This is a genomic window from Microbacterium gawkjiense (assembly GCF_031932225.1).
Lineage (GTDB): Bacteria > Actinomycetota > Actinomycetes > Actinomycetales > Microbacteriaceae > Microbacterium > Microbacterium gawkjiense.
Window position 1 is genome coordinate 1 of the sequence record NZ_JAUZVV010000002.1, and the last position, 114,549, is coordinate 114,549.

General features: G+C 70.2%; 110 protein-coding genes, 1 tRNA gene, 1 rRNA gene and 1 pseudogene (1 of these 113 only partly in view). 87 read left to right on the forward strand and 26 right to left on the reverse strand.

Features of this window, described 5'->3' with window-relative positions:
* Positions 1–115 (forward strand): 5S ribosomal RNA (rrf, locus tag Q9S71_RS08055); the annotation flags it as partial.
* Positions 116–313: 198 nt separating this feature from the next.
* On the opposite strand, the gene Q9S71_RS08060 is transcribed toward rrf, so the two are convergent.
* Positions 314–1,321: a hypothetical protein gene (locus Q9S71_RS08060; protein WP_311861730.1), complete on the reverse strand. Its 1,008-nt coding sequence runs from the start codon at positions 1,319–1,321 to the stop codon at positions 314–316.
* Here Q9S71_RS08060 and Q9S71_RS08065 point away from each other — a divergent pair.
* The 18 genes from Q9S71_RS08065 (at position 1,280) to Q9S71_RS08150 (ending at position 17,917) form a co-directional block, all read left to right on the forward strand.
* Positions 1,280–1,930, forward strand: a complete 651-nt coding sequence (locus Q9S71_RS08065; protein ID WP_311861731.1) for a hypothetical protein — start codon at positions 1,280–1,282, stop codon at positions 1,928–1,930. The two genes, Q9S71_RS08060 and Q9S71_RS08065, sit on opposite strands and share 42 nt — an antisense overlap.
* Positions 1,930–2,961 (forward strand): HAD-IIA family hydrolase, encoded by a 1,032-nt coding sequence (locus tag Q9S71_RS08070; protein WP_311861733.1) that lies wholly within the window; start codon positions 1,930–1,932, stop codon positions 2,959–2,961. Before Q9S71_RS08065 ends, Q9S71_RS08070 begins: the two co-directional genes overlap by 1 nt.
* 45 nt (positions 2,962–3,006) lie before the next feature.
* Complete coding sequence (locus Q9S71_RS08075) at positions 3,007–3,171, forward strand: hypothetical protein (protein ID WP_157532573.1); 165 nt, start codon at positions 3,007–3,009, stop codon at positions 3,169–3,171.
* Positions 3,168–3,974, forward strand: a complete 807-nt coding sequence (locus Q9S71_RS08080) for a TlyA family RNA methyltransferase (protein WP_311861734.1) — start codon at positions 3,168–3,170, stop codon at positions 3,972–3,974. Before Q9S71_RS08075 ends, Q9S71_RS08080 begins: the two co-directional genes overlap by 4 nt.
* Entirely contained in the window at positions 3,971–4,891 is a 921-nt protein-coding gene (locus tag Q9S71_RS08085; RefSeq protein WP_311861735.1) for an NAD kinase, read from the forward strand. The genes Q9S71_RS08080 and Q9S71_RS08085 overlap by 4 nt, the downstream gene beginning before the upstream one ends.
* Entirely contained in the window at positions 4,888–6,582 is a 1,695-nt protein-coding gene (recN, locus tag Q9S71_RS08090) for a DNA repair protein RecN (protein ID WP_311861736.1), read from the forward strand. The genes Q9S71_RS08085 and recN overlap by 4 nt, the downstream gene beginning before the upstream one ends.
* Before the next feature lie 58 nt (positions 6,583–6,640).
* Positions 6,641–8,341, forward strand: coding sequence for a CTP synthase (locus Q9S71_RS08095; RefSeq protein WP_311861737.1), 1,701 nt, complete (start codon positions 6,641–6,643; stop codon positions 8,339–8,341).
* A gap of 3 nt (positions 8,342–8,344) precedes the next feature.
* Positions 8,345–8,995 carry an NUDIX domain-containing protein gene (locus Q9S71_RS08100; protein WP_311861738.1) on the forward strand — a complete coding sequence of 217 codons (651 nt, stop codon included), beginning with the start codon at positions 8,345–8,347 and terminating at the stop codon, positions 8,993–8,995.
* Between the two features lie 6 nt (positions 8,996–9,001).
* Positions 9,002–9,925, forward strand: a complete 924-nt coding sequence (gene xerD / locus Q9S71_RS08105) for a site-specific tyrosine recombinase XerD (RefSeq protein ID WP_311861739.1) — start codon at positions 9,002–9,004, stop codon at positions 9,923–9,925.
* Positions 9,926–10,087: 162 nt separating this feature from the next.
* Complete coding sequence (locus tag Q9S71_RS08110; protein WP_217529136.1) at positions 10,088–10,921, forward strand: ParA family protein; 834 nt, start codon at positions 10,088–10,090, stop codon at positions 10,919–10,921.
* The gene (locus Q9S71_RS08115) at positions 10,905–11,759 is read left to right on the forward strand and encodes a segregation and condensation protein A (RefSeq protein ID WP_311861741.1); all 855 of its coding nucleotides are present in this window, start codon (positions 10,905–10,907) and stop codon (positions 11,757–11,759) included. The genes Q9S71_RS08110 and Q9S71_RS08115 overlap by 17 nt, the downstream gene beginning before the upstream one ends.
* Positions 11,749–12,369, forward strand: coding sequence for an SMC-Scp complex subunit ScpB (gene scpB / locus Q9S71_RS08120; protein WP_217528249.1), 621 nt, complete (start codon positions 11,749–11,751; stop codon positions 12,367–12,369). The genes Q9S71_RS08115 and scpB overlap by 11 nt, the downstream gene beginning before the upstream one ends.
* Positions 12,366–13,148, forward strand: a complete 783-nt coding sequence (locus tag Q9S71_RS08125; protein WP_217528247.1) for a pseudouridine synthase — start codon at positions 12,366–12,368, stop codon at positions 13,146–13,148. Before scpB ends, Q9S71_RS08125 begins: the two co-directional genes overlap by 4 nt.
* Positions 13,145–14,260, forward strand: coding sequence for a prephenate dehydrogenase (locus tag Q9S71_RS08130; RefSeq protein ID WP_064002381.1), 1,116 nt, complete (start codon positions 13,145–13,147; stop codon positions 14,258–14,260). Before Q9S71_RS08125 ends, Q9S71_RS08130 begins: the two co-directional genes overlap by 4 nt.
* The gene (gene cmk / locus Q9S71_RS08135; RefSeq protein ID WP_311861742.1) at positions 14,253–14,930 is read left to right on the forward strand and encodes a (d)CMP kinase; all 678 of its coding nucleotides are present in this window, start codon (positions 14,253–14,255) and stop codon (positions 14,928–14,930) included. The genes Q9S71_RS08130 and cmk overlap by 8 nt, the downstream gene beginning before the upstream one ends.
* Complete coding sequence (der, locus tag Q9S71_RS08140; protein WP_064002379.1) at positions 14,927–16,450, forward strand: ribosome biogenesis GTPase Der; 1,524 nt, start codon at positions 14,927–14,929, stop codon at positions 16,448–16,450. Before cmk ends, der begins: the two co-directional genes overlap by 4 nt.
* Positions 16,451–16,616: 166 nt before the next feature.
* Positions 16,617–17,522, forward strand: coding sequence for an NUDIX domain-containing protein (locus Q9S71_RS08145; RefSeq protein ID WP_311861743.1), 906 nt, complete (start codon positions 16,617–16,619; stop codon positions 17,520–17,522).
* Positions 17,519–17,917, forward strand: a complete 399-nt coding sequence (locus tag Q9S71_RS08150; RefSeq protein ID WP_311861744.1) for a ribosomal maturation YjgA family protein — start codon at positions 17,519–17,521, stop codon at positions 17,915–17,917. The genes Q9S71_RS08145 and Q9S71_RS08150 overlap by 4 nt, the downstream gene beginning before the upstream one ends.
* Here Q9S71_RS08150 and Q9S71_RS08155 read toward each other — a convergent pair.
* The 3 genes from Q9S71_RS08155 to Q9S71_RS08165 are packed head-to-tail and all read right to left on the reverse strand — an operon-like array spanning position 17,903 to position 19,377.
* Positions 17,903–18,259: an RNA-binding S4 domain-containing protein gene (locus Q9S71_RS08155; protein ID WP_064002377.1), complete on the reverse strand. Its 357-nt coding sequence runs from the start codon at positions 18,257–18,259 to the stop codon at positions 17,903–17,905. The genes Q9S71_RS08150 and Q9S71_RS08155 overlap by 15 nt on opposite strands.
* A gap of 39 nt (positions 18,260–18,298) precedes the next feature.
* A complete protein-coding gene (locus Q9S71_RS08160) occupies positions 18,299–18,802 on the reverse strand; it encodes an O-acetyl-ADP-ribose deacetylase (RefSeq protein WP_311861746.1) in 504 nt (167 codons plus the stop codon).
* Complete coding sequence (locus Q9S71_RS08165; RefSeq protein ID WP_311861749.1) at positions 18,799–19,377, reverse strand: GNAT family N-acetyltransferase; 579 nt, start codon at positions 19,375–19,377, stop codon at positions 18,799–18,801. The genes Q9S71_RS08160 and Q9S71_RS08165 overlap by 4 nt, the downstream gene beginning before the upstream one ends.
* A 104-nt stretch (positions 19,378–19,481) precedes the next feature.
* On the opposite strand from Q9S71_RS08165, the gene Q9S71_RS08170 reads away from it, so the two are divergent.
* A tRNA-Pro gene (locus Q9S71_RS08170) sits at positions 19,482–19,555 on the forward strand.
* 69 nt (positions 19,556–19,624) lie between these two features.
* Here Q9S71_RS08170 and Q9S71_RS08175 read toward each other — a convergent pair.
* Together Q9S71_RS08175 and Q9S71_RS08180 are read right to left on the reverse strand one after the other, a co-directional pair.
* Entirely contained in the window at positions 19,625–20,929 is a 1,305-nt protein-coding gene (locus Q9S71_RS08175) for an ABC transporter permease (protein WP_311861750.1), read from the reverse strand.
* Positions 20,926–21,627, reverse strand: coding sequence for an ABC transporter ATP-binding protein (locus Q9S71_RS08180; protein ID WP_311861752.1), 702 nt, complete (start codon positions 21,625–21,627; stop codon positions 20,926–20,928). The genes Q9S71_RS08175 and Q9S71_RS08180 overlap by 4 nt, the downstream gene beginning before the upstream one ends.
* Positions 21,628–21,781: 154 nt before the next feature.
* Between Q9S71_RS08180 and Q9S71_RS08185 the strand changes: the two genes are divergently transcribed.
* The 4 genes and pseudogenes from Q9S71_RS08185 (at position 21,782) to Q9S71_RS08200 (ending at position 26,558) form a co-directional block, all read left to right on the forward strand.
* Positions 21,782–22,966, forward strand: a complete 1,185-nt coding sequence (locus Q9S71_RS08185; RefSeq protein WP_311861754.1) for a sensor histidine kinase — start codon at positions 21,782–21,784, stop codon at positions 22,964–22,966.
* Positions 22,963–23,625: a response regulator gene (locus Q9S71_RS08190; protein WP_311861756.1), complete on the forward strand. Its 663-nt coding sequence runs from the start codon at positions 22,963–22,965 to the stop codon at positions 23,623–23,625. The genes Q9S71_RS08185 and Q9S71_RS08190 overlap by 4 nt, the downstream gene beginning before the upstream one ends.
* A 169-nt stretch (positions 23,626–23,794) precedes the next feature.
* Positions 23,795–25,243, forward strand: a pseudogene (locus tag Q9S71_RS08195) (MDR family MFS transporter).
* Positions 25,244–25,304: 61 nt separating this feature from the next.
* Complete coding sequence (locus Q9S71_RS08200; protein WP_311861758.1) at positions 25,305–26,558, forward strand: MFS transporter; 1,254 nt, start codon at positions 25,305–25,307, stop codon at positions 26,556–26,558.
* A gap of 30 nt (positions 26,559–26,588) precedes the next feature.
* Here Q9S71_RS08200 and Q9S71_RS08205 read toward each other — a convergent pair whose 3' ends face one another.
* Positions 26,589–27,611 carry an NADPH:quinone reductase gene (locus tag Q9S71_RS08205; protein WP_311861759.1) on the reverse strand — a complete coding sequence of 341 codons (1,023 nt, stop codon included), beginning with the start codon at positions 27,609–27,611 and terminating at the stop codon, positions 26,589–26,591.
* A 194-nt stretch (positions 27,612–27,805) separates the two neighbouring features.
* Between Q9S71_RS08205 and Q9S71_RS08210 the strand changes: the two genes are divergently transcribed.
* Both Q9S71_RS08210 and Q9S71_RS08215 read left to right on the forward strand, forming a co-directional pair.
* Positions 27,806–28,138, forward strand: coding sequence for a hypothetical protein (locus Q9S71_RS08210; protein WP_311861760.1), 333 nt, complete (start codon positions 27,806–27,808; stop codon positions 28,136–28,138).
* Positions 28,139–28,174: 36 nt separating this feature from the next.
* On the forward strand, positions 28,175–29,842 hold the full coding sequence (locus Q9S71_RS08215) for a cation:proton antiporter (RefSeq protein WP_311861761.1): 1,668 nt from the start codon (positions 28,175–28,177) through the stop codon (positions 29,840–29,842).
* A 6-nt stretch (positions 29,843–29,848) separates the two neighbouring features.
* On the opposite strand, the gene Q9S71_RS08220 is transcribed toward Q9S71_RS08215, so the two are convergent.
* Entirely contained in the window at positions 29,849–30,889 is a 1,041-nt protein-coding gene (locus Q9S71_RS08220; RefSeq protein WP_311283505.1) for an aminotransferase class V-fold PLP-dependent enzyme, read from the reverse strand.
* A gap of 80 nt (positions 30,890–30,969) precedes the next feature.
* Between Q9S71_RS08220 and Q9S71_RS08225 the strand changes: the two genes are divergently transcribed.
* From Q9S71_RS08225 to Q9S71_RS08260, 8 genes are all read left to right on the forward strand, one after another.
* Entirely contained in the window at positions 30,970–31,932 is a 963-nt protein-coding gene (locus Q9S71_RS08225; protein WP_422880359.1) for a LysR family transcriptional regulator, read from the forward strand.
* A 10-nt stretch (positions 31,933–31,942) separates the two neighbouring features.
* Positions 31,943–32,929: an aldo/keto reductase gene (locus Q9S71_RS08230; protein WP_311861766.1), complete on the forward strand. Its 987-nt coding sequence runs from the start codon at positions 31,943–31,945 to the stop codon at positions 32,927–32,929.
* Between the two features lie 54 nt (positions 32,930–32,983).
* Positions 32,984–33,280 (forward strand): DUF1905 domain-containing protein, encoded by a 297-nt coding sequence (locus Q9S71_RS08235; RefSeq protein ID WP_064002369.1) that lies wholly within the window; start codon positions 32,984–32,986, stop codon positions 33,278–33,280.
* A 3-nt stretch (positions 33,281–33,283) separates the two neighbouring features.
* Complete coding sequence (locus Q9S71_RS08240) at positions 33,284–33,805, forward strand: A24 family peptidase (protein WP_311861768.1); 522 nt, start codon at positions 33,284–33,286, stop codon at positions 33,803–33,805.
* A gap of 82 nt (positions 33,806–33,887) precedes the next feature.
* Positions 33,888–34,904, forward strand: a complete 1,017-nt coding sequence (locus Q9S71_RS08245; RefSeq protein ID WP_311861770.1) for a YihY/virulence factor BrkB family protein — start codon at positions 33,888–33,890, stop codon at positions 34,902–34,904.
* Positions 34,905–34,992: 88 nt separating this feature from the next.
* Positions 34,993–37,476 carry a glycogen/starch/alpha-glucan phosphorylase gene (locus Q9S71_RS08250; RefSeq protein WP_311861772.1) on the forward strand — a complete coding sequence of 828 codons (2,484 nt, stop codon included), beginning with the start codon at positions 34,993–34,995 and terminating at the stop codon, positions 37,474–37,476.
* A gap of 88 nt (positions 37,477–37,564) precedes the next feature.
* Positions 37,565–37,807 carry a hypothetical protein gene (locus Q9S71_RS08255; RefSeq protein WP_064002366.1) on the forward strand — a complete coding sequence of 81 codons (243 nt, stop codon included), beginning with the start codon at positions 37,565–37,567 and terminating at the stop codon, positions 37,805–37,807.
* Entirely contained in the window at positions 37,797–38,426 is a 630-nt protein-coding gene (locus tag Q9S71_RS08260; RefSeq protein ID WP_311861774.1) for a CYTH domain-containing protein, read from the forward strand. The genes Q9S71_RS08255 and Q9S71_RS08260 overlap by 11 nt, the downstream gene beginning before the upstream one ends.
* A gap of 113 nt (positions 38,427–38,539) precedes the next feature.
* Here Q9S71_RS08260 and lpdA read toward each other — a convergent pair whose 3' ends face one another.
* Positions 38,540–39,940 carry a dihydrolipoyl dehydrogenase gene (gene lpdA / locus Q9S71_RS08265; RefSeq protein WP_253034337.1) on the reverse strand — a complete coding sequence of 467 codons (1,401 nt, stop codon included), beginning with the start codon at positions 39,938–39,940 and terminating at the stop codon, positions 38,540–38,542.
* A 29-nt stretch (positions 39,941–39,969) separates the two neighbouring features.
* Positions 39,970–40,545 (reverse strand): copper resistance CopC family protein, encoded by a 576-nt coding sequence (locus Q9S71_RS08270; protein WP_311861777.1) that lies wholly within the window; start codon positions 40,543–40,545, stop codon positions 39,970–39,972.
* A gap of 139 nt (positions 40,546–40,684) precedes the next feature.
* Here Q9S71_RS08270 and Q9S71_RS08275 point away from each other — a divergent pair, with 139 nt between their 5' ends.
* From Q9S71_RS08275 to Q9S71_RS08285, 3 genes are all read left to right on the forward strand, one after another.
* Positions 40,685–41,173: an FHA domain-containing protein gene (locus Q9S71_RS08275; protein ID WP_064002362.1), complete on the forward strand. Its 489-nt coding sequence runs from the start codon at positions 40,685–40,687 to the stop codon at positions 41,171–41,173.
* A gap of 44 nt (positions 41,174–41,217) precedes the next feature.
* Complete coding sequence (gene ftsR / locus Q9S71_RS08280) at positions 41,218–41,850, forward strand: transcriptional regulator FtsR (RefSeq protein WP_311861781.1); 633 nt, start codon at positions 41,218–41,220, stop codon at positions 41,848–41,850.
* A gap of 97 nt (positions 41,851–41,947) precedes the next feature.
* On the forward strand, positions 41,948–42,493 hold the full coding sequence (locus tag Q9S71_RS08285; RefSeq protein WP_311861782.1) for a MerR family transcriptional regulator: 546 nt from the start codon (positions 41,948–41,950) through the stop codon (positions 42,491–42,493).
* 58 nt (positions 42,494–42,551) lie between these two features.
* On the opposite strand, the gene Q9S71_RS08290 is transcribed toward Q9S71_RS08285, so the two are convergent.
* Complete coding sequence (locus tag Q9S71_RS08290; RefSeq protein ID WP_064002359.1) at positions 42,552–43,364, reverse strand: ParA family protein; 813 nt, start codon at positions 43,362–43,364, stop codon at positions 42,552–42,554.
* Between the two features lie 96 nt (positions 43,365–43,460).
* Here Q9S71_RS08290 and Q9S71_RS08295 point away from each other — a divergent pair, with 96 nt between their 5' ends.
* From Q9S71_RS08295 to Q9S71_RS08305, 3 genes are read left to right on the forward strand one after another with little or no spacing between them, the layout of a single operon-like run.
* Positions 43,461–46,868 carry a pyruvate carboxylase gene (locus tag Q9S71_RS08295; RefSeq protein ID WP_311861784.1) on the forward strand — a complete coding sequence of 1,136 codons (3,408 nt, stop codon included), beginning with the start codon at positions 43,461–43,463 and terminating at the stop codon, positions 46,866–46,868.
* A gap of 53 nt (positions 46,869–46,921) precedes the next feature.
* The gene (locus tag Q9S71_RS08300; protein ID WP_311861786.1) at positions 46,922–48,337 is read left to right on the forward strand and encodes a MinD/ParA family ATP-binding protein; all 1,416 of its coding nucleotides are present in this window, start codon (positions 46,922–46,924) and stop codon (positions 48,335–48,337) included.
* Complete coding sequence (locus tag Q9S71_RS08305) at positions 48,337–48,825, forward strand: peptide deformylase (protein ID WP_311861788.1); 489 nt, start codon at positions 48,337–48,339, stop codon at positions 48,823–48,825. The genes Q9S71_RS08300 and Q9S71_RS08305 overlap by 1 nt, the downstream gene beginning before the upstream one ends.
* Positions 48,826–48,885: 60 nt before the next feature.
* Here Q9S71_RS08305 and Q9S71_RS08310 read toward each other — a convergent pair whose 3' ends face one another.
* Complete coding sequence (locus Q9S71_RS08310) at positions 48,886–50,721, reverse strand: AMP-dependent synthetase/ligase (protein WP_311861790.1); 1,836 nt, start codon at positions 50,719–50,721, stop codon at positions 48,886–48,888.
* Between the two features lie 144 nt (positions 50,722–50,865).
* Between Q9S71_RS08310 and Q9S71_RS08315 the strand changes: the two genes are divergently transcribed.
* The 3 genes from Q9S71_RS08315 (at position 50,866) to Q9S71_RS08325 (ending at position 53,892) form a co-directional block, all read left to right on the forward strand.
* Positions 50,866–51,801 carry an ROK family glucokinase gene (locus Q9S71_RS08315; protein WP_311861791.1) on the forward strand — a complete coding sequence of 312 codons (936 nt, stop codon included), beginning with the start codon at positions 50,866–50,868 and terminating at the stop codon, positions 51,799–51,801.
* A 1-nt stretch (position 51,802) separates the two neighbouring features.
* Positions 51,803–52,492 carry a lysophospholipid acyltransferase family protein gene (locus Q9S71_RS08320; protein ID WP_064002354.1) on the forward strand — a complete coding sequence of 230 codons (690 nt, stop codon included), beginning with the start codon at positions 51,803–51,805 and terminating at the stop codon, positions 52,490–52,492.
* Positions 52,493–52,563: 71 nt separating this feature from the next.
* Complete coding sequence (locus Q9S71_RS08325) at positions 52,564–53,892, forward strand: class II 3-deoxy-7-phosphoheptulonate synthase (RefSeq protein WP_064002353.1); 1,329 nt, start codon at positions 52,564–52,566, stop codon at positions 53,890–53,892.
* Between the two features lie 72 nt (positions 53,893–53,964).
* On the opposite strand, the gene pknB is transcribed toward Q9S71_RS08325, so the two are convergent.
* Entirely contained in the window at positions 53,965–55,923 is a 1,959-nt protein-coding gene (pknB, locus tag Q9S71_RS08330) for a Stk1 family PASTA domain-containing Ser/Thr kinase (RefSeq protein WP_311861793.1), read from the reverse strand.
* A 72-nt stretch (positions 55,924–55,995) separates the two neighbouring features.
* A complete protein-coding gene (locus Q9S71_RS08335; protein ID WP_311861795.1) occupies positions 55,996–57,195 on the reverse strand; it encodes a LysM peptidoglycan-binding domain-containing protein in 1,200 nt (399 codons plus the stop codon).
* A 155-nt stretch (positions 57,196–57,350) separates the two neighbouring features.
* Here Q9S71_RS08335 and Q9S71_RS08340 point away from each other — a divergent pair, with 155 nt between their 5' ends.
* Positions 57,351–57,677, forward strand: a complete 327-nt coding sequence (locus tag Q9S71_RS08340; protein ID WP_217531338.1) for an Rv2175c family DNA-binding protein — start codon at positions 57,351–57,353, stop codon at positions 57,675–57,677.
* A 35-nt stretch (positions 57,678–57,712) separates the two neighbouring features.
* Here the strand turns inward: Q9S71_RS08340 and Q9S71_RS08345 are convergent, their stop codons facing one another.
* Entirely contained in the window at positions 57,713–58,810 is a 1,098-nt protein-coding gene (locus tag Q9S71_RS08345; protein ID WP_311861796.1) for a polyprenyl synthetase family protein, read from the reverse strand.
* Between the two features lie 60 nt (positions 58,811–58,870).
* On the opposite strand from Q9S71_RS08345, the gene Q9S71_RS08350 reads away from it, so the two are divergent.
* The 22 genes from Q9S71_RS08350 (at position 58,871) to Q9S71_RS08455 (ending at position 80,047) form a co-directional block, all read left to right on the forward strand.
* On the forward strand, positions 58,871–59,248 hold the full coding sequence (locus tag Q9S71_RS08350; protein ID WP_311861798.1) for a DUF3040 domain-containing protein: 378 nt from the start codon (positions 58,871–58,873) through the stop codon (positions 59,246–59,248).
* Positions 59,249–59,466: 218 nt separating this feature from the next.
* On the forward strand, positions 59,467–59,898 hold the full coding sequence (mraZ, locus tag Q9S71_RS08355; protein WP_064002348.1) for a division/cell wall cluster transcriptional repressor MraZ: 432 nt from the start codon (positions 59,467–59,469) through the stop codon (positions 59,896–59,898).
* Between the two features lie 62 nt (positions 59,899–59,960).
* Positions 59,961–60,962: a 16S rRNA (cytosine(1402)-N(4))-methyltransferase RsmH gene (gene rsmH, locus Q9S71_RS08360; protein WP_422880350.1), complete on the forward strand. Its 1,002-nt coding sequence runs from the start codon at positions 59,961–59,963 to the stop codon at positions 60,960–60,962.
* Positions 60,959–61,567, forward strand: coding sequence for a cell division protein FtsL (gene ftsL / locus Q9S71_RS08365; protein ID WP_311861801.1), 609 nt, complete (start codon positions 60,959–60,961; stop codon positions 61,565–61,567). The genes rsmH and ftsL overlap by 4 nt, the downstream gene beginning before the upstream one ends.
* Before the next feature lie 4 nt (positions 61,568–61,571).
* Complete coding sequence (locus tag Q9S71_RS08370) at positions 61,572–63,383, forward strand: peptidoglycan D,D-transpeptidase FtsI family protein (RefSeq protein ID WP_311861803.1); 1,812 nt, start codon at positions 61,572–61,574, stop codon at positions 63,381–63,383.
* 28 nt (positions 63,384–63,411) lie between these two features.
* Entirely contained in the window at positions 63,412–64,824 is a 1,413-nt protein-coding gene (locus Q9S71_RS08375; protein ID WP_311861805.1) for a UDP-N-acetylmuramoyl-tripeptide--D-alanyl-D-alanine ligase, read from the forward strand.
* A complete protein-coding gene (gene mraY / locus Q9S71_RS08380; RefSeq protein ID WP_311861806.1) occupies positions 64,821–65,930 on the forward strand; it encodes a phospho-N-acetylmuramoyl-pentapeptide-transferase in 1,110 nt (369 codons plus the stop codon). Before Q9S71_RS08375 ends, mraY begins: the two co-directional genes overlap by 4 nt.
* Positions 65,927–67,468 carry a UDP-N-acetylmuramoyl-L-alanine--D-glutamate ligase gene (gene murD, locus Q9S71_RS08385; protein WP_311861807.1) on the forward strand — a complete coding sequence of 514 codons (1,542 nt, stop codon included), beginning with the start codon at positions 65,927–65,929 and terminating at the stop codon, positions 67,466–67,468. Before mraY ends, murD begins: the two co-directional genes overlap by 4 nt.
* On the forward strand, positions 67,425–68,639 hold the full coding sequence (ftsW, locus tag Q9S71_RS08390; protein ID WP_311861809.1) for a putative lipid II flippase FtsW: 1,215 nt from the start codon (positions 67,425–67,427) through the stop codon (positions 68,637–68,639). Before murD ends, ftsW begins: the two co-directional genes overlap by 44 nt.
* 10 nt (positions 68,640–68,649) lie before the next feature.
* Entirely contained in the window at positions 68,650–69,723 is a 1,074-nt protein-coding gene (locus Q9S71_RS08395) for a UDP-N-acetylglucosamine--N-acetylmuramyl-(pentapeptide) pyrophosphoryl-undecaprenol N-acetylglucosamine transferase (RefSeq protein WP_311861810.1), read from the forward strand.
* Positions 69,724–69,785: 62 nt separating this feature from the next.
* Positions 69,786–71,180, forward strand: coding sequence for a UDP-N-acetylmuramate--L-alanine ligase (murC, locus tag Q9S71_RS08400; protein WP_311861811.1), 1,395 nt, complete (start codon positions 69,786–69,788; stop codon positions 71,178–71,180).
* Between the two features lie 107 nt (positions 71,181–71,287).
* Positions 71,288–72,193 carry a cell division protein FtsQ/DivIB gene (locus tag Q9S71_RS08405; protein WP_311861812.1) on the forward strand — a complete coding sequence of 302 codons (906 nt, stop codon included), beginning with the start codon at positions 71,288–71,290 and terminating at the stop codon, positions 72,191–72,193.
* A gap of 157 nt (positions 72,194–72,350) precedes the next feature.
* A complete protein-coding gene (ftsZ, locus tag Q9S71_RS08410) occupies positions 72,351–73,508 on the forward strand; it encodes a cell division protein FtsZ (RefSeq protein ID WP_311861813.1) in 1,158 nt (385 codons plus the stop codon).
* A 7-nt stretch (positions 73,509–73,515) separates the two neighbouring features.
* Positions 73,516–74,202, forward strand: coding sequence for a YggS family pyridoxal phosphate-dependent enzyme (locus tag Q9S71_RS08415; RefSeq protein WP_311861814.1), 687 nt, complete (start codon positions 73,516–73,518; stop codon positions 74,200–74,202).
* A 32-nt stretch (positions 74,203–74,234) separates the two neighbouring features.
* A complete protein-coding gene (locus tag Q9S71_RS08420; protein WP_064002335.1) occupies positions 74,235–74,690 on the forward strand; it encodes a cell division protein SepF in 456 nt (151 codons plus the stop codon).
* Between the two features lie 4 nt (positions 74,691–74,694).
* Positions 74,695–74,997, forward strand: a complete 303-nt coding sequence (locus Q9S71_RS08425; protein ID WP_064002334.1) for a YggT family protein — start codon at positions 74,695–74,697, stop codon at positions 74,995–74,997.
* Between the two features lie 114 nt (positions 74,998–75,111).
* Positions 75,112–75,720: a DivIVA domain-containing protein gene (locus Q9S71_RS08430; protein ID WP_311861816.1), complete on the forward strand. Its 609-nt coding sequence runs from the start codon at positions 75,112–75,114 to the stop codon at positions 75,718–75,720.
* Between the two features lie 11 nt (positions 75,721–75,731).
* A complete protein-coding gene (locus Q9S71_RS08435) occupies positions 75,732–76,337 on the forward strand; it encodes a signal peptidase II (protein WP_311861818.1) in 606 nt (201 codons plus the stop codon).
* Positions 76,324–77,247, forward strand: a complete 924-nt coding sequence (locus Q9S71_RS08440; RefSeq protein WP_311861819.1) for an RluA family pseudouridine synthase — start codon at positions 76,324–76,326, stop codon at positions 77,245–77,247. The genes Q9S71_RS08435 and Q9S71_RS08440 overlap by 14 nt, the downstream gene beginning before the upstream one ends.
* A 31-nt stretch (positions 77,248–77,278) precedes the next feature.
* Positions 77,279–77,872, forward strand: coding sequence for an RNA polymerase sigma factor (locus Q9S71_RS08445; RefSeq protein WP_311861820.1), 594 nt, complete (start codon positions 77,279–77,281; stop codon positions 77,870–77,872).
* Entirely contained in the window at positions 77,844–79,439 is a 1,596-nt protein-coding gene (locus Q9S71_RS08450; RefSeq protein WP_311861822.1) for a hypothetical protein, read from the forward strand. The genes Q9S71_RS08445 and Q9S71_RS08450 overlap by 29 nt, the downstream gene beginning before the upstream one ends.
* Before the next feature lie 38 nt (positions 79,440–79,477).
* A complete protein-coding gene (locus tag Q9S71_RS08455; RefSeq protein WP_311861823.1) occupies positions 79,478–80,047 on the forward strand; it encodes a GNAT family N-acetyltransferase in 570 nt (189 codons plus the stop codon).
* Here the strand turns inward: Q9S71_RS08455 and Q9S71_RS08460 are convergent.
* Complete coding sequence (locus Q9S71_RS08460) at positions 79,975–80,448, reverse strand: NUDIX hydrolase (RefSeq protein WP_217531290.1); 474 nt, start codon at positions 80,446–80,448, stop codon at positions 79,975–79,977. The genes Q9S71_RS08455 and Q9S71_RS08460 overlap by 73 nt on opposite strands.
* 48 nt (positions 80,449–80,496) lie before the next feature.
* Here Q9S71_RS08460 and dnaE point away from each other — a divergent pair, with 48 nt between their 5' ends.
* The 5 genes from dnaE (at position 80,497) to Q9S71_RS08485 (ending at position 88,062) form a co-directional block, all read left to right on the forward strand.
* A complete protein-coding gene (dnaE, locus tag Q9S71_RS08465) occupies positions 80,497–84,015 on the forward strand; it encodes a DNA polymerase III subunit alpha (protein WP_311861824.1) in 3,519 nt (1,172 codons plus the stop codon).
* Positions 84,016–84,080: 65 nt separating this feature from the next.
* The gene (locus tag Q9S71_RS08470; RefSeq protein ID WP_311861826.1) at positions 84,081–85,196 is read left to right on the forward strand and encodes a hypothetical protein; all 1,116 of its coding nucleotides are present in this window, start codon (positions 84,081–84,083) and stop codon (positions 85,194–85,196) included.
* Between the two features lie 20 nt (positions 85,197–85,216).
* Entirely contained in the window at positions 85,217–86,518 is a 1,302-nt protein-coding gene (hisD, locus tag Q9S71_RS08475) for a histidinol dehydrogenase (protein ID WP_311861827.1), read from the forward strand.
* A 13-nt stretch (positions 86,519–86,531) separates the two neighbouring features.
* Positions 86,532–87,005, forward strand: a complete 474-nt coding sequence (nrdR, locus tag Q9S71_RS08480) for a transcriptional regulator NrdR (RefSeq protein ID WP_064002325.1) — start codon at positions 86,532–86,534, stop codon at positions 87,003–87,005.
* Between the two features lie 37 nt (positions 87,006–87,042).
* The gene (locus Q9S71_RS08485) at positions 87,043–88,062 is read left to right on the forward strand and encodes a quinone-dependent dihydroorotate dehydrogenase (RefSeq protein WP_311861828.1); all 1,020 of its coding nucleotides are present in this window, start codon (positions 87,043–87,045) and stop codon (positions 88,060–88,062) included.
* A 68-nt stretch (positions 88,063–88,130) separates the two neighbouring features.
* Here Q9S71_RS08485 and Q9S71_RS08490 read toward each other — a convergent pair whose 3' ends face one another.
* A complete protein-coding gene (locus Q9S71_RS08490) occupies positions 88,131–88,691 on the reverse strand; it encodes a DUF3043 domain-containing protein (RefSeq protein ID WP_311861829.1) in 561 nt (186 codons plus the stop codon).
* A 52-nt stretch (positions 88,692–88,743) separates the two neighbouring features.
* Between Q9S71_RS08490 and Q9S71_RS08495 the strand changes: the two genes are divergently transcribed.
* The 6 genes from Q9S71_RS08495 to Q9S71_RS08520 all read left to right on the forward strand — a co-directional run bounded on the left by Q9S71_RS08495 (position 88,744) and on the right by Q9S71_RS08520 (position 94,612).
* Positions 88,744–90,135 (forward strand): dipeptidase, encoded by a 1,392-nt coding sequence (locus tag Q9S71_RS08495; protein ID WP_311861830.1) that lies wholly within the window; start codon positions 88,744–88,746, stop codon positions 90,133–90,135.
* A 116-nt stretch (positions 90,136–90,251) separates the two neighbouring features.
* On the forward strand, positions 90,252–90,617 hold the full coding sequence (gene erpA, locus Q9S71_RS08500; protein ID WP_064002321.1) for an iron-sulfur cluster insertion protein ErpA: 366 nt from the start codon (positions 90,252–90,254) through the stop codon (positions 90,615–90,617).
* A gap of 114 nt (positions 90,618–90,731) precedes the next feature.
* Complete coding sequence (gene ctaC / locus Q9S71_RS08505) at positions 90,732–91,631, forward strand: aa3-type cytochrome oxidase subunit II (RefSeq protein WP_311861831.1); 900 nt, start codon at positions 90,732–90,734, stop codon at positions 91,629–91,631.
* Positions 91,631–93,373: an aa3-type cytochrome oxidase subunit I gene (ctaD, locus tag Q9S71_RS08510; protein WP_311861832.1), complete on the forward strand. Its 1,743-nt coding sequence runs from the start codon at positions 91,631–91,633 to the stop codon at positions 93,371–93,373. Before ctaC ends, ctaD begins: the two co-directional genes overlap by 1 nt.
* Positions 93,374–93,808, forward strand: coding sequence for a cytochrome c oxidase subunit 4 (locus Q9S71_RS08515; RefSeq protein ID WP_064002318.1), 435 nt, complete (start codon positions 93,374–93,376; stop codon positions 93,806–93,808).
* A 6-nt stretch (positions 93,809–93,814) separates the two neighbouring features.
* Positions 93,815–94,612, forward strand: coding sequence for a PP2C family protein-serine/threonine phosphatase (locus Q9S71_RS08520; protein ID WP_311861834.1), 798 nt, complete (start codon positions 93,815–93,817; stop codon positions 94,610–94,612).
* Positions 94,613–94,630: 18 nt separating this feature from the next.
* On the opposite strand, the gene Q9S71_RS08525 is transcribed toward Q9S71_RS08520, so the two are convergent.
* The 5 genes from Q9S71_RS08525 to ctaE form a co-directional block, all read right to left on the reverse strand.
* Positions 94,631–95,056: a rhodanese-like domain-containing protein gene (locus Q9S71_RS08525; protein ID WP_311861836.1), complete on the reverse strand. Its 426-nt coding sequence runs from the start codon at positions 95,054–95,056 to the stop codon at positions 94,631–94,633.
* 78 nt (positions 95,057–95,134) lie between these two features.
* Entirely contained in the window at positions 95,135–96,958 is a 1,824-nt protein-coding gene (qcrB, locus tag Q9S71_RS08530; RefSeq protein WP_064002315.1) for a cytochrome bc1 complex cytochrome b subunit, read from the reverse strand.
* Positions 96,955–98,031, reverse strand: coding sequence for a cytochrome bc1 complex Rieske iron-sulfur subunit (gene qcrA, locus Q9S71_RS08535; protein WP_064002314.1), 1,077 nt, complete (start codon positions 98,029–98,031; stop codon positions 96,955–96,957). Before qcrA ends, qcrB begins: the two co-directional genes overlap by 4 nt.
* Before the next feature lie 40 nt (positions 98,032–98,071).
* A complete protein-coding gene (qcrC, locus tag Q9S71_RS08540; protein WP_064002313.1) occupies positions 98,072–98,869 on the reverse strand; it encodes a cytochrome bc1 complex diheme cytochrome c subunit in 798 nt (265 codons plus the stop codon).
* Positions 98,870–98,893: 24 nt separating this feature from the next.
* The gene (gene ctaE / locus Q9S71_RS08545; protein WP_064002312.1) at positions 98,894–99,538 is read right to left on the reverse strand and encodes an aa3-type cytochrome oxidase subunit III; all 645 of its coding nucleotides are present in this window, start codon (positions 99,536–99,538) and stop codon (positions 98,894–98,896) included.
* A gap of 122 nt (positions 99,539–99,660) precedes the next feature.
* On the opposite strand from ctaE, the gene trpD reads away from it, so the two are divergent.
* Positions 99,661–100,713 (forward strand): anthranilate phosphoribosyltransferase, encoded by a 1,053-nt coding sequence (trpD, locus tag Q9S71_RS08550; RefSeq protein ID WP_311861838.1) that lies wholly within the window; start codon positions 99,661–99,663, stop codon positions 100,711–100,713.
* A gap of 7 nt (positions 100,714–100,720) precedes the next feature.
* Positions 100,721–101,713, forward strand: coding sequence for a PHP domain-containing protein (locus tag Q9S71_RS08555; RefSeq protein WP_311861839.1), 993 nt, complete (start codon positions 100,721–100,723; stop codon positions 101,711–101,713).
* Position 101,714: 1 nt separating this feature from the next.
* Here the strand turns inward: Q9S71_RS08555 and Q9S71_RS08560 are convergent, their stop codons facing one another.
* From Q9S71_RS08560 to Q9S71_RS08570, 3 genes are all read right to left on the reverse strand, one after another.
* On the reverse strand, positions 101,715–102,632 hold the full coding sequence (locus Q9S71_RS08560; RefSeq protein WP_311861840.1) for a 5'-3' exonuclease: 918 nt from the start codon (positions 102,630–102,632) through the stop codon (positions 101,715–101,717).
* A 16-nt stretch (positions 102,633–102,648) separates the two neighbouring features.
* Positions 102,649–103,422 (reverse strand): hypothetical protein, encoded by a 774-nt coding sequence (locus tag Q9S71_RS08565; RefSeq protein ID WP_311861841.1) that lies wholly within the window; start codon positions 103,420–103,422, stop codon positions 102,649–102,651.
* A 113-nt stretch (positions 103,423–103,535) separates the two neighbouring features.
* Positions 103,536–104,069 (reverse strand): hypothetical protein, encoded by a 534-nt coding sequence (locus Q9S71_RS08570; protein WP_311861842.1) that lies wholly within the window; start codon positions 104,067–104,069, stop codon positions 103,536–103,538.
* 91 nt (positions 104,070–104,160) lie between these two features.
* Between Q9S71_RS08570 and Q9S71_RS08575 the strand changes: the two genes are divergently transcribed.
* From Q9S71_RS08575 to uvrB, 6 genes are all read left to right on the forward strand, one after another.
* Positions 104,161–104,580 (forward strand): YchJ family protein, encoded by a 420-nt coding sequence (locus Q9S71_RS08575; protein WP_311861843.1) that lies wholly within the window; start codon positions 104,161–104,163, stop codon positions 104,578–104,580.
* A 148-nt stretch (positions 104,581–104,728) separates the two neighbouring features.
* Positions 104,729–106,180 carry a 30S ribosomal protein S1 gene (rpsA, locus tag Q9S71_RS08580; RefSeq protein WP_064002307.1) on the forward strand — a complete coding sequence of 484 codons (1,452 nt, stop codon included), beginning with the start codon at positions 104,729–104,731 and terminating at the stop codon, positions 106,178–106,180.
* A 100-nt stretch (positions 106,181–106,280) separates the two neighbouring features.
* Positions 106,281–108,008, forward strand: coding sequence for an ATP-binding protein (locus tag Q9S71_RS08585; RefSeq protein WP_311861844.1), 1,728 nt, complete (start codon positions 106,281–106,283; stop codon positions 108,006–108,008).
* Positions 108,008–109,195 (forward strand): diguanylate cyclase, encoded by a 1,188-nt coding sequence (locus Q9S71_RS08590; protein ID WP_311861845.1) that lies wholly within the window; start codon positions 108,008–108,010, stop codon positions 109,193–109,195. The genes Q9S71_RS08585 and Q9S71_RS08590 overlap by 1 nt, the downstream gene beginning before the upstream one ends.
* Before the next feature lie 23 nt (positions 109,196–109,218).
* Entirely contained in the window at positions 109,219–109,815 is a 597-nt protein-coding gene (coaE, locus tag Q9S71_RS08595; RefSeq protein ID WP_311861846.1) for a dephospho-CoA kinase, read from the forward strand.
* A 59-nt stretch (positions 109,816–109,874) separates the two neighbouring features.
* On the forward strand, positions 109,875–111,956 hold the full coding sequence (gene uvrB / locus Q9S71_RS08600; protein WP_311861847.1) for an excinuclease ABC subunit UvrB: 2,082 nt from the start codon (positions 109,875–109,877) through the stop codon (positions 111,954–111,956).
* A gap of 6 nt (positions 111,957–111,962) precedes the next feature.
* On the opposite strand, the gene Q9S71_RS08605 is transcribed toward uvrB, so the two are convergent.
* Positions 111,963–112,199: a hypothetical protein gene (locus Q9S71_RS08605; RefSeq protein ID WP_217531314.1), complete on the reverse strand. Its 237-nt coding sequence runs from the start codon at positions 112,197–112,199 to the stop codon at positions 111,963–111,965.
* A 40-nt stretch (positions 112,200–112,239) separates the two neighbouring features.
* Here Q9S71_RS08605 and Q9S71_RS08610 point away from each other — a divergent pair, with 40 nt between their 5' ends.
* Both Q9S71_RS08610 and uvrA read left to right on the forward strand, forming a co-directional pair.
* Positions 112,240–112,680, forward strand: a complete 441-nt coding sequence (locus Q9S71_RS08610; protein WP_311861848.1) for a MarR family winged helix-turn-helix transcriptional regulator — start codon at positions 112,240–112,242, stop codon at positions 112,678–112,680.
* A 54-nt stretch (positions 112,681–112,734) separates the two neighbouring features.
* On the forward strand, positions 112,735–114,549 hold the 5' portion of the coding sequence (uvrA, locus tag Q9S71_RS08615; protein WP_217531316.1) for an excinuclease ABC subunit UvrA. It continues 1,071 nt past the right edge of the window; the window shows 1,815 of its 2,886 coding nt (coding positions 1–1,815); the start codon lies at positions 112,735–112,737; its stop codon lies beyond the right edge, outside the window.

The following is a 114,549-nucleotide window of genomic DNA, read 5'->3' on the forward strand; positions in this document are numbered from 1 at the left end:
CGGCGGCCATAGCGTGAGGGAAACGCCCGGTCACATTCCGAACCCGGAAGCTAAGCCTCACAGCGCCGATGGTACTGCAGGGGGGACCCTGTGGGAGAGTAGGACACCGCCGGACTTCTTTCGTGAAATGGCCACCCAGAGTTGGGTGGCCATTTCTCGTTAACGCGTACGTGGGAGGACAGAGAAGATGACGGACGAAGAGCGCCCTGGACGGTCGGGCGGTAAGCGGAAGTTCACGCCTGCTTCCTCGCGATCGCGAGACGAGCGACCGCGGGATCGCGGGCGGTCGGAGCCTACCGATCGCGAGCGTCGCTCACCCGAGCGTCGTGACGGCGAGCGTCGTCCGTACGAGAAGCGGGATGGCGAGCGTCCGTCGTACCCCCGTCGTGATGGTGACCGTCCGTCGTACCCGCGTCGTGATGGCGACCGTCCTTCGTATCCCCAGCGCGACGGTGAGCGTCGTCCCTATGAGAAGCGCGATGGGGATCGTCCGTCGTATCCGAAGCGTGACGGTGAGCGCCGTCCGTATGAGAAGCGTGATGGGGATCGTCCGTCGTATCCGCGTCGTGACGGTGAGCGTCGTCCCTATGAGAAGCGCGACGGTGACCGTCCGTCGTACCCGCGTCGTGACGGTGAGCGTCGTCCCTATGAGAAGCGCGACGGTGACCGTCCGTCGTACCCGCGTCGTGACGGTGAGCGTCCGTCGTACCCGAGGCGCGATGGGGAGCGCCGTCCGTACGAGAAGCGGGACGGTGACCGGCCGTCGTACCCGCGTCGTGATGGCGACCGGCCTTCGTACCCGAAGCGCGATGGGGAGCGCCGTCCGTACGAGAAGCGGGACGGTGACCGGCCGTCGTACCCGCGTCGTGATGGCGACCGGCCTTCGTACCCGAAGCGCGATGGGGAGCGCCGTCCGTACGAGAAGCGCGACGGCGATCGGCCGTCGTACCCGCGCCGCGATAGTGACCGGCCTTCGTACCCGAAGCGCGACGGTGAGCGTCGTCCGTACGAGAAGCGCGACGGCGAGCGGCCCTCCTACCCGCGTCGAGACGGGGACCGGCCCTCGTACCCTCGCCGTGACGGCGAGCGTCGCTCCTTCGAGGGGCGTGACGGCGACCGTCGCGCCTCGCGCCCGCCGCAGGGTTCGGACCGCCGGAACGTCCCCGCCGGACCGGTCGTCCCCGACGACGTGACGGCCCGCGACCTCAACGGTGCCGCGCGCAACGAGCTGAAGACCCTGAGCAAGGACAACGCCGAGCAGGTCGCCCGGCACCTCGCGATGGCCGCGCGTCTCATCGACGAGGATCCTGCGCTCGCGCACGAGCACGCCCTCGCGGCATCCCGAAGCGCAGGCCGTATCGCCGTCGTCCGCGAGACCGTCGCGATCACGGCCTACGCCGTGGGCGACTTCGCCCTCGCGCTCCGCGAGCTGCGGACGTTCCGACGCATCTCCGGTCGCGACGACCAGATCGCCCTCATGGTTGACAGTGAGCGTGGCGTCGGTCGGCCCGACCGTGCGCTCGAAGTGGGACGCGCGGTCGATCGTGCAAGCCTGCCGACCGAGGTCCGCGTCGAGCTCGCGATCGCGATGTCCGGGGCGCGCCTCGACCTCGGCGAACCCGAGCGGGCGCTGCAGGAGTTGGACATCCCCGAACTCGACCCCGACACCGCCTACCCGTGGAGCCCGGGCCTCTTCGCCGCACGCGCAGCCGTGCTCGAGGAGCTCGGTCGTGACGACGAAGCCGCCCAGTGGCAGCAGCGGGCCGACGTCGCCGCCGCGGCTCTCGGCGAGATCGACGCTGACTCCGAAACCATCGAGATCGACGAGATCGACGAGATCGAGACCGATGAGCCGGCCGAGATCGAGACCGATGAGCCGGCCGACGATGAGGCATCCGGTCAGGAGGACGGCCCGGGGGAGCGCGCCTGATGGGGCTTTTCTCGCGCTCACGTCCGACGCCGCTCGACGGCGTCGACCTGATCCTCGCCGACCTCGACGGCGTGGTCTACGCGGGCGACGGTGCGATTCCGCACGCCGTCGAGAGTCTGACGCGGGCTCGGGCGGACCGTCCTCTCGGGTACATCACCAACAACGCGTCGCGACGCGACAGCGTCGTCGCCGGGCACCTCACCGGGCTCGGTCTCGAGACGCAGCCCCACGAGGTTGTGACGAGCCCACAGGCCGCTGTCCGGCTGCTGCGCGACCGTGTGCCGGAGGGCGCGACTGTTCTCGTGGTCGGCGGCGACGGTCTCGTGTACGAACTCGAGAAGGCCGGGTTCACCGTCACCCGCAGCGCCGACGACCGGCCCGCGGCCGTCGTGCAGGGATTCGCCCCGGAGGTCGGCTGGGCTCAGCTCGCCGAAGCGGCCTACGCGCTCGCCCTCCCCGAGGACCAGGGCGGGATCCCGTGGATCGCGACCAACACGGACTGGACCATCCCGCAGGCCCGAGGTATCGCGCCGGGCAACGGGACCCTGGTCTCGGCCGTCCACACCGCCGTCGGTCGCCTCGCGACGGTCGCCGGCAAGCCCGAACGGCCGATCTTCGACGAGGCCGTCGCGCGATTCGGGGCGCGGCACCCGCTCTTCATCGGCGACCGGCTCGACACCGACATCGCCGGCGCGCAGGCGGCGGGGATCGACTCCGTACTGGTCCTGACCGGCATCGATCGGCCGAAGCATGTGCTCGCCGCACCGACGGTGTCGCGACCGACGTTCATCGTGGGGGACCTCCGGGAGCTGCACGAGCCGTACCCCGAGACGATCGTCAAGGGCGACGTCACGACGGTCGGCGGCGCGTCGGTCCGCATCGACGGCCCGGACATCCACATCCTGTCCGCGGGGGACCGTCCGATCGATCTCGTCCGCGCGGGAGCGGCCGCGATCTGGAACACCGGCCGCGCGATCTACGGCTTCCGCGTGCCGGAACAGCTCTACGCCGACCCGTTCCACCGCCGCTGAGCGCGCCCGCCCGCGGCAGCCGTCGCGCCGCGTAGGGTGGGACGCATGTCGATGGATGCCGCTGACGGTCCGGTCCGCCGCGAAGACCTGCTCTCGACGCTCGAGGTCATCGAGGATCAGCCCCTCGCCGAACGGGCCGCCGCCTACGCACTCCTGCACGACGAGCTGGCCAAGCGCCTCGAGTCGGGCCCGCGCGACACCCACGCATGACGACCCGTCTCGACGCGGCCATCGCCGCCCGCGGACTCGCACGCTCGCGCACGCACGCGGCGCAGCTCATCGACGCCGGTCTCGTGAGCGTCGACGGTCAGCCGGTCGTGAAGTCGTCGGTCAAGGTCGGTGACGATCAGCTGATCGAGGTCGCGGCATCCGATCATTACGTCAGTCGCGCCGCGCACAAGCTGATCGCGGCGCTCGACGCGTTCGCGGTCGACCCGCGGGACCGCGTCGCGCTCGACATGGGCGCGTCGACGGGCGGATTCACGCAGGTGCTCGTCGAGCGGGGCGCCGTCCGCGTGCTGGCCGTCGACGTCGGGCACGGGCAGCTCGCCGCCGACATCGCCGCCCTTCCGGAGGTCGTCGCCGTCGAGGGGTTCAACGTCCGGCACATGACCGCCGCGTCGCTGGCCAAGGCGGCCGGCACCGCCGACGTCCCCTCACTCGTCACGGGCGACCTCTCGTTCATCTCCCTCACCCACGTCCTGCCAGCTGCGGCGGCGGTCTGCGCGGCGGACGCCGATCTCGTCCTGCTCGTGAAGCCCCAGTTCGAGGTCGGCCGCACGGGCGTGCGGGAAGGACTGGTGACGGATGCCGGGCGCCGAGCAGATGCCGTCGCGACCGTCCTCTGGTCGGCGTGGGACGCCGGCCTCGGCACGCACGGCGTCATCGCGTCGCCGATCGCGGGCACCCACGGCAATCGGGAGTTCCTCATCCACCTGCGTCCCGGGACGACCGACGACGCGAATCCGACACAATGGTTGGACACTGTGAACCGACTGGCGGGAGCCGCATGACCGACGCGACGCGCAACATCCTCGTGGTGGCGCACGCGCTGCGGGAGAACACCGTCGAGGGCGCGCGGCGCGTCGTCGCCGCCGTGCACGAGGCCGGTCTGCAGCCCGTCGTCCCCGGCGACGATCCGGAACTCGCGGCGGTCCTCGGCGACCTCGACACGGCGGTCCTCGGCGAGGGCGGCGTCGACGTCACCGACATCGAGGTCGCGATCGTCCTGGGCGGCGACGGCACGATCCTGCGCGCGGCCGAGCTGGTGCGCGCGGCATCCGTCCCGATCCTGGGCGTCAACATGGGGCACGTCGGCTTCCTCGCCGAACTCGAGGCGGACGACATCGACGAGGCGATCGGTCGTGCGCTCGCGCGCGATTACGAGATCCACGAGCGGATGACGCTGTCGGTCGAGGTGCGCGACGCGCAGGACGCCGTCGTGTACCGGACCTGGGCGCTCAACGAGGCGACCGTGGAGAAGGCATCCCGGGAGCGCATGCTCGAGGTGATGATCGAGATCGACGGTCGTCCGCTGTCGTCGTTCGGCTGCGACGGCGTCGTCGTCGCGACCCCGACGGGCTCGACGGCCTACAACTTCTCGGCCGGCGGACCCGTCGTCTGGCCGTCGGTGCAGGCGCTGTGCCTCGTGCCGCTGTCGGCGCACGCGCTGTTCGCGCGGCCGGTCGTGCTGGGACCCGAGACCTCCGTGTCGATCGACGTCCTCGAGCGCAACCAGGGCCGCGCCGTGCTGTGGAGCGACGGCCGCCGCTCGCACGACCTGCCGCCGGGAGCGCGGGTCGTGGTGCGACGGTCCACGCGACCCGTGCGCCTCGCGCGACTGCATCCGTCGGTCTTCACCGATCGGCTCGTCCGCAAGTTCCAGCTGCCCGTCGCGGGCTGGCGCGGTGCCACGGAGGCGACGCCGTGATCGAGCAGATCCGCCTCCGCGACCTCGGGGTCATCGCGGGGGCGACCCTGCCGATCGGTCCCGGCTTCACCGCGATCACCGGTGAGACGGGCGCCGGCAAAACGATGGTCGTCACGGGTCTCGGCCTGCTGCTCGGCCAGCGGGCCGATTCCGGCGCGGTCCGCGCCGGTGCCGAGCAGGCCGCGGTCGACGGCGTGTGGATCGTGTCCGAGGACGGCCCCGTCGTCGAGCGGGTGCGGGATGCCGGGGGCGACATCGAACCCCTCGGTGACGGCCGTGCCGAGCTCTACCTCGGGCGCACGCTCTCGAGCGAGGGCCGCAGCCGCGCGACCGTCGGCGGCCGCACCGCTCCGGCCGGCGTGCTCGCCGACCTCGCGGACCAGCTCGTCGTCGTCCACGGTCAGTCCGACCAGTTGCGGCTCACGTCGGCCGCCGCGCAGCGCGAGGCGCTCGACCGGTTCGGCGGTGCTCCTGTCGCCGAGGCGCAGGAGCGCTACCGCGCGGTGTGGGATGCCTGGCGCACCGCCGCCGCAGACCTCGAGACCCTGACGACCGAACAGGATGCCCGCGTCCGCGAGGCGGAGGAGTTGCGCGCCGCGATCGCGGACATCGAGGCGGTCGACCCCCAGCCCGGTGAGGACACGGAGCTCGCGCAGCGCGCCGAGCGCCTCGCCAACGCCGAGGAGCTGCGCCTGGCGGCGGCGACGGCGCACGCTGCGCTGTCGAACGAAGACGATCTGCCCGACGTGCAGGGGCTGCTCGCCGAGGCGCGCCGCGCGCTCGAGCGCGCGGCCGGGTCCGACGAGGCGCTGCGCGCTCACGCCGCCGTCATCGAGGAGCTCGGCTACCGCGTCGCCGACGTCGCGGGCGAGCTGAGCGGCTACCTCGCCGACCTCGACGAGGGTGGCCCCCACGAACTCGCGGCCGTCGAGGAGCGCCGGGCGGCCCTGAACGGACTCGTCCGCGTGCACGGCTCGCTCGAGGCGGCCCTTGAACTGCTCGCCTCCGGCTCTGCGCGCCTGGCCGAGCTCGACGACGACGGCGACCGCATCGACCGGCTGACGGCCGAACGGGACCGGCTGCGCGATGAGCTCGACGCGCGCGCGACGGAGCTGACCGACGCGCGGCGAGCGGCGGCATCCCGTCTGGGGGAGGCGGTCACCGACGAGCTTCGTCACCTCGCCCTGCCCGACGCCACCGTGACCGTCGCCGTCGAGCCCGGCCCCGAGGCCGCGCACGGTCGCGACGTCGTCACGATCCAGCTCGCGCCGCATCCGGGCGCGTCGCCCCGCCCCGTCGCGCGCGGCGCGTCGGGCGGCGAACTCAGCCGGGTCATGCTGGCCATCGAGGTCGTCATCGCCGCGACCGACCCCGTTCCGACGTTCGTCTTCGACGAGGTGGATGCCGGCATCGGCGGCGCTGCGGCGATCGAGGTCGGCCGGCGGCTCGCGAAGCTCGCGGAGACGAGCCAGGTGATCGCCGTCACCCACCTCGCCCAGGTCGCCGCGTTCGCCGGCAACCACCTCTCGGTCGTCAAGGCCAACGACGGGTCGGTGACCGCGTCGAGCGTGCGGCGGCTCGAGGGCGAGGAACGGGCGGCCGAGATGGCGCGACTGCTCTCGGGCATGGCCGACTCGGAGGTCGCGCTCGACCACGCGCGCGAACTCCTCGCGCTCGGCCGCGCCCGCTGAGCGACACCCGCTCGCACTCCGGGCGGGGCACCCGACGGGGCTGATAGAGTGAAAGCCCGTGACGGACTCTTCGGGCGCGGGACGCAAAAGCAACGACATCACCAAGCACATCTTCGTGACGGGTGGTGTCGTTTCGTCTCTCGGCAAGGGCCTGACCGCCGCCAGCCTCGGCAATCTGCTCACCGCTCGCGGCCTGCGCGTCGTCATGCAGAAGCTCGACCCGTACCTGAACGTCGACCCGGGGACGATGAACCCGTTCCAGCACGGCGAGGTCTTCGTGACCGACGACGGCGCCGAGACCGACCTCGACATCGGCCACTACGAGCGCTTCCTCGACATCGAGCTGAGCCAGGCGGCCAACGTGACCACGGGTCAGATCTACTCCGAGGTCATCGCCAAGGAGCGCCGCGGCGAGTACCTCGGCGACACCGTCCAGGTCATCCCGCACATCTCCGACGAGATCAAGCGCCGGATGCGACTGCAGGCGAGCGAAGAGCCCCGCCCCGACGTCATCATCACCGAGGTCGGCGGCACCGTCGGTGACATCGAGTCGCAGCCGTTCATCGAGTCGGCGCGGCAGATCCGCCACGAGCTCGGCCGCGACAACGTCTTCTTCGTGCACGTCTCGCTCGTGCCCTTCATGGGCGCCTCGGGGGAGCAGAAGACCAAGCCCACGCAGCACTCGGTCGCGATGCTGCGCTCCATCGGCATCCAGCCCGATGCACTGGTCCTGCGCAGCGACCGCCCGGTGACGGAGTCCAACAAGCGCAAGATCGCGCTCATGTGCGACGTCGACGAGGACGCGGTCATCAACACGGTCGACCTGCCGAGCATCTACGACATCCCCTCGACGCTGAGCGATCAGGGCCTCGACGCCTACATCGTCCGTCGCCTCGGCCTCGGCGCGAAGGCGGGCGACATCGACTGGACCCGCTGGAACAAGGTCCTGAACGCCGTCCACAACCCGAAGCACGAGGTCACCGTCGGCCTCGTCGGCAAGTACATCGATCTGCCGGACGCCTACCTCTCGGTCACCGAGGCGCTGAAGGCCGGCGGTTTCGCGCAGGAGACGAAGGTCCAGATCGTGTGGATCCCGTCCGACCTGTGCGAGACGCCCGAAGGCGCCGCGAAGGCGCTGTCGGCCGTCGACGGCATCGTGATCCCCGGCGGCTTCGGCATCCGCGGCATCGAGGGCAAGCTGGGCGCCCTGAAGTTCGCCCGCGAGCAGGGGCTGCCGACGCTCGGAATCTGCCTCGGCCTGCAGTGCATGGTGATCGAGTACGCCCGCCACGTCGCCGGCATCGAGGGCGCCTCGTCGAGCGAGTTCGACCCCGAGACCCCGCACCCGGTCATCGCGACGATGGCCGAGCAGGTCGACATCCTCGACCGCGGCGACATGGGCGGCACCATGCGCCTCGGCCTGTACGAGGCCGCGCTGGCCGAAGGATCGCTCGCGGCCGAACTGTACGGCTCGAACCGCGCCACCGAGCGTCACCGCCACCGCTACGAGGTCAACAACGCCTATCGCCAGCAGATCGCGGATGCGGGCCTGTGGTTCTCGGGCCTCAACCCCGACCTCGACCTCGTCGAGTACGTCGAGCTGCCGCGGGACGTGCACCCGTACTACATCGCGACTCAGGCGCACCCCGAGCTCCGCTCGCGCCCGACCGAGGCCAACCCGCTGTTCCGCGGCCTCATCGCCGCGGCTCTCGAGCGGCACCGCGCGAGCGAGCTGTTCGACGTCGAGAACGAGGACTGACCCGTGACGGATGCCGCCGCCCTGCAGGACGACGCCGTCGCCGTCACGGTGACCCGCAGCGACACGGTCTACGAAGGTCGCGTCTGGAACCTGCGCCGCGACGAGTTCACCTACGGCGACGGGACGATCGTGCGGGAGTACGTCGACCACACCGGCGCGGTCGCCGTGCTGGCTCTCGACGAGGAGGGCCGTGTGCTGCTGATCCGGCAGTACCGGCATCCCGTCGGGTTCCGCGACTGGGAGATCCCGGCGGGCCTCCTCGACGTGCCGGGGGAGGACCCCCTCGAGGCAGCCAAGCGCGAGCTCGCCGAGGAGGCCGATCTCACCGCTCAGCAGTGGAACGTGCTGTCCGACTTCTTCACGAGCCCCGGCGGGAGCGACGAGGCGATCCGCGTCTACCTCGCCCGTGGCCTCGCGGACGCGCCCGAGGTGTTCGCCCGCACCGACGAGGAGGCCGACATCGAGGTGCGGTGGGTGCCCCTCGACGAGGTCGTGGACGCGGTCCTCGCGCGCCGGCTGCAGAACCCGTCGCTCGTCGTCGCCGCCCTCGCCGCCGCTGCCGGCCACGCACGCGACTGGACGACGCTCGGTGCGCCGGACGCCCCCTGGCCGGGGCGATCGCGCCCCGTGGGCGCGGACCGACCGCAGGACTGAGAACCCGTGAGGCTCGCGCGCGCCGTCGACGCGTTCCTCCGGCACATCACGATCGAGCGCGGTCTGTCCGCGCACACGGTGGCCGCCTACCGGCGTGACCTCGCGGGTTACCTCGACTGGCTCGGGAGTCATGACGTCGTCGACACCGACGGCGTGACGACCGAGCTCGTCACGAGGTTCGCGGCCGAGCGGGCGGCATCCGATCCGCCCCCGGCCTCCACCTCGCTCGCCCGTCTCCAGTCCGCCGTCCGCAGCTTCCATCGTTTCCTCGCCCGCGAGGGGATCGCGACGGAGGATCCGACGAGCCGGCTGCGCCCCCCGAAGGCGCCGATGCGCCTGCCGAAGGCGCTGCCGGTCGACGACGTGATCCGGCTGTTGGATGCCGCCGGGCCCGCGCCCGAGGACGCCGCACCGGGCGAGCTCATCGGGCTCCGCGACCGGGCGCTGCTCGAGCTGCTGTACGCGACCGGCGCACGGGTGTCGGAGATCGTCGATCTCGACGTCGACGACCTCCGGCACGGTGACGTGCTGCGGGTGCGCGGCAAGGGGTCGAAGGAAAGGGTCGTGCCGGTCGGCTCCTACGCGCGGGCCTCGGTCAACGCGTACCTGACCCGGGCTCGACCCGAGCTCTCCCGGCGCGGCCGGGCGACGCCGCGGGCGTTCCTGGGCGCGCGTGGCGCGCCCCTGTCGCGGCAGAGCGCGTGGCTCGTGATCCAGCAGGCGGCGGAACGCGCGAACATCACGGCCCACGTCTCACCGCACACGCTGCGCCACTCGTTCGCGACCCATCTGCTGCAGGGCGGGGCTGACGTCCGCGTCGTGCAGGAGCTGCTCGGTCACGCCTCCGTCGCGACGACGCAGATCTACACCCACGTCACGGTGGATGCGCTGCGCGACGTGTACCTCACGTCGCATCCGCGCGCCCGCTGAACCCGGGGCGGGCACTGCGGGGGAGTCGCTCCCTCGTCGGGGCCGCGGCGGTGACTAGACTCGGGTGAGCACGGCGAAGGCAGGAGATCAGTGGCGAGCAAGCGGAGCACGGCGGAGGCCACCGGCGCATCGACGGCGGCGGGTTCGGCGACCGACACCCCGATGGGGCCGACGGGACGTCCGTACCACGGCTTCCCGACCCCTCCGAAGCTCGACGGCCACGGGCCCGCGCGCATCATCTCGCTGTGCAACCAGAAGGGCGGCGTCGGCAAGACGACGACCACCATCAACCTGGCGGCCGGTCTCGCGTCGTACGGTCGCCGCGTGCTGGCGGTCGACTTCGACCCGCAGGGCGCGCTGTCGGCCGGGCTCGGTGTGCAGACGCACGAGACCGCGACGATCTACGACCTGCTCCTCGACCCGAAGCGCGACCCGAACGAGGTCATCGTCACGACGTCCGTCGACGGCCTCGACATCCTCCCCGCCAACATCGACCTGTCGGCCGCCGAAGTGCACCTCGTCAACGAGGTCGCCCGCGAGACGATCCTCGCCCGCGTCCTGCGCAAGGTCGCGGGGGACTACGACGTCATCCTCATCGACTGCCAGCCTTCGCTCGGGCTGCTGACGGTCAACGCCCTGACCGCGAGCCACGGCGTCCTCATCCCGCTCGAGTGCGAGTTCTTCGCGCTCCGCGGCGTCGCACTGCTCATCGAGACCATCGACAAGGTGCGTGACCGGCTGAACCCCGCCATCCAGCTCGACGGCGTGCTCGCCACGATGTACGACCCTCGCACGCTGCACTCGCGCGAGGTCCTCGAGCGGGTCGTCGACGCGTTCGGCGACGACGTGCTCGAGACGGTGATCGGCCGCACGGTGAAGTTCCCCGACGCCTCGGTCGCCGGGGTGCCGATCACGAAGTTCGCTCCCGAGCACTCCGCCGCCCAGGCGTACCTGCGCCTCGCGCGGGAGCTGGTCGCCCGTGGCGCCGTCGCCTGAGGACGTCCCGGACGCCGACGCCGCGCCTTCCGAGGCGGACACGACCGAGACCGGCGGCGACCGGTTCCGCGTCTCCCTCGGCAACTTCGACGGTCCCTTCGACCTGCTGCTGACCCTGATCTCGAAGCACGAGCTCGACATCACCGAGGTCTCGCTCAGCAAGGTGACCGACGAGTTCATCTCCTACCTGAAGGGCCTCGACGACGATGCCGAGCTCGACCAGGCATCCGAGTTCCTCGTCGTCGCGGCGACGCTGCTCGACATGAAGGTCGCGGGTCTGCTGCCGCAGGGCGAACTGGTGGATGCCGAGTCGGTCGCCCTCCTCGAGGCGCGCGACCTGCTGTTCGCGCGTCTGCTGCAGTACCGCGCGTTCAAGGAGGTGTCGGCGTGGTTCGCGCGCTGCCTCGAGCGCGAGGGCAAACGTCACACGCGTGCCGTGCGGCTCGACGAGAAGCACCGGCGGGCGGTCCCCGAGCTGGTGTGGACGCTCTCGCCCGAGGACTTCGCCGCCATCGCCGTGCTCGCCTTCGCACCGAAGGAGATCCCGCACGTCGGGCTCGACCACCTGCACGCGCCACTTGTGTCGATCCGCGAGCAGGCCGCCGTCGTGGTGACGCTGCTGCGCGACGCCGGCCAGCTCAACTTCCGCGACCTCGTCGCCGGAGTGCCGCAGACCGGTGTCGTCGTCGCGCGCTTCATCGCCGTCCTCGAGCTCTACCGCCACGCCGCGCTCTCGTTCGAGCAGCTCGAGCCGTTGGGGGAGCTGACCCTGCGCTGGACCGCCGAGCGGTGGTCCGAAGAGAACCTCGCCACCCTGGGAGCCGACTATGACCGATGACACCGCCGGCGTCGACGCCGCCGAGGCCGAGGCGCCGCCCCGTTCGCAGGAGCCCGCCGACATCGCGCGGCGTCTCGAGGCGATCCTCATGATCATCGACGAGCCGCAGAGCCTCGTCTCGCTCGCGGCGGCCGTCGGTGCGCCCGTCGCTTCGGTCCGCCGGGCGATCGAGGAGCTCGTCGCCGACTACGACGGCGATCGGTCGGGGCCGCGCCGCGGCTTCGAGCTGCGGGAGGTCGGCGGGGGCTGGCGGTTCTACGTCCGCGAGGAGCACGACGACCTGGTCGCCGAGTTCGTCAACGGTCAGGCGCCGTCCCGGCTGTCGCAGGCCGCGCTCGAGACCCTCGCCGTCATCGCCTACAAGCAGCCCGTGTCGCGCAGCCAGGTCGCCTCGATCCGCGCGGTGAACGTCGACTCCGTCGTCCGGACGCTCCTCGCGCGCGGCCTCATCACCGAGGCGTTCACCGACCCCGAGACGGGCGCCATCAACTACCGCACCACCGATGCGCTGCTCGGACACCTGGGGATCAACTCCCTCGACGAGCTGCCACCCATCTCCCCGCTGCTGGACGACGGCTCCGCGGGATTCGAAGGAGAGACCATCCGATGAACGACCAGTCCGACGAGAACCGGGTCCGGCTGCAGAAGGTGCTCGCGGGCGCGGGCGTCGCCTCGCGGCGCGTCTGCGAGCAGTACATCGTCGAGGGCCGGGTGCGGGTCAACGGCGTCGTCGTGACCGAACTGGGCTCGCGCATCGACCCCGCGCACGACCTGGTCGACGTCGACGGGACCGCGGTCCAGCTCGACACGAGCAAGCGCTACGTCATCCTCAACAAGCCGACCGGTGTCGTCTCCTCCATGAAGGACGACCAGGGTCGCCCCGACCTCCGCCGCTTCACGAAGGACTGGCCCGAGCGCCTCTACAACGTGGGCCGATTGGATGCCGAGACGAGCGGCCTGCTCGTCCTCACCAACGACGGCGAGCTCGCCCACGTCCTCGCGCACCCCTCCTTCGGCGTCACGAAGGTCTACATCGCGAAGGTCACCGGCCGCGTGCTGCCGCAGACGATCGCGCAGCTGACGAAGGGCATCGACCTCGAGGACGGCCCGATCGCCGCCGACAAGGCCCGGCTGCTCGACGCGAGCGGCGACACGAGCCTCGTCGAGCTGACCCTGCACTCGGGGCGCAACCGCATCGTCCGCCGCATGATGGCTGCGGTCGGCCACCCGGTGCAGGAGCTCGTCCGCCGCCAGTTCGGTCCGTTGCACCTGGGCACGCTCCCAGCGGGCCGGGCACGCGAGTTGACTACAGTGGAGCGTGGTGCGCTGTTGACTCTCGCGCGCCAGGCGGACACCCCGCCCGGGGATCCCACTCAGGAGCAGTTGTGACCGACGCCATCGACGCGCGCGCCCGCGCGGTCCGCACGAGCGGTCTCGTCCGCATCGTCGGTGCGGGCCTGCTGGGCTCGAGTATCGGGCACGCGCTGCGCGCCCTCGGCGTCGACGTCGTCCTCGCGGACGCCTCGCCCGCCCAGCTGCGTCTCGCCGTCGATTACGGCGCCGGCCGACTGGCGCGCGACGACGACCGGCCGGATCTCGTCGTCGTGGCGGTGCCGCCCGATGTGACGGCGGACGTCATCGAGCGCGAGCTCGGCGCCTTCCCCGACGCGGTCGTCACCGATGTCGCGAGCGTCAAGCTCGAGCCGCTGCTGACGCTCCGCGAGCGTGGTGTCGACCTCTCGCGCTACATCGGCTCCCACCCGATGGCCGGACGCGAACGGGGCGGCGCGATCGCCGCCCGCGCCGATATCTTCTTCGGCCGCCCGTGGGTCATCTGCCGCGACGAGGAGACCTCCGCGCGCGACCTCGCCGTCGTGGAGGGGCTCGCCCTCGACCTCGGTGCCAGCCTCATCGAGATGACCCCCGAGGAGCACGACCGCTCGGTCGCCCTCGTCTCGCACGTGCCGCAGCTCGTGGCATCCCTCCTCGCCGGCCGATTCGTCGGGGCCGAGGACGCCTCGCTGCGCCTGGCCGGGCAGGGAGTGCGCGACACCACCCGTATCGCGGCATCCGCCCCCGAACTGTGGGTGCAGATCCTCGGTGCCAACGCCGACCCCGTCGTCGAGGTGCTCGACGCCCTCGCCGCCGACCTGGCAGGTGTCGCCCGTGCGCTCCGCGACCCGGATGCGCCCGGCGCCCGCCGCGCGGTCGCCGACACGATCCGTCGCGGCAACGAAGGCGTCGAGCGGCTCCCCGGCAAGCACGGTCAGAACCGCCGTTTCGAGACGGTTGTCGTCATGGTCGACGACACCCCCGGCCAGTTGGGGCGCCTGTTCGGCGACCTCGGCGAACTCGACGTCAACGTCGAGGACTTCCGTCTCGAGCACTCGCCCGGCGCCCAGTTCGGCCTCGGCGAGATCAGTGTCGTCCCGTCCGCCGTGACCGTCGCCACCGACGGACTCGCGGCGCGCGGGTGGAAGATTGCGAGCCTCAATGACTGACCCGATCACGATCGCCATCGACGGACCGGCCGGCAGCGGCAAGTCCAGCGTGTCCAAGGAAGCCGCGCGGCGGCTCGGCTACGGCTACCTCGACACGGGAGCGGCCTACCGCGCGCTTGCGTGGCACGTCCTCGAGCACGGCGCCGACACGTCGGACGCCGCGGCCGTCGTGGACGCCGCGGGCGACTTCGACTACGCGATCTCGCTCGACCCCGACGACTACTGGGTGCGCGTGGGACAGGCCTCGGTGACCGAGGCGATCCGCGAACCGCGCGTCAGCTCCGCCGTCAGCGGTGTTGCGCGGGTGCCGGTCATCCGCGAGCAGGTCAACGTCCTGTTCCGGCGGCTCGTGGCCGAGTCCGGCCGCCCCGGCGTCATCGTCGAGGGCCGCGACATCACGACGGTCGTCGCCCCGGACGCCCCGGTGCGGATCCTGCTGACCGCCGCCCCCGAGGTGCGCGCCGCCCGGCGCAGCGCCGAATTGACCACTCAGGATGCCGCGGCTGTCGCCGCCGCGCTGCACAAGCGCGACGCATCCGACTCCCAGGTCGTCGACTTCCTCACCGCCGCACCCGGCGTGACGGTCGTCGACTCGACCGACCTGGACTTCGCACAGACCGTCGACGCCGTCCTGGCCGTCGTGCGGTCGGGAACGGAAGGCTCACGATGAGCGCCGAAGACGAATACGAAGGCGGCCCCGACCAGATCGAGGAGAAGCTCGCCAACCTCGACGAGGAGCTCGCCGAGCAGCGCGCTGCGGCCTTGCGCGCCTCGTTGGCCGACTACGAGCTCGACGAGGAGGACGACGACCTCCTCGCCGGTTTCACCGCCGGGGGCGAGGTCGTCGAGATGCTGCCGGCGCTGCCGGTGGTCGCGATCGTCGGGCGGCCGAACGTCGGCAAGTCGGCGCTCGTGAACCGCATCCTCGGCCGCCGCGAGGCCGTCGTTGAGGACACGCCGGGTGTCACCCGCGACCGCGTCAGCTACAAGGCCGAGTGGATGGACCGCCGGTTCACCCTTGTCGACACCGGCGGGTGGGAGCCCGATGCGAAGGGGATCGATCGTTCCGTCGCCGCGCAGGCCGAGGTCGCGATCGAGCTGTGCGACGTCGTGATGTTCGTCGTCGACGCCATGGTGGGCGCGACCGCGACCGACGAGCAGGTCGTCCGGCTGCTCCGCAAGACCGACAAGCCGGTCTTCCTCGTCGCCAACAAGATCGACGACGCCCGCCAGGAGCCCGAGGCTGCAGCGCTCTGGAACCTCGGCCTCGGTGAGCCGCACCCCGTCTCGGCCATCCACGGCCGCGGCGTCGCGGACCTCCTCGACGAGGTCATGAAGGTGCTCCCCGAGATCTCGGCCGTCGCGAAGAACGAGCTCGGCGGACCGCGCCGGGTCGCGATCCTCGGCCGGCCGAACGTCGGCAAGTCCTCGCTCCTCAACAAGGCGGCGGGGGAGGAGCGCGTCGTCGTCAACGACCTCGCCGGCACCACCCGCGACCCCGTGGACGAGGTCGTGGAGCTCGGCGGCAAGCTGTGGCGTCTCGTCGACACTGCCGGCATCCGTCGTCGCGTGCACCTGCAGCAGGGCGCCGACTTCTACGCGTCGCTCCGCACGAGCGCGGCGCTCGAGAAGGCCGAGGTCGCCGTCGTCGTTCTCGACGTGACCGAGTCGATCAGCGTGCAGGACCTCAACATCATCGACCTGGTGCTCGAGTCCGGCCGCGCGCTCGTCCTCGCGTTCAACAAGTGGGACCGCCTGAACGACGACGACATGGACAACGCCGACCGTCGCCGCTACCTCGAGCGCGAGATCGAGCAGGACCTCGCGCACGTCACGTGGGCGCCGCGCGTCAACCTGTCGGCGCGCACCGGCCGCCACCTCGACAAGCTGGTCCCGGCCCTCGAGACCGCGCTCGAGTCGTGGGATCAGCGTATCCCGACCGGCAAGTTCAACGCGTTCCTCGCCGAACTCATCGCCGAGCACCCGCATCCGCTGCGCGGCGGCAAGCAGCCCCGCATCCTGTTCGGGACGCAGGCCTCGACACGTCCGCCGACATTCGTGCTGTTCACGACCGGGTTCCTCGACCCGGGCTACCGCCGGTTCATCCAGCGACGCCTGCGCGAGATCTTCGGTTTCGAGGGCACCCCGATCGTCACGAACATGCGGGTGCGCGAGCGTCGCCAGCGCTGAGCGCCGTCGCTTCGCGGTCGCTTGGCCGTCGCTTCGCGAGGAGATGACGCGTCCCGAGGAGGCATCCGTCCGGATCGGTCCTCGAGAACCGTCATCTCCTCGTCTGCGTGCGTCGGCCGGTGACGGATGCCGCGCCGCGCGGCGCGCTGCGTGAGAGGCTGGTCGGGTGACCATCCGCCCGCCCGATCCCGGTGAGCCGCGTCGCCCGCTCGGGCCGCGCGATCCCGGCGACGCGTGGGTGATCGCCGACAGTGGGGAGAAGTACTGGGGCCGATTCGGAGCGGCGGGACTTCTCGCACACGACCCGGAGCGCGGCATCCTGCTGCAGCACCGGGTGTCGTGGAGCCACTTCGGCGGGACGTGGGGGATTCCCGGGGGAGCACGCCACGAGGGTGAGAGCGCGACGGATGCCGCGATCCGCGAGTCGCAGGAAGAGGCCGGCGTGCCCGGCGACGCCCTGCGCCCCCTCTTCACGAGTGTCCTCGATCGTGGTGTCTGGTCGTACACGACCCTCGTCGCGACGGTCGTGCGTCCGTTCGAGCCGGTCATCGCGGACCCCGAGAGCTACGCCCTGGAGTGGGTGGCGGTCGACCGCGTGGACGACATGGCGCTGCATCCGGGGTTCGCGGGATCCTGGCCCGAGCTGCGCGCCGCGCTGTCGACCCGGGTCGCGCTGATCGTCGACGCGGCGAACGTCGTCGGATCGACGCCCGACGGGTGGTGGCGCGACCGTGCCGGCGCCGCGGGGCGTCTCCTCGCCGGCCTCGAGCGCGTCGCGGACGACGGTGTGGCCGCGGCCGAGATCGGGCTCGGCGGGGACCGGTGGTTCCCGCGCGTGGTCGCCGTCCTCGAGGGGGCGGCGCGATCCGCGCCCGACGGCCACGGCCGTGTCGAGGTGGCCCGGGCGCCGGGCTCCGGCGACGATCGGATCGTCGAGTGCACGGCGGAGGCCGTGTCACGCGGCGAGCGGGCGGTCGTGGTGACGAGCGATCGCGGTCTCGCGGAGCGGGTGACCGGCGTCGGCGGGACCGTGCACTCCGTCTCCTGGCTGCGCGGACAGCTGCCGTCGTGAGACGGCTGGTCGGGCTCGGCGTCGCCGTCGTCGCCATCGTGGCGGGGCTCGTCGTGCATCTGGCGGCGCCGGACGGCGCGGCATCCGACATCGCGGGCGACGCCCTCTACGTGGTCGCGATCTGGGGCGGGCTGGTGCTGCTCGTCCCGCGGTGGCCGTCCTGGGCGACCGCCGGTGTCGTGCTCGTCTGGAGCGTCGCCGTCGAACTCTTCCAGCTGACGGGACTGCCGCTCCGGTGGGCGGCGGAGTTCGCGCCGATCGTCCTCGTGCTCGGCACGTCCTTCGACCCGAGGGACCTGGTCGTCTACGCGGTGACCGCGATCGCCGTCGGCGGAGCGGATGCCGTCGCCCGCCGCGCGCTTCCCCGTCGCCGGGCGGGGTCAGCGGCCGCGTAGCCGCTCGATGTCGCGCCGCTCGCGCTTGGTGGGGCGGCCGGCGCCGCGGTCGCGCACGGCGATCTGGGCGACGGGTTCCCGCTCGGGGGTGCGGTCCTCGGCGGCGACGGCGGCGAGCGGAGCGCCGACGCGCTTGGTGATCGTCTGGCGCACGACGAGGATGCGGTCGAAGCCGGCGATCCGCACGCGCAGCTCATCGCCGGGACGCACCTGCTGTGCCGCTTTCGCCTTCTCGCCGTTGACGCGGACGTGTCCGGCGCGACAGGCGGTCGTCGCCGCCGAGCGGGTCTTGTAGACGCGGACGGCCCACAGCCAGGAATCCACACGGACGGCATCCGCCATGTCATCCCCCTCCCGATCGTGGGATCCATCGTAGGCGGGTCAGGATGCCGCGAGCCGCCGTTCGACTCGGTCGTACATGGCCTGGTCGAAGGCGACGATGCGTGCCTCGGCGACCTGCGACGGCGTGTCCCGCAGGGTCGAGACGGCGGCGTCGACGGCGTCGTCGAGGGGCCAGCCGTAGATCCCGGCACTGATGAGCGGGAAGGCGGCGGTCGTCGCCCCGAGGTCGTCGGCGACCTCGAGCGCCCGACGGTAGCAGGACGTCAGGAGGGAGCGGTCGCGTTCGCCGGCGGTGTGGTTCGGGCCGACGACATGGATCACCCAGCGGGCGGGCAGGTCGCCGGCGGTCGTCCACCCAGCATCCCCCGTGGCGAGGCCGTGAGGGAAACGTGCGATGCAGTCGGCGAGGATGCCGGGTCCGCCCGCACGGTGGATGGCACCGTCGACGCCGCCCCCGCCGCGCATCGCACGGTTGGCCGCGTTGACGACGGCGTCGACGTGCTGGCGTGTGATGTCGCCCCGAACGAGGGTGACGCGCGTCACGACAGGGCCTTCGCGACGATCGGACGAGCGGCGCCGGGGCGAGCGGTCTCGGTGAAGCCCGCGCCGAGGAAGGCGGAGAGCGTCCCGTGATAGAGCTCGTTGCTCGAGAACCGCTTGATCTCCGTGTCGAGCGGGTAGCCCTCGACGACGCGGGCGCCGTGTGCTTGAGCATGCTCGACGGCGGCGTCGAGCAGTTTCGACGCGATTCCCTTCGAGCGGTGCTCTGTGCGGACGACGAAGCAGGTGATCGCCCAGACCGATGGGTCGTCCATGGGCTCGGGGGACTGCTGGACGTTGCGCGTGCGCGCGAGTCGCGGCTGTGCAGGGCGAGGAGCGACTTTGACCCATCCGGCCGCCTCGCCGTCGACGTAGGCGATGAGGGCCGAGGGGACCGCGGCGGTGAGGTCCATCCGCAGTCGTTCGCGCCGCTCCGCCTGCGAGGTGGTGTCGAAGTCCTTAGGCGCGAGCATCCACCACTGGCACCAGCAATCCGCTCCGTCGCCGCCGCCCGTGAGGGCGTGCTCGGCGTCGGCGAAGCGATCGGCCCGCGCCGGTTCGATCGTGATCTGCGTCATCCGGGCAGAGTAGTCCCGTGCTCGGACACGCGGAACCCCGTGGCGGTTCGCGGCGGGGCTGCGGACCGGCTAGGATAGGGGAGTTGTTCGCGAGGGCAACGGACCGGGATGTGGCGCAGCTTGGTAGCGCACTTGACTGGGGGTCAAGGGGTCGCAGGTTCAAATCCTGTCATCCCGACCGGTACGACGAAGGGCCCGCCATCCGGCGGGCCCTTCGTCGTACGGTCGCTCGAATGCGAGCCTCCGTTCACTCGTACCGTAGGGACTCCACCGGATCAGCGCGTGCGGCTCGTGCGGCCGGCAACGTGCCCGCCAGGAACGCGATCGCCATGACCAGGACGATCACGGTGGCGATCGACACCGGGTCGAACGCGATTAGCGTCAGCCCCGGGAGATCGGCGAGCAGCCCACCCGCGAGCACCGAGCTGATCGCGCTGCCGGCCGCCATCGCGACGACGGCGCCGATCGCGCTGCCGAGGAAGCCCAGGAAGGCCGCCTCGAGGCTGAAGAGCGAGAACACGCGTCCCGACCCCATGCCCATCGCTTTCATGAGCCCGATCTCCCGGGTGCGCTCCTGCACCGACATGTACAGGGTGTTCACGATCCCGAACGCCGCTGCGAGCAGGGCGATGATCGCGAACGCGTTCAGCACGAGCACGATGCCGTCGATGATCGTCTTCACCGTTCCGAGCTGGTCGGCGATCGTCGTGCCGGTGTACCCCGCGTCGGCGAGACGATCCTTGAGCGCCGTGATCTCGGCATCCGTCGCCTGAGGATCGAACCAGACCGTCGCCGAGGTGTAGCGGTCGGCCTGCTCCGTGGTGAGCCCCGTGCTCTGCGCCGCGAACAGCGCATCCTCGAACGCGGTGTTCACGAGCAGACCGCTGCCCGTCGGGCTCGCGATCGCCTCTTCGGCGACCCCCACGATCGTCGCATCGATCGTGTGCTGCGTGCGCTCGGCATCCGTCACGGCCACCGTGACCGTCTCGCCGACCGCATCCGCCGCATCGGAGAACCCGAGCGGCTCAACATAGGTGACGGGGATGGTCACCTCGTACTCGCCGGCGTCGGGATCGGGCTCGGCGCCGCTGGCGAGCACGACGGTCTGGCCCGGGATCAGGCTGCCGACGGATGCCTCGTACCTGGTCCCGTCGCCCGCGACGATGTAGTCGGGGGTGATCGTCCGGACGGCATCCACCCGCAGCACGCCGTCGACTCCCTCGATCGTGTCGATGTCGTCGGGTGTCAACGCGGTGACCGTCGTGCCGGGGATGCCGCTGGACACCGCGTCCGGGTCGTACTCCTGCGGTCCGTCGGACGGCTGGCCGGGAAGGCCTCCGTCCGACTCGGCGTTCTTCGTCACCGTCATGGCGTCGGACGCGCCCACCCCCGACACCGTGTCGTCGATGTAGGCGTTGATCCCCGTCCCGAGGCCGCTCGTCAGCGTCAGGGTGAACGCCCCGACGAAGATCGCGAGGATCGTGAGGATCGTCCGCGTCTTGGAGCGGAACGTGTTGGCGACCGCCGAGGCGATCAGATCCGTCGTCTTCATGCTGCCGCCTCCTCAGCCGAATCCTCGATGATGAGCCCGTCCCGGATGACGATCCGTCGGTCGCAGCGTGCCGCGAGATCCTCATCGTGGGTCACGACGATGAGGGTGATACCGTGCTCGCGGTTCAGGGTGAAGAGGATGTCCTCGACGACGGCCCCGGTCTGGGTGTCTAGGTTGCCGGTGGGCTCGTCCGCGAAGATCAGACGCGGGTCGTTGACGAGGGCGCGGGCGATGACGACGCGCTGCTTCTGCCCGCCGGAGAGGTTCGCGGCCTTGTTGCGGGCCTTGTCGGCGAGGTCGAGCTGCTCGAGCGCCGCCATCGCGCGACGCCGGCGCTCGCCGCGTCGGACACCCGCGATCTTCAGGGGCAGCATCACGTTGTCGAGGACGGTCGTGGTCCCGGTCAGGAAGAACTGCTGGAAGACGAACCCGAAGGTCTGGTTCCGCGTCTTGTTCAGGCGGGAGCCGCGGAGGTGGGCGGTGTCGTCGCCGGCGAGGAGGATCGTGCCCGAATCCGCGGCATCGAGCAGTGCCAGCAGGTGCATCAGGGTCGACTTGCCCGAGCCGCTCTTGCCGACGATGGCCACCGAATCGCCCTCGTTGATGCGGAACGAGATGCCCTTCAGCGCATCGAATCTGTTCGACCCGCGGCCGTAGGACTTGCGGACGTCCCGGGCCTCGAGGATGGGGATGTTCATGCGGAATCTCCGTTCGTGTGCGTTTCCTCCACCCTCCGCAGCGCCGGCGGAAGAGGCATCCCGCCGCCGGGTCGATCGCGTACCGCATCCGCGGTATCCGCCGCTACCGCGCCGAACGGATGCCGCGCCCGCCGCGCGCGGGCACACTGGACACGTGCCTCTTCTGGATCTCCCCGACGCCCCTGCGGATCCGCGCCCCCGCGTGCCGCGGTGGGTGCGGGAGGTCCTCATCGCGATCTTCATCGCGGGGCTCGCGTTCGCGCAGCCGCCGATCCCGGAATTCCAGTCGTCCGGACCCGTCGCGACGGCGCTGATGATCGCGCCGGTCGTCGTCCTGCCGTGGCGGCATCGGCGCCCCATCCCGGTCCTCGTCGTCGTCCTCGCCCTGTTCGGCGCGGTCTCCGTCGCGGGGACGCTGTCGATCGGCGTCGCGGTCGCTGTCGGGGTCGCCATGTTCCAAGTGGCCTACCGCTATCAGCGCTCGAAGGTGTTCCTCATCGGCGCCTGCGTCGCCGTGCTGATCGTGGTGCTCACCGTGCCCGCGGCCGTGGCGGGGGTGATCGACCCCCGGATCTTCCAGTTCGGGCTCATCGTCGCGTTCGCGACGGCGGCCGGCAGCGGCGCCCGCGCCCGCCACGCCTACATCACGGCGATCACCGACCGAGCCGAGAGGGCGGAGCAGACCCGCGAAGCGGAAGCGCGACGCCGGGTCAGCGAGGAGCGCCTGCGCATCGCGCGGGACCTCCACGACACCGTCGCGCACCAGATCGCGGTCATCAGCCTGCATGCGGGCGTCGCGTCCTCCGCGATCGACGCGCGGCCCGAGAAGGCGAAGGAATCACTGGTGACGATCCGTGAGGCGTCACGGACGGTGCTCAGCGAGATCGGCGACCTCCTGTCGATGCTGCGATCCGAAGAGGGAGAGGACGCGATGCCGGCACCGGCCGCGGGGCTCGAGCGGCTCGACGAGCTCGTCGCGCAGTTCGCGGCATCCGATCTCGACGTCACCAGCCGGATCGAGGGCGACCTCGCCCGGGTGGGCGGCGCGGTCGACCTCGTCGCCTACCGCGTCGCCCAGGAGGGGCTCACCAACGCCCACAAGCACGGCGCGGGCATGCGCGCGCATGTGCTCGTCGAGATCGGCGACGACACGGTCGTCGTCACCGTCACCAACCCGACGCACGAGGCACCGGCTCCCGACGGTCACGTCGGATCCGGGCTCGGACTGGTCGGGCTGCGGGAACGGGTCGCCGCCGTCCGCGGCTCGGTGTCGGCGGGGCAGGTTCCCGGCGGGTGGCGGCTCAGCGCGCGATTGCCGCTCGTGAAGGAGGACGCATGACCACCGTGCTCGTCGTCGACGATCAGCCCCTCATCCGTCAGGCGGTCGCCGACATCCTCACCGCCGAGGGCGACATCGAGGTGATCGGCTCCGCCGCGGACGGCCGCGCCGCGCTCGCCGCGGCGACCCGCGATCGTCCCGACGTCGTCGTGATGGACATCCGGATGCCGGTGCTCGACGGGATCGCGGCGACGGCGGCGATCTGCGCTGTCCCCGCCCTGGCGGCGACCCGCGTGCTCATCCTGACGACCTTCGAGGAGGACGAGTACCTCGTCGCCGCGCTCCGTGCCGGCGCGAGCGGTTTCGTGGGGAAGGGGGCGGAGCCGCAGGAGATCGTCCGCGCCGTCCGCGCCGTGCACGCCGGTGACGCGCTCTTGTCGCCGGTGGCGACCCGGGCGTTGATCGACCGCTTCGTCGCCTCTCCGACAGCGGCGCGCACGCCGCCGGAAGGCCTCGAGCATCTGACGGAGCGAGAGCGGGAGGTGCTGCTCATGGTGGCGCGCGGGCAATCCAATCAGGAGATCGCCGACGATCTCTTCATCTCGCCGCACACCGCCAAGACCCACGTCAACCGGATCATGGTCAAGGTCCATGCCCACGACCGGGCGCAGCTGGTGATCCTCGCGTACGAATCGGGGCTCCTCACCGCCGGATCGTGACGATACCGCGTCCGCAGTACCTCGGATGCCGCGCTGGCGGGACGCGCGTGGAGGGGATCGGCGAGAGTCTGGCAGGGTGACTTCCCCGACCGCCCCCGTCGTCCTCCCCGACCCCGCTCCGACCGACAAGCGACGCGTCCTGTTCGTCTTCGCCGGCCTCCTCGTCGCGATGCTGCTCGCCTCGCTCGACCAGACGATCCTCTCGACCGCGCTCCCGACGATCGTGGGCGAACTGGACGGGGTCGACCACATGCTGTGGGTCACGACGGCGTACCTCGTCGCGGCGACCATCATGATGCCGGTCTACGGAAAGCTCGGTGACCTCCTCGGGCGGAAGGGCCTGTTCATCGGCGCGCTCCTCCTGTTCCTCGCGGGGTCGGTGATCGGTGGACTCGCGCAGGACATGACGTGGCTCATCGTCGGGCGCGCCGTGCAGGGACTCGGCGGCGGCGGTCTCATGATCCTGTCCCAGGCGATCATCGCCGACGTCGTCCCCGTGCGGGAACGCTCGAAGTACATGGGGGTCATAGGCGGCGTCTTCGGCATCTCGTCCATTGCGGGCCCGCTGCTGGGCGGGTGATTCACCGAGGGCGTGGGATGGCGGTGGGCGTTCTGGATCAACCTTCCGCTCGGACTCGTCGCGGTCGGACTGGCGGTCGCGTTCCTCACGCTGCCGGCACGACGCGTCGCCGTGCGGTTCGATCTCTGGGGAACGGTGACGATGGCGGTCGCGGTGACCGCGATCATCCTCGTGGCCTCCTGGGGTGGCACGGAGTACGAGTGGGGGTCGGTCACCATGAATCTCCTCATCTCCGTCGCGGTGGTCTTCAGCGTCCCCTTCGTGCTCGCGGAGCGGCGTGCGGCCGAGCCGATCATCCCGCTGAGCCTGTTCCGCTCGCGCAATTTCGTGCTCGCCACCTCGGTCGGCCTGTTCATCGGTATCGCGATGTTCGGTGCGCTCGCCTACCTCCCGACGTACCTGCAGATCGTCACCGGGACGAATGCGACGGTGTCGGGCTTCATGATGATCCCGATGGTGCTGGGGCTGATGACGAGCGCGATCACCACGGGACAGCTCGCCTCACGGACGGGACGCTACAAGTGGATGCCGGTGGCCAGCATGATCGTCGTCGGCACCGCGCTCGCGCTCATGTCGACGCTGACCGTCGACACGACTCTGTGGATCCTGCTGGCTTATCTCTTCCTCCTCGGCGCGGGCATCGGGCTCGCGATGCAGATCCTCATCCTGGTGGTTCAGAACTCGTTTCCCGACTCCCACGTGGGGACGGCGACTGCGGCGAACAACTTCTTCCGCGAGATCGGGGCTTCCCTCGGCGGGGCGATCGTCGGCGCCCTCTTCACCGCGAGGTTGACCGACCTTCTCACCGATCGCCTGCCCGCGGGCACGACGGGGGACACGAACTCCTTCACCCCCGCGGTGATCAACGCCCTGCCCCACGCCGTCCACGACCTCATCACCGGCGCGTACAACGAGGCGCTCACGCCCGTGTTCGCCATGCTGATCCCGATGGTGGCCGCCGGTTTGGTCCTCGCGATGTTCATCAAGGAGGTGCCCCTCCGCGCAGCGCTCGACCGCGAACCCGTGCGCGACGCCTGAGACCCCCTCCTGCGGCGACACCCTCGCCGCCTTGAGGGGACGATGGCTCTAGGCTCATCCGGTGAACATCGGTGAATGGGTCGCACCGCAGCGGCTCGGACGGGACTTCCGGTGGCTGCTGGCCTCATCGTGGACGAGCAACGTCGGTGACGGCATCGCGCTCGCCGCCGCGCCGCTTCTGATCGCGTCGATGACCGATTCCCCGATCCTCGTCGCCGCCGGCGCCGTTCTGCAGTTCCTGCCGTGGCTCCTGTTCGGACTGCACGCGGGGGCGATCGCCGACCGGCTCGACCGGCGAAGGCTCATCATGGTCGCCAATGGCGTCCGCTCCCTCGTCCTCGTGGCGCTGTGCGTCTTCCTCGTCACCGGCGTCGCGAGCATCTGGATCGTCCTGATCGTGGCGTTCGTCTACGGCTGCGCGGAGGTCTTCGTCGACACGACCAGCAGCACCCTCCTGCCGATGATGGTCCGCAAAGCCGACCTGGGCGTGGGCAATGCGCGTCTCCAGGCAGGATTCCTCGTCGCCAACCAGTTCGGCGGTCCGCCGCTGGGGGCGTTCCTGTTCGCCGTCGGCACGTTCTGGCCGTTCGCTGTCCAGGCGATCTGCGTCGCGCTCGCCGTCGTCCTCATCTCGCGGATCGCGGCGACGCCGGTGCCGAGCAGCAAAGCCGATTCCCCGCGGACACCGGTGCACACCGACATCGCCGAGGGCATCCGGTGGCTGTGGCGCAACCCGCCGGTGCGGACGCTCGTCCTCATCATCCTGACCTTCAACGTGACGTGGGCGGCGCCCTGGGGCATCCTCGTCCTCTACGCCACGGACCACCTGCAGATGGGTCCCATCGGCTACGGCGCACTCACGACCGCGTCGGCGATCGGCGGTCTGCTCGCCACGTTCTCGTTCGGCTGGCTCGAGCGCCGGTTCTCGTTCGCGACCCTCATGCGCGTCTGTCTCAGCGCCGAGGTCGCGATGCACCTCGCCTTCGCCCTGACGACGTCGGGCGCCGTCGCCTTCGTCATCATGATCGCCTTCGGCGCGTACGCCTTCGTCTGGGGGACGATCTCCACGACGGTCCGCCAACGACTCGTCCCGCACGAGCTGCAGGGTCGGATCGCGTCGGTCAACATGGTGGGCGTCTTCGGCGGGCTCGTCATCGGTCAGGCGATCGGCGGGGTGATCGCCCAGTTCTGGGGGCTGACGGCGCCGTGGTGGTTCGCCTTCGCGGGCGCCGCGGTCACCCTGGTGCTCGTCTGGCGCCCCATCAGCCACATCGCTGCGGCGCGCGTCGATGACAGGACGGATGCCGCGGGCTGAGGCGCTGCGCGACCCGCGGCATCCGGTCGATCACAGGTCGGCGACGCGGATCAGGACCTTGCCCACGGTCGCGGCTTCGACCGCGTCGTGGGCGGCTGCGGTCTCCGCCAGGGGGAACCACGTGAGCGGCAGGCCCGCCTCCTCGCCGACGGGCAGGGCGCCGTCCTCGAGGGCGCGCGTGATGTCGACGACGGCGGCATCGAGCGCGGGTTCGCCGACCGTGTAGAGCAGGACGCCCTGGACCCGGATGTTCTTCGCGAAGGTGGGCCGGATCGGCATGCTGAACGTGTCGCCGTTGTCGTCAGCGTAGAAGGCGATGACGGCGTGTCCCGCGGCGACCTCGGCGTCGAGGGCGGCATTCGTCGCCAGCGACACCTCGACGATCTGGTCGACGCCCTCGGGGGCGATCTCCCGCACCCGCGCCGCCACGTCCTCCTGTGTGTAGTCGATGACGTGGTGCGCGCCGGCCGCGCGCGCGAGTTGCGCCTTCGCGTCGGAGCTCACCGTCGTGAGGACGGTCGCACCCGCCCACCGGGCGAGCTGGATCGCGGCGTGGCCGACGGCGCCGGCGCCGCCCTGCACGAGAACGGTGCGTCCGGCGAGCGCGCCGGGCGCCAGGCGGGCGGGGCCGTCCTCGTGCACCGTCAGGGCACGATGCGCCGTCACGGCCGGCACGCCGAGACTGGCCGCGGTGGCGAAGTCGATGCCCTCCGGAAGACGGATGGCGCGGGATGCCGGGACGACCGTGTACTCCTGCGCGGTGCCCGTGGGGCGCTGGTGCTGGGCGAGGTGCACCCACACGCGGTCGCCGACCGCGAGGTCCTCGACTCCCTCGCCGAGGGCGTCGACGACGCCGGCACCGTCCTGATTCGGGACGGTCTCGGCGAAGGAGGCTCGCTGGGTGCCTCCGGAGCGGGACTTCCAGTCGGTCGGGTTCACCCCCGAGACGGCGATGCGGACCCGCACCTCACCGGGACCGGGATCCGCGACCTCGCGGTCGACGAGGGACAGGACGTCGGATGCGCCCGGGGAGCTGTAGACGATCGCCTTCATACCGGGCGCAACCCCTCGTGACCCGCGCGCATTCCGACACCGGCCGTTTGCCAGGCGCCGTGTGCGAGGCTCGAGGGGCGGCACGAGTTTCGTGTCGCCTGCAGGAAGGGGGCCTCGTGCCCACCTGGCTCGAACACCTCTGTCACGCTCTCATCGGCCGGACGCGATCGCACGACGATCTCCCGGATCTCCGCGTGCTCCCCACGTCCCGCGTGGACCTCGCCCGCACCCACTACCTCGTCGACGACCCCGAGCGGCGCACCCGCGACGACCGCCTCTACATCCTCCGCATCGGGCAGCGCGGCCGTCGCGGCGTCGACGTCGCCGTCCACTCGAACGGGCGCGTCGTCGGATTCCTCCCCGACGCCTCCGCGGCGAAGCTCGCCGAGCCGCTGCTGCGCCTCGGCGGTGCCGCGATCGTGAACGGCGCCGGCCCCCGTCCGGGGACGACGCGGCTGCGGGTCGACCTCCCGACGCCGGAAGCGATGCGCTCCTTCGCTCCGGTGGGCGGACCCACGGCGTACTGATCACCGTTCGCTGAGGTCCTCTGACAGGCTTTCCCTGTGATCGAGACTCTTCTCGGCCTGGTGGTCGCGCTCCTGGTCGTCGCGTCGACGACGGTGATCGGCCGGTGGGCGGGTATCGCCGCGCCGATCCTGATGGTCGCCGTGGGCGTCGGCGGCAGCTTCCTCCCGATGTTCGACGACTTCGTCCTCGACCCGGAGTGGATCCTGCTCGGCATCCTGCCCCCGCTGCTGTACTCGGCAGCGGTCTCGATGCCGGCGATGCACTTCCGACGCGAGTTCGGCGCCATCGCCGGGCTGTCGGTCTTCCTCGTCATCGGCACCGCCCTCGCCCTGGGCCTCTTCTTCATGGTCGCGATCCCCGATCTCGGTTTCGCGTGGGGAGTCGCCCTCGGCGCCATTGTGAGCCCCACCGACGCCGTCGCGACCTCGATCATCAAACGCACGCCCGTGTCCAAGCGGGTCGTCGCGATCCTCGAAGGAGAGAGCCTGCTCAACGACGCGACGGCGCTCGTGCTGCTGCGCACCGCGGTCGCTGCGGCCGCGGCATCCTTCTCCTTCTGGGGTGCCGTCGGCACCTTCGCCTACGCCGTCGTCGTCGCGGTCCTGATCGGCGCGGTGCTCGGCTGGCTCAACCTGACGGTGCGCAAGCGTGCGACCGACCCGACCGTCAACACGGTCCTCTCGTTCACCGTGCCGTTCCTCGCGGCCGTCCCGGCGGAACTCCTCGGCGCCTCGGGCCTCGTCGCCGCCGTCGTCGCCGGCATCATCACCGGGGTGGGCGGTCCGCGCGTCTTCTCGGCGCGCAACCGGCTGTCCGACGCGCAGAACTGGCGCACGGTCGAGCTGATCCTCGAGGGGTTCGTGTTCCTCTTCATGGGACTGCAGCTGACCTCGATCCTCAGCGACGTGGAGAAGGCGCACGAGGGCATCGCGCCCGCTCTCCTCATCGCCGCCGGCGCGTGGCTCCTGACGGTGATCGTGCGGGCCGCGTACGTGGCACCGTTGCTCGCACTGCTGTCGATGAGCGCGCGTCGCGTCCGCCGCCTCCAGCCCCGCCTCGAGACGATCGCGCAGCGCCTCGAGACCGAGGAGGGCGAGGCGCAGCTCGTCGATGCGTTCGCCCGCCGCGGCCGGCGCGTCTCGCGGGGAACCGTGCGCCGGTTCGGTCCGCGCGTGACGCGCGGCCTCGCCGACATCCGCTACTTCCAGGAAGCGCCGCTCGGATGGCGCGAGGGCACCCTGGTCGTCTGGGCGGGGATGCGGGGCGCCATCACGCTCGCTGCCGCGCAGACGCTCCCCGAGGACACCCCGCTGCGCTCCGTGCTCGTCCTCATCGCCTTCGCCGTCGCCGTCGTCTCCCTCGTCGGGCAGGGCGCCTCGGTCGCGCCGCTCGTCGACGCGCTCACCCCCGCTGGTTCGGCGGACGAGTCGCGCGAGCGCGAGAAGGAGGAGCGGCGGCACATCCTCGAGCTTCTCCGCGAGCGCGCGGCGGACGTTCCCGCTCCGAATCGCTCGGCCGACCTCGACCGTGCCCGGGCGTTCCAGGTCGAGAGCGACTACCGCCTCGCCGTGATCGACGTCCAGCGCCGCGCGCTGCTCGACGCTCGCGACACCGGCACCTTCGATGCCGACGTGCTCGCGCACGAACTCGCGGTGGTCGACGCCGCCCAGATCGCGATCGAGTTGCGCACCGGCCGCGAGTGAGGTCCGTCAGCGATCCAGCGCGCGGGCGATGTCCTCGACGTCGCGCTCGTCGTTGAAGACGTGCAGCGCGACGCGCGCGTTGCCGGCGCGGCTCGACGCGACGATCCCCGCGGCGCGCAGCCGGCCGATGTCCGCACCGCTCTCGTCCCGCCAGGTCACGATCGGCGTCGCCCGCGCCGGAGCCGGCAGGTCGAGCCGCTCCCGCAGCGCGGCCGCGAGGCCCGTGACCTCGTCGCTCAGCGCCCGCGGGTCCGCTCCTGCGAAGAGGGCGAGTGCCGGCTCGGCCCCCGTGAACGCCTGCCACGCGGGCGAGACGTCGAACCGTCGAGCGGATGCCGCCAGGGTCGCGTCCGTGCCGTAGCACGACGCCCACGGGTCCGCGCCCGCGTACCAGCCCGCCTGGCGCGGACCGATCGTCGCGGCGAAGTCCTCGCGGAGCGCGAGGAACGCGACGCCGCGGGGCGCGCACAGCCACTTGTAGGCGTGGCAGACCAGCGCATCGAAGGCCCCGGCGGCCACCGGCATCCACCCGACGGCCTGCGTCGCGTCGCAGAGCGTTCGCGCACGGTGGCGCCGCGCCGCCGCGACGATCGCGTCGGCGTCGGCGACGGCACCCGTCGCGGACTGCACGATCGAGAACGCCACGAGGGTCGTCGCCGCGTCGACCGCGTCGGCGAGCGCATCGAGCGGTGCCGTCCGCACGGTGATGCCCCGACCGGCGTGGACGAACGGGAGGACGAGCGACGAGAACTCGCCCTCGGGGCACAGGACGACGGCACCGTCGGGCAGCGAGGCCGCGAGGAGGCTCACCATGGCGGAGGTCTGCGCGCCGAGCGCGACGGCGGCTGGGTCCACCCCGACCAGTCGCGCGAACGATGCGCGGCACCGCTCGGCGCTCGCGGCGTACCGGATCGGGTCGGGCCACGCGTCGAGGTCGGCGCGGACCGCGTCGCGGCTGGCGAGGGGCGGAATGCCGGCGGTGCAGGCCGCGACGTACCCTCGCGCGTCGGGGAACGCGTCGCGGACGTCGGCGGGGGAGAGGGCCATGACTCCATCGTCGCGATCCGCGACTGAGTGCACCATGGCAGGTATTGCATCGACTGCATGACATGGCGTTATATGTCTGGATGCCGCAACCCGTCCCCGACCTCTCCGTCGCCGGGCTCCGCATCGTCAAGGCGGTGGGCGACACGGGGTCCGTGACGGCCGCTGCGACCGCACTCGGGTACAGCCAGCCAGCCGTGAGCCAGCAGATCCGCCGCCTCGAGACGCGGCTGGGGATGGCGGTCGTGGAACGGGTGGGACGGCGGATGCGGCTCACCGAGGCCGGGCGCATCCTCGCCCGCCACGCCACGTCGATCACGACGGCGCTCGGCGCGGTGGCCGGTGAGCTCGCCGACCTCGGCGGCGGCCGGATCGGCACGGTGCGGCTCGTCGGGTTCCCCTCCGCCTCGCCGACGATCCTCCCGCGCCTCATGCGCCGGCTCGCCGCATCCGACCCGGGTCTCTCGCTGACGTACGTTGAGGCGGAACCGCCCGAGGCGGTCGCCGCCGTCCGCGCCGACCGGGCCGACATCGCGTTGACCTTCAGCCACCCGGGCGACGGCACCGACGCGCACGGCGACAGCATCCGGGGGCTCGACGCCCGCCGCATCGGCGCCGAGGACCTCCTCCTCGTGCTGCCCGACGGGCACGCCCGCAGCACCGAGGACGTCGTCGACCTCAGGGCGCTCGCCGACGACGATTGGATCGCGGGATGCCCGCGGTGCCGCAGCCACCTGCTGGATTCGTGCGAACGCGCGGGATTCGCGCCCCGCATCCGCTTCGAGACCGACAACGTCGCCGCCGTCGAGCAGCTGGTCGCGCAGGGTGTGGGCGTCGCGACGCTGCCGCGGCTCGCGGTGGCGTCCTTCCCCCTCGTCGCCGGGGTGATCACCCGCCCGCTGGCGTCGAGGGACCGGCGCGACCTGCACGCGGTCTCGGCCCGCGGGGCCGCCGGGGTGCCGGCGGTCGCGACCGTGCTGTCGCACCTCGCCGCCGCGGTCGGCGACATGACGGCGCCGGGGCCGGAGGTCCCCGCGGCGAAGTAGGGTGAGCCCCATGCAGCAGCGACCTCTCGCCTCCACCGGCCGTTCCGTCTCCGCCATCGGCCTCGGCACATGGCAACTCGGTGCCGACTGGGGGGACGTCTCCGAATCCGATGCGCTCGACGTCCTCGCCGTCTCCGTCGAGGCCGGCGTCACCCTGTTCGACACCGCCGACGTCTACGGCGACGGTCGCAGCGAGACCCTCATCGGCCGCTTCCTGGCGTCGCACTCGGGCAACGGCGTGACCGTGGCGACCAAGATGGGGCGGCGCCTCGCGCAGGAACCCGAGAACTACACCCCCGAGAACTTCCGCGCGTGGACCGACCGGTCACGGCGCAACCTCGGCGTCGACACGCTCGATCTCGTGCAGCTGCACTGCCCGCCGTCGGCGGTGATCCACGCCGACGAGACCTACGACGCCCTCGACGCCCTCGTCGACAGCGGTGCGATCGCCGCGTACGGCGTGTCGGTCGAGACCTGCGCGCAGGCCCTGTCCGCGATCTCGCGGCCCGGGGTGACCAACGTGCAGATCATCTTCAACCCGTTCCGGCTGAAGCCGCTCGACGAGGTGCTGCCGGCCGCCGAGGCCGCCGGCGTCGCGATCTTCGCCCGGGTCCCGCTCGCCTCGGGCCTCCTCAGCGGGCGCTACAGCGCGTCGACCTCGTTCGCGGCGAACGACCACCGCACCTTCAACCGGCACGGCGAGGCGTTCGACCGCGGTGAGACGTTCTCGGGCGTCGACTTCGAGACGGGTCTCGTCGCGGTGGACGAGCTCAGCGCGGCGCTGCCCGACGGCGTGTCGCTGCCGGCGGCATCCCTCGCCTGGATCGCGTCCCGTCCGGGCGTCACCTCCGTCATCCCGGGGGCGCGCACGACGGCGCAGGCCAGGAGCAACGCCGACGCCGGGGCGATCGACCCCGCCGTCCTCGACACGTTCGCGGCCGCCGTCGTCGACGTGTACGACCGCCGGCTCCGCGCGGACATCCACCCGCAGTGGTGATCGGGGTGGGGATGCCGCGCGCCGCCGTGCGCGCGACATCGCTACCGTGAGGGCATGATCGTCGAGGCCTCCGGGGTGCTGTTCCGCTGGGAGTCGCGGAGGGACGACTGGTACTTCGTCCCCCTCCCGGCGGAGGTGAGTGCGGACATCCGCGAGGTACCGCGACCCGGGCGGGGATTCGGATCCGTCCCGGTGGGCGCGACGGTCGGGTCGTCGTCCTGGCGGACCTCGATCTTCCCCGACGCGGCGCGCGGGGTGTACGTCCTGCCGCTCAAGCGCTCGGTCCGCGAGCGCGAGGGGATCTCCGAGGGGGACACGGTCTCCGTCCGTCTCGACGTCCAGGACGGCTGAGCCGTGTCCGTGCCCTGGGCCGGACTCATGGACCCGGTCGCGACCGTCGCGGTCGTCCTCGCCTACGTCTGGCTGGCCGTCGCCTCGGTCGTCCTCGCGGTCATCGACGTCCGCACGCACCGGTTGCCCAACGCGTGGGTGCTCCCCGGCTACCCCGTGCTCGGCGGGCTGCTGCTCGCCGCGTGCCTCGCGGGAGCCCCGTGGTCGTCCCTCCTGCGCGCCGCCGTCGGAGGCGCCGCGCTGTTCGTCTTCTACCTCCTGCTGCGCGCGGCAGGGGGCGGGATGGGCGGGGGAGACGTGAAACTCGCCGGCGTCCTCGGTATCGCGCTCGGGTGGGCGGGGTGGTCCGCGCTCGCCGTCGGGGCCGTGGCCGCGTTCGTCTTCGGCGGCGTGTACGGCGCGCTGCTGCTCGCGACCCGTCGCGCCTCCCGGCGCACCGCGGTCGCCTTCGGACCGTGGATGCTGCTGGGCGCCTGGACCGGCATCCTCCTCGGTGCCGACGTGGCGGACCGTCTCGGCCTGTGACCTCGCGAGCGGTGCGTGCCAGATCCGCCTCGACGATGCAAGGGGAGCGGGGTCGATGCGTCCGCCTCGCTACCGTGAGGACATGGCCGATCGCACGAAGACCCCGTTCGTCCCGCGCCTGATCGCCCGCGCGCTGTCGTGGCGGATCGTGCGGGCCTACCTCCGCTACAGCGAGCGGCGCGGCCCGCTCCTGGCTGACAGCGTGACCTATCGCACGCTCTTCAGCGTGTTCGCGGGCGTCCTGCTCGGCTTCTCCGTCGCAGCACTCTGGCTGTCGGGCAACCCCCAGGCCTGGCAGAGTCTCATCGACGCGGTCGACGGCGTGATCCCCGGCCTCGTGGGAGAGGGCGGCATCATCGACCCCGAGAAGCTCGGTCAACCGATCGCGTTCTCGCTCGCCGGCGTGTTCTCCCTCGTGGGTCTCGTCCTCGCGGCGATCGGCGCGATCGGGTCGCTGCGCACCTCGCTGCGGGTGATCGCCGACAAGGTCCACGACGACACCCTGTTCATCATCGTCCTCGGCCGCAACCTCGTCCTGGCCGTCGTCATCGGGGTCGGCCTCGCCGCCGCAGCGGTCGCGACCGTCCTCGGCACCGCGGGCGTCGGTCTGGTCGCCGACGTCGTCGGGGTCTCCGCCGACAGCCCGGTGACGGTCGGCCTGAGTGCCGCGGTCGGCATCCTCGTCACCTTCGTCCTCGACACGGCGGTCGTCGCGCTCCTGTTCCGCACGCTCTCGGGTGTGCGCGCTCCGGCGCGGGCGCTCTGGACCGGGGCTCTGCTCGGCGGCTTCGGCCTGACCGTGCTGCAGCAGCTGTCGAGCCTGTTCGTCGGCGGCGCCGGCTCCAACCCCCTGCTCGCCACCTTCGCCTCGCTCATCGCGCTGCTGCTGTGGATCAACCTGTCGTGCCAGGTCATCCTCATCGCCTCGGCGTACATCGTTGCGGCCACGCTCGAGAGCGAGGACCGCGTCCGTCGCGTGCACGGCGCGACGACGCTGATCGAGCGCCGCGTCCAGACCGCTGAGGATCAGGTGAAGGCGGCGGCCGACGAGTTGCAGGCCGCGCGCGAGGCGCTGGCGGCCGAGCGTTCCGCGGACTGACGGGCTCCTTCGTCACCGCCGCGTCACCGCTGTGTGAACTCTGGCGCATCCACTCGATGCGCACCGTCCGGGTGTGTACCGTCGTACCGTGAAGAACCCGCGACTTCAGCCGACCCACCCGATCGCCCTCGCGCCCGTGCAGTCGCCCGAGCCCACCGTCGACGGGTTCGTGACGCAGTACCTGCGCAATCTCAACAACGGCCGCGGCGTGGCCCTGTCGACCTCGACGGTCAACGATCGCTACTTCGCGCTCGCCGCCACCGTGCGCGACTACCTCATGGCGCGGTGGCTCGAGGACGTGCGTCGGCAGCGGTCGACCCAGGCCAAGGGCGTCGCCTACCTCTCGGCGGAATACCTGCTCGGTCGGCAGCTCGACAACAACCTCCTGGCGACGGGACTCACCGACATCGCCGCCGAGGCCCTCGTCGCCTGCGGCCTCGACCTGGAGGACGTCCGCGCGCTCGAGGTCGAGCCGGGTCTCGGCAACGGCGGCCTCGGCCGCCTCGCGGCCTGCTTCATCGACTCGCTCGCGACGCTCGGCGTGCCGAGCATCGGTTACGGCATCCGGTACGAGTACGGCATCTTCCGTCAAACGTTCGTCGACGGACAGCAGGTCGAGCAGGCCGACTCGTGGCTCGCGCTCGGCTCGCCGTGGGAGTTCCCCCACCCCGAAGCCGCGCAGACCATCTCGTTCGGCGGCCACACCGAGCAGTACGACGACGAGGGCGTCACGCGCACGCGTTGGGTGCCGTCGTGGAACGTCCTCGCCGTGCCGTACAACTACATGGTCCCGGGCTACCACAACGGCCGCGTCAACACGCTGCGTCTGTGGAGCGCACAGGCCACCCAGGGTTTCGACCTGCGCGTCTTCAACGCGGGCGACTACCAGGAGGCCGTGCGCGCGCAGACCTACGCCGAGAACATCTCGAAGGTGCTCTACCCCGAGGACTCCACCCCGCAGGGCAAGGAGCTGCGCCTGCAGCAGCAGTACTTCTTCGTCGCGGCATCCATCAGCGATTTCGTGAACCTCATCCTGCCGAGCGACTTCGACCTCGCGAAGCTGCCCGATCGGGTCATCTTCCAGCTCAACGACACCCACCCCGTCATCGGTGTCCCCGAGTTGATGCGCGTCCTCGTCGACGAGAAGAAGCTCGAATGGGATGCCGCCTGGCAGATCACCCGGCAGTGCTTCGCCTACACCTGCCACACCCTGCTGCCCGAGGCGCTCGAGGTGTGGCCCGCGGACCTGCTCGGCAGGCTCCTGCCGCGCCACCTCGAGATCATCTACCGGATCAACGACGAGTTCCTCGACGAGGTCCGCGAGCGCTTCGGCGACGACGAGGAGCGGATCCGGCGGATGTCGATCATCTCGCCCGACGGTGCGGTGCGGATGGCCTACCTCGCCACGGTCGCCGGCTCCAAGGTCAACGGTGTCGCCGAGCTGCACTCGCAGCTGCTGCGCGAGAAGGTCCTGCCGGACTTCGACGAGTTCTTCCCCGGCAAGTTCACGAACGTCACGAACGGGGTCACGCCGCGCCGGTTCATCCGTCTCGCCAACCCCGGACTGTCGCGCCTCATCACCGACACGATCGGACCCGGCTGGCTCACCGACCTCGACCGGCTGCGCGAGCTCGAGGACTACGCCGACGACACCGCCTTCCACGCCGCGTTCCGCGCGGTGAAGGCGTCCAACAAGCGCGTGCTCGCCCGCACCCTCGCCGACCGCGACGGGTTCACCGTGGCCGACGACCATCTGCTCGACGTCATGGTGAAGCGCCTGCACGAGTACAAGCGCCAGACGCTCAAGCTCCTCCACATCATCACGGAGTACGACGCCATCGCCTCGGGCCGCGTCACACCCGACCAGGTCACCCCCCGCACCTTCGTGTTCGGCGCCAAGGCCGCGCCCGGCTACGCGATGGCCAAGCGCATCATCCACCTCATCAACGCCGTCGGCAGCGTCGTCAACTCCGACCCGCGGGTCGAGGGGCGCCTCGCGGTCCTGTTCCCGCCCAACTACAACGTCACCCTCGCCGAGCGGGTCGTCCCGGCGGCGGACCTCTCCGAGCAGATCTCGCTCGCCGGCAAGGAGGCCTCCGGCACGGGCAACATGAAGTTCGCCCTCAACGGTGCGCTGACCATCGGCACCGACGACGGCGCGAACGTCGAGATCCGCGAGCTCGTGGGCGACGAGAACTTCTTCCTGTTCGGGATGTCCGAGCCCGAGGTCGCCGACCTGCAGACGCGCGGGTACCACCCCATCGACTTCGTGCGCGCCGATGAGAACCTCTCGCGGGCGCTGGACCTCGTCTCCTCGGGCGCGTTCTCGGGCGGAGACGGATCGGTGTTCGAGCCGGTGGTGTCGAACCTGATCCACCACGACCCGTTCATGGCGCTCGCGGACTACACGGACTACATCGCGGCGCAGAAGCGCGTCGATGCGCTCTATGCCGATCAGGATGCCTGGACCCGCGCCGCGATCCTCAACGTGGCGCGCTGCGGGTTCTTCTCCTCCGACCGGTCGATGCGCGACTACATCGACCGCATCTGGCACACGCCGCCCCTCGTCTGACGGCCGCGGATAGCACCGCGGCGACCGGCTGACAAGTCGCGGCGGAGCCGTCGGGGCGCCGGGTTAGAGTCGGTGTCGGAGGTACATCATGGCAATCGCACGACTTCACGGCGGCCCGCTCGACGGCCAGGTCATCCCGCTCGAGGAGGACACGGATCGGCTGATCCTGCCCTACAGCGAGACGCAGATCACCTACGAGCGCGCGGGTGCCGACGAGAACACCGGGGAGGGCGACGGACCCACGTCCGCCGACTTCCACTTCGTCGCCGCGCAGGACGACATCGATCCGTCCGCCGACGAGCGCGACGACCGTTCGACCCTTGACGACTGAACCGGAGCACTCGCTCGAGATCGAGCGCACGTACGACGTCGACGCCGGGACGCCGCTGCCCGATTGGGCTCGGCTTCCCGGCGTCGCCGCTGTCGGCGCACCCGAACCCCGAGAGCTCGACGCGCACTACCTCGACACGGCCGACGGCGCGCTGGGACGGGCGCGCGTCGCGCTCCGGCGCCGCAGCGGCGGACCTGACGAGGGCTGGCACATCAAGCGCGTGACGCCGGAAGGCAAGGCGGAGGCGCGCTGGCCGCTGGATGCCGGGGGCTCCGATGCCATCGTGGTGCCCGCGGCGATCGAGGATGTCCTCGCCCCCGTCGCGTCGCCCCCGTTCGCGCCGCTCGCGCGCATCCGCAATGCCCGCACCGCGTACGCGCTCCTCGATGCGGAGGGGAATCTGCTCGCGGAGTTCGTCGACGACAGGGTCACCGCCACCGACGTCCGCCGGGGTGTCGAGACGTCCTGGCGCGAGTGGGAGCTCGAGCTCGGTCCGGCCGCACCGACGGATGCCGCGGCCCGCGACGCGCTCTTCGCCGCAGCGGACGAGCTCGTCCGCGCCGTCGGGGGAGAGGTGTCGGGGTCGGGCTCCAAGCTCGAACGCGCCCTCGGTCTCTGACTCGCGCAGGCCGCAACGCACTGACGCCGCCCCCGGCTTCGTTCGGGGCGGCGTCAGTCGTGATGGTCAGGTTACTGAAGACCCATGCGTTCCGATAGGTCTTCCCTGTCTGATCAGAGGTTGATCATGTGGCCGGCGAGGCCGTGGAAGGCCTCCTGCAGGCCCTCGGACAGCGTCGGGTGCGTGTGCACGTTCCGCGCGGCCTCGAGGGCGGTGAGGTCCCACTTCTGCGCGAGCGTCAGCTCGGGCAGGAGCTCCGACACGTCGGGGCCGATGAGGTGGCCACCGAGCAGCTCGAGGTGCTCGGCATCCGCGATCAGCTTCACGAACCCGACCGGCTCGCCCAGGCCGTTGGCCTTGCCGTTGGCCGAGAAGGGGAACTTCGCGACCTTGACGTCGTAGCCGGCGTCGCGCGCCTGCTGCTCCGTGAGGCCGAACGAGGCCACCTGCGGCGAGCAGAACGTCGCACGCGGCATGTTGCGGTAGTCCCCGAGCGTCTGCGTCTCCGCCTTGCCGATCGTCTCGGCGGCGACGACGCCCTGCGCCTCGGCGACGTGTGCGAGCTGCAGCTTGGCGGTCACGTCGCCGATGGCGTAGACGCCGTCGACGTTCGTGCGCATGTAGTCGTCGATCTCGATGGCACCGCGGTCGGTGAGCTTGACACCGGTGTTCTCGAGCCCGAAGCCCTCGACACGCGGGGCGAACCCGATCGACATGAGGACCTTGTCCGCCTCGATCTGGCCCTTCGCGCCGTCGGAGTTCGCGGAGTACGACACGGTGACCTTGTCGCCCGAGTCGACGACGGACTCGACCTTGGTCGAGGTGAGGATCTCGATGCCGTACTTCTTGTACTGCCGCTGGATCTCCTTCGAGACCTCGACGTCTTCGTTGGGGAGAGCGCGGTCGAGGAACTCGATGATCGTGACCTTAACGCCGTAGTTGCTCATCACGAAGGCGAACTCCATGCCGATCGCGCCGGCACCGACGATGACGATCGAGTTCGGCAGGTCGCGCGTGAGGATCTGCTCCTCGTAGGTGACGACGTTCTCGCTGAGGGTGACACCCGGCAGCAGACGCACGGTCGAGCCGGTCGAGATGATCACGTTGTCGGCCGTGACGGTCTCCTTCGAGCCGTCCTCCTTCGTGACCTCGATGGACTTCGCGTCGATGAACGAGCCGCGACCCTGGTACTCGGTCACCTTGTTCTTCTTCATCAGGAAGTGGATGCCCTTGACGTGGGTCTCGGCGACCTTGCGGCTGCGGTCCCATGCGGTGCCGAAGTCGAAGTTCACGTCACCGCTGATGCCGAAGAGGTCGGCCTTATGGGTGAAGGTGTGCGCGAGGTCCGCGTTCTTCAGGAGCGCCTTGGAGGGGATGCAGCCGACGTTGAGGCAGACACCGCCCCAGTACTTCTCTTCGATGATGGCGGTGGACAGTCCGAGCTGTGCGGAGCGGACGGCCGCGACATAGCCGCCGGGGCCGGCACCGAGGATGACGACGTCGTAGTGAGGCATGCCTCCAGCCTAGTCCGCTGCCGGTGGCCTCACTCCTTCGTCTCGCCCCGTCGACCGCGGACGATCGCGACCGCGATCACGACGCCGACGGCGAGGAAGATGATGCCTCCGCCCACCGCGTACGGGACCGCGTTGAACCCCTCCGAGGACCCTTCCGCCTGCTCGCCGGCCGATTCGCCGCACTCTTCGACCGCCGCGACCTTGCCGTCCTCGCCCACCGAGAACGTGAACTCATCTGAGAGGGGGTGCCCGTCGCTCGAGACGATCCGCCACTGGACGAGGACCGCCCCCTCGAACGGTCCGTCGAGCGCCTGGGTGACGACGTTGTCCGCGACCTCGGGGTCCCCGGCGGCCAGCGAACGGCACGATTCGTCGTAGACCGCCACGACCGTCGCACCCGCCTCCGTCGAGGGCGTCGCACTGAACGTCAGCGAGATCTCCTCCGGGGTGGTTCCGAGGACGGCGTCGGCGGCCGGATCGGAGCTGAGCAACTCGTCGTGGGCCGCGGCGGGGGAGGCGGGAGCGAGCAGCAGCGCGGCGGCGACCGCTGCGGCGGCGATCGCGCCACCGCGACGGCGCATGCGGGGGTTCGTGGACGTCGACATGGTGGCGACGCTAATCGAACGCATGCCGCCGCTCCCCGGCCCTGTCGTCTGCGCCACGGGCCCGCTACCATGTCGCCTCGGCGTGGACCCGGCCACCGTGAGCGGGAGCGATCGGTTACTGTGGGAGAAGGAGGACATCGTGGACGAGAATCAGCGACCGGGCGGCGACATCCATCGGGGTGCCGAGACGTCGGCGCACCCGCGTCTTGTGGATTCGACGCAGACGTTCGGGCACGACTCGGACCTCTCCTTCGTGCCCTTCGGCGCCGAGTTGACGGCCGCCGAGGTCGAGGCGATCAACGCCCTCCCGGCGCGTGCCGCGCTCCTCATCGTCCGGTCTGGGCCGACGGCGGGTGCGCGGTACCTGCTCGACACCGACGTGACGACCGTGGGCCGCCACCCCGAGGCCGACATCTTCTTCGACGATGTGACCGTCTCCCGGCGTCATGCGGAGATCACCCGCACGGGCGCCACGTTCGAATTGATCGACCAGCGCTCGCTCAACGGCACCTACGTGAACGGCGAGCGTGTCGACCGCGCGACCCTCACCGACGGGGCCGAGGTGCGCGTCGGCAAGTTCCGCCTCAACTTCTTCGTCGCTCCGGCAGAGCGGGCGATCGGCGCGTGAGCCCGGCCGCCGCCACCCGGGGACGAGCTGCGTCCTTGGGGTCTTTGAGCATCGGCCAGGTCCTCGCCCGTTTGAGCCCGGAGTTCCCCGCCCTCACGGCGAGCAAGCTCCGATTCCTCGAGGTGCAGGGGATCGTCACGCCCGTCCGCACCGAGTCCGGCTACCGCAAGTTCTCCGCCGCCGATGTCGAGCGGCTGCGCACGGCCCTCAGCATGCAGCGTGATTTCGGCATCCCGTTGGCCCGGATCCGCGAGTACCTCGAGGAGCACGGCGACGACGTGGCGCCCGTCCCGCCGGCATCCATCGTCCAGAGCTCGCGTCGCTACCGTCGTGACGAGCTCCTCAGCACCGCCGGCGCCTCGGCGACGCTGCTGAACGAAGCGGTGTCCGCTGGTCTCATCGCGCCCTCCGACTCGTTCGACGAGCGTGCGCTCGGCGTGCTCCGTTCCCTCGTCGCGCTCGACGCGCACGGGATCCAGCCCCGCCACATCCGCACCATCCGGCAGAGCGCCGAGCGCGAGGTGTCGCTCATCGAGAGCGCCATCGCCCCGCTGCTGCGCCGCGCGGATGCCGGTTCCCGAGCGAAGGCCAACGAGATCGCGCCCGAACTGGCCCGTCGACTCGAAGAGATCCGACAGGTGTTCGTCGCCGCAGCGCTCGATCGTCTGACCCCGTGACCGTCCGCGACACGCCGGACGCGACGAGTCGGATGTCGTTGCTGGAGGCACCTCGGTCCTCTAGCGTGGAACCACCGATCACCCGCAGGAGGCCCCGATGACCGCGCACGATGCGCTGGGCGAGCAGAAGTTCTCGACCGAACTTTTGTTCACCGACGGCCTCCCCGAGATGGACGACGAAGTCGGTTACCGCGGAGCCCAGGCGGCACGCGCTGCCGGCATCACCTACCGGCAGCTCGACTACTGGGCCCGTACCGAGCTCGTCGAGCCCACGGTCCGCGGCGCGAGCGGTTCGGGGTCGCAGCGGCTCTACGGGTTCCGCGACATCCTCGTTCTGAAGCTCGTGAAGCGGCTCCTCGACACGGGGATCTCGCTCCAGCAGATCCGCATCGCCGTCGATCAGCTGCGAGCCGCGGGTATCCGCGATCTTGCGGGGACGACCCTCATGAGCGACGGCGCATCGGTGTACCTCTGCACCTCCAACGACGAGGTCATCGACCTCGTCAGCCGCGGGCAGGGCGTCTTCGGCATCGCCGTCGGCAAGGTCCTCCGCGAGGTCGAGACCACCCTGGTCGACTTCGAGGCCCAGCAGTCGGAACAGGTCGACGAGCTGGCCGCCCGTCGGGCCGCGCGCTCCGCCTGACGCACGCCGCATCCCCGTACGCGCGGAGGATGCTCTCGCCCGCCCGGGTGCCGGACGGTCAGGCGGGGGAGGCGGCGCCCGAAACGGGGATGCGACCCGTGCGGACGATCCGGTCGAGCAGCGAATCGAAATCGGCGGCGAGCTCCTGCGCGGAGTCGCCGGGCCAGATGTGCAGCGGCTTCGCCGCACCCTGCGCCTGCTGCAGGGAAGTGCGCTCAGGGAGCTGGGGGGTCAGCACGAGCGGCCCGAACATGTCGCGCAGTTCCTTGATGCGGAACTGGTGCTCGATGGACTGCGGGCGGACGCGGTTGACGACGATGCCGAGGGGCTGCAGGCGGGGGGACAGGCCGCGGCGGATCTCCTCGATCGCACGGAGCGCACGGTCCGCCGCCGCGACGGAGAAGAGGCCCGGCTCGGTTACGACGACGACGCGGTCGGATGCCGCCCACGCGGTGCGCGTGAGGGCGTTCAGCGACGGCGCGCAGTCGATGAGCACCAGGTCGTAGTCGGCCTCGATGGTGGCGAGGGCCTCCTCGAGCTTCCACACGTCGCGGACGCTCGGGTGCGGACCGTCGAAGTTGATCGCGGAGGGGCTGCCGATCATGACGTCGATCGTTCCGGGGTGCACCTTCGCCCAGCCGCTCGAGGTGATGGCCTGACGGACCACCTTCTCCTTGGGGTTGGCGAGGACGTCGGCGACGTTGAGCCGACCCGCCACCTGGATGTCCATGCCCGTCGACACGTCGGACTGCGGGTCCAGGTCGACGACAAGGGTCCGCACCCCGCGCGCGAACGCCGCGGAGGCGAGGCCCAGGGTCACGGTCGTCTTGCCGACGCCACCTTTGAGGGAGCTGACGGAGAGTACGTGCACAAGCGACCACGTTACCGTCCCCTAGGCTGTGAGGGTACTCAGCCCGTACCTCGGCGGCCCCGACGGAGTGGCCCCGCACCCAGTGAGGTGAAGAGCATGTTTCGCAAGATTCTGGTCGCCAATCGCGGAGAGATCGCCATCCGCGCATTCCGCGCCGCGTATGAGCTCGGGGCGCGGACGGTCGCCGTCTTCCCGTATGAAGACCGCTACTCGCTGCACCGGCTGAAAGCCGACGAGGCGTACCAGATCGGCGAGGTGGGCCACCCCGTCCGCGCGTACCTCGACGTCGACGAGATCATCCGCGTCGCGCTCGAGAGCGGCGCCGATGCGATCTACCCGGGCTACGGATTCCTGTCCGAGAATCCCGAGCTCTCCGCGAAGGCCGCCGACCATGGGATCGCCTTCATCGGTCCGTCCTCGACGGTGCTCGAGATGGCCGGCAACAAGGTCACCGCCAAGCAGCACGCGATCGCCGCGGGTGTGCCGGTGCTGCGTTCGACCGAGGCGTCGGACGACATCGACGCCCTGGTCGCGCAGGCATCCGACATCGGTTTCCCGATCTTTGTGAAGGCCGTCGCCGGCGGCGGCGGTCGCGGCATGCGGCGGGTCGAGCACCCCGACGCCCTCCCGCCCGCGCTGTCGGAGGCGATGCGCGAGGCGGGGAGCGCGTTCGGGGATCCGCGTGTCTTCCTTGAGCAGGCCGTGCAGCGGCCGCGTCACGTCGAGGTGCAGATCCTCGCGGATGCGGCGGGGAACACGGTCCACCTGTTCGAGCGCGACTGCTCGGTGCAGCGTCGCCACCAGAAGGTGGTCGAGATCGCACCCGCGCCCAATCTGGCGGAAGAGACTCGCCACAGCCTCCACGCCTACGCCGTCGCGTTCGCCCGGTCCATCTCCTACGTGAACGCGGGAACCGTCGAGTTCCTCCTGGAGACCGCCGGTCCCCGTGCGGGCGAAGTCGTGTTCATCGAGATGAACCCCCGCATCCAGGTCGAGCACACCGTCACCGAAGAGGTCACCGACGTCGACCTCGTGCAGTCGCAGATGCGCATCGCCGCGGGCGCGACCCTCGAGGACCTGGGCCTGCGCCAGGAGCAGATCCACCTGCGCGGCGCCGCCCTGCAGTGCCGCATCACGACGGAGGATCCCGCGCACGGCTTCCGCCCCGACACCGGCAAGATCACGACCTACCGCTCGCCGGGCGGTGCCGGCATCCGTCTGGACGGCGGGACGACCGCGGCCGGCTCGCAGATCAGCCCGCACTTCGACTCCATGCTGGCCAAACTGACGTGCCGGGGGCGCGACTTCGAGGCCGCGGTCGTCCGCTCTCGTCGCGCGCTGGCGGAGTTCCGCATCCGCGGTGTGTCGACCAACATCCCGTTCCTGCAGCGGGTGCTCGACGACCCGGCCTTCGCCGCCGGCGACCTGAGCACGGCGTTCATCGACGAGCGGCCCGAGCTCGTGCAGGGTCGTGAGTCGAAGGACCGCGGCTCCAAGATCGTGTCCTGGCTCGCGGACGTCACGGTCAACCGCCCGAACGGCGACAGCCCGGTCCACACCGACCCCGCCGCGAAGCTGCCGGCCGTCGACCTGAACGCAGCGCCTGCCCCCGGGTCGCGGCAGCGTCTGCTCGAGCTCGGCCCGAAGGGCTTCGCCGAGGCGCTCCGCGCGCAGGACGGACTCGCCGTCACGGAGACGACCTTCCGCGACGCACACCAGTCCCTGCTCGCGACCCGCGTGCGCACGAAGGACCTCGTTCGCGTCGCCCCGCACGTCGCCCGGCTCACCCCGCAGCTGCTGTCGGTCGAGGCGTGGGGAGGTGCGACCTACGACGTCGCCCTCCGCTTCCTCGGCGAGGACCCGTGGGAGCGTCTCGACGCCCTCCGCTCCGCTCTGCCGAACGTCGCGATCCAGATGCTGCTGCGCGGTCGCAACACGGTCGGCTACACGCCGTACCCGACGAAGGTCACGGACGCGTTCGTCGCGGAGGCCGCGGCATCCGGTGTCGACATCTTCCGCATCTTCGACGCGCTCAACGACGTCAGTCAGATGCGGCCCGCGATCGAGGCGGTCCTCGCCACCGACACCGCCGTCGCCGAGGCGGCGATCTGCTACACCGGCAACCTCCTCGACCCCGCCGAGGACCTGTACACGCTCGACTACTACCTGCGGCTCGCGGAGCAGGTCGTGGACGCCGGCGCCCACATCCTCGCGATCAAGGACATGGCGGGGCTGCTGCGTCCGGCTGCCGCGGCGCGGCTCGTGTCGGCCCTCCGGGAGCGCTTCGACCTGCCGGTCCACGTCCACACCCACGACACGGCCGGCGGTCAATTGGCGACACTCCTCGCGGCCAGTGCGGCCGGAGCGGATGCCGTCGACGCCGCCGCCGCGCCGATGTCGGGCACGACGAGCCAGCCCTCGCTGTCGGCGCTGGTCGCCGCCCTGGCGGACACGGAGCGCGACACCGGACTCGACTTGCAGGCGGTCTCGGACCTCGAGCCGTACTGGGAGGCGGTCCGCAACCTCTACGCACCGTTCGAGTCGGGTCTGCCCGGCCCCACCGGGCGCGTCTACCACCACGAGATCCCCGGCGGCCAGCTCTCGAACCTGCGTCAGCAGGCGATCGCCCTCGGGCTGTCGGAGGACTTCGAGCTCATCGAGGACATGTACGCCGCGGCCAACCGGATCCTCGGCCGGGTCCCGAAGGTCACGCCGTCGTCGAAGGTCGTGGGCGACCTCGCCCTGCACCTCGCGGCCGTGAAGGCCGACCCGGCCGACTTCGAGGCGAACCCGGAGAAGTACGACGTGCCGGACTCGGTCGTCGGCTTCATGGCCGGCGAGCTCGGCGACCTGCCGGGCGGCTGGCCGGAGCCCTTCCGGTCGAAGGTGCTCGCGGGACGCTCCGTGAAGGTGGGTGTGACCGACATCTCCGCAGAGGATGCCGCGGCTCTCGACGCGGACTCGGCGACGCGACGCGAGAAGCTCAACCGGCTGCTCTTCCCCGCTCCGACGAAGGCGTTCCACGAGGTCCGTGACACGTTCGGCGACCTCAGCGTCCTCGACACCATCGACTACCTGTACGGGATGAAGCCGGGCCAGGAGCACGTGGTCGAGATCGAGCGGGGCGTGCAGCTCTACGTCGGTCTCGAGGCGATCGGCGAAGTCGACGACAAGGGGATGCGGACGGTCATGGCGACCCTGAACGGTCAGCTGCGCCCGGTCACCGTCCGCGATCGCTCGGTCGCCGTCGAGGCCCGCCAGGCCGAGAAGGCCGACACGTCGAGACCGGGTCAGGTCGCCGCACCGTTCTCGGGTGTCGTCACCGTGAAGGCCGACGAGGGCGCGAAGGTGCGCGCGGGGGAGCCCGTGGCATCCATCGAGGCGATGAAGATGGAGGCGGCCATCACCGCCCCCATCGACGGGGTTGTCGAGCGCATCGTGATCGCCCCCACCGCGCAGGTGGAGGCGGGTGACCTTTTGCTCGTGGTCCGTCCCGCGGACTAACCTGGTGCGTCGGGCTTTCCGAGGCCCCAGATCCACCAGGAGTGACCCCCGTGATGCGTGAGCGCGACAACGAGATGTCCGAGGACGTCGACAACGGTGTGCTCGAGCGCACCGACAACCTCGAGACGACCGGCATCGGCATCGTCGACGGAACGACGGCCCAGATCGACCTGACGCTTCCGGCGCTCGCGGACGATGACGACGACTACGTCGACGACGACGACATCGCCCCCGTCGGGCATGGCGAGGCCCAGCAGACCTCGGACGACGGCCACGACGAGGCATCCGTCGTCCCCGCATCGCGGCCCGAGGACGAGTCTCCTGCTCCGACAGCCGACACCCAGGGCGACATCGTCGACGCCGAGGTCGTCCCGACGACGGTCCCGCCGGTGACGGGGGTGACCCGGCGTGCGATCCACCATCCCGCGGGAGCCGACAAGCACGCCCTCGAGCGTGTGCGCGGGGTCCGCGTCGACGAGGAACCCCTGCAGTCCCGCCGTCTCGACCAGCTCTCGGCCGACCGCGAGAGCCCCGACCTGCTCACCGCCGATCGGCTCATCGACCGGTCCCGCGTCGCCGCGCCCGAGCCCGAGGGCGCCTGGCAGCGTCTCGTCTACGCCGCGAGCTTCCGTCGGGTCCTCCTTCAGGAGAGCCCGAAGGTCCGCGCACGCAAGGAGCTCGACCGCCGCATCGCCGCGCCGCTCACCGGCGGAGCGAAGTTCGTGCCCGTGCTCTCGCGCAAGGGCGGCGTCGGGAAGACGAGTGTGACCACCCTGCTCGGGATGGCCCTCGCCGACGCGCGCGAGGACCGCATCATCGCCGTCGACGCGAACCCCGACCGCGGCACCCTCGCCGAGCGGATCGAGCGCACGAGCGGCAAGACCGTGCGCGACCTCGTCCGTGCGCGCGCCGACGTGACCGGGTTCAACGACCTCTCCGGGATCGTCGCGCGGGACGAGACGCGCCTCGACATCCTGGCCTCCGATGCCGACCCGCACCTGTCCGAGGCGTTCAGCGACCGCGATTATCACGACGTCGCCGCCATCGCCGCCCACTACTACTCGATCGTCCTCACCGACAGCGGCACCGGCATCGTGCACTCCGTCATGGACGCGACCCTCGAGCTCGCCGACCAGATCCTCATCGTCGCCGGACGCAGCGTCGACGAGGCCAAGCTGGCCTCCGAGACGCTGTCGTGGCTCGAGACGAACGGGTACGGCGAGCTCGCCCGCAACGCCGTGGTCGTGCTCAACACCTCCCGGCCGGGGGCGAGCCTCATCAAGCCGAGCGAGCTCGAATCCCACTTCCGCAGCCGCGTGCGCGCGGTCGTGACCATTCCGTACGACGCGCACATCGCGACCGGCGGTCCGATCTCGTTCCGCGAGCTGGCCGGCGCGACGCGCCTCGCCGCCCGCGAGCTGGCGGCCGTCGTCGTCGAGGGGCTGCGCGCGGCGGGAACGGTGCGCTGATGGCGGTCCGTCCCATCCGCCTGTTCGGCGACCCCGTCCTGCGGTCGGTGTGCGCACCCATCGACGACATCGACGAGGGCGTCGTCAGCCTGGTGTCGGACTTGGTCGACTCCGTGGCCGAGCCGGGTCGCGCCGGCGTCGCGGCGCCGCAGATCGGTGTCGGCGTCCGCGCGTTCAGCTACAACGTCGACGGTGTCATCGGGTACATCCTGAACCCCACCCTCGAGGTCGCGGGCGATCCGGTGCCGACGGGGGAGGGATGCCTCTCGGTCCCCGGTCTCTGGCACGACGCCCTCCGCCACCCCTGGGCGCGCGTCACCGGCATCGACCTGCACGGTGACGAGCTCGTCATCGAGGGGGAGGGGCTGCTCGCACAGGCGCTGCAGCACGAATGCGACCACCTCGACGGGATGCTGTACCTCGACCGCCTGCCGAAGGACATCCGGCGCCAGGCGATGCGAGAAGTGCGCGAGTCCGACTGGTTCTGACCAGTGCATGACGAAGGGCCCCGGATCGCCGGGGCCCTTCGTCATGTGAGGGCGTGCGGGTCAGTTCCCGAGGGAGATGTTCGTGGTGGACACGTTCGCCTGGTACAGCTCCTCGATGTCGCCGGCGAAGTCCGAGAGGATCACGTTCCGCTTGATGCTCATCTTCGGCGTCAGGTGACCGGATGCCTCTGTCCACTCGGTGTCGAGGATCACGAACTTGCGGATCGACTCCGCGCGCGAGACCGCCTTGTTGGCGCGGTCCACCGCGGACTGCACCTCGGCGAGCACCTTCGGGTGCGTGATCACCTGCGACATGGGCATGTCGGCGGCGAGCCCGTTGTTGGACATCCACGTCGGCAGCATCTCGCGGTCGAGCGTGACCAGGGCGCCGATGAACGGCTTTTGGTCGCCCACGACGACCACCTGCCCGACGATGGGGTTCGCGCGGATGGGGTCCTCGAGGACGGCGGGGGCGACGTTCTTGCCCCCGGCCGTCACGATGATCTCCTTCTTGCGCCCCGTGATGGTGAGGTAGCCCTCGGAGTCGAAGGTCCCGATGTCGCCCGTGCGGAACCAGCCGTCGTGGAAGGCCTCCGCGGTCGCCTCGGGGTTGCGCCAGTACTCCTTGAACACGTTGATGCCGCGGACCTCGATCTCGCCGTCCTCGCCCAGCCGGACGCCGACGCCGGGGAGCGCGGGGCCCACCGTGCCGATCTTGGACTTCGTGGCGAGGTTCACGGTCGCCGGCGCGGTGGTCTCGGTGAGCCCGTAGCCCTCGAGGATCTGCACACCGAGGCTGTGGAAGAAGTGACCGAGGCGCGGCCCGAGCGGCGCCGATCCCGAGACGGCGTGCTTCACACGCCCGCCCATCGCGGTGCGCAGCTTGCTGTAGACGAGGCGGTCGAAGAGCGCGAACTTTATCTTCATCCCGAGCGGGATCTTCTCGCCGTCCTGCAGGCGGCGGGAGTGCTCGACGGCGACGGCCGCCGCGGCCCGGAAGATCTTGCCCTTGCCCCCCGCCTCCGCCTTCTGCTCGGCCGAGTTGTAGACCTTCTCGAACACGCGCGGTACCGCGAGCAGGTACGTCGGCTTGAACGAGCCGAGACCGGCGAGCAGCTTCGTCGTGTCGGGCTCGTGGCCCGTCTTCACCCCGGCGTGGATGTTGAGGATCGAGATGAACCGTGCGAACACGTGCGCGAGGGGGAGGAAGAGGAGGGTCGCGGCCCCGGGCTGCTCGACGACCTCGTGGAGCGCCTTGGCGGAGTTGCGGGAGAGCTCGACGAAGTTCTTGTGGGTGAGGACGCAGCCCTTGGGTCGGCCGGTCGACCCCGATGTGTAGATGAGGGTCGCGATGTCGTCGGCGTTGGCCAGCGAGCGGCGGCGCTCGATCTCGTCGTCGGTGATCTCGGTGCCCCGTGCGCGCAGGCTGTCGAGGTCCCCGGTGCCCATCGTCCACACCTCGCGCACGAGCGGGACCTCCGAGCGGATCTCGGCGACACGCTCGGCGTGGGTCGCGTTCTCGACCACCATCGCCACGGCGCCCGAGTCGGTGAGGATCCAGTTGATCTGAGACGCGGAGCTGGTCTCGTAGACCGGCACCATGACGGCGCCTGCGAAGAAGAGCGCGAAGTCGACGAGGGTCCAGTCGTAGGTCGTCCGTGCGAGGAAGGCGACCTTGTCGCCGGGCTGGATGCCGCTGGCCGCGAGTCCCTTCGCGAGCGCGATCACCTCGCGGTGGAACTCCGCTGCGGTGACGTCTCGCCATCCGTCCCCGTCCGGGACGGCGAACAGGGCCAGCGACGGCGTCGCCTTCACCCGCTCGACGAGGATGTCCGAGGTGTTCGAGGTCGGGTCGGCGGGCACGACGGCGGGGACGTCGAATTGTACGGCGCTCATGGGCGGCAACTCCTTCGGTACCGGGTGGCGTCAGGTGCGACCGAGTCTAGGCCATCGTGATCCTCGATCCCACGGCCGCGGCGGCCCGTCGCGCCCCGTTAGACTCACGGATGCCGTGCGCCCGCACGCGCGGAGGGGAGTGGTGTGCTCAACGTCGGCATCGACATCGGTGGGACAAAGATCGCCGGAGGCATCGTCGACCCGGACGGCACGATCGTCGACCGGCGCCGCGTCCCCACTCCCGCCGATCCCCACGCGCTGGCGGACGCCGTCGCCGCCATGGTGGACGACCTCGTCACCGACCGGGTGGTGCACGCCGTGGGCGTGGCCGCGGCCGGCTTCATCGATGCGAGCCGGTCCGTCATCCTGCACGCCCCCAACATCGACTGGACCGACGAGCCGCTCCGCGACGAGCTGGAGCGTCGCATCGGACGTCCCGTCACCCTCGAGAACGATGCCAACGCCGCCGGGTGGGGCGAGTTCCGCTTCGGTGCCGGTCGGGACGTCCGCGACATGGTGATGATCACCCTGGGCACGGGCGTGGGCGGCGCCGCGATCATCGACGGCGAGCTGCTCGTCGGCGGCAACGGCATCGGCGGCGAGCTCGGCCACATCCGCTTCGAGCGCGGCGGCCGCCCCTGCGGCTGCGGTCAGAACGGATGCCTCGAGCAGTACGCGTCGGGGCGCGCCCTGCAGCGCGAAGCGGCGGACATCGCGGCATCCGGCGCCCTCGGTGCGGGCCTCGCCGCCGCGCGGACCGCCGACGGGATCGTGCCGGCAGCGGCCATGGAGCGCCTCATCGCGGACAGCGACGCCGGCGCCCTCGAGGCGGTTCACCGCGTCGCGACGGCCCTCGGTGAGGCGTGCGGCGGCTTCCAGGCCGTCCTCGACCCGGCCCTGTTCGTCATCGGCGGCGGTGTCGCCGACCTGGGGGAGCGGCTCCTCCACCCGGTGCGCGAGGCCTACGCGACGGCGTTGCCGGGCTACGGCGAGCGACCGGTCGCATCCTTCGCCATCGCCACCCTCGGCAACGACGCCGGCCTGATCGGCGTCGCCGACCTCGCGGGAGGCCGGGTCTGAGATGGTCTACTGGGTCCTGAAGTACCTCATCATCGGACCGATCGTGAAGGCGATCTTCCGTCCGTGGATCGTGGGTCGGAGCAACATCCCGGCGACCGGGGCCGCCATCATCGCCAGCAACCACCTGTCGGTCAGCGACTCGATCTTCCTGCCGCTGATGATCGACAGGCCGATGTCCTTCCTCGCCAAGAGCGATTACTTCACGGGCAAGGGGCTGAAGGGCTGGGCCACGCGCGTCTTCATGCAGGGGACCGGCCAGATCCCGATCGACCGCACGGGCGGCAAGGCCTCCGAGGCATCCCTGAACACCGGACTCCAGGTGCTCGGTCGCGGCGACCTGCTCGGGATCTACCCCGAGGGCACCCGCAGCCCCGACGGCAAGCTGTACCGCGGCCGCACGGGCCTCGCGCGGATGGCGCTGACGGCGCGCGTCCCGGTGATCCCGGTCGTCATGATCGGCACCGACGACGTCATGCCGATCGGCCGGTCGATCCCGCGGGTCGGCCGGGTGGGCATGGTCATCGGCGAGCCCCTCGACTTCAGCCGCTTCCACGGCATGGAGTCCGACCGCTTCGTCCTGCGCTCGGTGACCGACGAAATCATGGTGGCCCTCCAGCGCATGGGGGAGCAGGAGTACGAGGACGTCTACGCCTCCACGGTGAAGCACCGGCGCCCGGCATCCGCTTCCTGAGCTCTCGCTGCGCCGTCGCGGCCCCCCGTCACACGGCCGGGGGCGCCGTCCGCCGCCGCTAGAATTGGCGGATGCCCACTCCTCTCGACCACTGGCGCTCGCTCCCGATCAAGCAGCAGCCGTTGTGGCCCGACGCGGATGCGGTCGCCGCCGTCTCCGCCGAGATCGCGACCCTTCCGCCCCTCGTCTTCGCCGGCGAGGTCGACAATCTCCGCGCCCGCCTGGCGAACGCCGCCGCGGGCCAGGCCTTCCTGCTGCAGGGTGGCGACTGCGCCGAGACCTTCGCGGGTGCCACGGCGCAGCAGATCCGCAACCGCATCAAGACGGTCCTGCAGATGGCCGTCGTCCTCACCTACGGCGCGTCGATGCCGGTCGTGAAGATGGGGCGTATGGCGGGTCAGTTCGCCAAGCCGCGCTCGAGCGACACCGAGACGCGCGGCGACGTCACCCTGCCCGCGTACCGCGGCGACATCGTCAACGGTTACGACTTCACCGAGGCCTCGCGCACCGCCGACCCGCAGCGGCTCCTGAAGGGGTACCACACCGCGGCGTCGACCCTGAACCTCATCCGCGCCTTCACGCAGGGCGGGTTCGCGGACCTCCGCGAGGTGCACAGCTGGAACCAGGGCTTCGCGAAGAACCCCGCGAACCAGCGTTACGAGCGTCTCGCGGGCGAGATCGACCGGGCCATCAAGTTCATGGAGGCCGCGGGGGCGAACTTTGACGAGCTGCGTGGCGTGGAGTTCTACACCGGTCACGAGGGTCTGCTCATGGACTACGAGCACCCGATGACGCGCATCGACTCGCGCACGGACACGCCGTACAACACGTCGGCGCACTTCCTGTGGATCGGGGAGCGCACCCGCGACCTCGACGGCGCCCACGTCGACTACTTCTCGAAGATCCGCAACCCCATCGGGGTCAAGCTCGGACCGAGCACGTCGCCCGAGACCGCCTTGGCCCTCATCGACAAGCTCGACCCCGAGCGCGAGCCGGGGCGGCTCACCTTCATCACGCGGATGGGCGCCGGCAAGATCCGCGACGCGCTCCCGCCGCTGCTCGAGGCGGTGAAGGATGCCGGTGCCACGCCGCTCTGGGTGACCGACCCGATGCACGGCAACGGGATCACGACGCCGACCGGCTACAAGACGCGTCGCTTCGACGACGTCGTCGACGAGGTGCGCGGCTTCTTCGAGGCGCATCGCGCGGTCGGTACGTTCCCGGGCGGCATCCACGTGGAGCTCACGGGCGATGACGTGACCGAGTGCCTGGGCGGTTCCGAGATGATCGACGAGGCGACCCTCGCGACGCGTTACGAGTCGCTGTGCGACCCGCGCCTGAACCACATGCAGTCGCTCGAGCTCGCCTTCCTCGTCGCCGAGGAGCTCGGCAACCGCTGACGAGGCGACACGAGGGCCCGGCGGTGATCGACCGCCGGGCCCTCGTCGTCTGCGAAGAACGGATGCCGGGGATCAGCCGAAGGGCTGGAATTGCGGTGTGAGGCTGACGGTCGTCCCGGGGCGCTGCAGCGTCCCGCCGTCCGGCGTCATGGCCTGCACCCGGTAGACGTCCCAGTAGCGTCCGCCGAGCGGGAGTTCGAGGTCCTCGATGTTCGGGTTGACCTCGAATCCGGCCGACTGCAACCGGTCGACGGCGGTGCGCACCGTCTCGCCGACGACGTTGGGCACCTCGACGGGGCGCGGGCCGTCGGAGACGACCAGCGTCAGCTTCTCGCCCTGCTGCCAGGAGCCGCCGCCGGGTCGATCGGCGACGCGGATGACGAGGTCGTCGGCGACGTCGTTGCTGTACTCGCGGGTCTCCTCGACCTCCATTCCCACGTTCCGGAGGGTCTTCGCGGCCTCGTCCGCCGGCGTTCCGGCGACGTCGGGGAGCGGGCCGAGCGAAACGCGGAGTTCCGCCGTCGAGCCCTGCAGGACCGAGCAGCCCTCGGTGCATTCGACCGGATCCGGCGATCCCGCCTGAGTGACGTAGACGCGGACGACCCGGTCGGCCGCGAAGCTCGTGAAGTAGTTCTTGGTCTCGGCGACCGTGATGCTGTTCTCCCGCAGGAGCGACTCGACTTCGGCGCGCGCCCGGTCCTGCAGGGCCGGCAGCTCGGCGGTGGCGGGACCGGCGGAGATCTGCACGGTCACCGCGGAGTCGCGGTCGACGAGCTCGCCGGGGCCGGGGTCCGTCCCGATCGCCTCCCCGGCGGGGACCTCCAGGCTGTGGACGTCGTCGCGGCGCGCGACGAGGGTGTTCCCGGCCAGCAGGTCCTCGGCGTCGTCGAAACTCATCCCGGCCACCGTCGGGACGGCGACGAGCGATCCGGGACCGCTGCCGAACCACCATCCCGCCAGGCCGGCACCGGCGGCCAGCACGAGGACCACGGCGAGCAGCCAGCCGCCCTTGACCGCGTTGCGGTGCGTGCGTCGCCGCAGGCGTGTCGCGTTGTCGACCTCCGTCGTGACGCTCGGCGCCGTGAAGGTGCCGGGCATGACGCGGGTCACCTCGTCGGAGTCGAGCGAGTCGTCGACGACGACCTTCGTCCCGGTGGGGGTGGAGCGCACCACCTGCGGGAACACGCCCAGCTGCTTCTCGATCTCGCGCAGGCGCTCGAGCATCTCGCGCGCGTCGCTCGGACGGTCCTCGGGGGAGCGCTCGGTGGCCCACAGCACGAGCTCGTCGAGCTGCTCCGGAACCGAGGGGTTCTTCACGCTCGGGCGCGGAACCGAGTGGGTCGCGTGCTGGTAGGCGATCTGCATCGGCTGCTCGCCCTTGTACGGCTGTTCGCCCGCGAGCATCTCGTAGAGCATGATGCCGAGCGCGTAGATGTCGCTGCGGGCGTCCGCCGTCCCCCGCGTCACCAGCTCGGGAGCCAAGTAGGCGATCGTCCCGAGCAGCATCTGTCCGGTGGCGGTGTTCGCGCTCGTCGCACGGGCGAGGCCGAAGTCGCCGATCTTGATGCGGCCGTCCTCGGCCAGCAGGACGTTCTCGGGTTTCACGTCGCGGTGCACGATCCCCGCGCGGTGCGCCGCCGAGAGACCGGACAAGATCGCATCCATGATCGTGATCGTCTGGGGGAGCGTGAGCCGCTTCTGCTCGCGCAACAGCTCGCGCAGCGTGATCCCAGGGAGGTACTCCATGACGAGATACGCCATCTCGCCGTCCTGGCCCTGATCGAAGACGTTGACGACGTGGGGGTCGGCGAGACGCGCGGCCGACCGTGCTTCCTGGATGAAGCGGTTCTGGAAGACGGTGTCGTCGGAGAGGTGGCCGTGCATCACCTTGAGCGCGACGCGCCGCTCGAGCCGCAGGTCCGTCGCGACGTACACGGTGGCCATGCCGCCTCGGGCGATGCGCCCGCGGACCCGGTACCGGCTGTCGACCAGGCGGCCGATCAGCGGGTCGGTCTGCGGGGTGGCGTTCACGTCAGAAGTCTACGGAGCGGACCCTGCGAGCCCGGGTAACGCCTCACCCCCGGAGCCGGTCGGCCGAGGAAATCACCCGTACGTCTCGAGCCAGCGGTACGCCTGCGCCTCCCAGGGTCCGTACCGTTCGGGGTAGGCGGAGATCTGCACGGCCTGGGCCGCGTCGCCGAAGGCCATGTCCTCCCACCCCTCGATGTCGAGCAGGCCGCGGGTCCGGTCGCCGTTGGGGTCTGCGGAGCCGCCGTAGAACGCCGCCGCGGACCGTCGCGGGTCGCGGATCTCGGCCACCGAGCCCCAGCCCGCGCTCGGGCGCTGCTGGAAGAGGCCGACCGAGTCGCGATCGCCGCCGTCGAGGTTGCGGATCCAGGACTCCACCATCGCCGTGGCCAGGGCGATCGCGATGCCGTCGCGCGAGACGCCGCGCTCGCGTCCGACCGCGATGATCGTCTTGACGTTGGCGATCTGCTCCGCGTCCAGGGCGACGGAAGCCGCGCCACTCGAGGCGGGGGAGGGCGCCGCGGCGGTCGGGATGCGGAGCTTCTGTCCCGGATAGATGATCGAGCCCTCGTCCAGGCCGTTGGCGGCGAGCAGGCGCCCGAGGCTGACACCGCTGCGCTGCGCGATCGCCCAGAGCGTCTCGCCCGCGGACACCTCGTGCACGGGGCCGGCCTTCTCGGGTCGGGGTGCGCTGTGGCGGGAGGCGGCGGCAGGAGTGGCGGCCACCGACCCGATCGTCAGCTTCTGCCCCGGGTGGATCATCGTCGACGATCCCAGGCCGTTGGCCCGAGCGAGGGCGGCGACGCCCATGCCGTGGCGGGTGGCGATGGACCAGAGGGTGTCGCCCCGCTTCACCGTGTAGGTGGATGCCGGAGCCGCCGCTGCCGGTGTGCGCCCGGCATCCCGCCCCGAGCTCTTCGGCCCGAGACGGAGGACGTCACCGGGTCGGATGATCGACCGCCAGCCGAGGCCGTTCCACGCCAGGACGTCGGCGGTGCGCACGCCGTTCGCCGCGGCGATGGCGCTGACCGTGTCGCCCCGGGCGACGACGTGGGTCTTCACGGCCTTCCGCGCCGCCGGGCTGCCGACCACGGTGGCCGCGGTGGCGGACTCGGTCGCGGATCTGACCGCGACGGGTTCCGGGGTGTTCCGCCGGGGCTCCTCGGCCTGTGCGGCGTCCATCGGCAGGAGCGACATCGAGAGCGCTATCGAGCCGATGACGGCAGGGGTGCGCTTGTCGCGCAGGGCGGTGGACAGGAGGTCGTTACGGCGCACAGGTGTTCCTTCGTTCGGTCCCAGCTCGTCGATCCCCCCGCAGAACCGTGTCACGGCCGTGTTGCTGGTGTCAATGGATGAGGCGCATGTGACTGGTGTGATGAACGCCGCGTCGGCGCGGATGCGATAGTGGAGGGGTGAGTTCTGACGCGACCGTGTCCACTGATTGGCTGAGTCTTCCCGAGCTGGTCGAGCTGACCGGCGAACCCCTCGGACGCGTGCGCCGGATGCTCGACGAGCACCAGCTGATCGCGTCGCGGCGATTCGGGGCGCCCCGGGTCCCCTCCGTCTTCCTCGTGGACGGAGCGCCGATCTCCGCCCTCCGGGGGACGATCATCGTCCTGCAGGACGCGGGGTTCTCTGACGACGAGGCGATCGACTGGCTGCTGGCGCCCGAGGACTCGATCGGCGTCGCACCGATCGATGCCCTCCGGCAGGGGCGCAAGAGCGAGGTCCGTCGCGTCGCGCAGTCCTTGGCCTGACCCCTCGCGGGGTCTGACGCCGGGGCGGTCGTCGCTCAGGCGGTGCGGACGGTCGCCGCGCGCGCCAGGTCGCGGAGTTCGCTGACGGCTGCGTGCCCCAGGCGTGCGCCGCGGAGGGCGCGGTCGGCCTCGGCTGCCCATCCCGCGATCCGATCCTCGACGCGCGCGAGCGCACCGGTGTCGACGATCGTCTGCTGCAGGTGCGACACCTGTTCGGGCGTCAGGTCCCGGTCGCCGATCAGCTCGTCGAAGACGGCGAGGGCCCCCGGTGCCAGGGCGGCCCGGGTGTAGGCGACGAGGAGCGTCCGTTTGCCTTCGCGCAGGTCGTCTCCCACGGGCTTACCCGTGACGGTCGTGTCGCCGAAGACGCCGAGCACGTCGTCCCGCAGCTGGAAGGCGAGGCCGACGGGGTGACCGAACGCGGCGAGGGCGGCGTACTGGTCGTCGTCCGCGCCTGCGAGCACCGCGCCGAGCTGGAGAGGATGCTGCACGCTGTAGCGCGCGGATTTCAAAGACGCCACGCGTAGGGCGCGGTCGGGGTGCGTGTCGACGGGCACGACGACGTGGACCGACTCCTCGGCGATGTCGAGGAACTGACCCACGGTGACCTCCCGGCGCATGCGGGCGAACTCGGCGCGCGCGCGGGCGGCGGCGCTCGGTTCGGCGGCCAGCAGGCCCTCTTCGAGGAGGTCGTCGCTCCACGCCACCAGGAGGTCGCCCAGGAGGATGGCCGCCGACGTGCCGAAGCCCGCCGCGTCGCCCGCCCAGCGGCCCGCGCGGTGCGCCGCCTCCCAGGCGCGGTGGGCGGCGGGGCGCCCTCGGCGGGTGTCGGAACGGTCGATGACGTCGTCGTGCACGAGGGCGGCGGCGTGGAAGACCTCCAATGCCGCGGATGCCGCGGTCACGACCTCCGGCACGTGGCCGGGCGCGGGCGCCTCGGCCGTGGCCACCGCGCGCCATCCGGCGAGGCAGAAGCGGGCGCGGAAGCCCTTCCCGCCAGTGGCGGCGGCGGCGCCGGAATCCACGAACGACCGGGCCTCCTCGCCGAAATCCGCGACCGCATCGCGCTGCGCCTGCAGGAACCTCTCGACTCGCTGGGAAACGGCCACGATCGGGTCGGGGGAAGAGGACACGGGCCTAGCCTAGTGATCGCGCGCACGCGTACACTTGATGGACCGACCCGAGGGGGATGCATGCCACTGTCAGAGCAGGAGCAGCGTCTGCTGGACGAGATGGAACGCCATCTCATGCGCAACGACGCCGATGTTGTCAGCGCGGACCGGGGCGCGGCCCCCCTCAGTTATCGCAACATCGTCTACGGGTCCGTCATCGTCCTCCTCGGCATCGCCGGGCTCGTCGTCGGCGTGGCCACGTCCCTCGTCGTCATCGGCGTCATCGCCTTCGTCGTGATGGTGGGCGGTGTCGTCCTGGCCTTCACTCCGGCCAAGGGTGCCGCAGCCGCCCGCGCGGCGTCGGGGTCGCGCAAGCCGCGCGCCGCGAAGGCGCCGGCATCCGCCTCCTTCATGGACCGCATGAACGACCGGTGGGATCGACGCAACGACGATCGATGATCTGAGTTCCTCCACACCCCTCCACTTCTGAAGCACCGACCTCCGGGTCGGTGCTTTTTTGTGCCCTCGCAGGGTGCCCGGGCGGGGGCGCCCGGCGTGGCCGACCCTGATGAGCGCAGACGAGGGCGCATCGGGGCGGGAATCTGTCGCGGAGTGGAGGAAAGTGGAGTAAAGTGGCGTCATCCTGGAGCGGGCCGGACGAAGGGGGTGACCGAGCGATGTTGTTGGGCACCCACACCCCGAAGCTGGACGACAAAGGTCGGGTCATCCTGCCGGCGAAGTTCCGCGACGACCTCGGCCCCGGCGTCGTGATCACCCGCGGCCAGGAGCGCTGCCTGTACGTCTTCAGCTCGGCGGAGTTCGAGCGGGTGTACGAGCGCATCCGCGAAGCACCCCTGACCAACAAGCAGGCGCGCGACTTCCAGCGCATGTTCCTCTCCGGCGCGAGTGCGGAGAAGCCCGATTCGCAGAACCGGATCACGATCCCGCCGCACCTTCGGACCTACGCGGCTCTGGAGCGCGAACTGGTCGTGACGGGTGTCGGCGCGCACGCCGAGATCTGGAACGCCGATGCCTGGAACGCCTACGCGGACAGCAACGAAGACACGTACTCGGACATGGAGCAGGAGGTGATCCCGGGACTCTTCTGATCCTCGACCGCGACTCCCAGCCGCTCGCCCTGACGCACTTCCCCGGCGCCAGGTCGGAGCGGATGGGGATCGGGGCCGAGGGCCTCTGCAGAACCGAACGCACCATGGCCTACGACGACATCCACACCCCCGTCCTCCTCGACCGCTGCGTCGAGCTGCTCGCACCCGCGCTCCAGCGCGACGGCGCCGTCGTCGTCGACGCCACCGAGGGCATGGGCGGCCACTCCGAAGCGCTCCTCGAGCGCTTCCCCCAGGTGCGGCTGATCGGCCTCGACCGCGACACCGACGCCCTTCGGATCGCGGGGGAGCGGCTCGCCCGGTTCGGGGACCGCGTGACGCTCGTCCACACCGTGTACGACGACATCGCCGACGCGGTGCGCAGCGCCGGAGCGACGACGGTCGACGGCATCCTGTTCGACCTGGGGGTGTCCTCCCTCCAGCTCGACGAGGCGGACCGCGGGTTCGCCTACGCGAAGGATGCCCCGCTCGACATGCGGATGGACCAGACCGCCGCGACCACCGCGGCCGATATCGTCGCCACCTACGGTGAGGGCGACCTCCGCCGGATCTTCGAGCGGTACGGCGAGGAGAAGCTCGCGGGCCGGTACGCCCGCGCCATCATCGCCGCGCGCCAGGAGGCGCCCATCGACCGCTCCGCGCGCCTCGTCGAGATCCTCATCGCCGCGACGCCGGTGGCCGTGCAGCGCGAGCGCAGCGGTCACCCCGCGAAGCGTGTGTTCCAGGCGCTGCGCATCGAGGTCAACGGCGAGCTCGCGGTGCTCGAGCGCGCACTGCCCGAGGCCCTCGGCATCCTGCCCGTCGGCGGTCGCATCGTCGTCATGTCGTACCAGTCCCTCGAGGACCGCCTGGTCAAGCGGGTGTTCGCCGAGGCGACGCGGTCCACGGCGCCGGCGGGCCTCCCGATCGAACCGCCCGAGCACGCCCCCCGCTTCCGCCTCCTCACCAAGGGCGCCGAAGTGGCATCAGACGAAGAGAAGTCCCGCAACCCGCGCGCCACACCGGTGCGTCTGCGTGCGGCAGAGCGAGTGAGGGAGGCGTCATGACCGTTCCGGCCCTGGCCACCACTGCCATCGACAGCGCACGCGATGAGGGCGTCCTCGGGTCGGCGGCACCGGTCCTCCGTCCGCTGGGTCGCCCCGGCGTCGGCATCGCCCCGCAGCCGCGACGCCGTCCGCGGCTCGTGTTCGGCCTCGTCGCGGTCGCCGGCGCCCTCGCCATCGCCGGTGTGCAGATGGGGCTGTCGATCGTCACGACGCAGGGCGCCTACGAGGTCAAGGACCTCACAGCGCAGCAGCGGGATGCGAACTACCAGAAGCAGATCCTCGAAGAGGAGATCGCGGGGCTCAGCTCGCCGCAGTTCCTCGCCGCCAACGCCGCCGCCCTCGGCCTCGTCGCCGGCGGCGAGCCCAACTACCTGCGCCTGAGCGACGGTGCGACCCTCGGTCCGCAGAAGGGCGCATCGGATGCCTCGTCGATCGAGGCGCTGTCGCGGGCGGCGGTCTCCAACGCACTCGTTGCGGGTGTCCCGCTCGTGACGGACCCCGAGGCGAGCCTGGACTCGGGTGTGTCCATCGACGAGGACCTGCTGGCCAATACGCCGACACCCCCCTCGATCACCGACGGACTGCCGACCCCCAGCACACACTGAGAACATGACGACACGAGCAACCCGAGGCCCGCGCCGTCGCACCGTCGTCGCCCTCGCCGTCGTCCTGGTGGTCCTGGTCTCCTTCGTCGTCCGCCTGGTCGACATCCAGATCGTCAATGCGAGCCAGCACGTCGGCGACGCCTTCAGCAAGGGGATGCGGGTCACCTCGAAGCTCGAGGGTGCGCGGGGAACGATCGTCGACACGAACGGCACCCCGCTCGCGACGAGCCTGCTGCGCTATCACGTCGTCGTGAACCCGAAGCTCGCCGAGAAGGGGATGTCCCTGCGGGACGCGAGCGGCTCGCTCGTCAAGGACGAGAACGACAAGACGGTGCTGGTGACGTGGCCCGAGATCGCCGCGCAGATCGCCGAGGTGACGGGTCAGGATGCCGCCGAGGTCCAGGCCATCGCCGATGACGCGTTCGCGAAGGACCCGGCCGACCAGTTCGAGTACGTGAAGAAGTTCGTCTCGACGGCGGAGTTCCGCAAGCTCGCCGATCTGCAGATCCCCTTCATCTCCTTCGAACCGATCGCCTCGCGTTCGTACCCGAACGGTGCGGTCGCGGGCAACATCCTCGGTTTCGTCGGTTCCGACGGCAAGCCCCTCGAGGGTGTCGAGTCGCTCCAGAACTCCTGCCTCGCGCCCACCGACGGCAGCATCCGCTATCAGAAGGGCGCCGACGGGGTGGTCATCCCCGGAACGGCGGTCGAGCAGCCGGCGAAGAACGGCGGCACCCTCGCCCTCACGATCGACGCCGACCTGCAGTGGTACATGCAGCAGCTCATCGCCGAGGAGACCTCGCGCTACCAGGCGGACTGGGGCGGGATCATCGTGATGGAGGTCGCGACGGGCAAGATTCGCGCGCTCGCGGAGACCCCCACGGTCGACCCGAACGATCCCGGCGCCAGCGAGCCCGAGGACCGCGGATCGCGGCTGCTCCGGTTCTCCTTCGAGCCGGGTTCCACCTTCAAGCCGGTCACCGCGGCGACGGCGATCGAGCAGGCCGGCGTGACGCCGGAGTCGACGGTCAGGGTGCCCGACCGGATGGTGTTCGACAACGGCGCGGTCGTCAACGACTCCGAGAACCACGCGACGGAGAACCTGACGCTCAACGGCGGTCTGGTCACCTCGTCGAACGTCGCGATGTCGCAGTTCGGCGGCATGGTCGACCCGCAGACGCGGTACGAGTACCTGACCAAGTTCGGCGCCGGCCAGCCGACCGGTCTGGACTGGTCGGGTGAGCCGAAGACGACGATCGCCCCCGCGGACACGTGGGACAACCAGACGAAGTACGCGACCACCTTCGGGCAGGCCTTCACCGTCACCGCTGTCCAGGTCGCCAGCGCGTACCAGACCTTCGCCAACCACGGTCTGCGGATGCCGGCATCCCTCGTCGAGTCCTGCACGACGCCCGACGGCACCGTCGTCGAGCCGAAGCTCGCCGCCCCGGAGCAGGTCATCAAGAAGGAGACCGCCGACGAGGTGTCGCTCATGCTCGAGAACGTCTTCGCGCAGGGGACGCTCGCCGACGACATCGCCCTCCCCGGCTACCGGATGGGCGGCAAGACCGGCACGGCGCAGATCTCCGACGGCAAGGGCGGCTACAAGCCCAACCTGTACTTCACGTCCCTCGTCGGCTTCGCTCCCGCCGAGGATCCGAAGTATGTTGTCCTGACGGTCTTCGACGAGCCCAAGAAGCAGCGCATGTCGTCGGCCAACCGCTCGGTGTTCAAGAAGGCGATGGCGCAGGTGCTCACGCACTACCGCGTCATGCCGTCGGGTTCGGAGACCCCCCTCCTGCCCGTCACAGGCTGAACCCGAGCGCACGAGGAGACACCCCAGCATGATCCGGATGACGCTCGCCGAGGTGACGCACGCCGTCGGCGGCACCCTTCAGCTCCATGGCACCGACACCCCGGAGACGGTCGTCTCGGGCACGGTCGACACCGATTCCCGCGAGATGGGGCCCGGCTCCGTCTTCGTCGCCAAGCCCGGCGACGCGACCGACGGCCATCTGTTCGTCGACGCTGCCGTCACGGCGGGGGCGTCCCTCGCGATCGTGCAGCGTCCCGTCGACGCGCTGGTCTCGCAGATCGTGGTGCCCGACGCCGTCGCCGCCCTCGGCGCCCTCGCCCGTGAGGTGGTCGCCCGCGTCCGCGCGCACGGAGGCCTGCAGGTGGTGGGGATCACCGGCTCGAACGGCAAGACGACGACGAAGAACCTCCTCGCCCGCATCCTGCAGGACGAAGGCCCCACCGTCGCCCCCCGGGCGTCGTTCAACAACGAGGTCGGCGCGCCGGTGACGATGCTCCGCGTCACGGAGGACACCCGCTTCCTGGTGAGCGAACTCGGGGCGTCCCGTCCCGGGCGCATCGCCGAACTGGCCGGGCTCATCACGCCCGACATCGGTGCCGTCCTGATGGTGGGCCTCGCCCATGCCGGTGGGTTCGGCGGTGTCGAGGCGACGCAGAAGGCGAAGACCGAACTCGTCCAGGCGCTCCGTCCCGGCGGCACGGCCGTCCTCAACGCCGACGACGCCCGTGTCGCGGCGATGGCCGCTGTCGCCGAGGAGCGCGGCGTCGCCGTCCGCTGGTTCGGGCGGGGCCCGTCGGCCGACGTGCGCGCCGAGGACGTCGACGTCACGGCATCCGGCACGACCGCGACGATCCTCGTCGACGGTCGGCGCCTGCCGCTGCACCTGCGGGTGCTGGGTGAGCACCACGTCATGAACGCGCTGGCCGCCATCACCGTCGCCCAGCTGCTGGGGGTGGACCCCGCCGACGCCATCGAGCGGATCGGCACGGTCGAGATCGCCGAGCGCTGGCGGATGCAGCCGCTCGGGAGCGAGCGCGTGCGTGTCATCAACGACGCCTACAACGCCAGCCCGGACTCCATGGCCGCAGCCCTCCGCACCGTCGCGCAGATCACCGCGCCCGGGCAGCGCAAGGTCGCCGTCCTCGGGGCGATGACCGAACTCGGTGAGCAGGCGGGGGAGGAGCACGACCGCATCGGACTCCAGGCCGTCCGCCTCCGCTACGAGCGGATCGTCGTGGTCGGTTCCGCCGCCCGGCGCCTGTACCTCGCCGCCATCAGCGAAGGCTCCTGGGACGGCGAGGCCGTGTTCTTCGAGACGGCCGATGAGGCCTACGACTACCTGATGACCGAGCTCCGCGACGGCGACCGCGTGCTCGTGAAGTCCTCGAACGCGGCGGGGCTCAGGTTCCTGGGCGATCGTCTGGGAGAATCGTTCTCGTGAGATCCCTGCTGGCCGCTGCGACGATCTCGCTGGCATTCACCCTGTTCCTCACGCCCCTGTTCATCCGGGTCTTCCGGAAGATCGGGTGGGGCCAGGTCATCCGCACGCCGGAGGACATCAACAACCCGAGCCACCACACCAAGCGCGGGACGCCCACGATGGGCGGCATCGTCTTCATCGTGGGGACGATGGTGGGCTTCTTCGTCGGCAGCTACACGGGGGGCACAGAACCCACGGTGTCCGGCCTGCTCGTCCTCTGGATGATGGTGGGTCTCGGCATCATCGGCTTCATCGACGACTACATGAAGGTCCGGTCGCAGCGCAGCCTCGGGCTCTCGGGCTGGCGCAAGATCGTCGGACAGGTGGTCGTCGCCGTCCCGTTCGGCGTGATGGCATTGAACTTCCCGAACCAGTACGGCGAGACTCCGGGCTCCGCCTACATCTCCTTCTTCCGCGACATCCCGACGCTCTCCTTCATGGCGCTCGGGGCGGTCGCGGGCTGGATCCTCTACCTGTTGTGGATCTCGTTCATGTCGGTGGCATGGTCCAACGCGTCGAACCTCACCGACGGCCTCGACGGTCTGGCGACCGGTGCGGGGATCTTCACCGTCTCGGCGTACAGCTTGGTCACGTTCTGGCAGCTGCAGCAGCGCTGCCACTCCGCCGCGCTCGCCACCGAGTACACCGCCGCCTGCTACGACACCCGCGACCCGATGGGCCTGACGATCGTCGCGGCATCCTTCGTCGGAGCTCTGGTCGGCTTCCTCTGGTGGAACGCGCCCAAGGCGAAGCTGTTCATGGGTGATACGGGTTCGATGGCGATCGGCGGCGTGATCGTCGCGATGGCCGTCCTGAGCCGCACCGAGATCCTCTCCGTCATCCTCGCGGGTGTCTTCATCATCGCCCCGGCCTCGGTGATCCTGCAGCGGTACTACTTCAAGGCGACGGGCGGCAAACGCCTCTTCCTCATGAGTCCGTTCCACCACCACCTCGAGATGCGCGGATGGCCTGAGATCACGATCGTCGTCCGGATGTGGGTCATCGCCGGCATCTTCGCGATCTTCGGCGTCGCCCTCTTCTACGTCGGCTGGCTGGCCGCCGTATGAGCGCCGACCTCGACCGCCTGACCAGCTGGCACGCCGACTGGTCGGGGCTCCGGGTCGTCGTCCTCGGGCTGTCGATGACGGGATTCTCCGTCGCCGACACGCTCGCCGAGCTCGGCGCCGACGTCCTGGTCGTGACCGAGGACGCCGCCGAGGAGTACGCCCGACTCGTCCCCGTCATCGGGGCTCGGATGTGGCAGGGCGCGCTCGACACCGTCCCCGAGGAGCTCACGGCGCACCGTCCCGACGTCGTCGTGGCCTCGCCCGGATTCCCGCCGCACCACCCCGTCGTCGCGTGGGCCCGCGAGGCGGGTGTCGCTGTCTGGGGCGACATCGAGCTCGCCTGGCGCGTCCGCGACAAGGTGCTGCGCGCCGACGGGTCGCCCGCGGACTGGGTGCTCATCACGGGGACGAACGGCAAGACCACGACGACACAACTGACGGCCACGATGCTCGTCGCCGGCGGCCTGCGGGCGGCGCCGTGCGGCAACATCGGCGTCCCGGTGCTCGACGCGGTGCGCGACCCGGCCGGGTTCGACGTGCTCGTCATCGAGGTCTCGAGCCACCAGCTCTGGTACCTCGGCCTCCAGGACGGCGACGACCGCGTCTCGCCGTACGCCAGCGTCTGCCTGAACCTCGCCGCCGACCATCTCGAATGGCACGGGTCCTTCGACGCGTACCGCGACGCGAAGGCCGTCGTCTACCAGCTCACCCGGGTCGCCTGCGTCTACAACAAGAGCGACGTTGCGACCCGCGAGATGGTCGAGGACGCGGAGGTGATCGAAGGATGCCGCGCCATCGGCTTCGATCTCGGCGTCCCGGGGCCGAGCGATCTCGGCGTCGTGGACGGCATCCTCGTCGACCGAGCGTTCCTCGAGGAGCGGCGCACCAACGCGCTCGAGCTCACGACCGTGGCCGAGCTGGCCGACGCCGGGCTCGCCGCTCCGCACGTCGTCGCGAACATCCTCGCTGCCGCCGCGCTCGCCCGGTCGCTCGACGTTCCGCCCGCGGCGATCCGCGACGCGCTCCGTGGCTTCCGCCTCGATCCGCACCGCATCGAGGTCGTGGGCGTCGCCGACGGTGTCACCTGGATCGACGACTCCAAGGCGACGAACCCGCACGCCGCGGCATCCTCCCTCCAGGCGTACCCCGGCGCGGTCTGGGTCCTCGGCGGGCTGCTGAAGGGCGTCGACATCGACGACCTCGTCGCCGCGCGCGGTCCCGGAGTGAAGGCCGCGATCGTCATCGGCGTCGAACGGTCCACGATCGTCGCGGCATTCGCGCGACACGCGCCGGCGGTGCCGCTGTTCGAGGTCGACCACGCTCAGACTGAGGACGTCATGACCGAGGTCGTCGCGTTGGCGTCGGACGTCGCACAGGACGGAGACGTGGTCCTTCTCGCTCCGGCTGCGGCATCGTTCGACCAGTTCGCCTCGTACTCGGATCGCGGCCGGCGCTTCGCCGACGCGGTGAACGCTCGGATGGGAAAGGACGCCGGTGACGACCACGACCGACCGTCCGGCCCCGTCGGATCCGGCTGACCGCGGCTCCTCCGCCTTCGCGGCGCGCGTCGCGCTGGGCCGCGTCTTCACACCGGTCCCGAGCGAGTTCCTGCTCATCGCCTCGACGGCGTTGATCCTCACGATCTTCGGCCTCGTCATGGTGCTGTCGGCAACGATGGCCACGTCCGGCGCCGGCGGCCCGTTCCAGACCGTCATGCGACAGGCGCTGTTCGCGATCCTCGGCGTTCCGCTGATGTTCGTCTTCAGCCGGTTGCCGGTGACCTTCTGGAAGCGGATCTCCTGGATCGCGCTGGGTGCTGCCCTGGCCTTCCAACTCCTCGTCTTCACACCCCTCGGCTACGAGTTCGACGGCAACCGCAACTGGATCTCCATCGCGGGTGTGCAGGCGCAGCCCTCCGAGTTCCTCAAGCTGGCCTTCGCGCTCTGGCTCGGGTACGTCCTGTACCGCAAGCACACCCTGCTGGGGCTGTGGCGCCACGTGTTCATCCCCGTGGTGCCTGTCGGTGCCATCGTCATCGGGTCGGTCGTCGCCGGTAAAGACCTCGGTACCGCGATGATCCTCGTACTCATCCTGCTCGGTGCCTTGTTCTTCTCGGGGGTGAAGCTCCGGGTGTTCATCATCCCCGTGGCCATCGCCGTCGTGGCGGTCGCCGTGCTCGCGCTGACGAGCGCGAACCGCATGGCGCGCATCGCGAGCTTTCTGAATCCGAACTGCATCGACGACTATCTGACCTCCTGCTATCAACCGCTGCACGGGGTCTGGGGCCTCGCCAGCGGCGGTGTCTTCGGGCTCGGCCTCGGGAACTCGCGGGAGAAGTACGCGTGGCTGCCCGCGGCATCCCACGACTACATCTTCGCGATCGTGGGCGAGGAGCTCGGCCTCATCGGGTGCATCGTGGTGCTCGCGCTGTTCACGCTGTTCGCGGTCGGCGCCTTCCACGTCATCCGCAAGACCCACGACCCGTTCATCCGCATCGCCGCCGGCGGCATCACCGTCTGGATCGTCGGGCAGGCGCTCATCAACATCGGCGTCGTGCTGCGGGTGTTCCCGGTGCTGGGTGTGCCGCTGCCCTTCATGTCGCAGGGCGGCACGTCGCTCGTATCGGTGCTGATGGCGTGCGGGGTGCTCCTCGCCTTCGCGCGCACGCTGCCCACCTCGGCGCCGGTCACCGCTCCGACCCGCCGGTAGGCTCGATCCGGTGACCACGTACCTCCTGGCCGGCGGTGGCACCGCGGGCCACGTCAACCCGCTGCTCGCCGTCGCCGACACCCTGATGGCCCGAGACCCGGGCGCGACCGTCCTCGTCCTCGGCACCCGTGAGGGCCTCGAAGCCCGACTGGTGCCGCAGCGGGGATACGAGCTGCTGTTCGTCGACAAGGTCCCCTTCCCGCGTCGACCGGATGCCGCGGCGCTCCGGTTCCCGACGAAGTTCGCCCGCGCCGTGCGCCAGGTCCGGCACCACATCCGCGAGCGCGCCGTCGACGTCGTCGTCGGCTTCGGCGGGTACGCCTCGGCGCCCGCCTACGTCGCCGCCCGCCGCACCCGCGTCCCCGTCGTCGTGCACGAGGCGAACGCCAAGCCGGGGCTCGCCAACGTGCTCGGCGCACGGGGGGCCGCGGCATCCGGTGTCGCCTTCGAGGGAACGCCGCTGCGCGGTGCCGAGGTCGTCGGGATGCCGCTGCGCCCCGAGATCGTGAACCTCGACCGCGCCGCGCTGCGCGAGGAGGCGGCTGCGGCCTTCGGGATGGATGCCGGTCGGCCGGTCCTCCTCGTCTTCGGCGGGTCGCTCGGGGCGGTGCGGCTCAACCGGGCGTTCGCCGATGCGTGGCAGGACGTGGTCGCGGCGGGGTGGCAGATCCTGCACGCCGCGGGGGAGCGCAACGACATCGCCGACCCTGACGACCCGTCCTACCGGATCGTGCCCTACATCGATCGCATGGACCTCGCGTTCGCCCTCGCCGACGCCGTCGTCTCGCGGTCGGGGGCGGCAACCGTGAGCGAGCTCAGCGCGCTCGGGATCCCGGCCGTCTACGTCCCCTACGCGGTCGGCAACGGCGAGCAGGCCCTCAACGCCGCGTCCGCGGTCGCGGCGGGGGCGGCGGTGCTGATCCCCGATGCCGAGCTGACCGGGGACCGCATCCGTTCGACCGTCGTGCCACTCCTGTCGGATGCGGCGTCGCTCGAGCGTATGCGCGCCGCCGCGGCGCAGGTCGGCACCCGTTCGGGGAGTGAGAACGTCGTCGGACTGATCGACCGCGCGCTCGCCCGCTGAGCAGCCCGGCACAGCGCGCCGCGGCGTCCCCGCCGCCCACCCCGACCTAGACTTGTCGGGCCATGATTCGCCCCGATCTCACGCTCCCCATCCCCGCGGACATCACCGCCGCCCACTTCATCGGGATCGGCGGTTCCGGGATGTCGGGCCTCGCCGGTATGTTCCTCGATCGCGGCATCCGCGTGTCGGGTTCCGACCGCTCCGACAGCGCGGCCATGCAGGCGCTCTCGGCGCGCGGCGCGGAGGTCCACGTCGGCCACGACGCGGCGAATCTCCCCGACGACCTGGATGCGGTCGTGTTCACGGGCGCCATCTGGCCCGAGAACCCGGAGTACCTGCGTGCGAAGGAGCGGGGCGTGCCCGTGCTGCACCGCTCGCAGGCGCTGCACTGGCTGGTCGGCGGTCGCCGACTGGTGAGCGTCGCCGGCGCGCACGGCAAGACCACCTCGACCGGGATGATCGTCACGGGCCTCCGCGCGATCGGCGCCGATCCGACGTTCGTCAACGGCGGCGTCATCGCCTCCCTCGGCGTCTCGAGCGGCACCGGCTCCGACGACCTGTTCGTCATCGAGGCCGACGAGTCCGACGGCTCGTTCCTGCTCTACGACACCGCGGTCGCCCTCATCACGAACGTCGACCCCGACCACCTCGACCACTGGGGGTCGCGCGAGGCGTTCTACGAGGGTTTCGTCCGATTCGCGGACGCCGCATCCCAGGCCGTCGTCATCTCCTCCGACGACCCCGGCGCCCGCGAGGTCGCCGCGTCGCTGTCGCACCGCACCGTGGTCACCTTCGGCACGGCCGCCGAGGCGGACGTCCGCGTGAGCGACATCGTCACCGAGGGCCCGGTCTCCTTCACCCTCCACCACGACGGACGCTCGGCGTCGGGCGCCCTGAGCGTCCCCGGGGCGCACAACGCGGTCAACGCGGCCGGCGCGGTCGCCGTCCTCCTCACCCTCGGATACGAGCTCGAGCCGGCGCTGCGCGCGGTCGAGCAGTTCGGCGGCACCATCCGCCGGTTCGAGCTGCACGGCGTCCGCGCGGGCGTGTCGGTCTACGACGACTACGCCCACCACCCGACCGAGGTCGACGCCGCCCTCGCCGCGGCGCGCACCGTCGTCGGGGACGGGCGCCTCATCGCCGTCCACCAGCCCCACACCTACTCCCGCACGCAGGCCATGTACCGCGAGTTCGCGGACGTCCTCGAGTCGCGCGCCGACCACACGGTCGTCCTCGACGTCTACGGCGCCCGCGAGGATCCCGTCCCCGGGGTGACCGGCGCCCTCGTCAGCGGTGCCTTCGCCGATCAGGACCGGGTGCGCTTCGTGGCGGACTGGCAGCAGGCAGCCGAGTACACGGCGTCCATCGCCCGCCCCGGCGACTACGTCATCACCCTCGGCTGCGGCGACGTGTACCGCATCATCCCGCAGGTCCTCGACGCCCTCGGGCAGGACTGACCGTGCGGCGGCCGTCCCCCCTGCCGACGACGCCGCCGGCACGTCGATCCGCCCCGACGGCGGCTCCGCAGCCGGAGCCCGTCCCGCCGCCTCGGGCGGAACCGCCCGTGCGCGACCCCGAACCGGCGCCGGAGCAGGTCACCGAGGTCATCGAGCCCTCGCGGCCAGGCCGCCTCGTCCCGTTCGCTCAGCCGGTGGCCGAGGCCGTCGACGTGGGGCCCGACGAACGGACTCCGGATGCCGAGGGCGATCGCCCGCTCGGTCTGCGCGACGTCTGGGCGGCGGCCCGCGCCCGCCGGCGTGCCCTCCGCCGCGAGGTGCGACGGTTCACCGTCCGTCAGCGGCGGCGTCGCTACGCGTGGCTGGCGTCGCTCGCCGCCGTCGTGCTCGTCGGGCTGGGCGCCGTTGCGACCGCCTACAGCCCGTTGTTCGCCGTCTCGAAGATCACCGTCCTGGGCACCGATCGGCTCGACCGCGGTGCCGTCGAGCAGGCGCTCGCGGGGGAGAAGGGCACCCCGCTCGCCCTCGTCGACTCCAGCGCCGTCAAGGCCGCGCTGGTCGGGTTCCCGCTCGTCGAGAGCTACTCGATCGAAGCGCGTCCGCCGCAGGAGCTCGTCGTCCGGATCATCGAACGCACCCCCGTGGGGGTGGTGTCGACGCGCGGCGGATTCTCGCTCGTCGACGCGGCCGGCGTCGTCCTCTCCACCAGCGAGAAGGCACCCGAGGGCTACCCGGTGATCGAGGCGACCGGCGGCGCAGGGTCGCGCGCGTTCCGCGCCGTGGGGGCCGTCTACCGCTCGCTCCCGGCCGACCTGCGCACGCAGGTGACGGCTATGGCGGCGACGACGCCCGACGATGTCACCCTCACGATCGAGGGGGCGGAGGTCGTGTGGGGGAGCTCCGACGACCCCGTCGAGAAGGCCCGCGTCCTGCAGGCCCTGATGATCGCCACGCCTCCGTCCGAGGCCGACGAATACGACATCTCGTCGCCCGACGCGGTCGTCGTCCGCTGACGCGGAATCAGATCGCGCGACACGCCCACGGCGCTGCGGCTGAGCGCCGCTGCGCCGCCTACGTTCGGAATCAGGAATTGCATACTCGGCAATTCTTTAAACCTCTGGTTGAGGTTGAAGGTTTGCACTCGAGGTTCAGGACGATACGGAGGCCGGCGTGAGCCAGAACCAGAACTACCTTGCTGTGATCAAGGTCGTTGGCGTGGGTGGTGGCGGTGTCAACGCCGTCAACCGCATGATCGAGCTCGGCCTTCGCGGCGTCGAGTTCATCGCCGTCAACACGGACGCCCAGGCGCTGCTGATGAGCGACGCCGACATCAAGCTCGACGTGGGCCGCGAGCTCACGCGCGGTCTCGGCGCGGGCGCCGACCCCGAGGTCGGCCGTCGTGCCGCCGAGGACCACGCCGAGGAGATCGAGGAAGCCCTCGCGGGCGCCGACATGGTCTTCGTCACGGCGGGCGAGGGCGGCGGTACGGGCACCGGTGGCGCCCCGGTCGTCGCGCGGATCGCGAAGTCGATCGGCGCCCTCACCATCGGTGTCGTGACCAAGCCCTTCTCCTTCGAGGGTCGTCGTCGCCAGACCCAGGCCGAGGCGGGCGTCTCGAAGCTCAAGGAAGAGGTCGACACCCTCATCGTGGTGCCGAACGACCGCCTGCTCGAGATCAGCGACCGCGGCATCTCGATGATCGAGGCCTTCGCCACGGCCGACCAGGTGCTGCTCGCCGGTGTGCAGGGCATCACCGATCTCATCACGACGCCCGGTCTCATCAACCTCGACTTCGCCGACGTCAAGTCGGTCATGCAGGGCGCGGGCTCCGCACTCATGGGCATCGGCTCGGCCCGCGGCGCCGATCGTGCGATCAAGGCAGCCGAACTGGCCGTCGAGTCGCCGCTGCTCGAGGCGTCGATCGAGGGCGCGCACGGCGTGCTGCTGTCGATCCAGGGTGGTTCTAACCTCGGCATCTTCGAGATCAACGACGCCGCGCAGCTCGTCAAGGAGGCCGCGCACCCCGAGGCGAACATCATCTTCGGTACCGTCATCGACGACACCCTGGGCGACGAGGTCCGGGTCACGGTCATCGCGGCCGGCTTCGACGGCGGCGAGCCCCAGGTGAAGGTCGAGCCGATCACGGCCAGCCGCCCGGCATCCGCCCCCGTGCTGCCGCCGCTGCCCGCCGACACGGTCGCGCGCGACCTCGCCGCGGCGGAGAACAGCGGACGCGAGTCGGTGTCGGTGTCGGCGCCCGCGTCGTCGAGCGACTACGACTCGGCGTTCGGTGATGACGACCTCGACATCCCCGACTTCCTGAAGTAACGCCGTCGTGGATCTTCGTTCGCGGCTCGCCGACATCGACGCGCGCATCTCGGATGCCGCTCGGTCGGCGGGCCGCGATCCCGCGACGATCACGCGGATCGTCGTCACGAAGTTCCACCCCGTCGAGCTCGTGCAGGATCTCGCCGCCCTCGGCGTCACCGACGTCGGCGAGAACCGGCAGCAGGAACTCAGCGCCAAACGCGCCGACTACGCGGGCCCGGCGCTGCGCTGGCACTTCATCGGCCAGGCGCAGACGAACAAGGCGAAAGCGGTGCGTCGGGATGCCGACGCGGTGCACTCCCTCGACCGCGCGCGGCTCGCCGACGCGCTCCACGGCGCCCGCGCCGAGGGCGACGAGAGCGTGCTCGACGTCCTGATCCAGGTCAACCTCACGGATGACCCCGGTCGCGGGGGCGTTCAGCCGGCGGGTGTCGAGGAGCTCGCCGAGCACGTCGCGGCATCCTGCCCCTCGCTGCGGTTGCGGGGCGTGATGGCCGTCGCTCCGCTCGACGAGGACCCCGCCGCGGCCTTCGCCCGGCTCGCGGATCACGCCGCACGGCTGCGCCGTGTGGTGCCGGATGCCGACTGGATCTCCGCCGGAATGACCGGCGACTTCGCCGAGGCGATCGCCGCGGGTGCGACACACCTGCGCATCGGTTCGGCAATCACAGGCCCGAGGCCCCTGCACGGTTAGCCTCATCACAGACGAGCAATACGGAGGATGCGATGTCGAACCCGCTCAAGAAGACCATGGTGTACCTGGGCCTCGCCGACGAGGAAGAGGTCTACGAGGAGCCGGCGCCCCGCCGCGAGAGCCGGGAGAAGCAGGTCGAGAACAAGACCGCCCCGGTGACGCCCATCCACCGTCCGGCCGTCGTGCGTCAGCCCGCTCCGGCCACCGTGAGCGAGATCGTCACGGTGCACCCGAAGCAGTACCGCGACGCGCAGATGATCGCCGAGAACTTCCGCGACGGCATCCCCATCATCATCAACCTCTCGCAGATGAGCGATGCCGACGCCCGCCGCCTCATCGACTTCGCGAGCGGACTCTCGCTGGGTCTGTACGGCCGTATCGAGCGCGTGACGAGCAAGGTCTTCCTGCTCTCGCCCGAGAACGTCGCGGTCTCCGGCGAGGGGGCGATCGCCCAGGGCGACGCCGACTCCGCTCCCTTCACGCACTGACGTCGTGTCGGTCATCGGCCTCATCGCCGGGATCCTCAACGCGCTCCTGCTCATCTACGTGCTGTTCCTCCTGGCACGTCTGGTGTTGGAGTACATCCCGATGTTCAACCGGGAGTGGCGTCCGCGCGGCGGCTGGCTCGTCTTCGCCGAGGTCGTGTTCACCGTGACCGACCCGCCGCTGAAGTTCTTCCGCCGCTTCATCCCGCCACTGCGCATCGGTCCCATCGCGCTCGATCTCGCCTTCCCGATCACGATGCTGTGCTGCTTCGTGCTCCTGTCCGTCACGCAGGTGCTGAGCCGCGTGTGAGGTCGTCGTCGTCGCACCCACGACAGCCGCGGACTATGCTGTCGGGGTACGGCTCGCGCCTCGCGGGTCTTCATTGACCGGCCCGCTTCCTGAGCCCCGAAAGAGGAAAGACACATGCCTTTGACTCCCGAAGACGTCGTCACCAAGCAGTTCCAGCATGTTCGTTTCAAGGAGGGTTTCGACCCGGACGAGGTCGATGACTTCCTCGACGAGATCGTCGTCGAGTGGCGCAAGACGATCGCCGAGAACGAGGAGCTGAAGGCGAAGCTCGCCGCGTACGAGTCCGGCGAGACCCCCGCCCCGGAGGCCGCCGCCCCCGCCGCCGCCGAGAAAGAGGTCGTCGAGGAGGCCCCGGCTCCGGCCGAGCCCGTCGCCGAGACCCCCGCGGCCGGAGCGACCGCTCCTGCGGCCGCGTCCGCCGGCATCATCGAGCTGGCGCAGCGCCTGCACGACGAGCACGTCGCCGAGGGTAAGGCGCAGAAGGAGAAGCTCATCTCCGAGGCGCAGGCCGAGGCCGACGCCATCCTCAACGAGGCACGCACCAAGGCCAAGGACGAGCTCACCCGCCTCGAGAGCGAGCGCGGCACCCTCGAGGGTCGCATCAGCGAGCTGCGTCAGTTCGAGCGCGATTACCGCGTCCAGCTGCGCAGCTTCATCGAGGAGAAGCTGCGCGACCTCGACGTCGCCGGCACCTCGGGCTCGACGCCCATCCCCGCGTCCTGACCGCTCGCACGTTGTCGAGCCGAACGTCCGCGTCCCGGACGACACTGCGCGCCGCAGCGGCCGGCACCACCATCGCGATCCTCGCGGTGCTGGTGCTGGCCGCTGACCAGTTCACGAAGTTCCTCGCTCTCGCGAACCTGCCCGAGCGGCAGGCCGTCCCGGTGCTCGGAGACTTCCTCCAGCTCTACTTGACCTTCAACCCCGGCGCGGCGTTCTCGCTCGGGGAGGGCGTCACCTGGGTCTTCACCCTCGTGCTCGCCGCCGCGGCCGTCACGATCATCGTCCTCGCCGTGACCCGCGTGCGGTCGCGGGCGTGGGCCATCGTCCTCGGGCTGCTGCTCGGCGGCATCCTCGGCAACCTGGGTGACCGACTGTTCCGCGCACCCGGATTCCTCGTGGGGCACGTCGTCGACTTCATCCACACGCCGTGGCTCTGGCTGGGCTTCCCGTCGGCCATCTACAACGTCGCCGACTCCTTCATCGTCACGATGATGCTCGCCGTCGCGATCCTGGTCCTGCTCGGCGTCCGTTTCGACGGATCGCGGGAGAAGGATGCCGCGGCGACGGCGGACGACGAGGAGCAGCCGGCATCCGCCGATCCCCATGCCCAGCCGTAGCCTCCCCGTCCCGGACGGCCTCGACGGCACCCGGGTCGACGCCGCGCTGGCCAAGCTGCTCGGCTTCTCTCGCACGTTCGCGGCCGAGGTCGCCGAGGGTGGGGGAGTCGAACTCGACGGGCGCACCGTCGGCAAGTCCGACAAGCTCGTCGCCGGGGGCTGGTTGCAGGTCGACTGGGAGGACAAGCGGGGTCCCGAGATCGTCCCCGTCGCGGTACCCGACCTCGGCATCGTCCACGACGACGACGAGATCGTCGTCGTCGACAAGCCCGCCGGTGTCGCCGCGCACCCCTCGCTGGGATGGGAGGGTCCGACGGTCGTCGGCGCCCTCGCCGCCGCGGGGTTCCGCATCGCCACCTCCGGCGCTCCCGAGCGTCAGGGCGTCGTGCACCGCCTCGACGTGGGCACGAGCGGCCTGATGGTCGTCGCGAAGACCGAGCGCTCCTACACCGCGCTGAAGCGGGCGTTCAAGGAACGTGAGGTCGACAAGATCTACCACACGGTCGTGCAGGGCCACCCCGACCCGCTGGTGGGAACCATCGACGCGCCCATCGGCCGTCACCCCAGCCACTCGTGGAAGTTCGCGGTCACGCCCGACGGCAAGGACTCGGTGACGCACTACGAGACGCTCGAGGCGTTCCCCCGTGCCTCGCTGCTCGAGGTGCACCTCGAGACCGGGCGCACGCACCAGATCCGCGTGCACATGGCCGCCCACCGGCATCCGTGCGTCGGCGATCCCCTCTACGGAGGCGACCCGACGCTCGCCCAGCGCCTGGGGCTGACGCGGCAGTGGCTCCACGCCCACGAACTGTCGTTCGCGCACCCCGCGACGGGGGATTGGTCGACGTTCCGCTCCGAGTATCCGGCGGACCTCGCCCACGCTCTGGAGATGCTGCGCGACCAATCGTGAACCGTTCGCCGCTTCGCGGTGAATATGAAGTGTGACCACCGACAGCAGCATCATCCAGCGCTCGCTCAGCGACCCGCCGGCGTTCGCGGAGCTGTTTGAACGGCACGCGACGGCGATCGGCAGATTCGCTGCCCAGCGTGTGGGTTCGGACGGCGGACAGGACGTCCTCAGCGAGACGTTCCTCATCGCGTTCCGTAAGCGCGCCCGCTTCGATCATTCCTGGGAATCGGCGCGGCCGTGGCTGTTCGGGATCGCGACCCGCGTCATCCGTCGGATGGCCGCGCGCGACGCACGGCAGTGGCGGGCCATCGCGGCATCCGCGGCCGTAGCCGAGACCGGACACCCCGACGGGTCGTCGCGGTCGGATGACCGCATCGACGCGGGCTCCGCGATGCGCGGCCTCGCGGAACGTATCGCCGCCCTTCCGTCCCGTGACCGCGACGTCCTGCTCCTGCACGCCTGGGGCGACCTGACCTACGAGCAGATCGGCGTCGCACTCGGCATCCCGGTGGGGACCGTCCGGTCCCGCCTCAACCGTGTCCGGAGGCGCCTTCGCGTTCCCGACCTCACCACGACCCTCGGAGAGGAGGGGAACCATGGACGCGCTGTCGAACAGGGTGCGTGATCTCGCCCCGAACGTGGAACCGACCCCGGGGGCGATCGCGGGGGCGCGCGAGCAGCTCGCCCGCGCCATCGCCGCGGAGCCCTCGCGGGGCCGGCGACGGACCTGGCGGATGCCGGCACTGTCGACACCGAATCTGCGTCTGCTGACCGCTGTCGTCGCCGTCGTCACCGTCGCGGTGATCGCCGTCGGGGCCTTCGTGGCATCGCAGGTGCTGTCCCGTCCCGAGATCGCCGCGCCCCCGGCCGTGGACTTCGCGCGCCCGGTACAGGACCAGCTGAACGGTCGGACGCTCCGGATCGCGACCGTGACGGAGGGCCCGCAGCGGTACGACCTCCCGGACGGCAGCGCCTCGTCCGACAGTTACCTGCTCGTGCGCAGCGTCAGTGCGTCGTACGTGTCGGCCGATGGGAGCGTGACGCACGTCTTCGAGGATGAGCCCTCGTCCCTCGCGAGCACGCACGGACCCGACGGCCCTGCGATGGCGGAGTCGTTCGTCGCCGGCTCGGACCGCAGCGTGCAGGAATCCACCCGCATCCCGGAGGGGTGGACGGAGGGGTTGCCTGCCGACGGGCCGGGGATCCTCGATGCCTTCGCCGAGCGCCACGGGCTGGATGCCGCCGCGGCGACGGCCGAGTCGGTGCCGACCCTCCTGGTGTACGTGCTGCCCGATCCGGCCTGGTACTTCCTGACCGTGGCGCAGCGGGAGGCGGTCGTGGACACCGTCGTCGCCGGTGGCGGCCTCAGCCGGAGAGTCGAGGGAGCGGACATCTTCCTCTCCGCAGACGACGACCTACTCGGTGTGACGCGGATGGCGCGGGAGAGTCTGGTCCCGGTCAGCGGCTCTACGCCCTCGTGGGCGGGAGACGGGCTGCCCGCGTCGACCTGGACCAACGAGGTGTCCTTCGTAGACGCCGCTCCGTCGCGGAGCGAGCCGGATGCGGCGCCGACCTCCGCGTGCGATGGTGTGCCCATCCCCGACTCGGCGTACGCCGGAACCGGGCTGAGCAGTCTGCTCGACGACAACGGTCGTGCCGCGATCGCGGGGGAGGGTGTTCCCGAGCTCGGCGAGGAGGAGTGGGCCCCCGTCGAGCAGTCCGAGGACCGGGTCGTCCTCTGGTCGTGGAGCCTTCACGACGGCTCCACGCCGCGGGACTCCGAGCCCGGCGAGCCGGCTGCGACGCACGAGCTCGTGACCATCACCCGCGACGGGGGCGGCGGTTGGGCGGTGACGAGCTGGTCGCAGTGCCTCATGACCCAGCTGGTCGACGGGTACCGGACCGTGGACGTCGCCCTCGATGCGGCCGCCGCCGATCCGGCGGCGGCGCGTATGCCGCTGCTCGTCTCCGAGGGTGGATGCCCGGTGGACGCCGCGGCGATAGAGCTGCTCCAGGAGAACCAGAACACCGACGTCGTCGAGGTCCTGGTCGCGCTGCGGGACGATGTCCAGACACCCGCGTGTGCGGATTCCGGCGCGACACCCTTCACGATCGACCTCGACGAACCGCTCGGCTCGCGGCCCGTCATCGACCTCGCCTACCTCGAAGGTCGCAACCTCCGGGTCCCGTGAGGGGTGCGGGCGTCGGTGGCAGGCGGCATCCTGCTGTCATGAGCATCGACGTCCACCCCGCCACCTCGTTCGACGACGTCGCGACGATGCTGGGGCCGAAGCGTCCCGACGCCAACGTCTGCTGGTGCCTGAGCTACCGGCTTTCCGGCCCCGAGCACCGGTCGTTGTCCGGCCGCGCGCGCGGCGAACGGATGCGGGAGCTCGTCGCCGAGGGGCCGCCAGGCGTCCTCGCGTACGACGGCGATGACGTCGTGGGATGGGCGGCGGTGCACTGCCGCGCCGACACCTCGTTCGCGACGAATCGGCGGATTCCGCACGTCGACGACCTCGACGCGTGGTCGGTGTGGTGCATCCGCGTCCGTCCGGGGCATCGAGGGAAGGGTATCTCCCACGCCCTGTTGGCGGGCGCGGTGGACTTCGCGAGGTCGCAGGGTGCGCCGGCGATGGAGGGGTACCCCGTCGACAACAGGGGCGAGAAGGTCGACCTCACGATGGCCTACGTCGGCACCCGAAGCCTGTTCGAACGGGCTGACGGTCAGCGGCCGCCGGCGAAGCTCGCGGGGTCGTCCTCGGCGATCGCGAGCGCGATCTTTCGGACGTGGGTCTGATCGACGTCGACCAGCTCGCCGAGCCCGAACCACCCGACATCGGTGAGTTCTCCGTCAGCGGGATGCGGCTCGCCCGAGACCCAGTCGCAGCGGAAGACCAGGTCGAGGTAGTCCACCTGGTCGCCGTTGGCGTACTCGATGCGGGGGATCTGCTGCACGGCGGCCAGGCGGGTCGCTCGGACGACGATCCCCGCCTCCTCGCGACACTCCCGGACCGCCGCGTCGGCGGGCTCCTCGCCGGGGTCGACGATGCCGGAGACGGGCTGCCACGAGCCGTTGTCCGCCCGCCGTCCGATGAGCACCTTCTCGTCACGGAAGACGATCGCGGTGACGCCGACGAGGGGGAGGGGAGCGGTGCCGATCTTCTCGCGGAGGGCGAGGACGAACTCGGGAGTGGCCATGCCGACCAGCCTAGGTCCCGTGTCGGACCCGGAACGTAGACTCGATCCGTGGCATCCGATTCCTTCGTCCATCTGCACGTGCACAGCGAATACTCGATGCTCGACGGGGCCGCGAAGATCGGCGCGATGACGCAGGCGGCAGCCGAGTACGGGATGCCGGCGATCGCCGTCACCGATCACGGCAACACGTTCGCGGCCTTCGAGTTCTACCGTGCCGCCCAGTCCGCCGGCGTCAAGCCGATCATCGGTCTCGAGGCCTACGTCACCCCGGGCACCCACCGCAGCGACAAGTCCCGCGTCGCCTGGGGCTCGCCTGACCAGAAGAGCGACGACGTCTCGGGTTCCGGTGCCTACACCCACATGACGATGTGGAGCCAGAGCACGGAGGGGATGCACAACCTCTTCCGGCTCAGTTCGCTCTCGAGCATCGAGGGCTACTACTTCAAGCCGCGCATGGACCGCGAGCTGCTGCAGACCTACGGCAAGGGACTGATCGCCACGACCGGCTGCCCGTCGGGGGAGGTGCAGACCCGCCTGCGTCTCGGGCAGTACGAGGCGGCGCGCGCCGCGGCCGCCGAGTTCCAGGACATCTTCGGCAAGGAGAACTACTTCGCCGAGATCATGGACCACGGGCTGTCGATCGAGCGTCGTGTCATGACCGACCTCATCCGGCTCTCGAAGGACCTCGGCATCCCGCTCGTCGCGACCAACGACTCGCACTACACGCATCAGCACGAGGCCGACGCGCACGCCGCCCTCCTCTGCGTGCAGTCCGGCTCGACCCTCGACGACCCGAACCGTTTCAAGTTCGACGGCGACGGGTACTACATCAAGACGGCCCAGGAGATGCGTCAGCTCTTCCGCGACCATCCCGAGGCCTGCGACAACACGCTCCTCATCGCCGAGCGCTGCGAGGTCGAGTTCAACACCTCCGCCAACTACATGCCGCGCTTCCCGGTGCCCGAGGGCGAGACCGAGGACAGTTGGCTGATCAAGGAGGTCGAGGCCGGCCTCCACTACCGGTACCCCGACGGCATCCCCGACCCGGTTCGCAAGCAGGCGGAGTACGAGACCGGCATCATCCTGCAGATGGGCTTCCCGGGGTACTTCCTCGTCGTCGCCGACTTCATCAACTGGGCCAAGGACAACGGCATCCGCGTCGGTCCCGGCCGCGGTTCCGGTGCCGGCTCGATGGTCGCGTACGCCATGCGCATCACCGACCTCGACCCGCTCGAGCACGGTCTGATCTTCGAGCGGTTCCTCAACCCCGACCGCGTCTCGATGCCCGACTTCGACGTCGACTTCGACGACCGTCGCCGTGGCGAGGTCATCGACTACGTGACCGAGAAGTACGGCTCCGAGCGCGTCGCGCAGATCGTCACGTACGGCACGATCAAGTCGAAGCAGGCGCTGAAGGATGCCGGTCGTGTCCTCGGCTTCCCCTTCTCCATGGGCGAGCGGCTCACCAAGGCCATGCCGCCGCCCGTCATGGGCAAGGACATGGAGCTCGGCGGCATGTTCGACCCGAAGCATCCGCGGTACAAGGAGGCGAGCGAGTTCCGCTCGCTCATCGACACCGATCCCGAGGCGAAGACCGTCTTCGACCGCGCGATCGGCCTCGAGGGCCTGAAACGGCAGTGGGGCGTCCACGCGGCCGGTGTCATCATGTCGAGCGAACCGCTGATCGACATCATCCCGATCATGCGCCGCGAGCAGGACGGCCAGATCGTCACGCAGTTCGACTACCCGTCGTGCGAGACCCTCGGGCTCATCAAGATGGACTTCCTGGGGCTCCGAAACCTCACGATCATCTCCGACGCCCTCGACAACATCCGCAGCAACCGCGGCGAGGAACTCGACCTCGAGCACCTCGAACTCGACGACCGCGCCGCGTACGACCTGCTCAGCCGCGGCGACACGCTCGGCGTCTTCCAACTCGACGGCGGCCCGATGCGCTCGCTCCTGCGCCTCATGAAGCCCGACAACTTCGAGGACATCTCGGCCGTCATCGCGCTGTACCGACCGGGTCCGATGGGCGCGAACTCGCACACCAACTACGCACTGCGAAAGAACGGCGTGCAGCCGATCACACCCATCCACCCCGAGCTCGAAGAGCCGCTGCGTGAGATCCTCGACACGACCTACGGCCTGATCATCTATCAGGAGCAGGTCATGGCGATCGCGCAGAAGGTGGCCGGCTTCTCGCTCGGTCAGGCGGACATCCTGCGCCGCGCGATGGGCAAGAAGAAGAAGTCCGAGCTCGACAAGCAGTACGAGGGCTTCTCGGGCGGCATGAAGGAACGCGGCTTTGGTGAGGCAGCGATCAAGGCCCTCTGGGACATCCTGCTGCCGTTCTCCGACTACGCCTTCAACAAAGCCCACTCCGCGGCGTACGGCCTCGTCTCCTACTGGACCGCGTACCTGAAGGCCCACTATCCCGCCGAGTACATGGCCGCCCTCCTCACGAGCGTCGGCGACTCGAAGGACAAGATGGCGGTGTACCTCAACGAGTGCCGCCGCATGGGCATCCGCGTCCTCCCGCCCGACGTGGGGGAGTCGATCCGGTACTTCGCGGCCGTCGGTGAGGACATCCGCTTCGGTCTGGGCGCCGTCCGCAACGTCGGCAGCAACGTCGTCGACGGCATCGTCGCGGCGCGGGCCGACGGTCCCTACACGAGCTTCCACGACTTCCTCGCGAAGGTCCCCGCCCACGTCGCCAACAAGCGCACGGTGGAGTCCCTCATCAAGGCCGGCGCGTTCGACTCGCTCGGCTCGACGCGGCGCGCGCTTATGGAGATCCACGAGGACGCCACCGAGCAGGCCGTGCTCGACAAACGGCGCGAGGCCAACGGCGAAGTCGGCTTCGACTTCGACAGCCTGTGGGGTGACGACGAGCCGCAGCAGGTCGCCCGCGTCCCGGAGCGTCCCGAGTGGACCAAGAAGGACAAGCTCGCCTTCGAACGCGAGATGCTCGGGCTCTACGTGTCGGACCACCCGCTCGCCGGGCTCGAGATCCCGCTCGCCAAACACGCGTCGACGTCGATCCACGACCTGCTCGTCTCCGAGGACATCTCGGACGGCGACATCGTCACGATCGCGGGCCTGGTCACCAGCGTGCAGCACCGCGTCGCGAAGCAGAGCGGCAATCCGTACGGCATGATCACGGTCGAGGACTTCGACGGCGAGGTGACCGTCATGTTCATGGGCAAGACGTACACCGAGTTCCAGTCGATGCTGCAGGCCGACTCGATCCTCGTCGTGCGCGGACGCGTCTCGCAGCGCGACGACGGGCGCAACCTCCACGGGCAGTCCGCGTTCGTCCCGGATCTCGGATCGGTGGATGCCGCCGGCCCCCTCGTCCTCCTGCTCCCCGAGCACCGGGCGACCGAGACGACGATCGGACAGCTCGCCGCCGTCCTCGACCGGCATCCGGGCAGCACTGAGGTGACCCTGAAGCTCCACCGCGGCGGCGTCGCGAAGGTTTTCGAGGTCCCCGCGCAGGTGGGCGTGACGGTCGACCTCTACGGCGAGTTGAAGGGTCTGCTGGGACCCCAGTGTCTCGGCTGAGTCGTCCACAGCCCGCGGGGTAGGATCGCAGGCGGCGCCCCCCGGCGCTGTGCGGAAGGAGCATCGTGACCGACCAGAAGCCGACCCCCGAAACGCCCGACGAGACGGGGGGCACCGTCGAGGACCTTGACATCACCGTCGTTCGGGCGCCCGAGACCGCGGTGTACGACGCGTCCCGCGTCGACAGTGAGACCGAGGCGTACGACTTCGAGAGGGATGCGGCGTCCTCCGCGCCGGCCGCAGCCGACGCGCCGGCAGCCGAGGCATCCGCCCCCGTGGACGACGTCCCGGCCGCCGCGGCGGCTCCTGCGCCGTACGTCGACACCACCCCCGCCGATGTCGACCAGGCTCCCGAGGCGGGCCACGTCCCGCCGCAGTACGGGATCGGCCCGTTCTCGCTGCGTGAGGTGTCGCTGCTGGGCGTCTGGGCGCTCGCCTTCCTCTTCTCGTTCTTCCCGCTCTACAGCGACGGCCCGTACACGCAGCTCCTCGGCGGCGGGAACGTCTGGGGCTCGGGCATCGACTGGATCCTCGCCATCGGCGTGCCGACGGTCGCGGTGTTCCTCATCGTCCTGCGTCGCTTCTCGCCCACCGGCATCCGCCGGGTCGGTTCCCTGGGTATCGACCAGTTCGCCTCCGTCGCCTTCTCGGTCTCGGCGGTGCTCTGGCTCAGCTGGCTCTGGATCAACATCGCCCGCGGCGCCGCGACGGGTGTCTGGCTGAGCAGCTGGGTCGTCTGGGTCGAGGTCATCCTGATGGCGGCGGGTGTCGCCCTCACGGTCGTCGCCCCCTTCATCCCGCCGTTCCACGAGGACTTCCTGCACCGCAGCGAGACGGTCTCGCACCGCGTCGCCCGCGGTGCCCGCCCGGTCGTCGCCCGTCCGATCTCGGACGCCCGCTTCACGATGGCGGCGCCGTCGGTCGACCCCGACCCGGCACCGCTCGGCGACCCGATCGATGACGACGAGCCGGCACCGGCTCCGGCCTCGGCGCAGCAGGCGTTCTGGGCGCTCGCACCCGTCGAACGGGACGTCGTCGACGAGAACGGCGCGCCCCTGTTCCGCATCGGCCCGACCGCCTGGGCCCTCGTCATCGAGGACCGCGGCGACTCGTTCGTCGTGCGCCACGAGGACGGTCGGATCGGCTACCTCACCGACGTCTCGGGCGTCACCCGGGGCTGACGCGCCGGTACCCTGGAGGGATGCTTCGCACGATCGACCTCCGGGGTCGCGCCGTCACTCCGGCTGACCTCCTCGCTGCCGTCCCCCGGGCCACCGCTGCCCGCGACGAGGCACTGGCGACGGCGGCCGCCGTCGTCGCGGACGTCGCGGAGCGGGGGGAGGCGTCGCTGCGCGAACAGGCCGCCCGCTTCGACGGCGTGGAGGGTCACGACGTCCGCGTCCCGGCCGCGCACCTCGAGGAGGCGCTCGACGCCCTCGACCCGGCGATCCGTCGGGCGCTCGAGAACGCGATCGACCGGGTCCGGCGCGCCTCGGCCGCGCAGGTCCCGGCGCCCGTCGTGACGGACATCGGCCCCGGTGCCCGCGTCGAGCAGCACTGGCGACCCGTGTGGCGGGCCGGTGTCTACGTCCCCGGCGGCAAGGCGGTCTACCCGTCGAGCGTCGTGATGAACGTCGTCCCCGCGCAGGTGGCCGGCGTCGCACAGGTCGCCCTCGCCTCGCCGCCGCAGCGCGACCACGGCGGCCGGGTGCACCCCGTCATCCTCGCCGCGGCTCGTCTGCTCGGCATCACCGAGGTGTACGCGATGGGAGGCGCGGGGGCGATCGGCGCCTACGCCCACGGTGTCCCGGCCCTCGGACTCGACCCGGTCGACGTCATCTCCGGCCCCGGCAACAACTTCGTCGCGCTGGCGAAGCGCGTCGTGGCCGGCATGGTCGGGACGGACTCCGAAGCGGGCGCGACTGAGATCCTGATCGTCGCCGACGAGTCAGCGGATGCCCGGTTGGTGGCAGCCGACCTCGTGAGCCAGGCAGAGCACGACGAGCAGGCGGCGGCCGTCCTTGTCACCGACTCGCCGGCGCTCGCGGAGGCCGTCGTGGTCGAGGTCGAGCAGCGGGCGACCGCGACGCACCACGCCGCCCGCGTCGCGCAGGCGCTGTCGGGGCCGCAGTCCGCCGTCGTGCTCGTCGACGACATCGCCACGGCGACGGCGTTCAGCAACGCCTACGCTCCCGAGCACCTCGAGCTGCACCTGCGCGATCCGCGCCCCGCGGAGTACGTCAACGCCGGTGCTGTGTTCGTCGGTGCGTGGACCCCGGTGAGCCTCGGCGACTACCTCGCCGGCAGCAATCACGTGCTGCCCACGGGAGGTCAGGCCCGCTATGCGTCGGGACTGTCGGCATCCACTTTCCTGCGTCCGCAGCAGGTGATCGTGTACGACCGTGACGCGCTGAAGGCGGTCCACGACGACATCGTCACGCTCGCGAACGCCGAGGTCCTGCCCGCGCACGGTGAAGCCGTCACGGCGCGCTTCGACGCGTAGGCTGGATGCCGCCATGCACTGCCCGTTCTGTCGTCACTCCGACTCCCGCGTCATCGACTCCCGCACGAGCGACGACGGACTCAGCATCCGTCGTCGTCGCCAGTGCCCCGAGTGCGGCGGCCGGTTCTCGACGATCGAGACCGCGAGCCTGAACGTCATCAAGCGCTCCGGCGTGATCGAGTCGTTCAGCCGCGAGAAGGTCATGTCGGGCGTCCGCAAGGCGTGTCAGGGCCGTCCCGTCACCGAGGCGGATCTCGCGATGCTGGCCCAGGCCGTCGAGGAGGCGGTCCGTCAGACCGGTGTCTCGCAGATCGACACGAACGAGATCGGGCTCGCGATCCTCGGCCCTCTGCGCGAACTCGACGAGATCGCCTACCTGCGGTTCGCGAGCGTGTACCAGGCGTTCGAGACGCTCGACGACTTCGACGAGGCGATCGCGCTGCTGCGGGCGGATCACGCGCAGCGGGCCCAGCGCGAAGAGGTCTGATCACGGGAGTGCGCCCCTCGCCCTAGGCTGGGAGCCGATGTACCGACTCCTCTTCGACCTCGTCCTCCGCCGCCTGGACCCCGAGAGGGCCCACCACCTCGGGATGGTCGTCATCCGTGTCGCCGCGGTGCCGCCGTTCTCGTGGATCGCCCGCGCCCTCACCCGCCCGGCCCCGCAGCTGCGCACCGAGGCCCTCGGTCTCGTCTTCAACTCGCCCTTCGGCGTCGCCGCCGGCTTCGACAAGAACGCCGTCGGAGCGCTCGGCCTGCACGCGCTGGGCTTCGGCCACATCGAGGTGGGCACGGTCACCGCGATCCCGCAGGACGGCAACCCGAAGCCGCGGCTGTTCCGGCTGCCCGCCGATCGTGCGCTGATCAACCGCATGGGGTTCAACAACGAGGGCGCGGCCGTCGTGGCGGGCCGCCTCGCGCGCATGCGCCGTCGCACGAACCGTCCGGTGCTCGGCGCGAACATCGGCAAGTCGCGGGTCGTGGACGTCGCCGACGCGACGGCCGATTACGTCGCCAGCACGCGCCTCGTCGCCCCAGTCGCCGACTACCTCGTCGTGAACGTGTCGTCCCCGAACACGCCCGGGCTCCGCGGCCTGCAGGCCGTCGAGACGCTCCGTCCGCTGCTGTCGGCAGTGAAGGATGCCGCAGGCGGCACCCCGCTCCTCGTGAAGATCGCCCCCGACCTCACCGACGACGAGATCGACGGCATCTCGGCCCTCGCCGTCGACACGGGGCTGGCGGGGATCGTCGCGACCAACACGACGATCGCCCGGACGGGCCTCACGACGGATGCCGCACGCGTCGAGGCCATGGGCGCCGGCGGGCTCTCCGGCGCGCCGTTGCGTGAGCGTTCGCTCGAGGTGCTCCGCCGGGTCCGTGCCGCGGTCCCGGCCGATTTCTGCGTCATCGCCGCCGGGGGAGTGGAGACCGCGGCCGACGTCCGCGAGCGGCTCGCGGCCGGCGCCGACCTGGTGCAGGGTTACAGCGCGTTCGTGTACCGCGGCCCCCTCTGGGCGCGCGAAATCAACCGCGGCCTGGTGCGCTGAGCTCCGGCATCCGCCCGCACGAGAACGGGCCCGCACCTGTCGGTGCGGGCCCGTTGCGGATCTCGGACTCAGCTCGGGTACTCGCCGCGCTTGACCTGGGGCTTGGGCAGACGCATGAACCGCATCTGCACCGAGCGCATCGCCGCGTACCAGCCGAGGCCCTTCTCTCGGCGGTCGCCCCACTTCGCGGCGGCGAGCTTCTTGACCTTGCGCGAGAGCATGATCATGTCGGCGACGACGAAGAGCAGGTAGGCCCAGAGGCCGATGTAGGCGTAGAAGACGACGGCGGTGTTCGGGACCAGGGCGAAGAGGATGACGATCACCAGCAGCGGCATGACGAGCTCGCCGAAGTGCCAGCCGGCATCCGTGTAGTCGCGGGCGAAGCGCCGCTGGGGCCCGCGGTCGCGGGGCGTGAGGTAACGCTCGTCGCCGTTGGCCATGCCGATCCGGGCCTTCTCGCGCTGGGCGGCGAGCTCGGTCTTGGCGCGGGCGCGCGCCTCCTTCGTGTTCGCGACGAGGGGCCGCTTGCGCGCCGCTTCCTGCTCGGCGCGCGTGGGCGTCGGGCGGTTCTTCCCCGCGCCGGTGGGGGCGTCTGGGGTGGTGTCGGCGGGGGGCGGTGTCTTTGCCACGGGGCGGTTCCTCGGAATCGGCGAAAAAGGCGTGCGACATAAGATTACCCGCATGACTTCCGACACCACCCGGTCCGCTGCGGTGCGCGAAGCGGCCCTCACCCAGGTGCCCGCCGCCCTCGCCGACCTGGGCTCGCTCGTCCGCATCCCCTCGATCGCGTTCCCCGGGTTCGACCGGGCCGAGGTGCAGCGCAGCGCCGAGGCCGTCAAGACGCTCGTCGAAGGCCTCGGCATCTTCGAACGCGTCGAGATCGCGACCGCGGTCGTCCCCGAGACGGGGGAGGAGGGGATGCCGGCGGTGCTGGCGACGCGCCCCGCCCGAAACGGCCGCCCCACGATCCTCCTCTACGCCCACCACGACGTGCAGCCCGTCGGCGACGAGTCCCTGTGGGAGTCGCCGCCCTTCGAGCCGACCCTGCGCGACGGCCGGATCTACGGTCGCGGCGCGGCCGACGACAAGGCCGGCATCATGGCCCACATCGGGGCACTGCGTGCGCTCGTCGACGCCGTGGGCACGGACTTCGACCTCGGCGTCAACCTCTTCTTCGAGGGAGAGGAGGAGGCGGGGTCGGCATCCTTCGCCCAGTTCCTCAGCGACAACGCGGATGCGCTCCGCGCCGACGTGATCGTCGTCGCCGATTCCGGCAACTGGGATTCCGAGACGCCCGCCCTGACGGTGTCGCTGCGCGGCAACGCCCGCTTCACCCTCGACATCGAGACGCTCGATCACGCCTCGCACTCCGGCATGTTCGGTGGGGCTGTGCCCGACGCGATGCTCGCAGCGGTCACCCTCCTCGCGACGCTCTGGGACGAGGACGGTGCCGTCGCCGTCGCCGGACTGGAATCCCGGGATGCCGCCACCCCGCCGTATTCGGAGGAGACCCTCCGCAGCGAGGCTGGTCTTCCCCAGGGGGTGTCGCCGATCGGACGCGACGAGATCCTCAGCCGCATCTGGAACAAGCCGTCGATCACGGTCACAGGCATCGACGCCCCGAGCGTCCGGAACGCGTCCAACACGCTGACCCCGAAGGTCTCGGTCGTGATCAGCACCCGGGTCGCCCCGGGGCAGGCCGCCGCCGACGCGTTCGCCGCGATCGAGGCGCACCTCCGCAGCCACGCGCCGTTCGGGGCGCGGCTGACCTTCCGCGACGTCGATTTCGGCGACCCGTTCCTCGTCGACACCTCCGGCCCTGCTGTCGAGGCGGCGCGCGCCGCCCTCGAGAGCGGGTACGGCCGCACTCCGGTCGACATCGGTGTGGGAGGGTCGATCCCCTTCATCGCCGACCTCGTGCGGGAGTTCCCGGGGGCCGAGATCCTCGTGACCGGTGTCGAGGACCCGCACGCCCGGGCCCACAGCCCCAACGAGTCCCTGCACGTCGAGACGTTCCGGAACGCCCTCGTGTCCGAGGCGCTGCTGCTCGCCTCGCTCGACGCCTCCGACTGAACAGCGGCCACGATCACCCGCGTCGCCGGGCCGAGAGGCGCACCGGGACGTAGAATCGAGAGAGCACGCCGCCCCCGTTCCTCAAGAGCACTGGCGGCCCGACCATGGGGAGAGTCATGACCGACATCGCCACGCAGTCCACCGAGACCGTTCCCGCCCACGGCGTCGCCCTCACCGAGGCCGCTGCCGAGAAGGTGAAGAGCCTGCTGTCGCAGGAGAACCGTGACGACCTCCGGCTCCGCGTCGCCGTCCAGCCCGGCGGTTGCTCGGGTCTGATCTACCAGCTGTACTTCGACGAGCGCTATCTCGACGGCGACAAGACGGTCGACTTCGACGGCGTCGAGGTCATCGTCGACGACATGTCGGTGCCCTACCTCGACGGCGCGAAGATCGACTTCAAGGACACGATCTCGGAGCAGGGCTTCACGATCGACAACCCCAACGCCGCCGGCAGCTGCGCCTGCGGCGACAGCTTCCACTGATCCATCCCGGGTCGCCTCCATCGGTCCCGGCATCCTGAGCGGATGGCCGGAACTCCGTAAGAGGTTGCCCTAGACTGGCATGAGTCTGACCTTCATGTCCCCGAAAGGTGCACCGTGCGCGTCAACCGCCGACTCCGTTGGGTAGCTCTCCCGCTCACGATCGCCTCCGCGGTCGCGCTGGCGGGCTGCAGCCCCACGACAGCGAACGGCTTCCTCCCCGGCTTCGATGAGGAGGGCGGCCAGGCGACGAACCACACGTCGATGATCGCCGGCCTCTGGACCACGTCGTGGATCGTCGTCCTCGCCGTCGGCGTCATCACCTGGGCCCTCATGGGCTGGGCCGCGATCGCCTACCGGCGCCGCAAGGGCCAGTCGGGCCTTCCGGTGCAGCTGCGCTACAACATGCCGATCGAGATGTTCTTCACGATCGCGCCGGTCATCCTGGTGCTCGGCTTCTTCGCGTTCACCGCCCGCGACCAGACGATCATCGAGACGCAGCACGAGACCCCCGACGTCTGCATCACCGCGATCGGCAAGCAGTGGGCCTGGGACTTCCAGTACAACGGCTCCGACTGCAACGACACCGAGGAGTCCGTCTGGACCATGGGTGTCCAGGCGCAGACCGACGCACAGGGCAACATCACCAACGAGCTGCCCGAGCTGGTGCTGCCGGTCGACAAGAAGGTGACGCTGCAGCTCGAATCGCGCGACGTCATCCACTCGTTCTGGATCGTGGACTTCCTTTACAAGAAGGACATGTACCCGGGCCGCGACAACTACTGGTCGTTCGTCCCCACCAAGGAGGGCGAGTACGTCGGCAAGTGCGCCGAGCTCTGCGGCCAGTACCACTCGATGATGCTCTTCAACGTGAAGGTCGTCTCCGAGTCCGAATACCAGTCGTACATCGCGTCGCTCGAGGCCAAGGGTCAGACCGGCGACATCGATGACGTCCTTGACCGACAGCAGAACGCACCGGGCACCGGCGCACCTGCCGCCGAGGGAGAGAACAACTGATGGCCACCATCACGCCTCCGGCACAGACCCTTCCCCCTCGCCAGGCGGCGCTGCTGAGCCGCTCGCGCGTCGAGCACAAGGGCAACATCGTGGTGAAGTGGATCACGTCCACCGACCACAAGACCATCGGGTACATGTACCTGATCGCGTCGGTCCTGTTCTTCATGCTCGGCGGCGTGATGGCGCTGATCATCCGCGCCGAGCTCTTCGAGCCGGGCATGCAGGTGGTGCCGACGAAGGAGCAGTACAACCAGCTGTTCACCATGCACGGCACGATCATGCTGCTCATGTTCGCGACGCCGCTGTTCGCCGGTTTCGCCAACGCGCTGCTGCCGCTGCAGATCGGAGCGCCCGACGTCGCGTTCCCGCGTCTGAACGCCTTCGCCTTCTGGCTCTTCACGTTCGGCTCGACCATCGCCGTCGCCGGCTTCCTCACCCCGCAGGGTGCCGCCGCTTTCGGGTGGTTCGCGTACCAGCCGCTGGCGAGCGAGAGCTTCAGCCCGGGTGCCGGTGGTGACCTCTGGATGCTGGGCCTCGGCATGAGCGGTTTCGGCACGATCCTCGGTGGTGTCAACTTCATCACCACGATCATGACGATGCGTGCGCCCGGTATGACGATGTGGCGCATGCCCATCTTCAGCTGGAACACGCTGGTCACCAGCATCCTGATCCTGATGGCCTTCCCGGTTCTGGCGGCGGCGATCTTCGCTGCGGCGGCCGACCGCATCCTGGGTGCTCACATCTACGACCCGGCCAACGGCGGCGTCCTGCTCTGGCAGCACCTGTTCTGGTTCTTCGGGCACCCCGAGGTCTACATCATCGCGCTGCCGTTCTTCGGCATCGTGTCGGAGATCTTCCCGGTCTTCAGCCGCAAGCCGATCTTCGGCTACAAGACCCTCGTGTACGCGACGATCGCCATCGCCGCCCTGTCTGTCTCGGTGTGGGCGCACCACATGTACGTGACCGGCGCCGTCCTGCTGCCGTTCTTCGCGCTCATGACGATGCTCATCGCGGTCCCGACGGGTGTGAAGATCTTCAACTGGATCGGCACGATGTGGCGTGGATCCATCACCTTCGAAACGCCGATGGTGTTCGCCCTGGGCTTCCTCGTCTCGTTCGTCTTCGGTGGTCTGACCGGCGTCATCCTGTCCTCGCCGCCGCTGGACTTCCACGTCTCCGACTCGTACTTCGTCGTGGCGCACTTCCACTACGTCGTCTTCGGAACCGTTGTCTTCGCGATGTTCGCGGGCTTCTACTTCTGGTGGCCCAAGTGGACGGGCAAGATGCTGAACGAGCGTCTGGGTCTCGTGCACTTCTGGCTGCTGTTCATCGGCTTCCACATGACGTTCCTCATCCAGCATTGGCTGGGCGCCGACGGCATGCCGCGACGCTACGCCGACTACGCCATGCAGGACGGCTGGACCTGGCAGAACCAGGTGTCGACGATCGGCTCCATGATCCTCGCCGCCTCGATGGTGCCGTTCCTCCTGAACGTCTGGATCACGGCACGCACCGCGCCGCGCGTCACGGTCAACGACCCGTGGGGCTACGGCGGTTCGCTCGAGTGGGCGACCAGCTGCCCGCCGCCGCGCCACAACTTCACGTCGATCCCGCGTATCCGCAGCGAGCGGCCCGCATTCGACCTGAACCACCCCGAAGCCGGCATCCCCGTCGGTGTGGGTCCTGCCAAGGACGCGCCCGACGCCCCGGTGGTCGATCTGACGAACGGTGAGGTCAAGTAAGTGAAGACCAACGTCAACCTCTGGTGGATCCTGACCGCGTTCTTCGGCCTCGTCGCCGTCGTCTACGTGGTGTGGAACATCATCGCCCACCCGCAGCTGCCGGTCTTCAACCGGATCGAGTGGGTCGGGTCCGTGGCACTCGTCTTCGTGACGGCCATGGGTGCGATGATCGCGTTCTACACGAGCCGCGTCGAGAAGGCCCAGGGCGGCGTCCTCCCCGAGGACTCCCTCACGGCCGACATCGACGACGGCGACCCTGAGATGGGCGAGTTCTCGCCGTGGTCGTGGTGGCCGCTCGTGCTCGCCGGCTCGGCGGCCGTGGCCTTCATCGGTCTCGCCGTCGGTGAGTTCATGATCCCGATCGGTTTCGCCATCTTCGTCGTCGCCATCGTCGGCTGGGTCTACGAGTACTACCGGGGCTACTTCGCCCGCTGAGTCTCCATGCGCATCCACGCGGGCGTCTTCTCCGACGTCGGAGACTACCGAGACGTAAATCAGGACGCCGCTTTCGCCTCGCCGTTCGCCGCAGCTGTGGCGGACGGCGTCGGCGGTGGTCCCTCCGGTGATCTCGCGTCGGCTGCGATCATCCACAAGCTGATCACGCTGCGCGGCGCTCTTCCCAGCGCCGAAGACCTCATCGGCCGGCTCAAGGTCGCCAACTGGGACATCGGTGCTCACATCCGCCGCGACGCCGCCCTCGCGGGTATGGCGAGCACACTGACCGGCCTCTGGCTCACGGGGGACGGCGGACTCGTCGTCGCCCACACGGGGGACTCCCGCGCCTATCTCCTGCGGGACCGTGAGCTAGCGCGGCAGACGCGTGACGACTCCTTCGTGCAGGCGTTGGTCGACCGCGGACTCATCCGTCCCGAGGATGCTTGGACGCATCCGCGCCGCAACATCATCACGGCCTCGCTGGGCGGCAACGAGGAGGACGTGATCCGGGTCGAGACGCGCGACGTGCGCATCGGCGACCGATGGGTCCTCTGCAGCGATGGCGTCACCGACTACGTCCCCGAGGATGCCCTCGCCGAGATCGTGCGCGGCGTCGCCGATCCCGTCGCGGCGTCGCGGATGATCGTCGAGCTCGCGCTCCAGGCGGCCTCACGCGACAACGTCACCGCCGTCGTGTGCGACGTGATCGACGGTGCGCCCGACATCGCCGCCGTGCCCGTCATCGCCGGCGCCGCAGCCTCCCGGTGGACCGAGGTCATCGAGACCGGTCTGGCGAGCGCCTGAGCGCCCGCCCAGGGGCGTTCAGGCGCCCGATCGGACCTGCATGACGAGCGGATCGAAGACGCGGGGGAGCGGGCCGGATGCGGCGTCCACCGGCATCCCCTCCCGTGCCCAGTACTCGTAGCCACCGATCATCTCGCGGACGCTGTAGCCGAGCTGAGCGAACTCCACGGCGCCACGGGCGCCGCCGTTGCAGCCGGGACTCCAGCAGTACACGACGACGGGTGTGTCCGCGGGAATCTCTCGCGGCGCGCGGGCCGCGATCTCGCGGTGGGGCATGTGCAGCGCGCCTCGTGCGTGTCCCTGGTCCCAGGCCTCCTGGTTGCGCACGTCGACGAGGACGAAGTGCTCGCCGGCCCTCTGAGCGGCGTACACGTCGCTGGGGTCCGTCTCGTGGCGAAGCTTCGTCCGGAAGTAGGTGAGTGCGTCGACGGGGGAGGTGGTCATGTCTCGACGCTACGGGAAGAGAAAAGCGGCGGGGCCTGACCTTTCGGTCAGACCCCGCCGCAATCCTGCCAGAGAGGATCAGCTCTTCGCGCCGTCGTCCTTCTTCCGCGGAGCGTCGTCGACCACGATGATGTTCGACGGGCGGTTCGCGGTCTCCGGGTTGTGACCGTCGTCGATCGGGTGCAGCGGCGCGTCGGGGACACCGGCGCGCTCGTGGGCACCGCGGATCTCCTCCTGCTCCTCGTGCTCGATGTGCTCGAGTGCGTGGTGCTGGTGGGCGATCGCGGCATCCAGCTCGGTCTGCGTGACCGGCGACAGACGGTCCTCGAAGAACCAGCGCGACAGCGAGGCGCGGACGTTCTGGTGCCACGGGATCCGACCGTTGTCGTTCGGACGGACGACCAGGGGCTCGTGCACCTCGAAGTCGATCAGCTTCACGCGCTCGTACGCGTCGACGGGCTGGTGGACTTCGATGTACTCGCCGCCGGGGAGGCGGACGATGCGACCCGACTCGTAGCCGTGCAGGGCGATCTCGCGGTCCTTCTTCTGGAGCGCGATCGCGATCCGCTTCGTCACGAAGTAGCCGACGATCGGGCCGATGAACAGCAGCGCCTGGAGGGAGTGGATGACCCCCTCCATCGTCAGCGAGAAGTGCGTGGCGATGATGTCCGAGGAGGCGGCGGCCCACAGGACGGCGTAGAAGATCACGCCGGCGACGCCGATGGCCGTGCGGGTCGGCGCGTGGCGGGGACGCTGCGCGATGTGGTGCTCGCGCTTGTCACCCGTGACCCACGCCTCGATGAAGGGGTACACCGCGACGAGCACGATGAACAGACCCAGCACCGCGACCGGCAGCAGGATGCCGAACGAGAAGGTGTGGTCGAACAGGACGAGGTCCAGGTTCGAGGGCGCGAGACGCAGCGCACCGTCGGCGAAGCCGATGTACCAGTCGGGCTGGGTACCGGCCGAGACGGGGGACGGGTCGTACGGGCCGTAGTTCCAGATCGGGTTGATCGTGAACATCGAGGCGATGAGGACGAGCACACCGAACGTGATGAACAGGAAGCCGCCCATCTTCGACATGTAGATCGGGACCATCGGGTAGCCCACGACGTTGTCGTTCGTGCGGCCGGGGCCGGCGAACTGCGTGTGCTTGTTGATGATCATCAGCATGAGGTGCGCGGCGATGAGCGCGATGAGGATCAGCGGCAGCAGCAGGATGTGCAGCGTGTACAGACGGCCCACGATCGCCATGCCCGGGAACTCGCCTCCGAAGAGGAGGTACGAGGTCCAGGTGCCGATCAACGGCAGACCCTTGATCATGCCGTCGATGATGCGGAGGCCGTTGCCCGAGAGCAGGTCGTCGGGGAGCGAGTAACCGGTGAAGCCGAGTGCCATGGCGAGGATGAACAGGACGAACCCGATCACCCAGTTGAGCTCACGCGGCTTGCGGAACGCGCCGGTGAAGAACACGCGCAGCATGTGCACGCCGATCGCGGCGATGAACAGCAGCGCCGCCCAGTGGTGCAGCTGCCGCACGAGCAGACCGCCGCGGAGGTCGAACGAGATGTTCAGCGTCGACTCGAGGGCAGCCGACATCTCGATGCCGCGCAGCGGTGCATATGCGCCGTTGTAGTGCGTGGGCGCCATCGACGCCTCGAAGAAGAACGTCAGGAACGATCCCGACAGGAAGACGACGACGAAGCTCCAGAGGGCGATCTCACCCAGCATGAACGACCAGTGGTCGGGGAAGATCTTGCGGCCGATCTCCTTGACGAGACCGGAGATGCTCGTTCGCTCGTCGAGGTAGTTGGCCGTGGCGCCGATGAAGCGGCCGCCGAGCGGCTTCTCCGCCGGCTTGGCCACCGCTGTGGTGGACGAGGATTCAGTCACGGTGCTCAATGACGCTCCCAGAAACTCGGCCCGACGGGCTCTTCGAAGTCGCTCTTGGCGATCAGGTATCCGTCTGCGTCGACCGTGATGGGCAGCTGGGGGAGCGGGCGGGCGGCGGGTCCGAAGATGACCTCGGCGCCGCGCGACACGTCGAACTGCGACTGGTGGCAGGGGCAGAGCAGATGGTGGGTCTGCTGCTCGTACAGCGCGACGGGGCATCCGACGTGCGTGCAGACCTTCGAGTACGCCACGATCCCGTCGTAGGACCAGTCGAGGCGGTTGTACTCGGCGGGCAGCTGCTCGGGGAGCAGCCGCATGAGGAGGACGATGGCCTTGGCCTTCTCCTCGAGGTATCCATCCAGGTGGTCGACGTCCTTGAGGGACTCCGGGATGACGTGCACGGCGGAGCCGAGCGCGACGTCGGCGGCGCGGATGGGGAGGCCGGACGGGTCGTGCGCCAGGCGCTCACCCTCCTTCCACATCGTGTGCTTCAGCAGCGCGACGGGGTCACCGGCGAGCGGGTGCTCCTCGGACGCGTGGGGCGCGAGGCCGCGGAACAGCGTCACACCCGGGACGATCGAGGCGACGAGGGCGGCGATGAGGCCACCGCGGATGGCGGTGCGACGGCCGAAGCCGGATTCCTCGTTGGCCTCGCGGAAGACATCGACGGCCGCTTCGCGGGTGGACTCCTTGCCGCGCGTCGAGTGGCGCTGCTCGATGTGCTCCTTGTCGGGCATGATCGCCTTCGACCAGTGGATCGCGGCGATGCCGATGGTGAGGAGGGCGAACCCGATCCCGAGACCGATGAACAGGTTGTTCGCGCGGATGTCGCCGAAGGCGCCGCTCTCGATCGGGAACAGCATGTACGCGGCGACGGCCCAGAGGCTGGCGGCGAGCGAGATGTAGAACAGCGTGTAGACGGTGCGGACCGCGCGGGCCATCGCCGCCGGGTCCTTGTCGGTCATCCGCTCGCGGTGCGGCGGCAGACCCGGGTTCTGCACGGGGTCGGCGACCGCGACGACGAGACCCGACGAAGGCTGAGGAGCCTTCTCGAGCGCCTGCGGCTCTTCCTCGTGTGACATTGTGCTCCTCGTCCGTGAAATTCTGTGCGTCAGTGGTGGGTCAGTTGGACTTCGCGGTGATCCACACCGAGATGCCGATCAGCGTGCCGATGCCGAAGATCCAGATGAACAGGCCTTCGGAGACCGGTCCGAGCGAACCGAGCGTGAACCCGCCGACGGGTTCGCTCTTCTGCAGGTACATCAGGGACGAGATGATGTCGCGCTTCTCGTCGGGCGTGATGGTCATGTCGTTGAAGACGGGCATGTTCTGCGGGCCGGTGACCATCGCCGCGTAGATGTGCAGCGGGCTGGTCTTGGTGAGCGCGGGAGCGTACTTGCCCTCGGTCAGAGCACCACCGGCGGCGGCGACGTTGTGGCACATCGCGCAGTTGATGCGGAAGAGCTCGGCACCCTCCGTCAGGTTGCCCTCACCGTCGAGGATGCGCTCGTCGGGGTAGGTCGGCCCGGGGGCGACGGACTGCACCCACGCAGCCATCGCCTTGATCTGGTCCTCGGTGAACTGCGGCGACTTCTGCGGTGCCTGCGGACCCTGGTTCTGCAGGGGCATACGGCCGGTCGCGACCTGGAACTCGACGGACAGCTCGCCGACGCCGTAGAGCGAGGGGCCGTCGGCCGTGCCTTCGAGGTCGAGGCCGTGGCACGTCGCGCAGTTCGCCTGGAACAGCTTCTTGCCGTCCTCGACGGTGAGCGTGGACGTCTCGGTCGACGTCGTCGACGCCATGGCGGCGGACGCACCGGCGTAGATGCCACCCGTGAGCAGCAGGCCGACGCCGATCAGAGCGGCGGCCGCCCACTTGCTGCGACGGCCCGTCTGCCGACGCGGGGTCTTGGATGCCATTGAGGAACTCAGCTCCGCTCTGTGTTACCGGATGAAGTAGATGACGGCGAAGAGGATGATCCACACGACGTCGACGAAGTGCCAGTAGTACGACACGACGATCGCGGAGGTCATCTCCTTGCGGCCGAAGTTCTTGACGGCGAAGGCGCGCCCGATGATGAGAAGGAAGGCGATGAGGCCACCCGTCACGTGCAGGGCGTGGAAGCCGGTCGTCAGGTAGAAGGCCGACGCGTAGGAGTCGGCGCTGATGGGCATCCCCTCGGCGATCAGGGTGGCGTACTCCCACACCTGACCCGAGACGAAGACCGCACCCATGATGAAGGTCACGTAGAACCACTCGACCATGCCCCACTGGCGGAAGTTCCAAAGGGATCCGCGACGGTAGGGCTGGAAGCGCTCGGCCGCGAAGACACCGGCCTGCGCCGTGAACGACGACAGCACCAGGATGAGGGTGTTCACCGCGGCGAACGGGATGTTGAGCAGCTCGGTGCGGGCGGCCCACAGCTCCGGCGAGGTGTTGCGGATCGTGAAGTAGATGGCGAAGAGGCCGGCGAAGAACATGACCTCGCTGCCGAGCCACACGATCGTGCCGACGGCCACCGGGTCCGGTCGTTTCACCGAACGCAGTGCCTGGTTGTATGTCGCGGGAGTGGTCGTCACGCTCCCCATTATGGCCGATGTTGGGGGAGGGTTTCGCATTCCTGAAGGTACTCGTCCCTTTCTCCGGCATCGGATCGCGTGATGCACGGGCCGCGAGTCGGCTGACAGAGTGCTGAGTAGGATCGGGAGGCATGGCGGACATGTACTCCTGGCCCGAAATCCTCACCTCGGTGCTCTCCGGTCAGGACCTCAGCGTGTCCGAGTCGACCTGGGCGATGCGCCAGGTGATGCAGGGCGCGGCGACCCCGTCGCAGCTCGCGGCGTTCCTCGTCGCGCTGCGCGCCAAGGGCGAGACCGTCGACGAGGTCGTCGGCTTCCGCGACGCCATCCTCGAAGCGGCCGTTCCCCTCCCGGTGCCGGCCGAGGTGCTGGACATCGTCGGCACGGGCGGCGATCGTTACGGGACCGTGAACGTCTCGACGACCGCATCGGTGGTCGTGGCGGCCACCGGCATCCCCGTCGTCAAGCACGGCAACCGCGCCGCGAGCTCGAAGTCGGGATCGTCCGACGTGCTGGCGGCCCTCGGTGTCGACCTGACGAGTTCGCCCGAACGGGTCGCCGCGGTGCTCGACGAGGTGGGGATCACGTTCGCGTTCGCGTCCGCATTCCACCCCGGGTTCCGCCATGCCGGTCCCACGCGCGCCGAGCTCGGCATCCCGACGGTCTTCAACTTCCTCGGACCGCTCTGCAACCCGGCGCGCGCCGAGGCCAACGCGGTGGGGGTCGCGCACCTGGACCGCGTGCCGCTCATCACCGGCGTCTTCCGGACGCGCGGTGCGACGGCGCTCGTCTTCCGCGGCGACGACGGCATGGACGAACTCACCACCACCGGGCACAGCCGGGTGTGGGAGATCAGCCGGGGCGACGTCCGCGAGCACGACCTCGACCCCCGCGACCTCGGGATCCCGCGGGCGGAGATCTCCGACCTCCTCGGGGGCGACGCCCCGCACAATGCCGAAGTGGTCCGTCGCGTGCTGCAGGGCGAGTCCGGCCCGGTGCGCGACATCGTGCTGCTCAACGCCGCCGCCGGGATCGTCTCGTACCGGCTGTTCCGGGATGCCGGCGAGCTCCAGCGACCCTTCGTCGAGCGCCTCGCTGAGGCCCACGCCGAGGCGGAGGCGGCGGTCGACTCGGGAGCGGCCGCAGCCAAGCTCGACGCGTGGGTCGCGGCATCCGGGCGCTGAGGCCGACATGGACCCGATCGAGGCGCTGACGGAGATCGCGGAGCTCCTCGAGCGCGATCGCGCCTCGCGGTACAAGTCGAAGGCGTTCCGCGCCGCCGCGAAGACCCTGACGGAGCTGAGCGCGGACGAGCGGACCGACCTCCCTGGGATCCGTGCTCGGAAGGGCATCGGCGACTCCACCTTCGCCGTGATCAGCGAGGCGGTCTCGGGCCGCGTCCCCACGTATCTGGCGGATCTCCGGGAGCGCGTGGCGCCGCCACAGGCATCTGCTCTGAGGTCGCAGCTGCGCGGGGACCTGCACGCGCACTCCGAATGGTCGGACGGGCTGACGTCGATCGACCTCATGGTGGAGGCGGCCAGGGCGCTCGGTCACGAATACCTCGCGCTCACGGACCACTCGCAGCGGCTGCGCGTCGCGCGGGGCCTGTCCGCGGAGCGGCTGCGCGAGCAACTGGCGCTCATCCCGGGGTTCTGCGACGACGACTTCACTCTCCTCAGCGGCATCGAGGTCGACATCCTCGACGACGGCTCGCTCGACCAGGAGGACGGGCTGCTCCGATCCCTCGATATCGTCGTCGCGTCGGCGCATTCGGCGCTGCGAATGGAGCGCGGTCCGATGACGCGGCGGCTGGTGGCAGCGGCATCCGATCCGCGTGTCGACGTGCTGGGTCACGTGACGGGGCGGCTCGTCTCGGGATCACGCGGCACGCGTCCGCCGTCCGTGTTCGACGCAAGGGCGGTCTTCGAGGCCTGCGCCGCGCACGGCACCGCCGTGGAGATCAATTCCCGGCCCGAGCGCGAGGACCCGCCGGACGATCTGCTCGCCCTCGCGATCGAAGTGGGGTGCCTGTTTTCGATCGACTCGGATGCGCACGCGCCCGGTCAGCTGTCGCTGCTCGATCACGGCGCGGTCCGCGCCGAACGCGCCGGTGTGCCCTCGGAACGCATCATCACGACGTGGCCGCTGGCGCGGCTTCGGGAGTGGAAGGCGTCGCGCTGAGTCAGGCCCGGGCGGACAGCGCCGCCGCGGCGCGCGTGGCGGAGGATCCGAGCGACCACGCCTCCGCGAGCTGTGCGACGGCCGCCTTGTCCGGCGCCGTGATGCGGGTGTCGACCGCGGGGAGGTCGAGGGTGCGGACGACCTCGACGACGCGGGGCGCGACATCGAGGTAGTCGGCCGCGGCGAGGATCTTGTTCCGCACGCCGGCGCTCATCCCCTCGCCGGCTTCGGCTGCCCGCCGGATGCCGGCGAGGTCGCCGTGGGCGGCGAGGAGCGTCGCGGCCGTCTTCTCGCCGACACCCGCGACCCCGGGGAGGCCGTCGGACGCATCGCCGCGCATCGCGGCGAAGTCCGCGTATTGCGTCGGGAGGATGCCGTACTTGCTGACGATGACGGCATCCGTCAGTTCTTCGAGCTTGCTCATCCCGCGCCCGGTGTAGACGACGCGGACGCCGCGGGCGTCGTCGACGAGTTGGAACAGGTCGCGGTCGCCCGTGATGACGTCGACGGGGATATCGCTGGTCGAGGCGAGCGTGCCGATGACGTCGTCGGCCTCGTGGTCGGGTGCGCCGATGATCGGGATGCCGAGGGTGCCGAGTGCCTCACGGATCACCGGCACCTGGATCTCGAGGGGATCGGGGACCTCCTCGACGTCCGGCGCGGACTCCACCTCCTGCGCGACGCGGTGCGATTTGTACGACGGGATCAGGTCGACACGCCACTGCGGACGCCAATCGTCGTCCCAGCAGGCGACGAGGTGCGTCGGCTCGTAGGTGCTGACGAGCTTGGCGATCATGTCGAGGAATCCGCGCGCGGCGTTGACGGGGCGACCATCGGGCGCCTTCACCGTGTCGGGCACGCCGTAGAAGGCGCGGAAGTAGAGGCTGGCGGAGTCGAGCAGCATGAGGCGTCCGGTCACGCGCTCATCCTCGCATTCAGCAACCGGGACCGCCGGGGTCTTCGTCGCAGGTCTGCTCGACGAGGGCCGTGTCGACGTCCACGACGCGGATGACGGTCGTGGGTGTGTCGATCTCGAGAATTCCGGGGACCGCGAACCAGCCGCCGCCGGCGTCGGCTTCGGCGACGTAGCGGATCGTCGCGCTGGCCTCGTATTCACCGGGCTCGGCGTAGCTGTGGCTCGTGTCGGTGGCGGTGAACTGCGGGACGTCGAGGTCCTGCCAGGACGTCCCGGGGGTCGTCGTCTCGCGGGTGGCGCCGTCGCCGTAGTCGAAGAGGAAGGACACCGGTGTGAACCGGACGGTCACGGGGACGTCGAAGATCTCACCGTCGACCGTGTGCTCCGTGGCGCCGACGACGAAGTTCGTGGGCATGCCGACCACTCCGAACCCGTCCGGCTCGCCCACGACGCCCGGCGGCGCCGGTGCGAACTGCGCCACGTCGTCGATCGTGGCGGTCGTCGGGTCGGGTGCGGCGGGCGCCGGCGCGGGTTCTGCGGGCTCCTGATCGGCCTGCTCGGTCGACGGGAGTGGCGCGCTGCCGGGCGCCGTGATGGGGGCGGTGCAGGCGAGGTCGAAGGCGCAGTCCGCCAGCCACTGGTCGCGTGTGCGGCCGCCGGGGTAGTACGCGTTCGGGTCGCGCGGCGGGGGCGGGGCGAGGATCGGGGCGCTGCCACCGCCGCCGTTGTTGTTGGTGTTGCGCGAGGGTGCGCGGGGTGTGGTGGTTTCCGTGCGGGTGGCCTCGATGGCCACCGAAGATCCGTCGCTGACAGCGTGACAGTCGCTGGTCCAGCTTTGGTGACCGCAGCTTGTCGAACCAGAGCCGGCAGCTGCCAGTGTCGAGATCGACGCTGCCACTATGAGTGCTAGCAAGCTGGACCTCCGTCGCGGGAGTCAATCTTCGCGATTTTGAAGTCAGCGCCTTCTGGATTACTCAGGGTCACCCGCAGTGTTTGTTCGTCGGGACGATCAGGCGAGACCTGAGAGACGCCGTCGCGGTCGACGACATCAACCCGGGAAACATCGATGCAGGAATCCAGCACGACTTGGCGTTCTTCAGGATCCCAACTCGAACCCTGCAAGAGCGTTACGACGGTCTCACCGGATACTCTCCAACCGTTCGCGTGATACTCGCTCAGTCCCTTCCGCTCGGTCGCGTTCGCTTCGCCTGTGGTCAGCGCATAAACCGGCTCGAAGGTCGCGGGGTCGCTGAGGTCGACCTGATTCAGGGCGTCGACGTATGCACGGTAGGTCGCTTCGGCGGCGGCGAACGCCTCTGCTTCCGACGCGAACCCGGTCGGCGTGGGGGAGGGCGTCGGGGTGGAGGCCGGAGCGCACGCGGTGAGAGCGGCGGCGAGCGCGGTCGCCGCGAGCAGCGCTGCAGAACGTCGAGCGGTCATGCGACCACGGTAGTGACCGTGCGCGCTCACCCGGTCGGTTCTCCACAGCGCGTAGGCTCGCTGGCGTCATCCACCGGGTGGGGAGGGGATCATGTCGTTCGGAGCCGCGGCATCCGCTCATCGAGGGCGTCGACCCGCGCCGGACTCGCTCTGCCCCTGCGGCCGACGGGCGTTCGGCTCGTGCTGCGGGCCCGTTCTCGCCGGCGTTCCCGCCGAGACGCCCGAGGACCTCATGCGGTCGCGGTACACCGCGTTCGCCCTGGGCGACGCCCGGCATCTGGCCGACACCTGGTTCCCCGCGACGCGTCCGGACGAGGTGTCGGTGGATGCCGCGACCACCTGGCTCGGGCTGGAGGTCCTGCGTTCCGAGACGTCCGCCGACGGCCGATCCGGGCGGGTGACCTTTCGAGCGCGATGGTCCGACACCGGCACCCGGGATCAGGGCGTCCTCGAGGAGGACAGCCGGTTCGTGCGGCGCGCGGGGCGCTGGTACTACGCGGACGCTCTCTGATACCCTGGAGCGTCACACGCGTGGCCCTTGTGCCGCGCCCGCGTGACATCGCACGAACCAACCACCCTGCCGCGATCAGCTGCCGCACGTCCTCGTGCGGACTGGCTCCGTGGCCCGAACACAACACCATCCAAGGACAACCCCCTACATGACTAACGCAACGACCGCCCCGGCCACCAAGCAGGTCGCCATCAACGACATCGGATCTGCTGAGGACTTCCTGGCCGCGGTCGAGAAGACCCTGAAGTTCTTCAACGACGGAGACCTCATCGAAGGCACCGTCGTGAAGATCGACCGCGACGAGGTCCTCCTCGACGTCGGCTACAAGACCGAGGGCGTCATCCCCTCGCGTGAGCTCTCGATCAAGCACGACGTCGACCCCAACGAGGTCGTCAACGTCGGCGACCAGGTCGAGGCCCTCGTCCTCCAGAAGGAGGACAAGGAAGGCCGCCTGATCCTTTCCAAGAAGCGCGCGCAGTACGAGCGTGCCTGGGGAGACGTCGAGAAGATCAAGGAGAACGACGGTGTCGTCACCGGCTCCGTCATCGAGGTCGTCAAGGGTGGTCTCATCGTCGACATCGGCCTCCGCGGCTTCCTCCCGGCGTCGCTCATCGAGCTGCGTCGCGTTCGCGACCTGACGCCGTACCTCGGCCAGGAGATCGAGGCCAAGATCCTCGAGCTCGACAAGAACCGCAACAACGTCGTCCTCTCGCGCCGCGCCCTGCTCGAGCAGACGCAGTCCGAGTCGCGTTCGAACTTCCTCAACAACCTCCACAAGGGTCAGGTCCGCAAGGGCACCGTCTCGTCGATCGTCAACTTCGGTGCGTTCGTCGACCTCGGTGGCGTCGACGGTCTCGTCCACGTCTCGGAGCTCTCGTGGAAGCACATCGAGCACGCATCCGAGGTCGTCGAGGTCGGCCAGGAGGTCACCGTCGAGATCCTCGAGGTCGACCTCGACCGCGAGCGCGTCTCCCTGTCGCTGAAGGCGACGCAGGAGGACCCGTGGCAGGTCTTCGCCCGCACCCACGCGATCGGTCAGGTCGCGCCGGGCAAGGTCACCAAGCTCGTTCCGTTCGGTGCGTTCGTCCGCGTCGCCGACGGCATCGAGGGCCTCGTGCACATCTCCGAGCTGTCGGGCAAGCACGTCGAGCTCGCCGAGCAGGTCGTCTCCGTCGGTGAAGAGGTCTTCGTCAAGATCATCGACATCGACCTCGAGCGTCGCCGCATCTCGCTGTCGCTGAAGCAGGCCAACGAGTCGGTCGACCCCAACGGCACCGAGTTCGACCCGGCCCTGTACGGCATGGTCACCGAGTACGACGAGAACGGCGAGTACAAGTACCCCGAGGGCTTCGACCCCGAGACCAACCAGTGGAAGGAAGGCTTCGACGAGGCCCGCCTCGCCTGGGAGGCCGAGTACGCCGCTGCTCAGGGTCGCTGGGAGGCTCACAAGGCCGCCGTCGCCAAGGCCCTCGAGGCCGAGGCCGCCGCTCCCGCCGACTCGGGTTCGTCGTCCTTCTCGTCCGAGGTCTCGAGCGGTGCCGGCACCCTCGCCGACGACGAGGCGCTGGCTGCTCTCCGCGAGAAGCTGTCCGGTCGCTGATCGACACCACCACGACCGAGGGGTCGGAGCCATGTGCTCCGGCCCCTCGGCCGTTTCCGGGCGTCTGACGCCGGGGCATCCGGGCCGGTAACGTTCTCCTGTGGCACATGCGGATCAGGACGCGGCTTCCGCCGACCGCGCGCCCGCGCCGCCGCCCGCCCCGGGCGAACGCCCCCACCGGGCGTCGCGCCCGCGCGAGCCGCTGACGGAGCTGCGCGACCGCGTCGTCGCGAACAACCAGATCCTCCTCACCGCGATCGTCGCCGGCATCTTCCTGTCGGGTTTCCCTGGCGGGTGGCTGGCGCAGGCCTCCTCGTTCGCGGCCGGCGTCGTGCTCATCGTCGTCGCTGCCCTCGCGAGCCTCGCGGTGCCGTGGTCCCGCATAAACCCGTCGTGGGTCGCGATCGTCCCCGTGGTGGACATCGTCGCGATCGGACTGATGCGCATCTCCGACGTCCCGGGGATCGCTCTGCTGTGGGCGTTCCCCACGATGTGGCTGTCGAGCCTCGGGCGGATCTGGCTGATCGTGGGCTGCGTCGGATCGATCAGCGCCTACTGGATCGCGCTCGCCCTCGCGCCGTCGTTCGAGTTCACCTGGGGCATCATCGTCCTCCCGGCCGTGGTCATCGCGATCGGTGTCTCCACCTACAACGGCACCCGCCGTTTCCAGGCGCAACGCGCCCTCCTCGACAAGCAGAACGTCCGTCTGGCGGCGGCGCTGCGCCACGCCAGCAGGCAGGAGCAGCTGCTCACCGAGGTCCTGGACACCGTCGACTTCGGCGTCCTCCGCATCGGTACCGACGGCGAGATCACGTTCGTCAACGACGCTCTCGGCAAGTTCCAGCAGCGCATCCCGAGTTTCGGTCGCATCGACGCCACGCAGACCATCTACGCCGCGGACGGCGAGACCCCGCTCGCACCGCACGAGCGGCCGCTCGCCCGCATCCTCCGAGGCGAGACGTTCAGCGACCTCGTGGTCTGGTACCCCGTCTCCGAGTCCCGACGGGCCGCGATCAGCCTGACCGCGCGGCGGATGAAGGATGCCGACGGCCGCCCTGCCGGCATCGTGCTCGTCGCGCGCGACGTGAGTGAGGAGCGCACCGCCCTCAAGGCGCGCGACAGTCTGGTCGCGTCGGTCTCCCACGAACTGCGGACGCCGCTGACCTCGATCATCGGGTACCTCGAGCTCGTCCTCGACCACGAGGACCTGCCTCCGGAGATCGCCCGACAGGTCGACGTCGCCTACCGCAACAGCGAGCGCCTCCTCGGGATCGTGTCGGGGATCCTCGCCGCCTCGACGGCGTCGCGGATGTCGGTCGAGGTCACCCTGTCGCCGCAGGAGACAGACCTCGCCGACGTCGTGGCGGCAGCGGCATCCGATCTTGGACCCGTGGCGCGAGACCGGGCGATTCGGATCGACGCGAGCGACCTCGTGCCGACCCCGGCGTTCATCGACGCGGCGCGCATCCGGCAGGTCGCCGACAACTTGCTCAGCAACGCGATCAAGTTCAACCGCGACGGCGGCACGATCACGGTGGGCTCATCGACCGACGGCCGGCACTCCTGGTTCCTCGTCCGCGACACCGGGATCGGGCTGTCGGCCGAGGACCAGGAGCGGGTCTTCGAGCGGTTCTTCCGGGCGGAGAGCGGTGTGCCGGGAACCGGGCTCGGTCTCGCCATCAGCCGCGAGATCGTGCGCGCGCACGGCGGCGACATCACGGTGACGTCGACTCCGGGTCTCGGGACGACGTTCATGGTCCGCCTGCCCGCGACGGCGGAGACGGCGAGCGACGGCGCGCTGCGCTCCGCGGCCGGGGACGGCGAGTGATGAGTCTCGACCTCTTCTCGGTGACCGTCATGACGGCGATCGTCGCGCTGACGGCCGCGGGGATCTTCGTCGTCGAGACCCTGCGACGCCGGGACACGGGCGCCGGGCGCCTCTGGGCGGTCGGTTATCTCTGCGGCACCGCCACGACGTTCGCCTACATCTCGTGGGCGTCCGGCATCGGCGGCTCCGTGGCCATCGCGATCGGCAACGCCTCCTTCGCGCTCACGCCCGCCTTCATCTGGCTGGGGAACCGCCGCTTCAACGATCGACCCATCGGGCGGCCCGCCGTCATCGTGGCGGTTTTGACGATCGCGACGTTCGTCGCGACGGTGGTGCGGGTCCCCGTGGACGGCAGCTGGGGAGGGTGGACGGTGATGGTGGTCACCATCGTCGGCCTCTTCGCGGTCGGAGGCATCGAGGCGCTGCGACGACCCATGGGGCGCGTCGGCAACGCGCGACTGTTCGCCATCGTCCTCCTGGCGGCGGCGGTCTACTACGCCGCACGCCTCGTCGCCTTCGTGTGGAACGGACCCGAGGGCGACTTCTTCGCGACCTGGTTCGGATCGGTGTCGGCGAACATCGCGACCGTCGTGCTCACGATGGTCGCCGTCGTCGTGACGTCGATCCTGCGATCGACCAAGAGCGCGACCCACCGCTTCGAATGGTTGAGCGAGAACGGTGTGGCCGCCGACGGGGTGATGCTGTCGGGAACCTACCGCGACGCCCTCCGCGACGTGGCCGAGCGGGCGAGCTGGCGCCAGGATCTGCTGAGCGTCGTCGTCGTCGGGGTCGACGGGATGGAGGAGATGGCGGCGGCCTTCGGTACGGATGCCACGGACGAGCTCGCGGCCCAATGGCGGCGGTCCGTGCGTCGACACGCCCCGGCATCCGCCTTCGTGGGGGAGGACGGCGACGCGACGATGTCGGTCTGCGTCGTCTCCGGGACGGCCGCCGAGGCGCGTCGCCAGGCCGCGGCCATCTACCGGGGCTGCATCGACGACCTCGCCGGCAATCCCACGGGGCTGCTCCCGATCGTCGGCGTCGGTGTCGCGCTGACGGAGACGGTCGGATACGACCCCGAGGTCCTCCTCAACGCCGCGCGTGCCGCGGCGCAGCGCGCGTCGCGCAGCCTCGAGGCATCGGTTCTCTTCGGCGGGATCGAGGACGGCGGCGCCCCTCGGGCGTGACGGCGCCATGGCATCCTCGGAGGGTGACACTCATCGCATTGACCGGCGGCATCGCGTCGGGGAAGTCCACGATCGCGCGTCGACTCGCCGAGCACGGGGCGGTGATCGTCGATGCGGACGCGATCGTCCGCGAGGTGCAGCAGCCGGGGTCGCCGGTGCTCGCGGAGATCGCCGCGGCGTTCGGCGACGACGTCCTGACGGCCACCGGTGAGCTCGACCGACCCCGTCTCGCCTCACGCGTCTTCGGTGACGAGGATGCCGTGGGCCGCCTCAACGCGATCGTCCACCCCGCCGTGCGGGTCGAATCCGCGGCGCGCTTCGCGGCCGCGCAGGCCGCGGATCCGAGCGCGGTCGTCGTCTACGACGTCCCCCTGCTGCTCGAGGCGCGCGCGGAGGACCCCTGGGAGCTCGTCGTGGTGGCCCACGCGCCCGTCGAGCTGCGGCGGGAGCGGCTCGTCTCCCTGAGGGGGATGAGCCCCGCCGATGCGGACGCGCGCATCGCGTCGCAGGTCGACGATGAGCGCCGCCTCGCGATCGCCGACGTCGTCATCGACACGTCGGGGTCGATGGCGCAGACGCTGTCGCAGGTCGACGCCCTCTGGGAGCGCCTCGCCGGCTGACATCCACGCCGACGGCGAACGCCGGAGCCGGTGTCGGAGGCCGCGCCTACGCTGGAATCATGCAGACCACGCGCTCCGTCCGCCCTTTCGAGGTCGTCAGCGAGTACCAGCCCAGCGGCGACCAGCCGCAGGCGATCGCCGACCTCGCCGCTCGCATCAACGCGGGTGAGACCGACGTCGTCCTGCTCGGCGCGACGGGCACGGGCAAGTCGGCGACGACGGCCTGGCTGATCGAGCAGGTGCAGCGTCCGACGCTCGTGCTCGCGCACAACAAGACGCTCGCGGCGCAGCTCGCCAACGAGTTCCGCGACCTCATGCCGAACAACGCGGTCGAGTACTTCGTCAGCTATTACGACTACTACCAGCCTGAGGCGTACGTCCCGCAGACGGACACCTTCATCGAGAAGGACTCCTCGATCAACGCCGAGGTGGAGCGGCTGCGCCACTCGACGACCAACTCGCTGCTGAGCCGGCGCGACGTCGTCGTGGTGTCCACGGTGTCGTGCATCTACGGCCTCGGCGCGCCCGAGGAGTACCTGCGCGCGATGGTCGCCCTGCAGGTGGGGGAGCGGTACGACCGCGACGCCCTCATCCGCAAGTTCATCGCGATGCAGTACAACCGCAACGACGTCGACTTCTCGCGCGGCAACTTCCGCGTCCGCGGCGACACGATCGAGATCATCCCGGTGTACGAGGAGTACGCCGTGCGGATCGAGCTCTTCGGCGACGAGATCGAAGCGCTGTACATGCTGCATCCGCTCACCGGCGATGTGGTGCAGAAGCTCGAGAGCGTGCCGATCTTCCCGGCATCCCACTACGTCGCGGGCACCGAGACGGTCCAGCGCGCCATCGGCACCATCGAGCACGAGCTCGAGGAGCGGCTCAAGGAGTTCGAGTCGCAGGGCAAGCTGCTCGAAGCTCAGCGTCTGCGCATGCGCACGACGTTCGACCTCGAGATGCTGCAGCAGCTCGGCTTCTGCTCCGGCATCGAGAACTACTCGCGGCACATCGACGGGCGCATGCCCGGTGAAGCGCCGCACACCCTGCTCGACTTCTTCCCCGACGACTTCCTGCTCGTCATCGACGAGTCCCACGTGACGGTCCCGCAGATCGGTGCGATGTACGAGGGGGATGCCTCCCGCAAGCGCACGCTCGTCGACCACGGCTTCCGGCTGCCGAGCGCGATGGACAACCGGCCGTTGCGCTTCGATGAGTTCAAGCAGCGGATCGGGCAGACCGTGTACCTGTCGGCGACCCCCGGACGGTACGAGATGGGGATCGCCGACGGCGTCGTCGAGCAGATCATCCGTCCGACGGGTCTCATCGACCCGGAGATCATCGTGAAGCCCTCGAAGGGTCAGATCGACGATCTGCTGGAGGAGATCCAGCTGCGCGTCGAGCGGGACGAGCGCGTCCTCGTCACCACGTTGACCAAGAAGATGGCGGAGGAGTTGACCGACTTCCTCGGTGAGCACGGCGTGCGCGTGCGCTACCTGCACTCCGACGTCGACACGCTGCGTCGCGTCGAGCTGCTGACCGAGCTGCGGCAGGGCGTGTACGACGTCCTCGTGGGCATCAACCTGCTGCGCGAGGGCCTCGACCTGCCCGAGGTGTCGCTCGTCGCGATCCTGGATGCCGACAAAGAGGGCTTCCTGCGGTCGGGGACGTCCCTCATCCAGACGATCGGTCGCGCGGCGCGCAACGTGTCGGGCCAGGTGCACATGTACGCCGACAAGATCACGGACTCGATGGCGGCGGCCATCGAGGAGACCGAACGTCGGCGCGAGAAGCAGATCGCGTACAACCTCGAGAACGGGATCGATCCGCAGCCGCTGCGCAAGAAGATCGCGGACATCACCGATGCGCTCGCCCGTGAGGCGAGCGACACGCGCGACATGATGGACGGCCGTGGCAAGGGCAAGACGAAGTCCGGCAAGGGCAAGAGCCCGACCCCGCAGCTGCGGCGCGAGGGCATCGCCGCCGAAGGTGCGAACCAGCTCGAGGCGACGATCGAGGATCTCACGCGCCAGATGCTGGCGGCGGCCGACGAGCTCAAGTTCGAGCTCGCGGGGCGTCTGCGCGACGAGGTGCAGGACCTGAAGAAGGAGCTGCGCGCGATGGAACGCGCCGGGCACGCCTGAGCGTGCTCAGGGGCAGTGCATGAGGGGGCGTTCCCCCGAACGGTCGAAGGTGTGCGCCGACATCGGCTGACCGCACAGGGGGCACGCGCGTTCGGTCCGGACCGGTTCGGGCTCGGTCTCGTAGGGACCGACCGAAGCCGGGCCCGCGTAACGGATGAGGCGGCTGTTCCACCAGCGGTAGAACCCGCCCGCCGCGCGGATCCGTTCCCGCAGCGGGGGCCGTTGCTCGCGTTCGTCGTCCATATTGATTAGCGTACTAACTATTAGCGGGAAGGGGATCGGAATGGACGAGGACGCACTCAAGCTCGAGAGCCAGTTGTGCTTCGCGATCGTGACGGCCGCCCGGAACGTCGTCTCGATCTACCGGCCGGTCCTTGAGCCCCTCGGTCTGACGCACCCGCAGTACCTCGTGATGCTCGCCCTGTGGGAGCGGGCGCCGCAGTCCCTCTCCGAGCTCGCGACCGCCCTCGCGGTCGAGCCCGCCAGCCTGTCGCCGACCATCAAGCGTCTCGAGGCGCAGGGCCGCGTCGTCCGGCGCCGGCGCGCGGCGGACGAACGCGTCCTCGACATCGCGTTGACCGACGAGGGAGCGGCCCTGCGCGAGCAGGCGCTGGACGTGCCGAGGCAGATCATGTCCCGCGTCGGACTCGGCGTCGCCGACGTCGAGCGGTTGAGGGACGGTCTGCAACCCTTCGCCGGACGCCGGCCGACCACCGAGGACTGATCGCCGGGAGCGAAGCACGGAGCCCGTGTCGGTGGCCCAACCTAGGATTGACCGGTGCCCATCGTCCCCGTTCCCCACGCCTCCAAACTCAGTGTCCGCGGCGCGCGCGTCCACAACCTGAAGAACGTCGACCTCGAGATCCCGCGGGACTCGCTCGTCGTGTTCACCGGCCTGTCCGGGTCGGGGAAGTCGAGCCTCGCGTTCGACACGATCTTCGCCGAAGGTCAGCGCCGGTACATCGAGTCGCTCAGCTCGTACGCACGCCAGTTCCTCGGACAGGTCGACCGTCCCGACGTCGACTTCATCGAGGGTCTCAGCCCTGCGGTGTCGATCGATCAGAAGTCGACGAACCGCAACCCGCGCTCGACGGTGGGCACCATCACCGAGATCAACGACTACATGCGTCTGCTGTGGGCGCGCGTCGGCATCCCGCACTGCCCCGAGTGCGGTGAGCGCATCCAGCGGCAGACGGTGCAGCAGATCGCCGACCAGCTCATGGAGCTCCCCGAGCGCACGCGGTACCAGATCGTCGCCCCCGTCGTGTCGCAGAAGAAGGGCGAGTTCGTCGACCTCTTCAAGGAGCTGTCGGCGAAGGGGTACGCCCGCGCGATCGTCGACGGCGAGACGGTGCAGCTCGCCGAGGCGCCGACCCTCAAGAAGAGCTACAAGCACGACATCGCCGTGGTCGTCGACCGTCTGGTGGCGAGCCCCGACATCCTGAGCCGCGTCACCGACTCGGTCGAGACGGCCCTCGGTCTCGCAGGCGGCATCCTGCAGGTCAACTTCGTCGACGAAGAGGGCGACGACGCCTGGCAGAGCTACAGCGAGAAGCTGGCCTGTCCCAACGGTCACGCGCTGACCCTGACCGAGATCGAGCCGCGGACGTTCTCCTTCAACGCGCCGTTCGGCGCCTGCCCGGCCTGCTCGGGTCTGGGTACCCGCATGTCGGTCGACACCGAACTGCTGCTGGGCGACGAGGAGCTCTCCATCGCCGAAGGTGTCATCGTCCCCTGGACGACGCAGGGCAAGGGACTGTTCCAGTACTACGAGCGGCTGCTCGTGGGACTCGCGGACGACCTCGGGTTCTCGCTCGACACGCCCTGGAAGGACCTTCCGGCCGACGTGCAGGACGCCGTGCTGAGCGGCGAGAACTACAAGGTCACCGTCAAGTGGAAGAACCGCTACGGCCGCGAGATGCGGTACGCGTCGGGCTTCGAGGGCGTCATCCCGTACATCGAGCGCCAGTTCACGCAGGCCGAGACCGACACGCAGCGTCAGCGCTGGGCCGAGTTCCTCCGCGAGGTGCCCTGCCCCGTCTGCAACGGCGATCGCCTGAAGCCCGAGGTGCTGTCGGTCCTCGTCCACGGGCACTCGATCGCGGATGCCTCGCGGCTCAGCCTCGGCGAGGCGCAGCAGTTCTTCGCGCAGCTCTCGCTGACCGACCGCGAGGCGACCATCGCGGCCGCGGTCCTGCGCGAGATCCGGGCCCGCCTCGACTTCCTCATTCAGGTCGGCCTCAACTACCTCAGCCTCAGCCGTGCGGCGGGCTCGCTCTCGGGCGGCGAGGCGCAGCGCATCCGTCTCGCGACGCAGATCGGCTCGGGGCTCACGGGTGTGCTGTACGTCCTCGACGAGCCCTCCATCGGACTCCACCAGCGTGACAACCGCCGACTCATCGAGACGCTCGTGCGTCTGAAGAGCCTCGGCAACACGCTGGTCGTCGTCGAGCACGACGAGGAGACGATCCACGCCGCCGACTGGATCGTCGACATCGGTCCGCGCGCGGGAGTCGAGGGGGGCAACGTCGTTCACTCGGGACCGGTCGAGCAGCTCCTGACGGACCAGGAGTCCATCACCGGCGCCTACCTC

Coding starts and splice junctions, on each gene's coding strand:
- Q9S71_RS08065 (WP_311861731.1), top strand. CDS start 1,280: ATGGCCGCGCGTCTCATCGACGAGGATCCTGCGCTCGCGCACGAGCAC.
- Q9S71_RS08070 (WP_311861733.1), top strand. CDS start 1,930: ATGGGGCTTTTCTCGCGCTCACGTCCGACGCCGCTCGACGGCGTCGAC.
- Q9S71_RS08075 (WP_157532573.1), top strand. CDS start 3,007: ATGTCGATGGATGCCGCTGACGGTCCGGTCCGCCGCGAAGACCTGCTC.
- Q9S71_RS08080 (WP_311861734.1), top strand. CDS start 3,168: ATGACGACCCGTCTCGACGCGGCCATCGCCGCCCGCGGACTCGCACGC.
- Q9S71_RS08085 (WP_311861735.1), top strand. CDS start 3,971: ATGACCGACGCGACGCGCAACATCCTCGTGGTGGCGCACGCGCTGCGG.
- Q9S71_RS08110 (WP_217529136.1), top strand. CDS start 10,088: ATGGGGCCGACGGGACGTCCGTACCACGGCTTCCCGACCCCTCCGAAG.
- scpB (WP_217528249.1), top strand. CDS start 11,749: ATGACCGATGACACCGCCGGCGTCGACGCCGCCGAGGCCGAGGCGCCG.
- Q9S71_RS08125 (WP_217528247.1), top strand. CDS start 12,366: ATGAACGACCAGTCCGACGAGAACCGGGTCCGGCTGCAGAAGGTGCTC.
- cmk (WP_311861742.1), top strand. CDS start 14,253: ATGACTGACCCGATCACGATCGCCATCGACGGACCGGCCGGCAGCGGC.
- der (WP_064002379.1), top strand. CDS start 14,927: ATGAGCGCCGAAGACGAATACGAAGGCGGCCCCGACCAGATCGAGGAG.
- Q9S71_RS08155 (WP_064002377.1), bottom strand. CDS start 18,259: ATGGCGGATGCCGTCCGTGTGGATTCCTGGCTGTGGGCCGTCCGCGTC.
- Q9S71_RS08165 (WP_311861749.1), bottom strand. CDS start 19,377: ATGACGCAGATCACGATCGAACCGGCGCGGGCCGATCGCTTCGCCGAC.
- Q9S71_RS08175 (WP_311861750.1), bottom strand. CDS start 20,929: ATGAAGACGACGGATCTGATCGCCTCGGCGGTCGCCAACACGTTCCGC.
- Q9S71_RS08180 (WP_311861752.1), bottom strand. CDS start 21,627: ATGAACATCCCCATCCTCGAGGCCCGGGACGTCCGCAAGTCCTACGGC.
- Q9S71_RS08190 (WP_311861756.1), top strand. CDS start 22,963: ATGACCACCGTGCTCGTCGTCGACGATCAGCCCCTCATCCGTCAGGCG.
- Q9S71_RS08205 (WP_311861759.1), bottom strand. CDS start 27,611: ATGAAGGCGATCGTCTACAGCTCCCCGGGCGCATCCGACGTCCTGTCC.
- Q9S71_RS08220 (WP_311283505.1), bottom strand. CDS start 30,889: ATGGCCCTCTCCCCCGCCGACGTCCGCGACGCGTTCCCCGACGCGCGA.
- Q9S71_RS08225 (WP_422880359.1), top strand. CDS start 30,970: ATGCCGCAACCCGTCCCCGACCTCTCCGTCGCCGGGCTCCGCATCGTC.
- Q9S71_RS08230 (WP_311861766.1), top strand. CDS start 31,943: ATGCAGCAGCGACCTCTCGCCTCCACCGGCCGTTCCGTCTCCGCCATC.
- Q9S71_RS08235 (WP_064002369.1), top strand. CDS start 32,984: ATGATCGTCGAGGCCTCCGGGGTGCTGTTCCGCTGGGAGTCGCGGAGG.
- Q9S71_RS08245 (WP_311861770.1), top strand. CDS start 33,888: ATGGCCGATCGCACGAAGACCCCGTTCGTCCCGCGCCTGATCGCCCGC.
- Q9S71_RS08255 (WP_064002366.1), top strand. CDS start 37,565: ATGGCAATCGCACGACTTCACGGCGGCCCGCTCGACGGCCAGGTCATC.
- lpdA (WP_253034337.1), bottom strand. CDS start 39,940: ATGCCTCACTACGACGTCGTCATCCTCGGTGCCGGCCCCGGCGGCTAT.
- Q9S71_RS08270 (WP_311861777.1), bottom strand. CDS start 40,545: ATGTCGACGTCCACGAACCCCCGCATGCGCCGTCGCGGTGGCGCGATC.
- Q9S71_RS08285 (WP_311861782.1), top strand. CDS start 41,948: ATGACCGCGCACGATGCGCTGGGCGAGCAGAAGTTCTCGACCGAACTT.
- Q9S71_RS08295 (WP_311861784.1), top strand. CDS start 43,461: ATGTTTCGCAAGATTCTGGTCGCCAATCGCGGAGAGATCGCCATCCGC.
- Q9S71_RS08300 (WP_311861786.1), top strand. CDS start 46,922: ATGCGTGAGCGCGACAACGAGATGTCCGAGGACGTCGACAACGGTGTG.
- Q9S71_RS08305 (WP_311861788.1), top strand. CDS start 48,337: ATGGCGGTCCGTCCCATCCGCCTGTTCGGCGACCCCGTCCTGCGGTCG.
- Q9S71_RS08310 (WP_311861790.1), bottom strand. CDS start 50,721: ATGAGCGCCGTACAATTCGACGTCCCCGCCGTCGTGCCCGCCGACCCG.
- Q9S71_RS08320 (WP_064002354.1), top strand. CDS start 51,803: ATGGTCTACTGGGTCCTGAAGTACCTCATCATCGGACCGATCGTGAAG.
- Q9S71_RS08325 (WP_064002353.1), top strand. CDS start 52,564: ATGCCCACTCCTCTCGACCACTGGCGCTCGCTCCCGATCAAGCAGCAG.
- Q9S71_RS08350 (WP_311861798.1), top strand. CDS start 58,871: ATGCCACTGTCAGAGCAGGAGCAGCGTCTGCTGGACGAGATGGAACGC.
- mraZ (WP_064002348.1), top strand. CDS start 59,467: ATGTTGTTGGGCACCCACACCCCGAAGCTGGACGACAAAGGTCGGGTC.
- rsmH (WP_422880350.1), top strand. CDS start 59,961: ATGGGGATCGGGGCCGAGGGCCTCTGCAGAACCGAACGCACCATGGCC.
- ftsL (WP_311861801.1), top strand. CDS start 60,959: ATGACCGTTCCGGCCCTGGCCACCACTGCCATCGACAGCGCACGCGAT.
- Q9S71_RS08370 (WP_311861803.1), top strand. CDS start 61,572: ATGACGACACGAGCAACCCGAGGCCCGCGCCGTCGCACCGTCGTCGCC.
- Q9S71_RS08375 (WP_311861805.1), top strand. CDS start 63,412: ATGATCCGGATGACGCTCGCCGAGGTGACGCACGCCGTCGGCGGCACC.
- murD (WP_311861807.1), top strand. CDS start 65,927: ATGAGCGCCGACCTCGACCGCCTGACCAGCTGGCACGCCGACTGGTCG.
- murC (WP_311861811.1), top strand. CDS start 69,786: ATGATTCGCCCCGATCTCACGCTCCCCATCCCCGCGGACATCACCGCC.
- Q9S71_RS08420 (WP_064002335.1), top strand. CDS start 74,235: ATGTCGAACCCGCTCAAGAAGACCATGGTGTACCTGGGCCTCGCCGAC.
- Q9S71_RS08430 (WP_311861816.1), top strand. CDS start 75,112: ATGCCTTTGACTCCCGAAGACGTCGTCACCAAGCAGTTCCAGCATGTT.
- Q9S71_RS08440 (WP_311861819.1), top strand. CDS start 76,324: ATGCCCAGCCGTAGCCTCCCCGTCCCGGACGGCCTCGACGGCACCCGG.
- Q9S71_RS08450 (WP_311861822.1), top strand. CDS start 77,844: ATGGACGCGCTGTCGAACAGGGTGCGTGATCTCGCCCCGAACGTGGAA.
- Q9S71_RS08455 (WP_311861823.1), top strand. CDS start 79,478: ATGAGCATCGACGTCCACCCCGCCACCTCGTTCGACGACGTCGCGACG.
- Q9S71_RS08460 (WP_217531290.1), bottom strand. CDS start 80,448: ATGGCCACTCCCGAGTTCGTCCTCGCCCTCCGCGAGAAGATCGGCACC.
- hisD (WP_311861827.1), top strand. CDS start 85,217: ATGCTTCGCACGATCGACCTCCGGGGTCGCGCCGTCACTCCGGCTGAC.
- nrdR (WP_064002325.1), top strand. CDS start 86,532: ATGCACTGCCCGTTCTGTCGTCACTCCGACTCCCGCGTCATCGACTCC.
- Q9S71_RS08485 (WP_311861828.1), top strand. CDS start 87,043: ATGTACCGACTCCTCTTCGACCTCGTCCTCCGCCGCCTGGACCCCGAG.
- Q9S71_RS08495 (WP_311861830.1), top strand. CDS start 88,744: ATGACTTCCGACACCACCCGGTCCGCTGCGGTGCGCGAAGCGGCCCTC.
- erpA (WP_064002321.1), top strand. CDS start 90,252: ATGACCGACATCGCCACGCAGTCCACCGAGACCGTTCCCGCCCACGGC.
- ctaD (WP_311861832.1), top strand. CDS start 91,631: ATGGCCACCATCACGCCTCCGGCACAGACCCTTCCCCCTCGCCAGGCG.
- Q9S71_RS08520 (WP_311861834.1), top strand. CDS start 93,815: ATGCGCATCCACGCGGGCGTCTTCTCCGACGTCGGAGACTACCGAGAC.
- Q9S71_RS08525 (WP_311861836.1), bottom strand. CDS start 95,056: ATGACCACCTCCCCCGTCGACGCACTCACCTACTTCCGGACGAAGCTT.
- qcrA (WP_064002314.1), bottom strand. CDS start 98,031: ATGTCACACGAGGAAGAGCCGCAGGCGCTCGAGAAGGCTCCTCAGCCT.
- qcrC (WP_064002313.1), bottom strand. CDS start 98,869: ATGGCATCCAAGACCCCGCGTCGGCAGACGGGCCGTCGCAGCAAGTGG.
- ctaE (WP_064002312.1), bottom strand. CDS start 99,538: ATGGGGAGCGTGACGACCACTCCCGCGACATACAACCAGGCACTGCGT.
- trpD (WP_311861838.1), top strand. CDS start 99,661: ATGGCGGACATGTACTCCTGGCCCGAAATCCTCACCTCGGTGCTCTCC.
- Q9S71_RS08555 (WP_311861839.1), top strand. CDS start 100,721: ATGGACCCGATCGAGGCGCTGACGGAGATCGCGGAGCTCCTCGAGCGC.
- Q9S71_RS08570 (WP_311861842.1), bottom strand. CDS start 104,069: ATGACCGCTCGACGTTCTGCAGCGCTGCTCGCGGCGACCGCGCTCGCC.
- Q9S71_RS08575 (WP_311861843.1), top strand. CDS start 104,161: ATGTCGTTCGGAGCCGCGGCATCCGCTCATCGAGGGCGTCGACCCGCG.
- rpsA (WP_064002307.1), top strand. CDS start 104,729: ATGACTAACGCAACGACCGCCCCGGCCACCAAGCAGGTCGCCATCAAC.
- Q9S71_RS08590 (WP_311861845.1), top strand. CDS start 108,008: ATGAGTCTCGACCTCTTCTCGGTGACCGTCATGACGGCGATCGTCGCG.
- uvrB (WP_311861847.1), top strand. CDS start 109,875: ATGCAGACCACGCGCTCCGTCCGCCCTTTCGAGGTCGTCAGCGAGTAC.
- Q9S71_RS08605 (WP_217531314.1), bottom strand. CDS start 112,199: ATGGACGACGAACGCGAGCAACGGCCCCCGCTGCGGGAACGGATCCGC.
- Q9S71_RS08610 (WP_311861848.1), top strand. CDS start 112,240: ATGGACGAGGACGCACTCAAGCTCGAGAGCCAGTTGTGCTTCGCGATC.